Consider the following 111,843-nt stretch of genomic DNA (forward strand, 5'->3'; position numbering starts at 1 on the left):
CGCCGCGACATCCGCAGGAAAACGATAGCCATAACTTTCGCCGCCACCGAACAAAAGCCGGCCATCGGCGCTGAGGCGGAAATAGTTCACCACGAACTTGGTATCCGCGACCGCGACATCCTGAGTCAGGACCCGCGCGGCCTCGCTGCCAAGGGGTTCAGTCGCTGCGATGAAGTTGTTGATGGGCATGACACGGGCCGCGACGGTCCGGTTGAGATTGCCAAGATAGCCATTGCAGGCCAGCACAACATGGTCGGCCCTAACGTTCCCCCTGGCGGTCCGGATCAGTGCAGGCCGGGTTTCGTCAATATCGATGACTTCGGTGCCCTCAAAAATGCGAACACCCGCTTTGGCCGCCGCCTGCGCCAACCCCAGCGCAAAGTTCAATGGGTGCAAATGAGCAGCCCCCATGTCCAGATACCCACCCTTGTAAGCGGGTGAGGGGCAAAGTTTGTGGCCTTCGTCTTCATCCAGCAGCTTGATCTGGTCATACTGATAACGGTCGGACAGATGGCCTGCATGGGTGTGCAGCTCTTCTCGTTCCGAAGCTGACAGACCCAGAACCGCGACGCCGGGTTGCAGGTCGCACGCGATCTGATGCTTGGAGATTAGTGATTTGACCAGATCCTTGGCGTCTTCGGCCAGGTCCCACAGCTTTGCAGCATCCGCGTCGCCAACAAGACGCTCGAGGTCTTCCTGATCCATCCGCTGCGCGCTGCCCAGCTGGCCACCATTGCGCCCCGAGGCACCAAATCCGACACGGTGGGCTTCAAGCAGAACGACATCGAACCCCGCCTCGGCCAGATGCAATGCTGCGGACAGGCCTGTGTAGCCACCGCCCACAACGCAGACATCCGCCGTAATATCTTCGGCCAAAACAGGAAAGCGTTCCGTTGGGTTCGCAGTCGCGGCATACCAGCTAGCAGGGTATTCGCCCTTGCGGTCATTGGAATAGAGCAGATTCACGAAAAGTCTCAGACGTTGATCAGCAGATGTTCCCGTTCCCACGGAGAGATGACCTGCAGAAATTCTTCATATTCGGCCCGCTTCACGATGCCATAGACACGGGCAAACTCGGGGCCAAGGATTTCGTGCAGGGCTGTGGCTTCGTCAAACATATCCAACGCATCGCCCATGACCTGGGGGATATCCCCTTCGCCTTCATAGGCGTCACCATAGAATTGACGACGCGGGCGTTCTTGTTCAACCAGACCCAGATAGCCGCACGCCAGCGACAGGGCGATGCCCAGATACGGGTTGCAATCCATACCGGCGATGCGGTTTTCGACACGGCGCGATTCAGGTCCGGACAGAGGAACGCGAATGCCTGTAGTGCGGTTGTCGCGGGCCCATTCCAGATTGATCGGTGCGGCGTGGTCTTTCACGTAGCGACGATACGAGTTTACATAAGGTGCCATCACGGCCAGACCGGAGGGCAGATGGTTCTGCAACCCGGCAATGAAGTGATAGAACGCGTCCGTTTCGCCGCCCTGCGGGCCCGAAAAGATATTCTGGCCGGTCTCCATGTCGATAATCGAATGATGGATATGCATGGCCGAGCCCGGCTCTTCCTCGATCGGTTTGGCCATGAAGGTTGCAAAACAATTGTGCCGTAACGCCGCCTCGCGGATCAGGCGCTTGAAGTAGAAAACCTCATCAGCAAGTTTGACTGGGTTGCCGTGGCGAAGGTTGATCTCCAACTGGCCCGCACCGCCTTCCTGGGTGATGCCATCGATTTCGAACCCCTGATGTTCGGCAAAGTCATAGATATCGTCGATGACCGGGCCGAACTCGTCCACCGCGGTCATCGAATACGCCTGCCGCGCCGCAGCTGGGCGGCCAGAACGCCCCATCATCGGCTTGATTTCCTGTGCGGGATCGACATTGGGGGCGACCAGAAAGAACTCCATTTCTGGCGCAACAACCGGTTTCCAGCCTCGGTTGTGATACAGCTGGACCACGCGTTTCAACACGTTACGGGGGCTATAAGGGATCGGATCACCATCCCGGTCATAGGCGTCGTGGATCACTTGCAGCGTCCAGTCCCCTGTCCAGGGTGCGGCTGAAGCCGTCGAATAGTCGGGCTTCAGGATCATGTCCTTTTCGATGAACCCGTCGTCACCTGCGGCTTCACCCCAGTCCCCCGTGATGGTCTGGAAGAATATGCTGTCAGGCAGGTGAAAATAGGATTGCTTGGCGAATTTCGTGGCAGGCACGGCCTTGCCACGTGCAATTCCGGGAAGGTCCGAGATGATACATTCAACCTCGTCCAGCCGCTGTCCGTGGAAATAGGCTTTGGCGGCTTCCGGCAGTTTATCAGTCCAATCAGCCATCAGGCTCTCTCTTTCTTTAAAAACTCGGCCATATGGCGCGCGATTGTGGCGTTGTCATCCGGGGCGGTTTCGCGATTTGCGGCCTCGCGCATCAGGTCTTCGGGGACGACGCCTTTTCCCCGTGTGCGCATCAGGCCCGCGACAAAACCATTGGTGAATTCAGGGTGGGCCTGAACCGTCCAGATCGTGTCTCCATAAGCCAGCATCGCGTTTTCGCAAAATGCGTTCTGACCAAGAACGCGCGCGCCTTCGGGCAACTCGACAACCTGATCCTGATGCCAGGCATTCAGCCAGACTGTGTTGCCGTCAAACTCGTATTCAGTGCGTCCGACGGCCCATCCGCCCTTGAACTTCTCGACCTTGCCGCCCAGTGCCTGCGCGATGATCTGATGCCCAAAGCATACGCCGATCAGTGGCTTTCCGCTTTGCTGTATCTCTCTGACCAAGTCTTCCAGCGGGGCGATCCACGGCAGGTCTTCGTACGCGCCGTGGCGCGAACCGGTTATGACCCAGCCATCTGCGTCATCCGCGCCGCTTGGGAATATGCCGTCGACCACGGCGAAGGTCTGGAACTCAAATCCGTTGCCACCGAGAAGTGCAGGAAACAGCTCATCATAGTCGCCGAATTCGCCATGCAAGGCATCTGGTGTGTGGCCGGTTTGTAATATGCCGATTTTCATGTGTCACCAAATTTGATCAAATTCACTCTAGCTGAGTCCGAGTGAGGCGGCAAGGGGGGTCAAACCGCCTCGAGATAGCTCAGCCAGTGATCTTCAGGAGCGATACGCTCAAATCGTTCAATTTCCTGTCGCTTGGTCATGATCAGGTACTGGATCAGATCCGCCGAGAAAAGCCGGGCGACCAGGGGGTCGGTCTCAAATCTGTCAATTGCGGCCGCCCAGTCTGGCATCAGTTGAGGCAGGTCTTCGATATCGTAGGCATTGCCTGTGATCGGGGCAGGGGGCCGCAGACCGTCTTCGATCCCGGCAAGGGCTGCGCCCAAAACCGCGGCCAGCATCAGGTAGGGGTTGATGTCACCACCTGCGACGCGGTGTTCGATGCGCCGGGCTGCTGTTGCCCCGCCCGGGATGCGAATTGCGGCGGTTCTGTTCTCATAGGCCCAGCAGGCCCCGGTCGGGGCATGAGCACCCGGTACAAGCCGGGTGTAAGAATTGCCGTGGGGCGCAAAAATCAACGTGCTGCCTGGCATGGCCGCCACACAACCCGCGACGGCGGAATGCAGAATGCCGGTCCCTTCAGGCCCGCCATTGTCAAACACATTGCGCCCCCGATGGTCCAGCACCGAGAAATGCACATGCATCCCATTGCCTGCATCATCTGCATAGGGTTTCGACATGAATGTTGCGGCAAACCCGTGTTTGCGCGCCAGGCCACGTGTCAACGCCTTGAAAAGCCACGTATCGTCGGCACAGCGCATGGCATCCTGATGATTCAGGTTGATCTCGAATTGGCCAACGCCACTTTCCGAGATGGCGGTTTGCGCGGGGATATCCATGGCGGCGCAGCCATCGTAGAGATCTGTGAAGAAATCCTCAAACGCATCCATTTCAGCGACCGACAGAACGGATTCATACAGCAGGCGGCGCCCGGTGATCGGGTTCAACGGAGGTTGCGGTTGCGCACCCGAAGCATCGATTAGTGTGAATTCCAACTCAGTCGCCGCAACGACCGACCAGCCGCGTTTGGCATAACGGTCAAGAATGGCAGACAGAGCGTGGCGCGGATCACCCGCAAACGGGGTACCTGCATCGTCATACAAGCTCATCGGAACCAGCGCCGTTTCTTTCGGAAGCCAGGGCACGGGCACCGGGCCCCGGTCGGTTGGGCGCAGCACGCCATCCGCATCGCCGGTTTCGAACACCAGCGGGCTGCCGTGAATATCCGCGCCCCAGAGATCGACATTGAGTGCCGAGAACGGCATGCGCACGGCGCCTTTCTCCAGCTTGCCCGCATACTCAGGGGGCACGCGTTTGCCCCGCATCTGACCGTTCAGGTCACATGCAGTCACGCGAAAACTGTGCAAGGCGCTCAGGTCCATTGGGGGCTCCGTCAATTCTGTTTCCCCGTGATGTACTTCAATGGATCAGATTTGTCACCAAATTTGATCAAATTTTGATATTTGGGACAGATGTGACTGCTCGGCATAGTTTTTGGGCGAGTACGAAATTGGTCTTGCGGACAAAGCTCGCGCCTTGCGTTTCCTTCAGTGAAAACATCACGGAAACATCTGTTAAGCCATTGATCATATTATCCAATGGCGTTGTCTGCGGCAAGTCAGGGAGCGGCTGGATTTTCCCAGTGTTGAAAGCGCGGCGATCGGATTTGATACGACGTCCGAACCCGCAAATCAGCTTCGTTTGCCCAGTCCTCAAGAATTGGCTTATTTTGGCGATTTTTCTATGATAGCTGCGGGTTTCGTATTCTTGAGGATGGTTGAGTTGACTGCACGTGGAAGAGATAATATTCAACACCATGCTACTCTGAGCATTGCCCCCATGATGGATTGGACCGACCGCCACTGTCGGTATTTTCATCGGCGGCTTAGCACGGAAACCTTGCTGTATACCGAGATGGTAACGGCACCGGCGCTTGTCCGAGGAGGGGCGCTGCATCTGTTGGATCATTCACCGCAGGAACATCCCGTGGCTTTACAGCTGGGCGGGTCCGATCCAGAGGAGCTGGCGCAAGCGGCGAGATTGGGTGCAGATGCAGGATATGATGAGATCAATCTGAACTGTGGATGCCCGTCGGACAGGGTGCAGTCTGGTACTTTCGGGGCGGTTCTGATGAAAGATCCGGCGCGGGTTGCAGAATGCGTCGCAGCAATGCGCGAAGCGGCGAATGTAGATGTCACGGTCAAATGCCGCATCGGTGTGGATGACCAAGAGCCCGAAGAAGTTCTGCCTGCGTTTCTTGAGCAGATCAGTGCGGCGGGCTGTCAAAGAGTAACGATCCATGCGCGCAAGGCGTGGTTGCAGGGGCTGAGCCCTAAGGAAAACCGCGATGTTCCACCGCTTGATTATGACCTTGTGCATCGGATGAAAGCCGCGTTTGCGGATCTGCATATATCGATCAATGGTGGTATCGCCAGCTTGGATGAAGCAGCAACACATCTGGACGCGGGTCTTGACGGTGTCATGATTGGTCGGGCGGCCTATCATCAGCCCGGTGATATCCTGGCAGATGCCGACCGGCGCATCTTTGGCGTTGGAACCGTTCGCGATCCGCTGACGGTTGTTCAAGAAATGGTGCCCTATATTGAAAGGCACCTTGCCAATGGCGGGCGTTTGCACCAGATCACGCGGCATATGCTGGGTCTCTTTGCGGGGCGCCCCGGTGCGCGGGCATGGCGGCGCGCCTTGTCCGAAGGGGCCGTGCATGAAGGGGCCGGGCCAGAAGTCATGCTACAGGCCCTGGACCATATTGCGCCGATGGTCGAGGTTTAAACGGCAAGGGGGGGACGATGCCCGAGACAATGTTGCTGGCCCAGATGATGGGCCTTTTGCTTGTGATCGGTGCGCTGGCCGGTGTGCTTGCCGGGCTGTTGGGAGTGGGAGGCGGTATCGTTCTGGTCCCCGCGTTCTTCTATGCGTTTCAGACGCTTGGCTATGGCGGCCCGCAACTGATGCAGCTTTGTCTGGCGACGTCGCTGGCCACGATCATTGTAACGTCGATGCGGTCTGTTCTAGCCCACAACAAGAAGGGTGCCGTGGATTGGGATATCCTGCGCGGTTGGGGTCCGGGTATTGTCGTCGGCGCAATTGTCGGAGTGCTGGTCGCATCGGCGCTGCGGACCGAGGCTTTGCAGGCACTGTTCGGAATTCTGGGCATGGTGATCGGTGCCTATCTTGGGTTGGGTCGCGCAGAATGGCGGTTGGGCGACGCAATGCCCAACGGAATCAAGCGGGCCGTCCTGTCCCCTCTGGTCGGGTTTCTTTCCGTTCTGATGGGCATCGGAGGAGGCAGTTTCGGTGTGCCGCTGATGAGCCTCTATAACACCCCTATCCACCGCGCGGTCGCGACCGCGGCCGGGTTTGGCGTGATCATCGCCGTACCCTCGGTCATTGGGTTCTTGTTTGTAGATATCGCGCCCGAGCATCGCCCCCCGTTGACCATTGGCGCGGTTAATCTTGTGTCCTTCGGGATCGTTGTCGCAATGACTATGATCACCGCGCCCTGGGGGGTAAAGCTGGCCCATGCGATGGACCCAAAACCGTTGAAACGTGTCTTCGCCGTGTTCCTAACGCTGGTCGCGCTGAACATGCTGCGCAAGGCCGTGGGCTTATGAGCGATTTTTCTGCCCGGGGCTGGGTGAAATTCCCGTATGATCCGGTTTTGGCCGAATGGGTGAACCACGCTTTGCCTGCCGCACGGGCGTCGACAACGGACCCGGCCCACGCGGAATGGTTGGATTGCGAAGGTACGTGGTTCATCGGTGTCGACGCACTATCCAATGACACGAAGGGCAGGGTCGGGCAGTCCGGGCCTCTGACCGGAAAGGCCATGGCGTTCATCGACAAGCACTTTGGAGATTTACCGCTGCACAAGGGGCAGGTTTCGGTTGTTTATCCGGGTTATCCGCGCCCGCGCCGGGGCGAGAAAGAAGCGGCCACCCGGTACCGTCGAAACAGGGATGCGGCCCATGTGGACGGTTTGCGCCCGACAGGGCAGGATCGCCGCCGCCGGGTTGATGAACCTCATGCCTGGATTCTGGGCATTCCACTGACTGAGGCCAGCTCAGACGCGTCTCCGATGGTGGTGTGGGACGGCAGTCATGACATTCTGCGGACCGCGTTCAGGCAGGCGCTTGAAGGGATGCCACCTGAGGTCCTGCACGAAGTAGACATAACCGACATCTACCAATCCGCCCGTCGCGAGGTGTTTGCGACCTGCCCAAGGATCGAGTTGCCTGCAAAGCCGGGAGAGGCCTATTTGCTTCACCGCCATTGCCTGCACGGCGTTGCTCCTTGGGCCGAAGGGGCGACGGCGGGGCAGGATGGTCGAATGATCGCCTATTTCCGCCCCGAATGCGCCGGTGGAGTAGCCGAATGGATCGAATCCGCCTAACGTCCTGTCATTATTTGGCTTTGGAGGTTTTGACCGATGATGACGGTTCATACGAATTCTGACGGTGCACTCATAGAAGTCGAGTTGTCGGGGCAAGTGACCAGCGCCGATTACACCAATACTCTGGTTCCCGCCATCGAGTCTGCGCTAACGGAACACGACACGGTTCGGCTACTGGCGATAATACAACCTGAATTCCAGGGGTATGATCTGGGCGCAGCCTGGTCCGACACCAAGCTGGGGTTAAGCCATTGGCGCGGTTTCGACCGGATCGCAGTTGTTGCTGATCAGGGTTGGGTGCAGACAAGCGTTCGTCTGGCGGCCCCCATCCTGCCCTGTCCGGTTCAGGTGTTTGATCTGGCCGAGCTTGAGGCGGCCCGACGCTGGATGCGCGAGTCCCTTGGGTCGATCCACGTGACTGACCTGAGCGGTCCATGTGTTCAGATCAGCCTATTGGGCAAGCTGGACCCTGAATGGTACAAACAGGCAGAACGTGATCTGGATGCAGTGTTACAGGACCGGCTAGGGTTTCGCCTGCTGATAGACCTCAGGGAGTTTGACGGCTGGCAAGGGCTGTCAGCGCTTGCGGCGCATTTTCGGTTGGCCAGCCGACATATCGGACAACTGGACCGAGCTGCCATCGTTGGGGACAAAAGCTGGCAGCGCATGGCGCAGAAGGTCGCCAGCCATGTGTTAGGGACCCGGACACAGTTTTTCCCGTCCGAAGAGTACGACAACGCCAGGGCTTGGCTTGCCGCCGGATAAAACCTTCGACTGTGGAACGCCTGAGCAGGCAACACCCAATCGGTCAAGGTTCGTGATGCAGCCTCAAATCCGGTCGTGCGATGTCAGGCATGATTCGACTGCTGACGGCGGGTTTCCCGCAGCTTCGGCCCCAGCTTTCCCAGTCTCGGCAAAGTCGGGTCGAAAAGTGACGTTAGGAAATTATGTGCTTTTGAGAGTTTTTCTTGATTGAGACGTCAAAAACGATCAAAGGCCGCGTGTTTTCCCCCTACTTGTGACGGGAAATACCTTTAGCCACACCCTGTCGCTGCGGGTTACCACTCACGTTGAACCTCAATGTTCAAGAGCTAGACCCCCTCGGAGCCCGAACTCGACCCGCAGTGGCACGGTTACTGGAAACGGGACGTCCGCAATGCCACTTAAGACTTTGATCGGAAGACTCACTAATACAAGAAAGACCAAACGTGCAGCTGACGTGCTGCAATCGGAATGCGCGCGCAATGATGATCGGCGGCCCAAAACCAGCCAATCCGAGATTGCGCTTCTGTTTCAGAAAGAACTGCGTGGCACCGCGCCGAACGCACCTATCCCGAAAAGGGCCGCACAGTCGGCAGAAATGTCATCAAAACGTCTACGCTGATCGGTCAGGAGCCATTCATGCGAGCGGCACGCCCGCCGCGCCGCTTGCTGAGTCGCGGTTTACGAGACGGCAGGTCGTTCATGATTTCAGCGCGTTCGCTGCTGTCCATCCTGGACCAGCGAGAAATCTCGTCAATCGTGCGGTAACATCCGGTGCAGATGCGCTCGGCCGGATGGACAACACAAATCTGGACACAAGGGCTTTCGACCTCATTGCGCTTCCAAACCATATTCGTCATCGATCGGTCTCCGACCTGTTACAAAAAGCGCAGTCTGTCCAGTGCTCCCTGCAAGATATAACCTGCTGCAACGTGATCAATAACCTGTCCGCGACGTTTTCGTGACGTATCCGCCTCAAGCAGTGCTTTTTCTGCCGCAACCGTACTCAGCCGCTCATCCCAGAATCCGATTGGTAAATCCGTCAGACGGGACAGGTTTCGCGCAAATGCCCGCGTAGACTGGCAGCGCGGCCCCTCTGTGCCGTCCATGTTTTTGGGAAGACCCAACAGAATGCCGCCAACCTCGCGATCCGTAGCAATTTCGATCAACCGGGCGGAATCGAGTGTGAATTTCTTGCGCCTTACGGTCTCCAACGGGCTGGCCACGCCCCGCATCCGGTCGGAAACCGCGACGCCGATGGTCTTTTCACCCAGATCCAGCCCTATCAGCGCTTGCATCGGGGGAAGCGCATTGGCGAAGTTTTCGAAAACGTCGTGGATCATTGCGCAATCCCGGCTTGCAGGGCTGCGGCAACAATGATCTGCAACGCCTCGGTGTTTCCGGCAAACACCTCCAGCGCCTCATTGTGGATATCCATGGCCCGTTGGCCCTGGCCCAGAACACCCAGAGCGGCGATCAGACGAGCCCATTCTTCGGGCGCGCCGCCTTCCGTCGCCAGGCGGTCGGATAACTGATCCACCATTCCCTGAATCATCTGTTGCCGTTCCTCGAGACTCATTTCCGCCGCTGCAGCCATGTCTTCGCGACTTGGACCAGACGGCGCGCTCAGGTCTGGTGGATTGAAAACCCCTGCCCGAAAGGCTAACTCATCAATCTGATCCCGGATCGCCCCCGCCCACGGCGCGCCTGCCGGGGCTTCCCTCAGCGTTTCGACCCAAATGCGGTAGGCAAGGTCCGGTCGACCTGTCTGAACCAGCATTTGCCCCCAATAATATCGGGCCGGGCCGTGATGGGGATCGCGATTCAAAGCTTCGGCAAGGGCCTTTTCAGCTTCGGGCGACACATATCCGCCCGCAGCCAGGATCATCATCTCGGCAAAATCCGCGTAGTGCTCGGCTGTGGCTGCGTCGCCTGACAGTTCGATCACCCTTTGTTGCGCGGTATATCCATCCTTGAAGTTCCCCGAATTGGTCTCATGCTGCGCCAAAAGCATCTGCCCTTGCAAATCATCCGGGCGGGCCGCAACGGTCTCTCGCAACTGCTTGAGAAGAGACGCGTAATTTTCGTCAAGATGCGCCGCTTGAGGTGGGGTCGCCAGCTCTTCTGCGGCGCTCTGGGACGGACGATTGGCGCGCACCTCCTCGGCCAGTTCCAGCCGCGTGGTCAGGGGCATGTCGGGCAACCCGACGGCACCAATACGATGATACATCGCCATCGCGCCCCCAATGATGATCAGAATGACAACCGGGATCGTCACAATCGAGACGGTCCGCGATGGCCCAGCACCCGAGCCACCCTTTTTCATCTGTTCATCAGCGGCAAGAATTCGTCGAGAGATTTCGGTGCGGACCCGTTCCGCATCGGCCTCACCAATCACCCCGCGCGCCAGATCCCGGTCCACACCGGAGAGCTGTTCGCGATACACACGCAGATCGTAAGCCGCCGCAGGTTCATCCCCACGGCGTTTGCGCAGCAGTGTGAAACTCAAAAACACCGCGATCAACAGCGCGACAAGAAAAATCAGAACCCAGAACGTCATGGTCCCTCCGAAGATGCTGTCCTGACTTAGACCTGTGCGACGTCCAACAAAAGGGACAAATGGCCGCGAATGAACGACATGTCGCAATAGTGCGATATTGCGGCGTTGCGCGGCGCGGTTAAACTGTCGCCGCGCGGCATATCTGCGCGCAATCACCGAACCGGATGGATTCGCTTATGAAACACTACTCAGCCTTTGCTGTCGCGCGGGAGGCCCTGCGCTATCACACCGGATGGGAACGCGCTTGGCGTTCGCCCGAGCCCAAGAAACGTTATGACGTCATCATCATCGGTGCTGGCGGGCATGGTCTTGCGACCGCGTATTACCTTGGCAAGAACTACGGCATTCAGAATGTCGCGGTGATCGAAAAAGGCTGGCTGGGTGGTGGCAACACAGGTCGAAACACAACGATCATCCGCTCGAATTACCTGCAGGACCCTTCGGCGGCGATCTATGAAAAGGCGCGTGGCTTATACGAGGATCTGAGCCAGGATCTGAACTACAACATCATGTTCAGCCCGCGCGGCGTGATGATGCTGGCGCAGACCCAGCACGAGATTCGCGGTTACCAGCGAACCGCACACGCCAACGCCCTGCAGGGTGTAAAGACCGAATGGATCACCTCCGAACGTGTCAAGGAACTGGTGCCAATCATCAACCTGGACGGCCCCCGCTATCCGGTTCTAGGGGCGCTGTGGCAGGAACGCGGCGGTACTGCCCGTCACGATGCCGTCGCGTGGGGCTATGCGCGCGCCTGCTCAGCCATGGGTATGGACATCATCCAGCAATGCGAAGTCACGGGTGTCCGATCTCAGGATGGCCGTGTCGTCGGCGTAGACACCACCAAGGGTGCCATCGATTGTGACAAGCTGGGTATCGTCGTTGCGGGCCACTCCGGTCAACTGGCCGAGATGGCGGGCTTCCGTCTCCCGCTGGAAGCCATTGCATTGCAGGCGCTGGTATCCGAGCCGATCAAACCCTGCATGGATGTGGTTGTCATGGCCAATACCGTGCACGGCTACATGTCGCAGTCCGACAAGGGCGAGATGGTGATCGGGGGTGGGACCGACGGGTTCAACAACTTCACCCAGCGCGGAAGCTTCCATCATATCGAGGAAACCGTCCGCGCCCTCGTCGAAACCTTCCCGATGATTTCGCGCCTCAAGATGCTGCGCCAATGGGGTGGTATCGTCGACATGACCGGTGATCGCTCACCTATCCTGTCGAAAACTCCGCTGGGCGGGTGCTTTATCAACTGCGGCTGGGGCACCGGCGGTTTCAAGGCGATTCCCGGGTCCGGCTGGGGCATGGCACAGCTGATGGCCACAGGTCATTCGCCGTTGACCGAGGCCTTCTCGATGGACCGCTTCAAGGAAGGCCGCTTCATCGACGAAAGCGTGGCCGCCGGGGTTGCACACTGAAGGTGGTTCCGAGGTTGCCAAAAAACAGAATTCCGGTTGGCCACTGCGCCAACCAACCGCCAAAAGGATGACAACATGCTGATCCTGAATTGCCCTTACTGCGGCGTTGATGCCGAAGAAACCGAACTGGCCGCCGGTGGCGAGGCGCATCTGAAGCGTTTTGGTCCCGGCTCGTCGGATGACGAGTTCCACGACTACCTGTTCATGCGCGAAAACCCCAAGGGCGTGCACTTTGAACGCTGGCGCCATGCCAATGGCTGCGGCAAGTGGTTTCATGCGGCACGCTGCACAAGCACGCTAGAAGTGTTCGGCACTTACACGGCTCAGACCTCTGAGCCGCCGCAGGACATCAAAGAGGCCATCGCCGCAAAGCGCCCTGGATGGACCTGGAGAGAGTTCTCCTGATGCTTCATCTTTTCAAAAATACTCCCGCCGGAGGCTCCGACGCCTCTACCCGCGAAAGGTCCGCACAATGAGCACCCGTCTCGCAAAACAAGGCCGGCTGATTGATCGGTCGAAAAAGGTCACGTTTACCTTCAACGGAACTTCGATGCAGGGCTATGAGGGCGACACGCTTGCCTCGGCACTGCTGGCCAACGATCAGATGATGATGGGCCGGTCGTTCAAGTACCACCGCCCCCGCGGTGTCGTTGCAAGCGGCGCCGAAGAGCCGAACGCCCTGGTCGGGCTGGGGCAGGGCAACCGGTTTGAACCGAACCAGCGCGCCACCACGACCGAGTTGTTCAACGGTCTGACTGCGATTTCGCAAAACCATTGGCCTAACTTGGACTTTGATATTGGGGCAGTGAATACAGCCTTTGCCCGGTTCCTGCCGGCTGGCTTCTACTACAAGATGTTCATCCACCCCAAACCGTTCTGGAAGCATGTCTACGAGCCGTTCATCCGTCAGTCTGCCGGTCTGGGCAAAGCGCCCGACAAGGACAGCCGCGATGCCGATACCTATGAGCACTTCTATGCCTTCACCGATGTTCTGGTCATCGGTGGCGGTGTGGCTGGCCTACAGGCGGCAAAGGCGGCAGCAGCTTCGGGCGCCAAGGTTCTGCTGATTGAGCAGAGCGCACATTGGGGCGGTCGCGCTCCGGTTGACGGCGGCACAGTCAATGATGAGCCTGTGGATATGTTCGTGGAGCAATTGGTTTCCGAACTCGAAACAATGGACAACGTCACCATGCGCTCTCGCTGCATGGGCGCGGGTGTTTATGACCATGGTTACGTTCTGGGTTATGAGCGCCTGACAGACCACACGCCGGGCGTGCAGGGCCCGCGCCACCGCCTTTGGCGTATCCGCGCCAAGCAAATTGTGACTGCAACCGGCGCAATTGAACGCCCGTTGTCCTTTGCGGGTAACGATGTTCCGGGTGTGATGCTGGCTTCTGCCATGCGCGATTATGCCGTGAACTGGGGTGTCACCCCGGGCGAGCGTGTCATCGTCGCCACCAACAATGACGACGCCTATCGCACCGCGATTACGCTGAAGCAAGCGGGTGTGGATGTTTTGCGTATTGTTGACGCACGGGCAACGGCTGGACCTTTGGCAGAGGAAGCCCGCCAGTTGGGGATCCGCGTTGATCCGGGCAAGGCCATTGCCAAGGTCAAGGGCGGCAAGCGCGTCAAAAAAGTCGCCATCTGCAACCAGGAAGGTGTTGGCGGCGCACGTGAAGAGGTTGAAGCAGATGCAGTGGCCATGTCGGGCGGCTGGTCGCCGGTCGTTCATATGTGGTCTCATTGCGGTGGCAAGCTGACCTGGGATGACGCGAATGCCTTTTTCCGCCCCGATCCCTCGCGCCCGCCGCTGGGCGCAAACGGTGAGGGCTTTGTTCTGGCCGCCGGGGCATCGAATGGTGCGTTGGCGCTGGGCGATGTTCTGACCGACGCCCACACGGCGGGAAAAGCCGCAGCCAAGGCCGCAGGTTTCAAGCCGAAAAACATCAAGGCTCCTGTTGGCGAAACCACTGCAGAAGCTCCTATGGAGGCTGTCTGGCTGATGCCAGCAAACGCAGAAATCCAGCTGCGCATGAAATCCTGGCTCGACTTCCAGAATGACGTCAAAGTCTCGGACGTCCAACTGGCTGCGCGCGAGGGCTATGAGAGCGTTGAGCACACCAAGCGTTACACCACACTTGGTATGGCGACGGATCAGGGTAAGTTGAGCAACATCAATGGCTTGGCAATTCTTGCTGATGCGTTGGAGTCCGAAATCCCGAAGGTCGGCACCACGACCTTCCGCCCGCCTTATACACCCATCTCGATGGGCGCGATCGGCGGTGAAGCGCGGGGTGAAGTGTTCCAGCCGATCCGACAGACACCAATGCACAACTGGCACGACAAGAACGGCGCCGATTGGGAGCCGGTCGGCCACTGGCGCCGGACCTACGCCTATGTCCGTCCCGGTGAATCCGTGCATGACGCCGTGAACCGTGAGGTGAAGAACACCCGCGAAAACCTTGGCCTGCTGGACGCCTCGACGTTGGGCAAGCTGATCGTCAAAGGCCCTGACGCAGGCAAGTTTCTGGACATGTTGTACACCAACATGATGTCCACGCTGAAGGTCGGAAAATGCCGCTATGGCCTGATGTGCTCGGAAAACGGCTTTCTGATCGACGACGGCGTGGTCGCACGCATCGATGAGGACACATGGCTGTGCCACACCACCACCGGCGGTGCCGAGCGTATCCATGGTCACATGGAAGAATGGCTACAAACCGAATGGTGGGACTGGAAAGTCTATGTCGCCAACGTGACCGAGCAATATGCTCAGGTCGCTGTAGTCGGCCCGAACGCCCGCAAGGTTCTAGAAAAGTTGGGCGGCATGGACGTCAGCCGCGAGACGCTGCCCTTTATGGAATGGCGAGATGGCAAGATCGGCGTGTTCGACTGCCGCGCCTATCGCATCTCGTTCTCGGGCGAGTTGTCCTACGAGATCGCCGTTCCCGCCTCGCAGGGTCAGGCGTTCTGGGATGCCCTGATGGAAGCAGGCAAGGAATTCGGTGTGATGCCTTACGGCACCGAATGTCTGCACATTCTTCGGGCCGAGAAGGGCTTTATCATGATCGGCGACGAAACCGACGGCACCGTGATCCCGCAGGATCTGGGGCTCCACTGGGCACTGTCGAAAAAGAAAGAAGACTACCTTGGCAAACGCGCCCATTCGCGCAGCCATATGGCCGACCCAGAGCGTTGGAAACTGGTCGGGCTTGAGACTGTGGATGGTTCTGTTCTGCCTGATGGCGCATATGCAGTGGGCGAGGGCGTCAATGCCAATGGTCAGCGCAACATGATCGGGCGTGTCACTTCGACCTATTTCTCAGCGAACCTTGGCAAAGGGATCGCTATGGGCCTGATCAAGCACGGCCCGGACCGGATGGGTGAAATCGTCGAGTTCCCGGGCACCGACGGCAAAACGTACAAAGCCAAGATCGTGGACCCGATCTTCTTCGACAAGGACGGGGAGAAGCAGAATGTCTGAACCCATCAGCGCACTGAACCACGCCAGCTATGATGGCATCGCCAATGTCAGGGAATGTGGCCTGCAAGGCATGATCACCCTGCGCGGCGACTTGTCCGACAAAAGCCTCGCCAAGGCCGTCAAGGACGCGACTGGGCAGAATGTGCCCGGTCAGCGCGAGGCGCTGGTCAGCGGCGATACCGGCGTATGCTGGATGTCACCGGACGAGCTGCTGGTGCTGGTCCCTTATGCCGAGGTCGAGGCCAAGCTGGCCGCAATGGTCAAAGCTTTGGGAAAAACTCACGCACTGGCCGTCAACGTCTCGGATGCCCGCGCGGTCTTCACGATATCAGGCGCCAGCGCACGAGAAGTGTTGGGCAAAGTAACCCCGGTTGATCTGTCGACCGAGGCCTTCCAACCCGGCCAAATCCGCCGCTCGCGCCTGGCGCAAGTGGCAGGTGCGTTCTGGATGGACGATGCCGAAACCTTCCGCGTGGTCTGCTTCCGTTCGGCTGCGGATTACGTTTTCAAACTGCTGAAGGTTGCGGCGCAACCGGGCAGTGAGGTTGGCGTTTACTGACAGTTTCCTCGGCTCGAAAATACAAGACCGCCCGCTGATTGCGGGCGGTTTCTTTTTTCAGGACAGACAACTTAATTTTCCTTTTGAACCTGGGCTTACGATTGTGAATGCGACGGCCTTGCATCCATTTGGAGAAAGTGTTTCAGTCTGTTCGCGCTAGATGCGAAAGAGCGTCTGACTTAAAATTTGGTTGCAAATCAAAGCACTTGGTTTAGATGGCATGGTCATTTTCCTGGATAGGCCCTAAATTTCGCAAGGGCGTAATGACGAAGCATCATTATTCTCACAGCCCTTCTTTTGATGCCTCTGCTGCTAATGCAGGACCGGCGGTCGAGGGGCGCGAGTTGAAAACAAAGAGAACACAAGAAATGGTAAAACTAATGAAACTAACTTCTTTATTTCTGGCTTTTAGTTTGTTGGCAGCCGCCGCTTAGGCGGAAGTACAAAGCTATGAATGCGACCTACATAGCACACAGGATCGGGGATGGATTCCACGCAAGGTGCTTTTGAGCGTTGATGCAGACGGCAAGCGCGCAAGAGCCTATGACGGAGCAATTCGTGCGTCAAATGAACTGGCAAATACTCCTGTTGAAACACCGGCAGACGCCAAATTCAAGAAAACGGGGAAAGGGGAATATCGGTTGTCGTGGCGTGTGACATTGCCAGCTCAAGCAACAGGAGACTACAGGGTTGCGTATACAGCAACGCTCAATCCCAAGAGCAATGCCATAATAATGAGGGTCAGCTTCCCGCACGCAAATGTGGGTCTCCGACCATATGGGACAGGTACGTGCAAACCGATTGCTTCAGCAGTCCTGTACTAGGCGAATACTACGCTGTCGGGTCAATTGCGGCGCTTAACGTGTCAGCAAAAATGTTTTAAACCCGGAAAGGGTCGAAGCTTTGGTCATACACTCAAAGCTTCGACAGGTCTCGTCACTTGTCTGGCAGTGAGTGTAGAACGAAAGAAGCTCTGCCAATTCCTCCATACGATCCAACCGCGTCTTCGAATCCAACAGTCCCGCATGTGTTGAAAGATAAAGGGCTGGGCGCTGTTCCTTCAGCCATGGCACCAGCGTCGGCAGCACGGAAAATTCGGCGCCTTCGATATCCATCTTCACCAAAGACACGGCGGACAGATCGTTCACTGCGGCGAACTGATCCCAGGCAATCGTCAGGGTATCGGTTCCGTGCGCGCCGTCGTGCAGAAGGGAGCTGGTAGAATCTCCGGGCTCTCCACGAACCGAGGCCATGCGGGCGACACCGAACTTATCCGACAGTGCGACACCCAAAGCGGAGACGTTATGAATGTCATTCAGGTCGAGGTTCCAGGCCAGGTGACGGAACGCTGTGGGGTCGGGCTCAAAGCACCAGACATGGCGTGCCTTACGCGCACCATAAAGAACCGTGGGCCCGATCCATGCGCCGATATCCAAGTAATCGCTTTCAGGCGAGAGATACTTGTCCATCACGGCAAAGGTTTCAGGCTCCCACTGGCCAGTGGAGGCTTTACGCCAGAACTTTGAATGATAAGGGTCCAGACGAAACGGTTCGCCGTTCAGGTTGCCCGCATAGTAACCGCGGGCGCGGTAGAACATCTTGCGCGCCTGTGTCAGCATCGCCTGCCTCCGGGTTTTCTTGTCTCGGCCCTTGACCTGCGGCGGCTGCCAAAGCATTTAACCTTGGGAACCGCAACTCAAATTTAAACAGGGGGCCGACATGGCTTTTGAACTTCCTGATCTTCCTTATGCACATGACGCGCTGGCAGCCAAGGGTATGTCCGCGGAAACACTGGAATATCACCACGATCTGCACCACAAAGCCTATGTCGACAATGGCAACAAGCTGATCGCCGGCACCGAATGGGACGGCAAGTCGCTGGAAGAGATCATCGTTGGCACCTACGACGCAAATGCCGTCGCGCAGAACGGTATCTTTAACAACATCAGCCAGCTGTGGAACCACAACCAGTTCTGGGAAATGATGGGCCCCGGCGACAACGCCATGCCCGGTGAGCTTGAGAAAGCTCTGACCGAAAGCTTTGGTTCGGTTGACGAATTCAAATCGCAGTTCAGTGCGGCAGGTGCCGGTCAGTTCGGCTCGGGCTGGGCGTGGCTGGTCAAGAACGCCGACGGCTCGTTGGCTGTGACCAAGACCGAGAATGGTGTGAATCCGCTGTGCTTTGGCCAAACCACTCTGCTGGGTTGTGACGTATGGGAACACTCATACTACATCGACTTCCGCAACAAGCGTCCGGCTTACCTGTCGAACTTCCTCGACAATCTGGTGAACTGGGAAAACGTCGCGTCGCGGATGTAAACCATTGAACCGACGCTGGTTTATCAAGGGCCTGCTGGCGGTGACGCTGGCAGGCCTAATCACATCAGTCTACGGGTTTTTCATCGAACCCGCCCTACGGCTGCGCGTGCGAAAATGGCGCGTCCGCCGAGAGGATTGGACAGCGCCACCGCTCAGGATTGCCGTGCTGGCCGATTTGCATCTGGGCGAGCCTTTGGTCGGGCTGGACCGAATAAAACAGGTGGTACGGCGCACGAATGCGCTTGCGCCGGATATGATCCTGCTTCTGGGTGATTTCTTCGCAAGCCACAAAGGCGTTTTACGTCCTGTCGAAATGAACGATCTGGCACCGGTTCTTGCTAAGCTTGAGGCCAAGAACGGTGTCTTTGCGGTACTTGGCAATCACGACTGGTGGGATGACCGGCAGGCGCAGCGCCGTGGTGCTGGCCCCAACCGATATGTCGATGCGCTGGAACAGAGCGGAATTACGGTTTTGTCGAATGCCGCCATCAAGCTAGAAGCTTTTGGTATCTGGTTGGCGGGTCTTGAAGATCAGCTTGCGATCTGGCGTAACGGTAAACCGAAGGGGCTGGATGATCTGTCGGGGACACTGGCGCAAATCACCGACGACGCCCCGGTTGTGATGATGGCGCATGAACCCGACATCTTCCCTCAAGTGCCCGACAGGGTGGCCTTGACGCTATCCGGTCATACGCATGGCGGTCAGATCCGCCTGTTTGGCTGGTCGCCGATCGTGCCTTCTAAATACGGCAACAGATATGCCTATGGGCATGTACGCGAAGGTGGGCGGGACCTGGTTGTTTCCGGCGGTATCGGATGTTCCATCCTTCCGGTTCGCTTTGGTGTGACCCCCGAGATCACGGTCATCGAACTGTCTGCCTAAAGGCTTGAGGCTTCGCCAAATCGAACAGCCCCATTTCTTACCCACATATGTGCGGCAACGATGCACCGCAGTGTTCGGTCAGACACTTTCGCGATCTGCCGGGTTTACCTCAGCTTGTCGCGCAAGGCTCTCATCGCTGTTTCCGCATCTTCAGCCCAGATAACAAAGTCGCCCAATGACCGATCTGCAAAGCCTTGACCGATCACCTGGTGCAGCAGGGTTTTCAACGCGTCCCAATAGCCGTTCACATTGACGATCACGATGGGTTTGTCGTGCAGGCCCAGCTGCCGCCAGGTCAGTGCTTCGAACAGTTCGTCCAGTGATCCCGGCCCGCCGGGCAGGACAACGACGGCGTCAGCATTCATGATCATGACCTTTTTCCGCTCGTGCATGGTTTCGGTGATCACGAAATGGGTCAGGTCGGTCTTGCCGACCTCTCGTGTGACCAGGTGTACCGGAATGACACCAAAGGTCTCGCCACCGGCCTGTTGCGCGGCACGGGCAACTTCACCCATCAGCCCGACATCCCCAGCGCCATAAACAAGTCGCCAGCCCTCCAGTGCAAGAAGGCTGCCAAACTGTCGCGCGGTTTCAGAATAAGCCTTCTCGGCCCCATTGCGTGACCCGCAATACACACAGACGGATTTCTGAGACATGAAAGAGACGCTCCGGGGTTGTGTCAGAGGTTTTGACCCCTGATAGCGGGATTGATAGATTGGCTCAACTGTCCGCTGGAAGGCTTTTGAAGACAAAGTTTTTGTACGGCGGGGTGAAAGGAAAACAATGGACGCCAAATCGGGAAACGGAAGCTCGGGCAATTTTGTCTGGGGTGTGATTGCGGGTCTGGTTGCCGTGCTGGGCGTTGGGGGTTTGTATCTGTCCGGCGCTTTCACCAAAGCGCCAGAGCCTGAGGCGGGTGCACCGCAGGAACCCGCATCTGTTACGGCCACGCAACCGCAGGAACAAGCGGTCGAAGCGCCCGCGGAAACCGCCACAACAGAACCAGCTGAGCAAGCCGCCGTAACACCGGATGAGGCACCAACCGCTGAACCCACCGAAGACACGGCTGCGGCAACAGATGTTGTTCCAGACGCAGATACTGCAACGGCCCCGACGGAAGAGAATGCACAGGCACCCACGGCCCCCCCGGTTTTGGATCAGATTTTTGTTGAAGCAGACGGAACGGCGCTTTTGTCAGGTGACGCCGAACCGGGCAGCCAGATTGAAGTTCTGTTGAACGGTGAAACCGTACACACATTCACGGTGGACAGCAGCGGGCAGTTCGCCGAGTTCGTCTCGATCCCCTTCAGCGATGCCGCGCAGGGGCTAATCCTGCACAGCAAAAACGGCGGGCAAACAACCCGGTCTGACGACTATCTGATCGCCGCCCTGCCCAAGCCGGTCGAAGAAGAGCCGGTTGCGCAGCAAACTGATGCTGCCGATCAGGGCGAAACAGCCGAGAGTGATGAACAAATAGCCGCTGCAGTGGTCGACCCAGAGACCGAAACTCCTGCTGAGACCGAAACATCAGACCCTGTAGCGACCGCGCCGGATACCGGCGAAACGCAGGTTGCCGACGAAGCAGTAGAGACAACTGAAACTGGTCAGCAGATCGCGGTACTGCGGTCGGGCGAAGAAGGCGTTGAGCTCGTGCAGCCGCCCGTGGTTCGGGATACCCCGCCGGAACAGGTCGCGCTGGATACCATCGGGTATTCTGAAACCGGTGATGTCCAGTTGACCGGGCGAGTACAGGACGGCGCGGCCATCAGGGTGTATCTGGACAATCGTCTGGTTGCCGACCTCGCTCCGGAACAGGATGGATCCTGGCGGAGTGATCTGGACGGCATCGACCCCGGTGTTTACACGTTGCGTGTTGACGCGGTGAACACGGACGGGAAGGTCCTCAGCCGGGTCGAAACCCCCTTCAAGCGCGAGCCTGTTGAAGTTTTGGAAGCAGCATCAGGTGGCGGTGACGGAACGGCGGCGCAGGACACCCCGGCAATCCGGTCGGTCACTGTGCAGCGGGGCGACACGCTGTGGGCGATCTCGCGTGACCGCTTTGGCGATGGCATCCTGTATGTGCGCCTGTTCGAAGCCAACCGCGACTTGATCCGCGACCCGGATCTGATCTATCCGGGGCAAATCTTTACGATACCGGAATAATCAACGCGCTGGCCCGTCGCGGGCCAGAGCCTTTCTCTGACCGCAGACAAGGTACGTGATGAGACGAACATCTCCGATGGCCTCGAATGACGGGGTGCAGAGCGGCGGGCGCAGTTCAGGCTGGCGCACAATCCGCAAGGTTGCGCCCTACCTCTGGCCGCAGGACGAGGTTTGGGTAAAGCGCCGCGTGGTTATTGCCATGGCGATGCTGGTTCTGGCCAAACTGATCGCGGTTTATACACCGATCCTTTACAAAGGCGCCGTTGACTCATTGGCAGGTGAAGGCGTGCCGCCGCTAGCGCTGGGTGCAGTGGGCGTGACGGTTGCCTACGGCGTGGCGCGCATGATGACGGTTGGGTTCCAGCAATTGCGGGACGCCGCCTTTGCCCCTGTTGGACAGCGGGCCTTGCGGGCGCTGGCACTGGAGACGTTCAGACATATCCATAACCTTTCCATGCGTTATCACGTCTCGCGCCGCACCGGCGGGTTGAGCCGTATCATCGAGAGGGGCGTCAAAGGCGTTGAATTCCTGCTGCGCTTCCTGCTGTTCTCGATCGGGCCGCTGATCCTTGAGCTGTTGTTGGTTGCGATCATCCTGATGTGGTTGTTCGACGTCTGGTATCTGGTGGTCGTCGCCGTCACCATCGGCCTTTATATCTGGTTCACTTTTGCCGTGACCGAATGGCGGGTAAAGCTGCGGCGTGAGATGAACGATCAGGACACCGAAGCCAATCAGCGCGCCATTGACAGTTTGCTGAACTTCGAAACCGTCAAGTATTTCAACGCGGAATCCCGCGAAACTGCACGTTACGACGTGTCGATGAAAGCCTATGCCGGGGCGGCGCTGAAAACCGCCTATTCGCTGGCGTTCTTGAATTTTGGCCAATCCTTCCTGATCACCTGCGGCCTGATCGGAGTCATGGTTCTGGCCGCAATTGGCGTTCAGAATGGAAACCTGACCGTGGGCGATTTTGTCATGGTCAACGCGTATATGATCCAGATTACCGTTCCATTGAACTTCCTGGGGACGGTCTATCGCGAGATCAGGCAATCGCTGGTAGATATGGGGCAGATGTTTGATCTGCTCGAACAACCCGCCGAAGTCATCGATCACCCCGATGCACCCGACCTTGCGGTCAATGGTGGCGAGGTAACACTTGAAGATGTGCATTTTGGTTATGACCCTGAAAGGGAAATCCTCAAGGGTGTTTCCTTGACGGTTCCGGCCGGACAGACGGTCGCGATCGTAGGGGCGACGGGGTCTGGAAAATCGACCATCGGGCGGCTGTTGTTCCGGTTTTATGACGTGACCAAAGGCGCGCTGAAGATCGACGGGCAGGATGTTCGGGATGTGACCCAAACCAGCCTGCATGCCGCGATCGGCGTTGTGCCACAGGATACGGTGCTGTTTAACGACACCATTCGCTACAACATTGCGTATGGGCGCGACGATGCCACCCCGGAGGATGTCGAGGCCGCAGCCCGTGCCGCCCAGATTCATGACTTCATCACTTCGCTGCCTGACGGATACGACACCATGGTGGGTGAGCGCGGCTTGAAACTGTCCGGCGGCGAAAAGCAACGGGTTGGCATCGCGCGGACATTGCTGAAGAACCCCCCGATCCTGTTGCTGGACGAGGCGACCTCGGCCCTGGATACCGACACGGAACAGGATATCAAGGATGCGCTGGCGCGCGCTGGGGAAGGGCGGACCGTGATCACGATTGCCCATCGCCTCAGCACCATTGCCGAGGCTGATCGGATCGTGGTTCTGGAAGCTGGCGAGATCATCGAACAGGGCACCCATGACGAGCTGTTGGCGCGGTCCGGGCGATATGCTCAACTGTGGAACCGCCAGCAATCCGACAGTGAGGCCGCGTGAGGGGCTCATCTTGCCCTGCGGAATGTGCTAGGATGCGCCATGCATGAGGGTGGATGCCATGATCAATGGATTAGCAAGACGTTTAGTATCTGTAGCCGTTGTGGTTCTTCTCCCGGCTATGGTCGCAGCTGACCCGATTGAGGGCGTGTGGAAGACCGAACCTGATCGAAAGAACCTGATCTCGCATATCCAGATATCCGCCTGCGCGGACAAGTTCTGCGGCACGATACTTTCGGCTTTTGATTCTTCCGGCAAAGAAGTTCAAACGCCGAATATCGGGAAAAAGCTGTTCTGGGACGTGTCGAGCGAAGGCGGCGGAAAATACGGCGGGGGTGAGTTCTGGGTTCCCCTGATCAACGTTGATGCTGTTCCGCAGATGACGTTGCAGGGTGACAAGCTCATGGTCAAAGGCTGTGAACATTCGATCTGCGCGCACCAGACCTGGTCCCGACTGTGACGACAGAAAACGAAAAGGACCGGAAATCCCGGTCCTTTCATTCTTATTCTGCGGCTTTTAGCGGCGATCCAGGAATTTGATCCGTGGGCTCGTCTTGCAAACCGGTCTCGGATTGGTGCGGCTCATCCCACACAATCTCGGTCGCCTGTAGTTTGCGGGCCGAGCGACCAATAGCCATGTCCTGCGCGATCTTACTGGACCGCCCCGCGGTCATACGGGCAAGCCCGCGGCTGAGCCAGACAGCGTAAGTCGTTACCCATACCCGCAGCGCCAGAAGCGACGGCGTCACGATCAGGGTGAGAACAGTGGCGATGCCAAGACCAAAGACAACCGCTGTGGCCAGCTGTTTCCACCACAGAGCGGTGGGACTGTCGATGGAATAGCCGCCATTGATAAAGTCCAGCGAAAGCCCAAACATCATTGGGGTCAGACCTGCCATCGTGGTCAACGTAGTCAGCAGAACCGGGCGGATACGCGATTCCGCAGTGCGGACGATTGCCTCGATCCTTGGCATATAGGCGCTGTATTCCTGATAGGTATCGATCAGAACAATGTTGTTGTTCACCACAATTCCTGCCAGAGCAACGATACCGGTGCCGGTCATGATGATCGAGAAGGGTTGCTCCATCACGATCATGCCGATCAGAACCCCGGTGGTCGAAAGAACAACCGCCAACAGCACCAACACCGAATTGTAGAACGAGTTGAACTGGGCGAGCAGGATTACGAACATCAGCCCCAAAGCACCCATGAAGGCATTCACCAGAAATGCGCCGGATTCTTCCTGTTCTTCCTGATCACCGGTCCATTGCCAACTGATCGAGTTGGCGAAGGGGCTGGTTTCCAGCCATTCGGTCAGTACTGCGATCCGCTCATTCGGGTTGATCAGGGCGAACTGCGCGTCTCCCGCGTCAATCACGCTACGTAGCTGGTCTATATTCTTTGCACCGGTCAGTTGAACCAGCTCGTAGGACTTTCCTACGTCGCCGTCCAACACGGTGCCGGTTGGAGTGTAGCCGTCGGTCACTTCGCGCATTATAGCCAGACGTTCTTCTTTCCCGTCCGGCCCTTTGGTCACAACCTTGCTCAGACCCGGTTCAACATCCGCTTTGACGTCATAGTAACGTTGCTGGTCGACACGGTTGATCTGGGCCAGTTTGGCCACGGGTTCCCGGGTCACGAAGTTCGACAGCGGAACCAACCCGTCCGGAGTGCGGACCTTGAGCGTATCCAAAGTCGACAGCACGCGATCCTCTTCCGGCAATCGGACACGGATCTCGATCTCTTCATCCGTATTGTCTGGGCGCATCTCACCCAACAGGATGCCGCGTGTCACAAGCTGCACCATGGCACCAACAGTGGCTACATCAGCGCCGAACCGACCAGCTTTGGCCACGTCGACATCGATCTGCCAATCGATACCAGGCAGGGGCAGGGTATCTTCGGTTTTGATCAGCCCCGGCGTTTCGTCAAAGACCTGGCGCGCGGCGACGGTGGCCGATCTCAATTCGTCCCAACCGTCCCCCTTGATACGCAGGTGAACCGGTTTGGCCGAGGCCGGGCCCTGTTCCAATGCCAGGATTTCAACAACGATACCGGGTATTGTCGCCAGTTTGGCGTTGAGATCGCCGATTACGTAATCGCCATCATATTCGGGTGCCACAAAGTGGCGCTCAAACAATCCCCACAAAGCGGATTCCGAAACGTTCGGACGATCTTCCCATGGGATAATTTCAAACTGGACCCGCCCCACCGTGTCCGCCGGTGCCTGCGCGCCGCCGGTATTCTGGTCAAGACCGCCTTCGCCGGCAAAGGAAAAGACGTTGATTACCGCCGGATGAGATCCAATGATCTGTTCGGCCTGCAGGACCATCTTGTCTTTTTCAGCCAGTGACAGGTTGCCACGGGCACGGACGTAAGCTGTTGCCTGTTCCGGTTCGCTTTCAACGAAAAATTCGACACCTCTTGATTCCTGTGGGAACCAGACGAAGGTCACAAAATACACGGCAGAGAAAACTGCCGCCAGCGACACGATCGGCATGATCGGGTTTCCGACAAGGAACCGGATCACATGCCCGAAAGGTGTGTGTTCGTCAGCGGTGTGGACGTGGTTTTCTTCCGCCCGTTCGAACTTGGCCGCGCTCAGTGTTACAGACCCGGCAAAGGCCCCGAACAGGAACAGCAGGGCACCAGCGACCACTCCTCCGGGCAGTAGATAGTCAGGGTTCAGAACCTGCATCGCACCCAGGAAGATCATATAAAGCGACGGGGGCACCATCACTGCCCGAATCCACCACCGGGTACGCGCACGGAGCCAGTTCGAAGACCGGTCGAAAACGCGGCTCAGACGCCCCGAAACACCGCCCATGACCGGCAGGTAGATCAGCGCCACAATCAGCGACGCCGACAGAACAAAGATCAGCGTGACGGGCAACATCCCCATGAATTCGCCCGGAACACCGGGCCAGAAGAGCATGGGCAGGAAGGCACATAGCGTCGTCGCGGTCGAGGATACGATGGGCCAGAACATGCGTTGGGCCGCCTCGACATAGGCATGCATCGGGCCGACGCCTTCCTTTATTCTCTTGTCAGCATATTCCACGACCACGATGGCACCGTCGACCAACATCCCTACGGCCAGAATGAGGCCGAACATCACAATGTTCGAGATACTGATGCCCATGACCGCCAGAAATGCGAAACACAGCAGGAACGAGGTCGGAATTGCAAAGCCCACCAAAAGCGCGGCCCGCGTACCCAAAGAGGCCAGAACCACGATCATCACCAGAGCGATTGCGGTCAGAACCGAGCCTTCAAGCTGGCTGACCATCGAACCGACAATGCGGCTCTGGTCGTTCGACGTTCCAAGCTCGACCGCGGCCTGAAGCTCGGGCGGCCATTTGGTCTTGGCCTGAGCTATGGTTTCTTTCACCTGCGTAACGGTGTCGATCAGGTTATAGCCCTTGCGTTTGACAACTTGCAGCGCGACGGTCGCCTCGCCGTTGAAGCGGGCGGTACCTTCGCGATCTTCAAATGTGTAGTTGATCTGCGCAAGCTCACCCAGCGTTACAACCCGGTCGCCATTGACCTTGATCGGCAAGCCATAAACATCCTGCGCCGTTTTGAACGACGATGGAATCTTGACCGAGAATGTACCCTGCGCAGTTTCGACCTCGCCTGCCGCGATCAGCTGGTTATTGTTTCGCACGACATTGATCAGCTCGTCTGCGGTCACGTTGTATGCTTCAAGCCGCAATGGGTCGATAACGACCTCAAGCAACTCGTCACGATTGCCCGCGATACCCGCTTCGAGAACGGAATCCAGCGCCTCAAGCTCGTCCTGCAAATCCTTGGCGACACGGGCCATTGTGCGTTCCGGAACGGCACCGGTCAGATTGACGATGACGATCGGGAACTCGGAAAAGTTGATTTCCGTCAGCGAGTATTGTTCCGCACCTTCGGGAAAATCAGCCTGGGCCGTGTTCATGGCATCGCGCACGTCCGCCATGATCGAGGTCTTGTCCCAGCCAAATTCAAACTCCAGCGCGACCCCGGCATAACCTTCGGCCGCAGTCGACGTCATTTCCTTGAGCCCGTCGAGATCCGCCAGTTCGGTCTCCATCGGCTTGACCAAAAGGTTTTCTGAGTCTTCCGCTGAAATCCCGGGAAACTGCACCGAAACGAAAAGGGCAGGGATTTCGATATCCGGCTCACCCTCTTTCGGAAGCGAGACATAGGCAAAGCCGCCTACGACCAGCGAAATGGCGATGAACGCCATTACCATTCGGGCCCTTCCTGCGGCCCATGCGACGATACCCGTCATTGCGAGGCTTCCCGATAAGTTGGCGCAACGGTAACACCGCGGATCACGAATTCCTGCCCGACCACAATGATATCAACCGTTTCCGGCAAGCCATCGATCCAGACACCTTCGGCTGTGTCGCGCAAAATGCGGACCGGCATGAAATCAACCACATTGCCTGCGCCAACTGTGCGCACACCCAATTGACCTTCGTTGCTGAGTGTCAGCGCCGATTGCGGCAGCAGGTGGGCTTTCGTACCTTCAGCCGCGATGAGGATGGTGGCGGTCTGACCGTCGCGAATGGTCAAGTCGGGGTTCGGAACGGTGATTTCCACCTCGAATGTACGTGTTGTCTCGTCCGCGGACCGGCTGAGGAACGTGACCCGACCGCCCAGTTGCCGACCGGTCACAAGTGTTGCCGTTGCTTCGGACCCGACAAGCACCCGATTGACTTCGGTCTCGGGCACGAAACCGACCAGCTTAATTGGGTCCAGTTGAATGACAGTCGCGCAAAGCGATCCAGGCTGCATCAGGCTGCCCAGTTCCGCGGTGTCGCTTTCCAGCAAACCTTTGAAGGGGGCTTTGATGGTCAGGCGGCCAATCTCTCGCTGTGCGGCCTCGACTGCTGCTGCGGCGGCTTCGATGCCCGCACGCGTGGCCTCCAGCCCGGCTTCGGCAGATTTCACACCGGCTTTTGCAGAGCTCATCACAGCTTCGCTGGAGATGCGGCGGGTTTCCGACGCATATCCGGTTTCAGCCAGCTTGCGTGAGGCTGTCAGATTGATCTCGGCCTCGGCCACAAGCGCATGTGCCTCTATCAGACGTGCTTCGGATTCGGGAATGCGGCTTTGGGCTTCTAGCTTGCCCGCCATGGCCTCGGCCAGTTGTGCCGGGCGCGTGCCGGGGTCAAGTTCGCATAATATATCGCCCGCCTCAACAAACGCACCTTTGCGTTTGGGCTCAGAGACAACGGTGGACGTGGTTTCCGAAAGCACTTCGACCTGCCGGTTCGCCTTCGTCTGCCCGCGCAGCAGCACAGCGCTGTCAATTTCGCGCGCTTGCGAGCGCACGGCGACAACGCCCACGGCAGAGATATCGGAGTTTTCGGTTTCCGTGGCTTCGACTTGTGTTGCTTCCACGGCATCACCGCGTCCGGCAAAGGCGAACATGGTGTCACGTTCAAACACCAGAAAATACAGTGCAACAATCACGAGAAGGGCGTTGATGAATGAAATCAAACGCATAAAGTGTTTCTCCTAAGAATCTGCGCCATTAATACTTGGGCTGTCACGCCATGAAATGGGGTCTGTTCGGCATCTTTTCCATACTGAACTGAATAGTTCGGTTTGCATTTTTTCGCAAGAGGGAAGCAAAGCGGTGAAAATGCGCATATTCGGACCCTTGGCTTGGCGTTGGTGCCGGGGTATGACATGGCGCACTAATACAAGATAGACAGCCCGGGGGCTTGGATGAGCGATATAGACAGTTTCATTGATGAGGTAACCGAAGAGGTGCGCCGTGACCGGATCTATCTGTTGCTGCGTCGCTGGGGCTGGGTGGGTGTCGTCGCCGTCGTGTTGATCGTCGGCGGTGCCGCTTTCAATGAATACCGCAAGGCGCGGGACACGGCGCAAGCTCAGCTATTGGGTGACACGATTCTTGCTGCATTGTCCGAAAATGACCCGGCGGCAAGGGCTGCTGGTCTTGCACAGGCAGAGGCGATGTCACCGGGCGGGAAAGCCGTGCTGGACATGTTGTTGTCTGCGTCACAGGTCGAATCCGGATCCCGAGAAGACGCGGTCACCAGCCTGAACGCGGTTGCCGTTCAGGGCGACCTGCCCGAGATTTACCGCGCGATTGCAAGCTTCAAGTCGCTGCTGTTGCAAGGCGATACGTTGCCTGCCGCCGACCGGCGGCAACAGTTCGAGGCGTTGGCGGCCCCCGGAGCGCCGCTGCGGCTGCTGGCGGAAGAGCAGTTGGCCCTGATTGACGTGGCCGAGGGGAATGTCGATGCTGCGCTGGATCGATTGCAGGCGCTGCGGCAGGATGCAGAGGTTGGGATCGATCTGCAACAGCGCGCGGCGCAAATGATCATTGCTTTGGGTGGGGAACCTGAACCATTGGTGGCGCAGCAAGGCTGACCAGGCGGGACAAAAGACTTAACGACAGGCGAGTTCGGAATATCATGGTAACAAGATTTTTTTCCCGTACGGGATTGCCTTTTGCGGCTCTGGCCTTGACAGCACTGGCGGCCTGTGAGCCGCCCGAAGCCATTCTGCCCGGTGAACGCGAGGATATTCGCCCTGTTTCAGATCTGGAAACGGTCGAAAAGCGCGGCTCGCAACCGATCAGCCTGCCGGCGCAACAGGTCAACGCCAACTGGTCACAAAGTCCGGGAACGTCCGCATACCGAACCACCCATGCCGCTTTGCGCGCAACACCACAACGGATCTGGTCTGTTTCGATCGGGCAGGGCGACTCGCGCAAGCAACGCATAACTGCCGAGCCGGTGGTTGCGGGCGGATTGATCTTTACACTGGATTCAGGAGCGACGGTTTCAGCCGTCACCCAGCAGGGGCAGTTGGCATGGGAAACCGATCTGATCCCGCCAAGTGATGGCGACTCGGATGCAACAGGGGGTGGTTTGGCTTATGCCGACGGCGTCCTTTATGTGTCGTCAGGGTTCGGTCGGTTGACCGCGCTGGACGCCAAATCGGGTGCCGTGCGCTGGCAAAAACGCCTGGAAGCGACCGGCAGCGGCGCTCCGCTGGTGAACGACGGGCTGTTATACGTTGTGGCCGGAGATGAAACCGGCTGGGCTGTAAACACCAAGGACGGACGCATAGCCTGGCAATTCGAAGGCACACCCAGCGTCGGGAACGTTCTGGGTGCGCCTGCGCCTGCAATCGCATCTGATCTGGCGGTATTTGCCTTTGGCTCGGGTGACGTGGCGGCCACTTTCCGCCGCGGTGGTATCCGCCGCTGGAACGCGTCTGTTGCAGGGGGGCGTCGCGGGCGCGCCGCGGCGCAAATCGTCGATGTGACTGGCGGTCCGATGGTTGTCGGCAACAGTATCTACATCGGCAATCACTCGGGCCGGACCGTCGCATTTGATGCCGCTTCCGGTGAGCGCCGGTGGACTGCAGACGAAGGTGCGGTCGATACGGTCTGGCCTGCGGGCAACAGCATCTTCCTGATCAGTGATCGCAGCCAGCTGGTGCGTCTGAACGCGGCGGACGGGTCTGTCATCTGGGCGCAGGATCTGCCGGGCTTCGTCAAGGACAAGCGTGGCCGCCGGGGACCGATCTTTGCGCATTACGGCCCAATTCTGGCCGGGGGTCGTATTGTGGTTGCGTCCAACGACGGGTTTCTGCGGTTCTTCAATCCAGTTGACGGAACACTGGTTCATCAGGCTGAGGTTCCCGGAGGCGCGACAGCATCCCCTGTTGTGGCCGGGCAGACGCTGTATGTTGTTTCGACCAAAGGTGATCTACACGCTTTCCGTTGACGGCAAGATGCGTTAAAGGGCGCAACTTGAGTCTTGAAAGTAGAGTATCATGTCGCTGACCCTCGCCATCGTGGGGCGCCCGAACGTGGGCAAATCCACATTGTTCAACCGCCTCGTAGGCAAACGTCTGGCGCTGGTCGACGACCAGCCCGGTGTGACGCGTGACTTGCGCGAGGGCGAAGGGCGTCTGGGCGATCTGCGCTTTACTGTGATCGATACGGCCGGACTTGAAGACGCGACAGATGACAGTTTGCAGGGCCGGATGCGCCGTCTGACCGAACGCGCCGTGGACATGGCCGATGTCTGCCTGTTCATGATCGACGCGCGGGTCGGGCTGACGCCCACGGATGAGATGTTTGCCGAAATCCTGCGCAAGCGGTCCAAGCACGTGATCCTTGCGGCCAACAAGGCCGAAGGCAGCGCAGCGGATGCCGGGGTGCTCGAGGCATATAACCTGGGTCTGGGTGAACCTGTGCGTCTTTCTGGTGAACATGGCGAAGGGATGACAGATCTTTATGCTCGGCTTATGCCTTTGGCCGATGCAGCCGAGGAAAAGCAGGTCGAAGAAGCCCCGGAAACTGAGATCGAGCTGGATGAAGACGGTGAGGGCGAAATGCCCCTGATCACCTCTGCCAAGCCGTTGCAGGTGGCCGTGGTTGGCCGTCCGAATGCGGGCAAATCCACGCTGATCAACAAGATCATCGGCGAAGACCGCCTGTTGACCGGGCCTGAGGCCGGGATCACCCGTGACGCTATCAGCCTGCGGATTGATTGGGCCGACCCGGACGGAGAAAGCACTCCGATGCGGATCTTTGACACAGCAGGAATGCGCAAGAAAGCAAAGGTACAGGAAAAGCTGGAAAAGCTCTCGGTGTCAGACGGCTTGCGCGCGGTGAAGTTTGCCGAGGTTGTCGTCGTACTTCTGGACGCGGCCATTCCATTTGAACAACAGGATCTGAGAATTGCCGATTTGGCCGAACGCGAAGGCCGGGCTGTTGTTGTTGCCGTAAACAAGTGGGACGTCGAGGAAAACAAGCAGGAAAAGCTGCGGGAACTGAAAGATGCCTTTGATCGCTTGCTGCCGCAGCTGCGCGGGGCCCCTCTGGTTACCGTCTCGGCGAAAACGGGCCGCGGGCTTGAGAGATTACGCGCCGCCATCCTGCGCGCCCATGACGTCTGGAACCGCCGTGTGCCAACCGCGGCGTTGAACCGGTGGCTGACTGCCATGCTGGAACAGCACCCGCCGCCGGCCCCGCAGGGCCGCCGCATCAAGCTGCGCTATATGACCCAGGCGAAAACGCGGCCGCCGGGTTTTGTTGTGATGTGTTCTCATCCCGATAAGATGCCCGAAAGCTATACCCGCTATCTGGTCAACGGGTTGCGTCAGGACTTTGACATGCCTGGCACCCCAATCCGCCTGACGCTGCGCGGGCAGGGCGACAAGAACCCATATAAGGGTCGGCGCAAGAAAAATGCGGGCGCGCTGGCCAAGCATCTCAAGGGCCGCGCGTAACTGCGCCAATTTTCAGCATCTTACCTCACGGGGGCGTGACAGTTTCTGTTCTCCGCGCTAGCATTCATGCGTGTGCATTTGTTTGGGCACGCACTGCTTGCATGCGGACTAGCCGCACCTAGATTTGAACAGAAAACTGAACGGCCATCGTAAGGAGACGGCTGGATGGATTTGAGGGAATATACAAGACATTACGCGGTGCAGGACAACAGATTGGCCGCGGCAAGTTATTTTGGCACATTTGCGGTGTATTTCGCGTCGCTGACCCTTGCGATCACCTTTGTTGATCGCTGGTACATCATGATACCCGCCGGGATAGTGTTCGCCTTTGCCGCAGTACGGCTTTATGTGCTGCAACATGATTGTGGGCATCACTCTCTGTTTGAAACACGGATTCAAAACGAATGGGCAGGGCATGGTCTGTCACCTTTCACTTTCGCCCCGTTCGAGGTGATGAAGCAGAACCACAATCTGCACCATGCGGGCATCGGAAATCTTGAACATCGCGAGACAGGTGAAATTCATACGATGACTCTGCGAGAGTGGAATGCGGCTGATTGGAAAACGCGTTTTTTTTACAGGCTGTATCGCAATCCGTTCATCCTGGTTCCGGTCGGCGCGTTGTTCACCTACTTCATCCGATACCGCTGGCCCAAGAATACGGCGCGTTTTGGCGCTAAAGGTGTGGTGTTGCACAACCTGTCGATCATCGTGTTTCTAGGATTGTTGTATCTGATTGCGGGCATGACCGGCATTTGGGTCTGGTTGGTGTTTTCCTTTTTGGGTGGAATGCTGGGCGTCTTCCTTGTTTATCTTCAGCACAACTTCGAAGATACCTATTGGGATCGCCGCCCCGATCTGAACCCTCAGACAGCAGCGCTTGAGGGATCATCCGCACTGGATTTCGGATGGTGGTTCGATATGGCTGTGGCCTGCATCACGTTGCACGACATCCACCATTTCAACGCGCGTATCCCATCATATCGCCTGCGTGCCTGCCATTATAACTTGCCGCCGGAATACACCCCCCGCCGGATTAAGTTTCCCGAGGCCGTGGCCGCATTGAACCTGAAGCTATGGGACGAAGATGCCAAGCGCCTTGTACCCTTTCCGAGAGACAACCGTGCCGCTAGTCTTGCCCATAACTAAGCTGGCAGAACAGGGGTTATCACTACGCTGCTTGCTGCTTCGTATATCCGGTGTATATACGAAGTTATAGAACGACACAGAAAGGACCCATAATGACCGCAGTGACCGAAATAAAAGGTGTAGGGGACGCGCTTGGCCAGGCCCTTGTTGCCAATGGCTTCAAGACCGCCGAGATGATAGCCAAGGCCGCTCCTGCTGATTTGGTCAAGGTCCCTCGGATCGGTGAGGCACGCGCGTTGGTTTTGATTGCATCTGCCAAAGAAGCCGTTGCCGCAAATCCGGTTGCTGCGAAGCCAACAACACGCCGAACTGCGGCCCGGACTCCGGCGGTACGCAGGCCTTCCGTACGCAAAGCCGCGTCCCGCAAAACAATCGCCGCAGCCGCAGCCGAGAAACGGGTCGAGGAAGCCGCACGCAAGGCGGCAGAAGAAAAAGCAGCGGCCGAAAAAGCCGAAGCTGCGGAAAAGAAAAAGGCCAAAGCCAAGGCCAAGGCTGAAAAAGCCGCGAAGAAGCGTAAAGAGATGGAAGCCGCCTTTTCAAAGGCGAAGGACAAAGTGAAAGCCAAATCCAGCAAGGACAAAAAGTCCAAGAAGGACGGGAAAAAGAAGGACGGCAAGAAAGGCGGAAAGAAGAAGGACAAGAAAAAAGCGAAGAAGTAAACTTCTTCGCCTTCTGCTGATGTCCTTACCGGTGCCCGACGGCGCCTGTTTTGTTTGTCAGGCCAAAGAACCGTCCGATTGCAGGGTCAGCTTGCCGCCCAGATAGGGGCCAAGTACCTCGGGCAGCGAAACAGTTCCGTCTTCATTCTGCCCATTCTCCAGAACAGCGATCAGGCAACGCCCAACTGCCAGACCGGAACCGTTCAGAGTATGAACAAATTCAGGTTTGCCACCACTTTCAGGACGAAAACGGGCGTTCATCCGGCGTGCCTGAAACGCGCCTGTGGTCGAGACCGAGCTGATCTCGCGATAGGTGTCCTGTCCGGGCAGCCACGCTTCGATGTCATAGGTGCGGCGCGCGCCAAAGCCCATATCACCGGTGCACAGAACTACGGTTCGATAGGGAATACCCAACTGTTCCAGCAAATCCTCGGCGCAGCGCAACATGCGCTTTTGCTCATCATCTGACGCGTCGGGATGGGTGATCGAGACCATCTCGACCTTTTCGAACTGGTGCTGGCGCAGCATCCCTGCGGTGTCCTTGCCTGCACTTCCGGCCTCGGACCTGAAACAGACGGTATGGGCGGTCATACGGATGGGCAGAGCAGACTCTTCGAGAATGTCACCAGCCACTGAATAAGTCAGCGTGACCTCGGAGGTTGGGATCAGCCACCAGCCATTGGTCGTCTGATAGCTGTCGTCGCCGAATTTAGGCAATTTATCGGTGCCATACATCGCCTCATCCCGGACCAGAACCGGTGTCTGCATTTCTGTCAGACCGTTCTTGTCGATATGTGTGTCCAACATGAACTGGGCCAGCGCGCGGTGGATGCGGGCAACCCCCTTGGACAGGTTCACAAATCGGCTGCCGCTGGTTTTGGCGGCGGTTTCGAAATCCATTGCGGCTGCGACGGCGGGAATGTCGTAATGCTCTTTCGGTGCAAAGCTGAAATCGCGCGGGGTGCCCCAGCGGTTGACTTCGACATTGTCGTTTTCGTCCGCGCCTTGCGGCACGTCATCGGCGGGCAGGTTGGCGATGCGGGCCAGTTGATCGGTCAGCAAGGCATCCAGATCCTTGGCCTCGGTCTGCATCCGGGCGACTTCGGCCTTTTTCTCGGCGACAAGCGCGCGCAGGCGTTCGAATTCAGCCTCGTCGCCGCGTCCCTTAGCAGCGCCGACTTCCTTGCTGGCCTTGTTTTGTTCGGCCTGTGCGGTTTCGGCGGCCAGAATCTTGGCACGCCGGCTTTCGTCCAGCCTCAGCAGATCTGACGACACCGGCGCGTCCCCACGGCGCGCTAGGGCGGCGTCAAAGGCGGCAGGGTTTTCGCGAATGGCGCGGATGTCGTGCATGTCTCAGATCCTTGAATGCGTGAATCACTGAACCCGCTTATGCACCATCTGCGGGGCAGGGTGTAGCACCGGTTACGACTTATCAGCGTCTTCGTGGGTTTCATGCGTCAGGTGGCCATCCCATGCCCCGGCCGGTATTTTTGGCTCGGGCGGGTCAGCCACATAAGAAGGCGTCATGATCTGCACATTGTTCTCGTTAAATACAGCGACAATGTTTCGATGCAGGTCCGAGCGGATTTTGGGGATGATGCTGCCACGGGTGGTGTAGCCGTTGATCTGATAATTGATCGCGTAATCGGCCAACGCGGTCCACAACACAAAAGGTTCGGGATTGACCTTGATACCTTTGGTGCGGTTGGCGGCCTCGATCAGCATCGCCTCTACCTTCTCAGGGGGTTCTTCGTAGCCGATGCCGACGGTCGTGTGCAATAATAGTCCGTCACCATTGGTTTTCTTTGAAAAGTTAACGACATCTGAGTTCATCAATTGTGCATTGGGGATCGAGATCAGCTCGTTCTTGATCGACTTCAGGTGGGTCTCCATCAGTTTAATCTGAACCACATCGCCGATGTGGTCCCCGATCTGGATACGGTCACCGATCGAGGTAGACCTGCGGTAAATCACAAACAGCCCGGCCAGCATGTTGGACACGACTGAATTCGCGCCTAAAGACAGCATGGCGCCAACCAGAATGGTCAACCCCTGGAACGCGGCAGAATCTGAGCCCGGAATATAGGGAACCGCAAACACCAGCGCGATCAAAATAACGACGACACGGGCGATGTTGAACGTCGGGTTGACCCAGTGTTTTTCGAAATCACCCATTTCGAACGAACCAGCTTCGACCGCATCAAAGAACACGCGCAGCCCTTTGATGATGTACAACGTGACCCATGTGATCAGGCCCAGCATGATCAGATTGGGGATATAGCTGAGGATGCCCCGGAAGATAAGCAGCACGGGCTCTGTCAGATAGGTCAGCAGAAGCTGTGCGAAATATCTGGTTTCCGCAAAAGCCAAAAGAACAAAGGACAGGTAATAGTAGAAACCGAGAAAGAAGATGATCAGCAGCACGAAGTTCAGACCATAGCGGATAAGGGCCGCGATTGCTTCGGCCTGAACACTTTTGGCTGTCGCTGTTTCAACATCCTTTAAGTAGCGTTTTACCAGCTTCAATGTGCGACGCCTGATCCGACGGTGCAGCCACAGGATAGTGACAACAAACAGGGCAAATCCCAACGTCCAGGCAGCCGCTTCAATAGCACCGGAAACGCGCGCCTGATCGGTTCGGTTGGCTCGATACGCCTCAATGGATTGTTTGATCGCATTGCCATGCAAAACGCTCAGAACACTTAGTTCCATCTGATCCAGTTCAGCGTCAGCTTTAGTAACGATCGAGATTTTTTGGCCATCGGCCAGAATCCAGATGCCAAACTCGGTCTCTTCATATGTGATCTCGACCAAAGGTGCTTCCGACGCTTCCGCAACCACAATGATCTTGTCCTGTACGCCCTCGGCGCGCTCCGGAGCAGGCAGGGCGCTTGATCCGCGCACCTGAAACAGAATGTCCCCGTCTACTATGACCGGGGCCATGAACGTGTCCGATCCCGCAGTCTCGGACAGGGGGGATTCCGCGGGTGCTTCCTGCGACAAGGCCGCACTGGACAGCCACACGCTCACCGACAGGGCAGTCAGTAAATAAAGCAACGAAAGGAAAGGTTTGAGTGGCCGCGTCATGTGTCCCCCTTCGGATAAACTATACCCGGTATTGGTTATGTTCCTAGGGCATATCTGCAACGTTTTGCCCGTGGTTGCCGGGACATGCTGTTTTCAGGTGAGTTACATGACCGCCTTTGCTTGCAAACCGACATTTCAAAGCATAGGTTCCGCCCAAATTTGCGGAACTGTGCCGCAAGACTAGAACAAAGGAATGTCCCATGGATGGTGGCGCAATCGCCCAGTTTCTCCCGCTGATCCTAATCTTTGCGATCATGTATTTCCTGCTGATCCGTCCGCAGCAAAAGAAGATGAAGGAACATCAGGCCATGGTTGATGCCGTGCGTCGCGGTGATCAGGTGATCACTCAGGGGGGCGTGATCGGCAAGGTATCGAAGGTCAAGGAAGGCGATAACGAGATCGAGGTCGAAATCGCCGAGGGCGTCAAGATTCGCGTGGTCAAATCGACCATCGCTCAGGTTCTGAACAAGACTGAGCCGGCGAAGTAACTTCGCGCGACAATTCCTTGAAAAGGCAGGGTAATGCTGCAATTTGATACCTGGAAGCGGGTTCTGATCTGGCTGGTCTGCGTGACCGGCCTGCTCATGGCCCTGCCAAACGCATTTTACACGCGGGTCGAACAATCCAACGACGCCAAGGCCGCGATCGAGTTGGGCAACGACACACCCCAGATGCAGGCTGAAGCCGCGCAATGGCCGAGTTGGTTGCCGTCATCCCTGGTCAATCTTGGCCTCGACCTGCGCGGCGGCGCGCATTTGCTGGCCGAAGTACAAGTACAAGACGTCTACGGCTCCCGGATGGAGGCGATGTGGCCGGAAATCCGCGACGCCCTGCGCGATGAACGTGCCACGGTGGGAACCATCCGCCGTCAGGACTCGGCTGCGGATGAGATTCGCGTGCGCATTAGCCAGCCCGAAGGAATGCCACAGGCATTGGAGGTTGTCCGCGGTTTGGCCCGGCAAGTGCAGACCCTGACAGGTGTAGGAGCCACAGATATCGAAGCCCGCGCGGATGGTGACACAATTGTTGTTCAACTGTCCGAAGCAGAAAAACTGGCCTCGGATGACCGCACGGTGCGTCAGGCGTTGGAAATCATCCGCCGCCGGATCGACGAAGTCGGTACACGTGAGCCCACAATTCAGCGTCAGGGGACGGATCGTATCTTAATTCAGGTGCCGGGTATCGGCAGTGCGGGTGAACTGAAGGAAATTATCGGAACAACAGCACAGTTGACCTTCAACCCGGTTGTCGGGCGCGGAACCGATCCGGATGCCGTTGCAGGCGTCGGCGAAAAAATCGTGCCGTCGATTGACGAAAACGGCGTTTATTACACCATCGAATCCGCTCCGGTCGTGACAGGAGAGGAACTGGTCGACGCGCAGCCATCCTTCGATCAGAACGGCCGCCCTGCGGTCAGCTTCCGATTCAACACATCCGGGGCACGCAAGTTCGGGGATTATACCCGTGACAATATCGGCGCACCCTTTGCAATCGTTCTGGATGACGAAGTGATCTCGGCCCCCGTGATCCAAAGCCATATCCCAGGCGGATCGGGTATCATCACCGGTAATTTCACCGTTGAGGAAAGCACCAATCTGGCCGTCCTGTTGCGTGCAGGTGCTTTGCCTGCAGGGCTGGAATTCCTGGAAGAACGCACCATCGGGCCCGAACTGGGGCAAGATAGTATCGACGCAGGCAAAGTTGCCACAATCGTGGCCTTTGTCGCCGTGCTGGTATTCATGGCGCTCAGCTATGGCCTGTTCGGTGTCTTCGCCAACATCGCGCTGATCATAAACGTGGGCCTGTTGTTCGGTTTGCTGTCCCTGATCGGCGCAACCCTGACTCTGCCGGGGATTGCAGGGATCGTTCTGACGGTCGGTATGGCGGTGGATGCCAACGTACTGATCTTTGAACGCATCCGCGAAGAACTGAAATCCGCCAGAGGTCCAGCCCGCGCCATCGATCTGGGCTATGAAAAGGCGTTGTCGGCCATTCTGGACGCCAACGTAACCACTTTCATCACCGCCGTTATCCTGTTTGCCATGGGCAGCGGCCCTGTGCGCGGGTTCGCGATCACTCTGGGCCTGGGTATCCTGACATCGGTCTTCACCGCGATCTTCGTGACGCGCCTGATGGTTGTCATGTGGTTCGAACGCCGCCGACCGAAAACGATCGAGGTTTGATCATGAGACTGAAACTCGTACCGCAGAACACCTCGTTCGACTTTTTCAGTCGCTGGAAGATTTGGTTGGGCATTTCTGCTCTGATGGTGGTCGTGGCCTTTGCTTCGTTCATGCTGCAAGGGCTGAACTTCGGCATCGACTTCAGGGGTGGGACCACGATCCGAACCGAAAGCACACAGCAGATCGACGTAGGCGCCTATCGCGACGCCATCGCGCCGCTGGAGCTGGGCGATGTAACGATCACCGAAATATTTGATCCAAGCTTTGGCCCGGATCAAAATGTCGCGATGATCCGCATTCAGGCCCAAGAAGGTGAGGAAGCAGTTACTGCCGATACGATATCTCAGGTCGAGCACGTGCTTGCCGGTGCGACTGGAAGCAAGATGATCGTGACTTTCGAGGGGCAGAACGGAGGAGCGGTCGATTCCGCTGCGCTGGCCTCAGCTGTTGAAGCTTTGGGTGGTGTCGCAGACGGCGATAGTGAACGACAATTTGTTTTCCCGGCCGGAAGTTCCTTCGAATTGCGTGATCAAATCTCCAATGCAGCAAAATCAGAAGCTGCAATTGGGACGATCACGTATTCTTACGACAATATGAGCTTTCCCTCTGTCGAATCCGTTGGCCCAAAAGTGTCGGGCGAGTTGATCCAGACGGCTGTGATCGCGGTTGTCTTGGCCATCGGTGCCGTCCTTGTCTACATCTGGCTGCGCTTTGAATGGCAGTTTGCACTGGGGGCAGTTGCCGCATTGGTGCACGATGTGATCCTGACCATCGGCATCTTCTCGGAACTGCAAATCCGCTTCGATCTGGCGATCATCGCGGCGCTGCTGACCATCGTCGGCTATTCGCTGAACGACACGGTTGTCGTCTTCGACCGGGTGCGCGAGAATCTGCGGAAATACAAAAAGAAGGACCTGAAAGAGGTTCTGAACGTATCGATCAACGAAACTCTGAGCCGGACGGTGATGACCTCGGTCACAACTTTGCTGGCGCTGATCTCGCTTTATCTTCTGGGCGGGGACGTCATCCGCGGATTCGTCTTCGCGATGATCTGGGGTGTCGTCGTCGGGACCTATTCGTCGGTCTTCGTGGCTTCGACCATCCTGCTTTGGCTGGGGGTCAAGCGCGACTGGTCCAAACCGTCGAACACGGCGGGCAACCAGTTTGCCAATATTGATGCCTGAGGCCCTGCAACAGGCCCTGGCCCTACCGGGCCTCACTTGGCTGATCCTGACTATCGGAGCCGCGGGACTTGTCCGCGGCTTCACAGGTTTTGGCACCGCGATGATCTTTGTGCCGGTGGCGACCCAGTTCCTGCCTATTGCAGATGTGGTCTTTCTGATGGCCGCCACCGGAATCGCATCAACATTTGCCTTGGCGCCTCAGGCGTGGCGGGATTGCGACAAGGTCGAAATCAGCACTCTGGGCTTTGCTGCAACCGTAACCGTTCCATTGGGGCTGTGGATCATGGTGCAGGTGGACTCGGTTGCGTTGCGCTGGGTTGTCTGTGGCATCACCGGTCTGACCCTGCTGGCCGTGGTTACCGGCTGGCGATGGGAGGGGAAACTGGGACTACCCGGACGTCTCGCCATCGGCGGTAGCGCAGGCGTTGTCGGCGGCATGACCGGGCTGACCGGCCCGGTTGTCATCGTGTTTTATCTGGCCAGTTCCACCGACGTGCGCAAGATTCGTGCCAACACCATCATTTTTTTGGCATTGCTGGACGTTGTCATCGTTTTCAACATCCTCATCAGCGGTGCCGCAGATTTGTCGATCCTATGGATTGTCCTGCTGCTGTGCGTGCCTTATCTGATCACTACGCTTATCGGCAAAGCAATGTTCGACCCGAAACTGGAACGGATCTACCGCCTCGCGGCCTATTCGGTCATCCTGATTGCGGTCATTTCCGGACTGCCGCTTCTGGATTGAAGAAGGGACATCATGCGTCTGAATCAGATTACTTTTACAGATGCCAAACCCATAGATGGGTACGGCCCCGGTTTTTTTCGAATTGGTGGCGATGTCTTCCACGGCGCTGTCCTGACAGGCCCGGCAGGTCCGGCAGAGTGGGGCGGCTATGACGACCGACACCCCCTTCTGGACCTGGCGGGCAGAATCGACGTCCTGCTTATCGGCACGGGCGCAGACATGGCCCACATCCCCCAATCGCTACGGGTTGAGCTGGAAAATGTCGGACTTGGTGTTGAAATCATGAACTCCCCCGCCGCCTGCCGCACCTACAATGTGCTGCTCGCTGAAGGCCGCCGCATCGCACTTGCCCTGATCCCAGTCTGACGGGATCCTCTTCATCTGGCCGAAAATATCCCAGGGAGTGTGAGGGGCTGGCCCCTCACTCCGACATGGGGCAGCGGTTGTGCACCGGCATCCTGCGGCAAATCTCGCCTTTTGCCCCTGCGGACAATCCGCTAAGCGGGTCTCATGACTTTGACTGTAACAGATCTGACGATCACGCGTGGCGGTGTTCCCGTCCTTGAGGGCCTCAGCTTTCAGCTGTCGCCGGGCAAGGCTCTGATCCTGCGGGGGCCGAACGGTATCGGAAAAACGACGCTTCTGCGCACGTTGGCTGGCTTGCAGCCTCCGCTGGAAGGCAAGATCGAAGGGGCCGAGGACCGGATCGCCTACGCGTCCCATTCGGACGGGCTCAAACCGACATTGTCGGTGACTGAAAACCTGACATTCTGGGCAGCGGTCTTTGGTACATATGACATCCAGCCGGCGCTGGACGCTTTTGAGTTGAACGAACTCGCCGACCGTCACGCCGGCAATCTGTCGGCGGGCCAGAAACGGCGATTGGGGCTGGCGCGGATGCTGGTCACAGGGCGGCCGATCTGGATGCTGGACGAGCCGACCGTCTCGCTGGACAGGAACGCGGTGCAAATGTTTGCCGATGCGGTGGGAGCACATCTGGGTCAGGGCGGGTCAGCCCTGATCGCGACCCATATAGATCTTGGCCTGGATGGCGAGGTTCTGGACGTCGGTCCGAACAAGGCCAAACCCAAACCCATCGACGATTTCGACGGAGGTTTCCTGTGATCGCCCTGTTGCTGCGCGACCTGAAACTGGCTTTCCGCGCGGGCGGCGGGTTCGGGCTGGGTTTGGCCTTTTTTCTGATCGTGACCGTGATGGTGCCATTTGCGGTGGGGCCGCAATCCTCGCTGCTGTCCACGATTGCGCCCGGTGTGCTCTGGCTGGGGGCCTTGCTGGCCTGCCTTCTGTCGCTTGACCGCCTGCTGGCACTGGACTGGGAAGACGGCTCGCTCGACCTGCTGGCCACGGCACCGCTGCCGCTGGAATCGGTTGTCACAGTCAAGGCGCTGGCCCACTGGCTGACCACTGGTCTGCCGCTGGTACTGGCCGCGCCGTTTCTGGGTGTTCTTTTGAACCTGCCGATGCCGGGGTTTTTCTGGCTGGTGATCTCGCTCCTGATCGGTACCCCGGCCATGAGCGTCATCGGGACATTTGGTGCTGCCCTGACAGTTGGTCTGAAACGTGGCGGGCTATTGCTGTCGCTTCTGGTGTTGCCGCTTTACGTCCCCACCCTGATTTTCGGGGCCGAAGTTGCCCGGCGTGGAGCAACAGGGATGGAAGTGCAGACGCCACTGCTGATGCTGGCCGGGATCACGGCGGCAACCATCGCATTGTTGCCCTTTGCCAGTGCTGCCGTGCTACGTATCAATCTGCGGTGAACCGCGACAAGTTTGATGGATGTCAATTGAGAACCACCCCAACTCGGACTAGATAGGGCCCATGTCAATCGCAGCCAAAGCCAACGCCCTCTGGGAATATGCCAACCCGCGCAAGTTTCTTGAAACCAGCGAACGGGTCCTGCCGTTTTTTTGGATCGTCTCGATCCTCTGCATCGTTGTCGGTCTGACCTGGGGATTTTTCTTTACACCGGACGACTACAAGCAGGGGTCGACGGTCAAGATCATCTATTTGCATGTTCCGGCGGCCCTGATGGCGATCAATTGCTGGCTGATGATGCTGGCCACCTCATTGGTCTGGCTGGTGCGTCGCCACCATGTCAGCGCGCTTGCGGCACGGGCTGCTGCGCCGATCGGGATTGTAATGACCCTGATTGCGCTGCTGACGGGGGCCATCTGGGGACAGCCCATGTGGGGCACATGGTGGGCCTGGGATCCGCGCCTGACATCGTTTCTGATCCTGTTTCTGTTCTACCTTGGCTATGTCGCCTTGTGGGAAGCTATTGAGGACCCTGATACCGCAGCCGATCTGACCTCGGTTTTGTGCTTGGTGGGGTCGGTCTTTGCGATCCTCAGCCGGTATGCGGTGAATTTCTGGAATCAGGGCCTGCATCAGGGCGCATCGGTCATGCGGGCCGGGGCCGTTACCGGGGCGGATACGGAAGAGAAAGTCAGCAATGTCTTTTTCTACCCTCTGCTGGCCTGCATCATCGGATTTGTTCTGCTGTTCATCGCCTTGGTGTTGTACCGCACCGGAACGGAAATTCGCGCCCGTCGTATTAAGGCGTTACAGGCACGGGAAAGGGTGGGCGGATGATCCCCGATCTTGGAAAATATGCAGACGCTGTTTTGTCGTCTTATGCTGTTTCCATTGCCCTTATCGTGGCGCTGGTTGCGTTCAGCGTGATGCGCGGGCGCAAGGTGCGTGCGGAAATGGAAAAGGTCGAACAGAGGATGTCGCGCAATGGCTAAAATCTCGCCCCTGATGATTGCGCCACCTCTGATATTTGGCGCATTCGCGGTTCTCGCAGGCATCGGCATGTTTCGCGAAGATCCCAACGCCTTGCCCTCGGCCCGCGAAGGGCAACCGGCGCCGCCCGTGGTTCTCACCGAGTTTCCGGGAAAGACCCTTTTCGACGATGAAACGCTGCGCAACGGAGAGGTCAAGCTGGTCAACTATTGGGCCAGTTGGTGCGCTCCATGCCGCGCCGAGCACCCCAACCTTGAGGCGCTGGCGGCTGAAGGCATCCCGGTTTACGGCATCAACTACAAAGACAAGCTGAGCAATGCCGAGGCTTTCCTGGATGACCTTGGTGATCCGTACACCGCCATGGGCCGCGACGAACAGGGCCGTATGGCGATTGACTGGGGTCTGTACGGCGTTCCCGAGACCTACGTGATCGACGGTGACGGAACGATCATTCTGCGCTTTGCTGGCCCGATTACGCAGCGTGTCATCGCAAGCACCATCCGGCCTGCGCTTGAGAAAGCTGCGGGCGGTTCATAAACGATAGCCTCCCGTTACGGACAAAACTTCACCTGTGATGAACGAGGCCGCGTCCGACGCCAGAAACCTGATCACTTTGGCTATATCCTCGGGCCGTCCGGCCCGGCCCAACGCAGTATCCTTCACGAAAAGTTCTGTCAGTTCTTCCGAACGAGGCGCTTCAGGAATGTTGATCGCACCGGGGGCCACAGCATTGACGCGTATCCCGTTTGGCCCCAACTCTTTGGCCATGGCACGGGTCCACAGGTTCAGAGCCGCCTTGCTGGCACCATAAGTGACAGCATCACGGGGCGGCAACACTGCATTCATCGACGAGATACTGACAATGGCGGCGCCCCGTTCCAAATGTGGCAAAGCTGCAGCCAGCAAAGCAGCGGGGACTAGCAGATTCATGTCCAGAATGGCGCGATGCTCCTCCGCTTGGAACTCCTCTTTTGGCGTCGATCGAACCAACCCAGCATTGTTCACGATCACATCAAGTCGTCCAAACCGCTCCATCACTTGCGCAATCACCGCCGCAGGTTGATCAGGAGCCGTCAGATCCGAACGGATCGCCAAAGCTTCCCCCCGCAATAGCGTCGCCCGAGGGTTGGTGGACAACCAAGTGAACGCCACCCTATGGTCGCGGCTCAACTCCTCTACGATGGCGTGTCCAATACCCCGCGCCCCGCCTGTTACCAACGCCACCTTTTCCATAACCACCTCCTGTTTTCAGAGTGCCGCGTATATCCAACTTCTTCTGCTGAATAAAACTTCGGAGCGCGAGGCAGAGCCTTGCAAAAGAAAGGACGCCCGAAGGCGCCCTCAAAACTTACTTATTCGCTGCGTACCTCAGCCAGCCTTCGCCAGATTTCTCAGCACGTAATGCAGCACGCCGCCGTTTTCGATGTATTCGATCTCAGGCGCGGTATCGATCCGGCATTTCAACTGGATGGTCGTCTCAGCCCCATCTGCATAGGTGATGGTGCAGGGCACGATCTGCAACGGCTCGACCGTATCCAGACCGTGGATCGAGACGGTTTCGTTCCCCTTCAGACCCAGGGTTTTGCGGGTATCTCCACCGGTGAATTCGAACGGGATAACGCCCATGCCAACCAGATTGGACCGGTGGATTCGCTCAAAGCTTTCCGCAATCACGGCTTTGACACCCAGCAGTGCGGTGCCCTTGGCCGCCCAGTCACGGCTTGAGCCCGCGCCGTATTGTTCGCCACCAAACACGACCAGCGGGGTGCCATTGGCCTGAAAGGCCATCGAGGCGTCGTAGATTGATGTCTGTTCGCCATCCGGGCCTTTGGTATAGCCGCCCTCAACTCCGTCCAACATCTCGTTCTTGATGCGGATATTGGCAAAGGTGCCGCGCATCATGACTTCGTGGTTGCCCCGTCGCGAGCCGTACGAGTTGAATTCGCGCGGTTGAACCTGACGGTCGGTCAGGTATTTGCCTGCTGGCGTCGTTGCCGCGAATGACCCCGCGGGTGAGATATGGTCGGTGGTCACCATGTCGCCCAGAATGGCCAGAACTTTGGCGCCTTCGATATTCGAGATCGTGCCCGGTTCCGCCCCCATACCCTGGAAATAGGGCGGGTTCTGGATGTAGGTCGACGTTGGCGGCCAGTCATAGGTTTCCTGTTGCGGAACCTCTACGCTTTGCCATTTCTCATCGCCCTTGAAGACGTCCGCATATTTCGACTGGAACGCTTCGCGGGTTACGGTCGCTTCAACCAGTTCCGCGATTTCGCTTTGGGTCGGCCAAATGTCCTTCATGAAGACGTTGTTGCCGTTCTTGTCCTGACCGATAGGTTCGGACGTCAGATTGATGTCGAGCGTACCTGCCAGCGCATAGACAACAACCAACGGCGGCGAAGCCAGATAGTTGGCGCGGACATCCGGTGAGATACGGCCTTCGAAATTACGGTTGCCGGACAGAACCGACGTGGCGACCAGATCGCCCTCGGAAATGGCTTCAGAGATTTCTTTCTGGATCGGGCCCGAGTTGCCGATGCAGGTGGTGCAGCCGTACCCAACAAGGTTGAAACCGACCTTGTCCAGATCTTCTTGCAGTCCAGCGGCCTCAAGATAGGCCGATACAACCTGCGAACCGGGTGCCAGCGAGGTTTTGACCCAAGGCTTGCGGTTCAGACCCAGCGCTGCGGCTTTGCGGGCCACAAGGCCTGCACCGATCATCACGTAAGGGTTCGACGTGTTGGTGCAGGAGGTGATCGAAGCAATTACAACCTTGCCCGACTCCATGGTGTAGTCTTCGCCCTTGACCGCGACTTCCTTGCCCATCGGGCGCTTGAAGGTCTCTTTCATTTCCTTGGTGAAAGCGGCCTTGGCGTTGGTCAGCGCGACGTAGTCCTGCGGGCGTTTCGGGCCTGAAATTGCTGGAACGATTGTGCCCATGTCCAGCGACAGAGTGTCGGTGTAGATCGGTGCATAATCCGGGCCTCTCCAGAACCCGTTTTCCTTGGCGTAGGCTTCGACCAGCGTGATGCGGTCTTCGTCGCGGCCGGTGTTGCGCATGTAGCGAAGGGTTTCGCCGTCGATCGGGAAGAAGCCGCATGTTGCGCCGTATTCCGGCGCCATGTTGGCAATGGTTGCACGGTCAGCCAGCGGCAGGCGGTCCAGCCCCTCGCCATAGAACTCGACGAACTTGCCCACCACGCCCTTGGCGCGCAACAATTCGACAACCTTCAGAACAAGGTCCGTACCGGTGGTGCCTTCGACCATCGAGCCGGTCAACTCAAAACCGATCACCTCAGGGATCAGCATCGAGATCGGCTGACCCAGCATTGCAGCCTCCGCCTCGATTCCGCCAACGCCCCACCCCAAAACGGCCATGCCGTTGACCATGGTGGTGTGGCTGTCGGTGCCAACCAGCGTGTCGGGATAGGCAACTTCTTCGCCGTTCTGATCGGTGTCCGTCCAGACTGTCTGCGCCAGATATTCCAGGTTCACCTGATGGCAGATACCGGTGCCGGGAGGCACTACGCGGAAATTGTTGAACGCGTTCTGACCCCATTTCAGGAACTGATAGCGCTCCATGTTGCGCTCGTATTCGCGGTCGACGTTCATCTGGAACGCACGCGGGTTCCCGAACTCGTCGATCATGACCGAGTGGTCGATAACCAGATCGACCGGGTTCAGCGGGTTGATCTTCTGTGCGTCACCGCCCAGGCCTTTGATCCCGTCGCGCATGGCGGCAAGATCGACCACCGCGGGAACACCGGTGAAGTCCTGCATCAGCACGCGGGCAGGGCGGTATGCAATCTCGCGCGGGTTCTTGCCGCCATTGGCACCCCATTCGGCAAATGCCTTAATGTCATCGACCGAGACCGAAAAGCCGCTGTCTTCAAATCGGAGCATGTTTTCCAGCACGACTTTCAACGCGGCAGGAAGGTTGGAGAAATCACCCAAACCGGCCTGCTGCGCGGCGGGGATCGAATAGTAGGAAATGGATCTGCCATTCACGTTCAGGCTGCGGCGTGTCTTGGCGGTATCCTGTCCGACTTTAATGGGCATCTGGTGGCCTCCCTTCTCAAATGGCTTGGATTTCGGGCATCGCTGAGTGTTATCTGCATCACCCAAGCCGTTGGTTCAAGGTTCAATAGCACTGGATTTGCAATTTTGTATACCATTGCACACATTTAGGCGGCGAATTGCAGAAGCCGCCCTCAAGAAACGTTGATTGGCGGTTGAGCGGCAAAACGGCTATCCCAGAGAACACCCGTTCAATCCGAGAGTTTTTATGTTCAAATCCGCTGCTTTGACCGCCCTCGTATCCTGCCTGTTCGCCACCCAATCCATGTCCGGTGAGGATCCTGTGGTGGTTGAGCTGTTCACCTCACAGGGGTGTTCATCTTGCCCGCCGGCGGACCGGATCATGCATGAGCTGGCGAAACGCGACGATGTCATCGGGCTGGCACTGCATGTCGACTATTGGGATTACATCGGCTGGAAAGACGAATATGCCGATCCTGATCACACGTTCCGGCAACGGGCTTATGCCCGCGAAAACGGAAAATCCATGATCTATACGCCCCAGATGATCATAAATGGTCAGCACGATATCGTCGGCGCTCAGGCTCAGGAGCTCGACCGTCTGATTGATGCGCATCTAACGGCCGCCCCCGAGGCAGCGGTGACCGCGACCCGAGACGCAGACGAAGTGACCGTGAGTGTGACACCTGTGGAATTGCCCGAAGGTGAGACCTATGACGTGCGTATCGTTCAGTATTCGCCCCTGCGCCATGCCTCGATCCGTCGTGGAGAGTTAGCCGGGCGGGAGTTGGATTATGCCAATGTTGTCGAAACCTGGCAGATTGCGGGCCAGTGGGATGGGCAAACACCGCAGACTTACTCGGCGCAGCTGGAACCAGACTTGCCAGCCGTCGTGCTTGTGCAAAGGGCCGGTCACGGGCCGATTGTTGCCGCGACATGGGCCAAGTGATCAGGGCAGGTTGTCCGGTTGGACGCCAAGCCCGTTCCAGCTTTTCCAGCGCCGATGGATCCAGAACCACTGCCCCATATGCTGCCGCACTATCTGTTCCAGATCGTCATTGGTGAACTGGGTCATCGTCTTTGGGTCCGTGTGCGGCACGGGATCATGCAGGATGATTTCAAAGTCGATGCCATTTGGCTGGCGCACGGCATAGCAAGGTATTAGTGCGGCCTTGTACTTGATGGCCAGTTCTGCGTTCAACACGGATGTCACGGCAGGCTTGCCGAAGAATGTCAGCTCTTCGCCTCCCAACGCATGCAGGTCGGATACGATAGCGATAATTCCACCGTTCTTGAGTGACCGGACCATTTCGACCATACCGCGCCGCCCCTGTTCGAACATCGGCGCGCCGGTTTTGTAAAAAGCTTCGACATAGGCGTCGTTGAAATAAGGATTGGCCATCCGCCGGTAAAGGCATCCTATCGGTTTGCCGCTGTGTTTCTGCAGGGCGACGCGTGCGGCCAGATAGTGACCGAAATGCGCCGTGATCATCATCACCGGGCGCCCTTCGGCGATCGCGGCGTCAAATGCAGCAATACCGGGCCCGGATATCTTGGCGTTCACCTGACGTTCGATAAAACCTTCGGGTGAGAAATGCTCCATTATTGCCCGACCGGCATTATCCGACACGTCACGATAGATCTTTGTGATCTCGACGTCAGACAATTCAGGGCAGGTGAGCTTTAGATTCCGGCGGACGCGGGTGCGAAATCCAACGACGGGTGCAAGGGTTTTCATGATTGCACCCATGGTCGCTATGCGCCTTTCATAAGGAAGCAGGCGCATAGCGCTGATGATTCCCTGCAGGAACATATTGGCGACATAGTATTTTCCAAGCTCAAACCGGCTGAGCTCCGACTTTTCGACGGGCATGGAGGTGTCTCACCGCGTGTTGCGAAATGTTGCCTAAGACATACAACCCGGTACCCGTAACCTCAAGCACCCAAGCGAAATGGCCGCCCCAACGATTTTGTGGGAGCGCCTGTTCCTGCCTCAACCCGTGCTTTCGTCTTCTTCCTTTTCAATCAGCGTAATTGTTCCGGCGTCAGACAGGGCACGAACCGCCCCAACAATCTGGGTCATGGCATCTTCGGCCTCAGATTGCTTGACCCGCCCGCGTTCCGCGATTTCCTCGCGCAGGTTTTCTGCCATACGAGAGGAGATATTCGACAGCAGAAACTCGACAGATGCCTTGTCATCATCCGCGGCGGCACCAGCCAGGGCCGCGACCAGAACAGGCTGATTGACTTCCCGCAATATCGCTGGAACATCACGGGGCGAGATCCGGCTGGAGATATGGGCGAAGGTAAAGATCGACCGGCGCACCAGATCGGCAAAATCAGCGTCGTCCTCATCCAGCGCGTTCAGCAGGTCGTCGCGCGTGGCGGACGCAGACTGGTTCAGGATTGCACCCACCCGCGCGCCCGGACCGTCATTGAAGGCCTGAACAGGCCGCTGATCCAGCTGAGCAGCCAGTGACCAGCCAATACGCTCAACCGCTTCGGGCGTGACATTTGCTGTTTTCGAGATTGCGTAAGTGATCCGCCTCGCCACCGGACCCGGCATGTGGCCCAGCATCTGCGCCGCCTGTGCCGTATCCATTTTCGATAGCATCACAGCGGCCACTTCGGTGCTTTCCGCCTGTGCCATGGCCGCAAGGTCCTGGGCTGGAATGTCGCGCAACCTTTGCCAAGGATCACCGATCTGACGAACTCCGGCAATTTTGCGCAAACGTGCCGCTGTTGCGGGTGTGATTTTTCCACTGACGGCATCCAAGGCCCCGGCAAGCCCATGTGGAAAGGCCAGACCGACATTGTTCAGGGCTTCGCTGAACTCCTGTGCCACGGCACCCAGGGTCACGCGATCCACAAGACCCATTTCCCCCAATTGATGTGTCAGTTTTTCTTGCAGGTCGTCGGGAAGCTCCTCCAACGGAAGATCGGCGCCTTCGTTCAACAACAGGCGCACGACGACGGCCGCCTTCTGACGGCTGGTCAAAGTCCGGGGAACAAGGCGCGGGCTGTCGCCACCCCCTGCGGGAAACGGAGCCGAAGCCCCTTGAACCGTTTGAATTAATGCGTTGGTGTTTTGCATCTGCCTGTGGAGCCAAAGTTTTCGAACCACAGGCAGATTAGAGAGAGTCGGGTTAAATAACCCTGAACCTTAATAACTGTATGTCAGACCCGTTCGGATCGCTTCACGCAGCGACGCCTCGGCCCAGGTGCCTTCTCCGCCACGGGCCTTTATTTCGCGCCATTGCTCGATCGCCAGATCGGTTCGGCCTTCGGACACAAACCCCTGCGCCATGTAGCTGCGCGCCAAAAGATTGTCTGGGTTGGCATTGATCGCGTTTTGGTAAAAGACATTTGCCAGTTCCAGCTCGCCCATCTTGCGATAGGTGAAACCCCAATAGGTCAGGACACGATCATCGTCCTGATCCATGATGCGCAGAATGTCCTGAGCGTGCCCGTATTGCCCGTCATACGCCAGTTCGCGGACCGCATCATATAGCTGATCATCTGTCAGGCTTGACTTGTCGGGTTTGACGCATTTTCCACGGGTTTCGTCATATACACGGCCGAACAGGCATTTCTTGGTTGTATTCGTAGGTTTCGGCGGGCTGCTGTTGTCACCACCTGCGGCATGGACAGCTGGCGCGAAGGCAAAGGCTTGCAAAGCAAGGGCAGAAGCTAACAAAAGGCGCATTTCTTTACTCCGTTCTCGGGGCTCTTATTGAAATCATAGTGTGATCTACAAAAAAGCTAACAGGGGAACGGTCGCTTTTATTCACGAACTGGACAAAAATTGTCAGCTGTTGACAGATTTCGCGCAGCTTTTTGTTTCAGTATCCCACGTTGTCCCGGGTGCGCAGGATTGGGTCTGTTTGGAATGTTGTTCGCAGGCAAGCCCGGCCGAGGCCACAAGAACCAGTGCCAATGCGCTTAGGAGTGTTCGGATCATGATGTTTCCCTCGTATGGAAAAAGCACATGCAGGATACCGCATTTCCGTTGGTCTGGCAAAAAACAAGGGGGTACAATGCACGTGGCAGAGCACCCCCGGCTAACAGACTGAAAAGATAACCGTTAGTCGCCAAACACGCGCGCAAAGATCGTATCGACATGCTTGGTGTGATACCCGAGGTCGAATTTCTCTTCGATCTGCGCAGGGCTGAGTGCGGCAGTTACATCAGCATCCGCCAACAGTTCCGCCTTGAAGTCGGTGCGGTGTTCCCAAACCTTCAACGCGTTGCGCTGTACCATGGCATAGGCGTCCTCACGGCTGACACCTGCCTGGGTCAGTGCCAAAAGAACGCGCTGGCTCATGACCAGCCCGGGGAACTTGTTCATGTTCTCGATCATGTTTTCCGGGAAGATCAGCATCTTGTCGATCACGCCTGTCAGGCGGGCCAAGGCAAAATCCAGCGTGATTGTGGCGTCCGGCCCGATCATGCGCTCGACCGATGAGTGCGAGATATCGCGTTCGTGCCAGAGCGCAACATTCTCCATCGCCGGTATTACGGCCGCGCGGACCATGCGCGCCAGACCGGTCAGGTTCTCGGTCAGCACCGGGTTTTTCTTGTGCGGCATCGCCGAAGAGCCTTTCTGGCCCATCGAGAAGAACTCGGCCCCCTCCAGCACCTCGGTCCGCTGCATGTGGCGGATTTCGATGGCGATGTTCTCGATGCTGCTGGCGATGACGCCCAGCGTGGCAAAGAAAGCCGCGTGGCGGTCACGCGGAATGACCTGCGTGCTGATCGGCTCAGGCACCAGACCCAGCTTGTCACAGACATGTTCCTCGACTTGCGGGTCGATATTGGCAAAGGTACCAACCGCGCCGCTGATCGCTCCGGTGGCGATTTCCGCACGTGCGTCACGCATCCGGGACAGGTTGCGGTCCATCTCGGCGTAGAAGCGGGCAAAGGTCAGACCCATGGTTGTCGGTTCGGCGTGGATGCCGTGGCTGCGTCCGATACGAACCGTGTTCTTATGTTCCATTGCGCGGCGTTTGAGCGCGGCCAGAAGCCCTTCAAGGTCGCCAATCAGGATGTCGGCGGCGCGGGTCAGCTGTACGTTGAAACAGGTGTCCAGCACGTCCGAGCTGGTCATGCCCTGATGCACAAAACGCGCCTCTTCACTGCCAACATGCTCTGCAAGATGGGTCAGGAATGCGATAACGTCATGCTTGGTGACGGCCTCGATCTCGTCGATGCGGGCGACATCGAATTCCACATCCTTGGCTTTCCAGACGGCTTCGGCATTTTCACGCGGGATCACGCCCAGATCCGCCATGGCGTCGCACGCGTGCGCCTCGATCTCGTACCAGATGCGGAACTTGGTCTCGGGCGACCAGATGGCAACCATTTCGGGGCGGGAATAACGGGGAATCATAGGCGACGGCACCTTTTTTGCAGATTGGATGAGGCGTTGGCGCGGGGTTTAGCCGCGTGCGGGGTAGGGAACAAGATGCGAGAGCGTATATGAGACGGTTTGCCCTGATTCTTGCCGTTTGTTCGGGCTTTTCAGCAGCAGACGGGTTCGGAAAACTGTCCTGCAAAGGATATAGCAAGGCATTGACGGGCAGGGCTCCACAACAAGGCAGGTTTTGGGCCTGCAACTAGGTCTCACCGGATCATGCCGCCAGTTGGGGTGGATGCCCGCCTTGCCCTTGCTGCCAAGCGATGCTGGACAAACAGCGCATTGACAGTTCAATCTGATCGGAAGGAAAAAACCAGGTTATTGAGATATGCGATTTTTATCATGTTCTATACTTGCCCTCTGTGGTGCGTTTTGGGTCGGCGCAGCTGCACCAGCACTGGCTGACACACCCGTGATATACACCGATGAAGGCCAAGCGCTCTTTCGGTTTGATGTACCAGACTTCTGGGTCCTTCGTACCGGCGGCCCGCGCGAGATTGAGGATACCGAACTGGGCGACGCCCGTGCGGTCGCGCGGGTCATGGGGTTCCGGCCAGTGACAGACGACGCGGTGTGGATGGGTTTCGTATCACCTGCGGGGGTTGGAACAATTCAGGGCGGCGTCCGGTACTTGCAGGATATCGACAGGTTTCTGGTCAAAGACCCGACGATGACCAGCACCAGCGATACCCGTATTGGCGGGTTGCCAGCACGCGTGTTTCGGGGCACCGGGCACCGGGACGGCAAGGGGGTAAGCTTTACCGCCACCGCCATTGACCTTCCGCAAGGCCGGGTTGCCATAGCAGTTGCCATTCTGCGGGACGGAGCAGACCCGAGTTTTGCTGATGATCTGAACGCCGTATTCGCGTCGTTCCGGGCGCTTCAGTAAGGGAGGGGACAATGAGCATTAGACTGATCAAAAGGATGTCCCTTGCGCTGGGGTTGGGGATCGCGACTTTGACGCTGTCGGCCTGTGACGGTGTTACGGTTGGGGTCGGGTACGGGTATGACCCGTTTTACGACTCGATGCTGTGGAACGACTACTACCATGACGTTAATGTGGATATAGACGTTGATCGTCCTAACCGACCTGATCGACCAGTGCGCCCCGAGCGTCCGAAACCACCTGTGGCCAAACCTCCCGCGCGCCCGCGCCCACCTGTGGCGCGTCCGCCAGTTGCCCGCCCGCCCATTCATCGACCGGGCCCGCGGCGCTAAGGAACAAAAAGGCCGCCTGTCAGGCGGCCTTTCTTATGAAAGAAGCTCGGTCGTTATGCGGGCCGAGCCTTCAAGCGTCCGGTGAACCGGGCATTTGTCCGCAATCTCAAGCAAACGTTGCCTTTGCTCCTGATCCAGCGGGCCGCTCAGGCGGATTTTCCGGCGAAACTGGTCCACCTTGCCGTCATTCACCAATCCGGCATCCTGCGCGTGAACCTTGTCATGACACACATCGACGCTGACATTTGTCAGGGGCCAGCCCTTGCGCCGGGCGTACATGCGTATTGTCATCGACGTGCAGGCCCCCAGACCGGCCGAGACAAAGCCATAAGGCGACATGCCCTTGTCAGTGCCGCCATAAGATGCGGGCTCATCCGCGACCAGATGGTGGTTTGGACCGGCCTGAATATCCTGCATGAACCCGCCGGGATCTGCTTCGGTTATGCGCACAACGCCTTCTGGCGCACCCGGTGGCGGCGCGGGTGGGCACAGTTTCACATAGCGCGAAACCCATGCAGCAATGACATCGGCCGCATATTCGGCGTCAGAGGCACGGGTGATCAGGTGATCGGCATCGTCAAGGGTAACAAAGCTTTTGGGGTGTTTCGCGGCCAGAAAGATCGCGCTCGCATTGTCGATGCTGACCGTTTCGTCGCGTGGGGCATGAAGGATCAGCAGGGCGGCTTTGAGGTCGGCGATTGCAGATGACAAGGCCGATTTGGCAATGTCGTCCACAAAAGCTTTACCAATTCGGAAGGGGCGACCACCCAGAGAGACCTCGGCACTGCCATCCTCTTCGATCTGAGGCAACGCGTCCTCAAAGTGATGCGACACATGGGCGGGGTCCGCCGGTGCACCCAATGTCACGACGGCTTTTACAGTGGGAATACCTGCCCGCGCCCGCAACACCGCCGCGCCCCCAAGCGAGTGGCCGATCAGCAGGGCAGGTGCCATGTTTCGACCGGCCAGATATTGCGCGGCTGAAATCAGATCCGCGACATTCGAAGTGAAGGTCGTATTGGCAAACTCGCCTTCGGAATGGCCCAGTCCGGTGAAATCGAACCGAAGCACCGCGATACCCATGGCAGCCAGACGGGCGGAAATGCGCCGGGCGGCCGGGATATCCTTGGAGCAGGTAAAGCAGTGGGCGAACAGGGCCGTTGCCAGCACGGGTCCATCCGGCAAATCCAGTCGCGCCGCCAATTGGCTGCCGTCATGTCCGGCAAAAGTGATGCGTTCCGTGGGCATGTCGGCTCCTTGAATGGTACGGGGGAACACGCCCAATACTGTGTATTTGCCCCTTGGGTCACAACCCTTAAGTCACACGCGTAACAGGAAGGTGAGAACAAACGGGCGTTGCACGGACGGCGCAAGATCCCTGTCGCCTTCGGGCCGCATGACGGCGGAGCTCTTACCTTCTGTTATTATCAAGAATAGTGATGGCGATGCAAACAAACATTCGTTTCACTTATGATCCTCCTCATCCCATCTGTGGTTCCTGAAAGCTGAAACAGGAGACACAGATGTCACATGCAGATATTACGCCCCAGATACCCGACCTGCGTTCACGTATGATCCTGGCTATTGTTCTGGTCGGCCTTGCCGGGTTCGCGGTCGGCCAATCCTGGCCCGCGCCCCAAGGTGGTTCACAGGTTCAGGTCAGCCCTGCCACGGAAGACTGGCATGGAAATGTCCGCCGGTCCCATTGGTCGAATTGAAGGCCCGGCCTTATTCGATCCCCATCAATTGGGGGTCAAAGGGATATCTGGACAGGTTCTCAAACCCGGTTTCGGTAATGAGAACCTGATCCTCAAGCTTGATGCTGAAATCGCCACCGACTTCGCCAACGCAGGCTTCGACGCACAGCACCATGCCGGGCTCCAGCGGATAGTCATAGGCGCCTTCCACGGCTTTGTCCGGATACGCGACCAGCGGCCATTCATCACACAATCCCACTCCGTGCATCAGGCAACCGTATTTCTGCGCCTGAAACTTGTCGTCAAGCCTGTGCGACCTGGCGGTAAGTTCCGGGATCATCACACCGGGCTTCAGCATCTGCATGTTGGTCATGATGTGTTCATGCGCGTGCTGCATGGCATAGATCATGTCAGGGCGGGGCTTCTGGTCGCCAATCCACCATGTGCGCGAGATATCGATGCATATTCCGTAGGACCCGATCAGATCGGTGTCGAAGGCGATGATTTCGTTTTGCTGCGTGATGCGCGGGCCGCATTCCTGGAACCACGGGTTTGTGCGTTGGCCTGACGCCAGCAGCCGGGTTTCGATCCATTCGCCACCGCGACGGATGTTTTCCGCGTGCAGAACAGCCCAGATATCATCCTCGGTAGTCTTGCCATTGCCGACATTGGCGCGTGCAAAGCTCTCCATCTCCGCCACAGCGGTTTCGCAGGCGTGATTGGCACAGCGCATGGCCAGAATCTCATCCGGTCCCTTCACGGCACGGGTTTTTTCGGTCAGCTCTTCGCCTTCCATGACCTCAAAGCCCTGCGCCTCAAGCGCGCGCAGACCGTGCAGCATGATCTTGTCGACGGCCAAACGTTTGTTGCCGCCACCATGCGCATCGATCAGCACGCGCACCTCGTTCGAAAAGACATCTGCCGCGATATCCACCTTGTCGCCACGGTCGAAGTAAAACAGGTCCGCACCTGAACGCTGTTCGCGCACCAGCGGATTGAACGTGCTGAGGAAAGGCGAGTTCTTGTAGTCCCATATCACCATATAGCCATCGGCACATAACAGCACCGCGCGAAACGGGTTATGCGTATTCCATAACTGCATGTTCGTGCTGTCGGTCGCATAGCGGATGTTCAGCGGGTCAAAAACCAGCAAACCTCCGTATCCGCGATCAACGATGGCCTGCGTCAGACGCTTCCAGCGATGTTCCCGCATCCGTGCAAGATTGGGCAGTTCCAGACCTGCCGCAGCCCATTCGTCAAAAGCCAGCTGTGTCGGCCCGATCTCGATCCGGTCATTTTCGTTTGGCGTGCCATCACCCAGCGTAGCGCCTCGGCTGGGGTCAATCTTGCGCGTGTCTCGGTAATGCTTGTTCATGACGGACCTCGTTGCTTGTTCAGTCAAACCTAAGGTGCCCATGTGGATCGTCTTGGAAAAATGCGACGGCGATCCTGTCGTTTTCGACCGACAAATATTTCGACCCATGCTAAGTCGCTGGTATGAATAAAATTCTGCAAGATAAAATACCGTATGATGTCGGCGACCCGCGTGCTTTGCCGGGTATCCAGCCTGCAACGATGGAAAACTGGTTGCATCGGGACGAGGCTTTTGCCGGTCAGATGCGATGCCGGGAAAAGCTGCTGACGGAACGCCGCGATGACGTTCTGGCGCTTGATCCGCAGGCAGAACCCGCCGCTCGGGAACTGCTCGACCTTGTGCTGTCGCAGGTCTATCCCAATGCAGGTGAAGAAGTCGTCAGACCCGATGGTGTAACGGTCGCAGTCGACCGGGCCCAGCCGCTTGATACATTGTGTAGGCTGGTTCAGGAGGATTTTTGCATCCTGCAAAAGCGTGGAACTGAACATGTTTTGACCGGCGCAATCCTGTGTTTCCCGGCCAGCTGGCTTTTGTCCGAAAAATTCATGCGACCACTGATCGACATCCATGTGCCTGTCGCAAGTTACGACGAAAATATCGCCAAGCGGGTGCAGCGCCTGTTCGACGGGATACAGCCCGGTCGTCCGCTCTGGCGCTTTAACGCGCTTTGGTATGAAGACCCCGAACTGTTTCAACCCCGAAGCGCCAGTGACAGGCGGGGCGACACAGATCGACGTAAAACGTCCTACTTGCGAAGCGAGCGGCAAACCCTGCTGCGCTTGCCGAAAACGGATGCGGTCGTCTTTTCAATCCACACTTATGTTCTGGCCGCGAACACGGTTCCCAAAATGGAAAACCCCGCCTGAAGGCGGGGCATCCAAGGAGGGTCTTCTGTAGTTCTCTTATTGGCCCAAGGCGGCCGCAACATCGGCAAACGCGTTCGTTGCGTTCAGGGCAACTATCGCGAAGGTAAAGACAAGCACCTGGGTGTTGAGGCGAAAATCTTCACCCCGGATCAGATTCACTGCAGCCATTGACAGGGCAATCGGGGTCGAAACGCCTGCCAGTACACCCGTCATGCACCAACTGCTGAGACGCAGAACGTCGCTTGGCTTTACGACACCATCGTCGTCATCGAACGTTTCCTGACCTGGCATGTTTGTATCTTCACTGCGAAACGCGATGCTGAGCAATTGTTCATCTGTCAGCTGGATCGGGCGGGACGTCGAAGTATGAAGTACACTTAAGGTGTCACCGTTCTCTGGCACATTCACTGCCGAGAATTGCCCGGTCAGCGACTGAAAAATTTGTTTTCTGTCGCGTGATCGGCTGGGGGCCAGAGTGTCAAAGGCGCTCATAAACTGCTCGACCGTCAGAACCGTGTGTGGCGACAGCCATTCAACGCGCCGGGTCGAACAAATGTCGACCATGCGATACAGAATGACGACCATCATCAGTTCCGAAATCTCGGAGTCATCCAGCAGGGGTGAGACCGGCGTGATTGAAAGAACCAATCTGTTTTGCGGATTTGCGGCGCGGGGTTTTGTTATCGTTTTTAGCCCCGCGGCGCGATCCATACGCTCGTACCGGTCTTCCTGCTCGGGGGTGCCTGTATCCAAAGTCAGTCGCACAAGATACTGACTTGAAACAATGCTGGCTTCAGAATTGCTCAGCAACGCCTTGCGTTCGACCAGATGGCCGTAATCTTCCAGCGTCGTGGCAACGATTGTGCCAAAACGCTCGATCGCGCCATTCGCGTCGCCATTAAATTGCAGGCCGCCATGGTAGCTGTGCTTCCGAGCCACTGCACTGTCCTTTTTGCGTACTGTTCAGCAAACACTGTAACAACCATTCGTGTGGAGAATTTGGCGGAAAATGCAAAAAAGGTGATTTTACTCCGGTATTGGTTACGCGTTGGAAACCAAGAAACTAAAGGCTTTTGTTTGTCACTGTGGCGGAAATGTGGCGAAAGCGGGTGCGGAGTGTGTTATTGGTGCGACCGCCTATTGGTCGATTCGGGCGGCCATGATTGCTATGGATTGCTGATAAACAGAGGCCGCGTTCCACTGTTGCAGCACTTGAAAATTCGGCTCCCCTGGCTGATAGCCACGCCCCGGCTTCCACCCTTTCTTGCGAAGATAATTGGCGGTCGAGGCAAGCGCGTCGGTCATGTCATAAAAGTCCACCCGACGGTCGCCGGTGGCATCGACGCCATAGGTCAGGGCGTTGCCCGGCAGGAACTGAGTGTGGCCCAACTCGCCATGTTTTGCCCCTTTTGTCGCCACGGTAATGCTTCCTGCATCGACCAGTTTAAGTGCCCCGATTGCGTGCGGAACAAAGAACTCGGACCGGCGACAATCATAGGCCAGTGTTGTGATTGCGGAAACAACCTGACTGTCTCCCATAAAATTGCCAAAGCCGGTTTCCATGCCGTGAATGGCGATCAGAATGCCCGGCGGAACACCGTATTGCCGTTCAAGCGCAGCATAGAAATCGGGATTTGCAGCCTTGCGTTTGCGCCCCTGCGCGACGATTGCATCAGCGCCTCTTACACGCATGAACTTGTCCAGTGTGTATTTGAAGCTTTTCTGATTGCGGTCTGCCGCAATTGTGCCCGTGGCGTATTGAGCTTGGGCAAGCGCCTGAAGGCCCTTTTTTTTCACACCAGCCTTGCGGGCCTGCTGGGCGAAATCGGCCTTCCAGGCCTCGAACCCCACGCTGGTATTCCCACAAGGCGCGGCCAGAAGGGGCGAGGACACAAGCAGGGCGAATAATACGTAAAGGCGAAACATGCAGGTAATCCGGTTGTGTTAAAATCTGAGGCCAGCCTACCTTGAGCTTTGAATTGGGCAAAGCAGTTCGTTGGAGTGGCACCAACCGCTCCTGCAAAAGCCTGTTGATTGGTCTGCAGATCGCCTTTGAAGAGTTTCAGATCCTCAGCATCGGGCAGATAGCAAGGGCGAAGGTAAAAGGTGTGTATTCTGTGCCATGGCACCCGAAAAGGCTGAACAGCGACAGACAGGCGCAAATGAAACAGGGGCGCCCGTTTGGGCGCCCCTGTAAATCCATGCCGTGTTGCTTAGCAGCTGTAATACATGCCGTACTCAACCGGGTGTGGTGTGTGCTCGTAGGTTTCGACCTCTTCCATCTTCAGGGCGATATAGCCGTCGATCTGGTCTTTGGTGAACACGTCACCTTGCAACAGGAAGTCGTGATCGGAAGCCAGCGCTTCCAGAGCTTCACGCAAGCTGCCGCAGACAGTCGGGATACCGGCCAGTTCCTCGGCAGGTAGATCGTACAGGTTCTTGTCCATGGCTTCGCCCGGATCGATCTTGTTTTTGATGCCGTCCAGGCCAGCCATCAACAGAGCGGCAAACGCCAGGTAGGGGTTTGCAGCCGGGTCGGGGAAACGAGCCTCAACGCGCTTGGCTTTGGGGCTTTCGGTCCACGGAATACGAACACAACCCGAACGGTTGCGGGCCGAGTAGGCGCGCAGAACTGGGGCTTCGAAACCGGGGATCAAACGCTTGTAGCTGTTGGTAGCCGGGTTGGTGAAGGCGTTCAGGGTTTTGGCGTGCTTCAGGATGCCGCCGATGAAGTACAGCGCTTCGTCAGAAAGATCAGCGTATTTGTCACCCGCGAACAGTGGCTTGCCGTCTTTCCAGATCGACATGTTCACGTGCATGCCGGTGCCGTTGTCACCTGCGATAGGCTTCGGCATGAAGGTTGCCGATTTGCCGTACGCATGAGCCACGTTGTGGATGACATATTTGTACTTTTGCAGCTCATCCGCCTGCTTGGTCAGGCTGTCGAAGATCAGGCCCAGTTCGTGCTGGCATGAAGCAACTTCGTGATGGTGCTTGTCGACCTTCATGCCCAGACGCTTCATGGTGGACAGCATTTCCGACCGCAGGTCCTGCGCTTCGTCGATCGGGTTCACCGGGAAGTAGCCACCCTTGACGCCCGGGCGGTGGCCCGTATTGCCCATTTCGTATTCGGTGTCGGTGTTCCATGATGCGTCAGTTGCATCAACTTCGTAGGATACCTTGTTGATCGTGTTCGAATACCGGACATCGTCAAACAGGAAAAACTCGGCTTCGGGGCCCATGTATGCAACATCGCCGATCCCCGATGCCTTCAGGTAGGCTTCGGCTTTCTGCGCTGTGCCGCGCGGGTCACGCTCATAGGCTTCGCCTGTATCGGGCTCGACGACCGTGCAGTGTACGCAAATGGTTTTCTCAGCGTAGAACGGATCAACATATGCGCTTTCGGTGTCGATCATCAGCTTCATGTCCGATGCTTCGATCGACTTCCAGCCTGCGATGGACGAGCCATCGAACATGAAGCCTTCGTCCAGGAAGTCTTCGTCGACCTGATCGGCCATCAGGGTCACGTGCTGCAGCTTGCCGCGGGGGTCGGTGAAACGGACGTCGACATATTCGGCGCCCTCTTCCTTGATCAGCTGAAGAACTGCGTCCTTGCTCATTCTCTTGATTCCTCTGACTTGAAGATTGGTATGTTAGAGCGCGTCCGAGCCGGTCTCGCCGGTACGGATGCGAATGGCTTGTTCAACCGGAGAGACAAAGATCTTACCGTCGCCGATCTTGTCGGTCTTGGCTGCCGACACGATGGCCTCGATGGCCGCATCGACCTGGTCATCGTCCAATACGACCTCGACCTTTACCTTGGGCAAAAAGTCGACAACATATTCTGCGCCACGATACAGCTCGGTATGGCCTTTCTGACGGCCGAAACCTTTGACTTCGACGACGCTGAGACCCTGAACACCTACGTCCTGCAACGCCTCTTTCACTTCGTCCAGTTTGAACGGCTTGATGATCGCTTCGATCTTTTTCATTCCGGCTCACCTTGAATGGTTGTCTCAGGCGCAGTGATCACGTCTAAGATCGGGCAGCAACGTGATTGCGGTATCGGTCGGGTCGGTATCCGTTGAAATCAGGCTCTGTGCTAATTTTTGGGCGGTTTGCACAAAAAGTAATCGAAACTGAATCGCGCGAGGGTGTGACATGTCCGAATTGCTGACAGCGGCGCAGATGAAAGCCATCGAACTCGCGGCCATCGAGTCCGGTGAGGTCACGGGCTTGGAGCTGATGGAGCGGGCAGGGCAAGGCGTTGTCGAGGCGATCTTCGAGGAATGGCCAGATCTGGACAGGCGAGGGGCCAACCCCTCGCGCTCCCCGGAGTATTTGGAAAAAGATGAAGATAATCCGTTGCGCGCGGTCGTGCTGTGCGGGCCCGGAAACAACGGCGGTGACGGGTTTGTCGTGGCGCGTCTTTTGCGGGAACTGGGCTGGAAGGTTGAGGTATTCCTGTATGGCGATCCAGATAGGCTGCCGCCGGACGCGCGGGTGAATTATCAGCGATGGGGTGAGTTGGGTGTTATCAACGCGCTTTCAAAAGAAGGCTTGAAGAATGACCGCCTGGCCAATTTTGGAATACCAAACGTTTTGGTGGACGCGATTTTCGGCACGGGGTTGACACGTCCGATTGATCCTGTGCTTGGGCAATTGTTGGAGTATTTTTGCAGCTTGTCATCACGTGTTCGCTTTGTGGCAGTCGATTCACCTTCGGGGCTGTGCATGGACAGCGGAAAGGTGCTTGGTGCCCGAGCAGGAATACTGACCGATGCCAGACCCCTTTCTGCGGATCTGACAGTAACCTTCGAACGAAGAAAACTTGGGCATGTGTTGAGCGACGGTCCGGCTTATTGCCGGAAAGTGAGCGTCGTCGAAATTGGTCTGAATGAAACGTCGGAGCGGCACTGGGGGCAGGTTATTTTGCAAGGAGAAAGAGCAGGCCGGGGTCCAGTCCGCAGCGTCACTCTGGACGACCAGAAGCTCGATAGCGGGCGGCGTGCAAGAACGCTTTTGACAAAGCAAAGCGATTTACCTTCAGTCGTTGCGCACAAATACACCCATGGCCATGCCCTGATCCTTTCGGGTGGCCCCGGCAAGACCGGTGCGGCGCGTCTGGCCGCGCGGGGGGCCTTGCGGATTGGGGCAGGGTTGGTGACGCTGGGGGTGCCATCCTTGGCGTTGGCAGAGGTGGCGAGCCGGATCACTGCCCTCATGCTACAGTGCATTGATGGTTCTCAAATGCTGTCAGACGTATTGCAGGACGTGCGGATGAACGCCCTTTGTCTGGGCCCCGGTTTGGGGTTGGAGCGCGCGCGGGACCTGGTGCCGGTCGCCCTGATTGCGAAACGTGCGACGGTTCTGGATGCGGATGCGCTGACAGCTTTTGCTGGTGATCCCGGAAACCTGTTCGAAATGCTGCATGACCGCTGCGTTCTGACCCTACATGGCGGAGAGTTTGCGCGGCTGTTCCCCGATCTGGCGGAAAAGCTGAGCGAAACGCCGGTCAGAGGCCCCGCCTATTCCAAGGTGGGCGCAACGCGAGAGGCAGCGGCACGTGCGGGATGTGTCGTGTTGTTCAAAGGGCCGGATACTGTCATTGCGGCCCCGGACGGGCGATGTTCGATCAATGCTGCGTGCTATGATCGCGCGGCCCCTTGGCTTGCAACCGCCGGGTCAGGCGATGTGTTGGCCGGTTACATCGCCGGGCTATTGGCGCGGGGGGGCGATCCGATGACGGCGGCTGAGACAGCAGCGTGGCTGCACGTGGAATGCGCACGGCGTTTCGGGCCGGGATTGATCGCCGAGGATCTGCCTGAGCAATTGCCCGGTGTTTTCAAACAGCTGAATGTCTAGTTGTTTTGGGCAGAAAGCAGTTCAGGCTCTGTCTGAATCGCATGTTTTCGCTGTCAAGATGTGCGCGGATGCATACCGCATATTTGTCAGGTGCATAGGTAGGCATCACTATTCATTTGCAAGCTGCCAGTGGGGGCTGGAGTCGTATCTTGTAAGCTGATGAAAAATAATGTAAAATGGTAGAGTTCTTTGTGTGTTCTGTTGCTAAAATACAATTCTTGCGTAAGACAAGGGGCAGACCACTGGAACGCTCGGATTCAGTAAACAAATGGGCAGTATCTGAACCCCGAACCAATTATGGTGAGTGAAATGACCCCAAATATCAAAAAGATATCGGTTGCTGCCTTTCTGACTGCCACGGTCGCTGTTCCGGCAGCCGCAGAGCTGAAATACGAAAATAACAGTGGCGGCTATGTGCTGTTGTACGGGCAGTTTAACCCAGCCTTGATTTCTGTTGATGACGGGCAAGATACCGAGACCCGGGTCCTCGACAACGATCTGTCGAACAGCCGGGTTGGCCTGCGCCTGATGCAGCCATTTGGCCAGAACGAGTTTACCTTTCGCTTGGAAACGGCGTTGGGCTTGCCGAACTCGACTGAATGGAACCAGAACGGTACAAATTTCAGCGGCTGGACTCGCGACGATATCCGATTTGTGGATTTTGCCTTGAAGGGCAGCTACGGCAAATTCTCGGCTGGTCAGGGCAGCATGGTGGCAGATGGTGCTGCCGAGGTGGACCTGTCCTATGTCGGCACCGCGCTGTATTCGTTCACAAACGATGAAAACTCGGGCTTTTTCTATCGTGGCACAAACGGTGTGTTGAGCGGTATTACGGTTGGTGACAGTTCCAGCAACTTTGACGGCTCACGTCGCGGGCGTGTGCGGTATGACACACCAACGGTTAACGGGTTCTCGGCCGCATTTGCATATGGTCAGAACATCCTGTCCAGCAGTGACGATGATGACTACTACGACGTCGGTGTGTTCTATGAAAACACCTTTGCAGGCGGAGTAGAGTTTGCGGCAGCTGTCGCGTATTCGGTGCGGGACCGGGATGACAATTCAGGGGATCGCAAAGATACCATCGGTTCGGCCTCGGTGTTGTTGCCCAGCGGTCTGGGTTTCACGATTGCCGGCGGCACGCGTGACGATGACCGGGCTGGCCAGACGGACCCGAATTACTGGTACGGCAAGGTCTCGTACGAAGGGAACTGGGTTTCCTGGGGTAAGACAGGTGTCGGCATCGACTATTATGACGGCGCGGATTTCGAGACCAACGGGTCCGACACCAAGGCATGGGGTATCGCTGTCGTGCAGAAGGTCGAAGCGATCAATACCGATGTATACCTGAAGTATCGCAACCACGACTTCGATGATGGTTCATCCTTTGACAACAACGAAGCATGGGTTCTGGGCGCGCGCTGGAAGTTTTAATTGCCTTCCAGCGACCCAACACGAACGCCCCGAAAACCGGGGCGTTCTTTTTTGCCAAAACCAGGTTGATTCAGCCTTTGCCCCTTGCACGTTGGCGGCAGGGCAAATAGAAGGCGTCAAATTTGCCCGGCGCGCCCGTTTTGCGCGCCCCGAATCCTATGGGGACTACCAAAATGCAGGTTACCGAGACGCTGAACGAAGGTCTGAAACGCGGCTACAACATCGTTGTGACCGCAGCCGAACTGGACGACAAGGTCAATGAAAAGCTGACCGAAGCACAGCCGGAAATCGAAATGAAAGGCTTCCGCAAAGGCAAGGTGCCGATGGCGCTGCTGAAAAAGCAGTTTGGCCAGCGCCTGCTGGGCGAGGCGATGCAGGAATCCATCGACGGTGCGATGAACAAGCATTTTGTGGACAGCGGCGACCGCCCCGCGCTGCAGCCCGAAGTCAAGATGACCAACGAGGACTGGAAAGAAGGCGATGATATCGAGGTCGCGATGTCCTACGAAGCGCTGCCCGCGATCCCTGAGGTCGATCTGAAATCGGTCGCGCTGGACAAGCTGATCGTCAAGGCGGATGACGCAGCCGTCGAGGAAGCGCTGAACAATCTGGCTGAAACCGCTCAGGACTTCAAAGCCCGCCGCAAGGGTTCGAAAGCCAAGGAAGGCGACCAGATCGTGTTCGATTTCGTCGGCAAGGTTGATGGTGAAGAATTCGAAGGTGGATCGGCGGAAGATTACCCGCTGGTTCTGGGCTCGAACAGCTTCATCCCCGGTTTTGAAGACCAGCTGGTCGGTGTGAAGGCCGAGGAAGAAAAAGACGTCAACGTGACTTTCCCGGAAGAATATGGTGCCGAACACCTGGCCGGAAAAGACGCGGTCTTCACCTGCACGATCAAGGAAGTGAAAGAGCCGGTTGCAGCAGAGATCAACGATGAGTTGGCGATGAAGTTCGGCGCCGAGGATCTGGCCGCCCTGAAAACTCAGATTTCGGAACGTCTGGAAGCAGAATACGCAGGTGCATCGCGCGCTGTCATGAAGCGGGCCCTGCTGGACGCGCTGGATGAGAAAGTGTCGTTCGACCTGCCGCCGTCGCTGGTTGAAGCCGAAGCCAAGCAGATTGCACATCAGCTGTGGCACGAGGAAAACCCCGAGGTAACCGGCCATGACCACGGTGAGATCGAACCCACCGATGAGCACAACAAGCTGGCCGAACGCCGCGTGCGTCTGGGTCTGTTGCTGGCTGAACTGGGCCAAAAGGCAGAGGTGGAAGTCACCGACGCCGAGATGACCCAGGCGATCATGAATCAGGCCCGTCAGTACCCGGGCCAGGAACGCCAGTTCTTCGAGTTCGTACAGCAGAACGCTCAGATGCAGCAGCAACTGCGCGCGCCGATCTTCGAAGACAAGGTTGTCGACTATGTGTTCGAGCTGGCCCAGGTCAGCGACAAGGAAGTCAGCAAGGACGACCTGCAAAAAGCCATTGAGGCATTGGAAGAGGAATAATCCTCTTCCTTCCCTCTTTGTTCAGAGAGGGGAAAAAACGGAGCCGCCTGTAAACAGACGGCTCCGCATGGGTGGCTTTTGTGTCTATGAGGTGAGGGGGTCAGGCCTCATGAGCAAAAGCACGGGGGGTTTCTAACAAAGCGATCTTCTGCTCTGGTGTGAACGTATCCGAGAGCGCTTCGATCAGCTTCAGAACGTCCTGACGTTCAGCTTCGTTCCTCGCGGCGCTCATCTGTTCCACAAAATACTTCTCAAGATCAGTCAGTGGCTTGTGATCCTGATTGGCCGGGTTCTGGATTGCGGCCTTCTTGGCTGCAAACAGTGCCAGTGCCTCTTCGTCGTCCATAAAGACGTTCTCACGGATGCCTGCAAATTCGCGCAGGCCCGAGATGCGTTCATCGGTACAATCCAACAGGGCGGCCAGTGCCGAGACTTTCCCCATGGGAACCGTTTCGCCGACATAGTCATATGGCGCGCAGTTCGACCGTTTCAGAACCCGGTCCATGACCGGATCGATTACGGTGATGATATCCTGAATGCCTGAGTTCTTGGCATATTCCAGAGAACCAATCATCAGCTCGCAGGTAGCATAAGAGACAGAATTCTTTTCCTTGCCACGCGTTAGGCGCTGCGTGTCCACGCAGAAGCGTGTTGATTCCCACATTGTTGCGCTGCGAAGTGGTGCTTCCCCGCAAAGGATTGCCGAAAACACATCCGACAACATATGAGGTCCTGTGGTCTGTAGGGCACGCACGGCTGCGACGACATTCCCCCCGTCGTCGAGTCCGATTACATATGCCGGGTCCAGATGATCGAATTCATCAATTTCCTTGCCGTCTTCGATCTTTACGTCCCATCCAAGACGTCCGCCAAAAACACGTGCTCTCAACTCGAACATTTCGTCAAGAACTTCGCTGAACATATGTCTGTTCAGGCCATCTACCACGATGATCATTTCTTCCCCCTTCGAGTGGTTGTTCGGTAATACTGACGTTACCGCTCTCGAAAGATTTTTCTATTGGGGGATTCCCGTATTTTGACGAAATTTGGGGATTTTTTTGTTTATCCCGGGGTAATAAGCCCGATCGCTATCGCCCGCCCTACAGCCTGAGGGGTGGTCAGCGCACTAAGCTTTTCCCGGCTCGAACGCAAGTGTACTTCTACGGTTCGGTGCGAAATAGACAAAATATCGCCGATATCCTGCTGCGACTTACCTGCAGCGACCCATTGCAGGATTTCCGCTTCGCGAGAGGACAATGTCGGATGATATAGTGCGCCGGTCAGCTGATCCGAGGACACGACGTTGTCGTGGATGTGCACGGCCATGGCCTGCAAATCGCCGATAAAGTTCGTGTAAAGCTTACGCCACTCTTCCTTGCTGCAATTTCGGGTTGCGCTCAGCAGGCCAATATCACCGTAGGGGCCACGTACCGGGATCGTAACACCCTGACTGGGCAAGCCAAAATCGTGAGCATCCCGGAAAACGCGTTGAAAATCTGGGCTTCTTTCCAGACGGCTCCAATCCACCGGTGCGATACTGCGGCGGGCCATGTGGATGGTAGGATCGATCATGATCAGACCCTGTTTCTGGTAGTGCTCAGTCCAGGCGTCGTCATAGGTGACAAAGCCAGCCACAGTTCCTGCCGCCGGATTCATGCCTGCGTAGGCAGCATGATCCATGTCATGCTTCTCACAGATTTGCCTAAGAAATTCGGTATATCGAACTTCTGAATCCGGCAGGGTGCTCAGATCGACAATTTCCATGTGGCGCCTACCAGCTGTGGCCCATCTTGCTGCCCGATGGTGTCGTCGAGCATGCGTATTACACAGAGTGGAACCCGTTTACCTCACCAAGTCAGAACATCATACTTTTCTAAACATGACAAGGAGAGGTCTAAATTGTCTGTGCAATATCGCATATTGCGACACCCAATAGAACATTTTTGTCACTATTCAGTTTCAAGTGCTGATTCCGATCGAATTCTGACGCGAATGACCGTCAGGGTGTTGGCCTAAGCCCGGTTTCGACCAGCATTCCTCGGGCTTTAGCTTCGGGATAAAAACCTTTGGCGTACAGAAAAATTGCCCTGCGTTGGTCCCCATCTGAAAGCATCCACGCCCCGCGCAAGTACTTCCCGGCAAACTCAAGGTTGGTGTCGGCGTCCAGCAAACCTTCGGCTTTGCCGGTGTATCCCATCGAGCGCGCCGTGGCTGGCAGGATCTGAAGAAGGCCGTAATAGGGCCGGTTGACGGCCCATGGTCGATGTGTGCTTTCGCGAATGGCCAGCTTGTGAACCAGCTCCCGCGGAATTTCGTAATAGTCCGCCCATCTGTTGATCGAAGCTCTCAGCTCGGGCGTTTCATTCGGGTGGAGCGGCGGGTCAAAATGTGGCGTACCCGCCTTGGAGACCTGGTCTGCCCCGCAGGCAACCAACGACACAAATAGAAACAGTGCCAGGAAACTTTGGCGCAGATAAACAAGCATTTTTCGGTCCTCTGGATTTCGGCGGCAATGATACGGAACGACAATGAGCCTTCAAGCGTACACGGGAAAATGGGCTGAAACTTGCCGGTACGACTTGTGAATACAAAGGGAAAAAAGAAAAGGCCGCGCTTTGGCGCGGCCTTTAGGATGCTCACAAGCAGCCGGATCAGGCTTTGGCTTCGTCTTCCGCAACCGGTGCCGCGTCGGCAACCATGTCATCATCATCCGAAGCGGCCGAGCCGATGTCGTCGAACAGTTCGGCGATTTCGAATTCAGCAGCGGCTTCTTCTTCAGCAGCCAGTTCCTGAATCGATTTGCCCGAAGCCTGCAGTTCGGCTTCTTCTGCCGAACGGGCCACGTTCATTTTGATTTCGACTTCAACCTCGGGGTGCAGTTTCACTGCGACAGTGTGAAGACCCAGTTCTTTGATCGGGGCGATCAGGACAATCTGTTTCTTGTCGACGGTGAAACCTGCTTCGGTTGCGGCGTCAGCGGCGTCACGCGGGGTGACCGAACCGTACAGAGCGCCGGCATCCGATGCCGAGCGAATCACGATGAACTGCTGACCGTCCAGCTTTTCAGCCAGTGCTTCAGCTTCTTTCTTGGTTTCCAGGTTGCGGGCCTCAAGCTGCGCTTTCTGGGCTTCGAACGACGCGATGTTGGCGTCGGACGCGCTCAGGGCTTTGCCTTGGGGCAGCAGGAAGTTGCGGGCGTAGCCGGGCTTGACGTCAACGACGTCGCCCATCTGACCCAGTTTCGCAACGCGTTCCAGCAGGATAACTTGCATGTCAGTCTCTCCTTACTTCACAGCGTAGGGCAGAAGGGCGAGGAAGCGGGCGCGCTTGATAGCACGGGCCAGTTCACGCTGCTTCTTCGCCGAAACGGCGGTGATGCGCGAAGGAACGATCTTGCCACGCTCAGAGATGTAGCGCTGCAGCAGACGGGTGTCTTTGTAGTCGATCTTCGGCGCGTTCTCACCCGAGAACGGGCAGACCTTGCGGCGGCGGAAAAATGGTTTTGCGGCCATGGTTTAGAGTCCTTTTCTCAGGCGTTGATCAACGGCGCTCGCGGCGTTCGCCACGTTCGTCACGCTTCTGCATCTGAACCGACGGACCATCTTCGTGGCCGTCGACCTTGATGGTCAGAACGCGCATGACATCTTCATGCAGACGCATCAGGCGTTCCATTTCCTGCACCGCGCCCGAGGGGGCATCGGTTTTCAGAAAGGCATAGTGGCCTTTGCGGTTTTTGTTGATCTTGTAGGCCATCGTCTTGACGCCCCAGTACTCGCTATCAACCAGCTTGCCGCCGTTGTCAGCCAGAACGGTGCCGAAATGTTCGACGAGGCTTTCCGCCTGCGCGTTGGACAGATCCTGACGCGCGATCATTACATGCTCATACAGTGGCATGTGCACTCCTGTTTATATCAAGGCGCATTTCATAGGCGGGGCCAAACGTTCCTTCGCGACCCTGCCACGAGAGGCTGCGCGATTCTTACGACTGCGAAGGATGGCCCCGTATACACGTCTGAGCCGCAAGGGCAAGCCCTGCCACATATGCCTCTGAGACGCCGCCCAAATTCCTTTAGGCCGCCCAATTGCTGACGCTTTTCGGCTCAAAGTTGTTTTGCATACCGGACATCAACCGGATCAACAGAATTTCGAAAGTAACCTTAAAAGGGTGACGTGTTATGACCGCTACTAACACAAACGCATATCAGGAAAGCGTTGCCGGCTCGCGATTTGAAAATTCAGTGCCGGTAATGATCACGTTTGCACCGAACTGGAAGGCCCGCCTGATCCTGGCGCGGATGGTCGGGGCGTTCCTGATCGTTTCTGCGTTCTCCATGTGGTTGATGCCCGGATCGGTCGTTGGCGCAGATGTTTGGCCGATCAAGATGGCGGCGTCCATGCTGTTTCTGGTCGTTGGCGTCGCCTTGCTGACGATCGAGGTTCTTGACCCGCGCCCTGACGCCTATTTCGACCCGATCCGCCGAGAAGTCCGGGTGTTGCAAAAGAACGAAGACGGACGCCCTCAGACTGTCCTGCGCCGCAGCTATGACTCGCTGGGTGGGGCGCGTTTTGAAGAGAATGAAGTTCACCTGTTTGACGTGGACGGCAGTCTTTTGATGAAGCTGCCACTTGAATCGGCGGATGTCAGCCGGGCGCTGAAAGGGCAGCTCAGCAAAAGCGTAACAATTTTCGGTTGATTTTTATTCTGTTCAAAAAAGAACAGAAGTTGTGAATCAAAAAAGGTTGTGTGCCGCCCTTGGGCGGCACATTTTGTATTCAAGCAGTCCTGACGGACTGCATTCACAAAACCGCGGAGATTGATATGAAATCCACCCTTCTTGCTGCTGCATTGGCCGTATCAGCGACAACGGCATTCGCCAGCGCCGAGAAATACGTGTTGGATCCCAGCCACAGCCAGGTCATTTTCAGCTATGACCACCTTGGGTTTTCAACCACGACTGGCATGTTTTCCGGCTTTGAAGGCGAGATCATGTTCGACCAGGAAAACCCCGCCGCTTCGAGCGTGAGTGTGTCGATGCCCGTTTTGGAGATGTTTACCGGCTGGAAACCCCGTGAAGATCACTTCATGACCGAGGATTTCTTTGGCGCGGCCGAAGGAGATTTGATCACCTTTACTTCGACAGGAATCGAGGTGACTGGTGAAAACACCGCGAACATCACCGGCGATCTGACGATGAACGGTGTGACCAAATCGGTTGTTCTGGACGCAAAGCTCAACAAGGCTGACACTCACCCGATGGCAAATCAGCCCTGGGCGGGTTTCAATGCCACAACAACGCTGGTCCGTAGCGAATTCGACCTGGGTCAGTTTGCACCGTTTGTCAGCGACGAAGTGCAGATCCAGATTTCGGTCGAGGCACAAAAAGCCGAGTAATCGCGGAATCACGAACAGAAAAACGCCGGTGATCAAATCACCGGCGTTTTTTTTGCCTTACTAACCGCGTGCCGCAGTGAGTTCTACGGATACTGCGACGGTAAAGCCCAGCGAGTCTTCGGTAGGCTGCGATGTGCCTACGTCAAACTCCAACCGATTAAGCTCGGTCGTGCCCGCCATTGTGGCTGTGTCGCCCTGAAGATCCAGCGAGAAGGGCAAAACGACGTCGATCGACTTGTCGCGAATTGTAAGCGGGCCGCGCGCCTCGTACCCATTTTCTGTTTTATAAAGGTCGGCCTTGAACTGGGCAGTTGGGAACCGGGCGTTATCGAAGAAATCCGGCCCCATGGCCTGATCAGTTACGGTTCCAAGACTAAGCGAGCCAATGGCTATCGTGACATCGACAGATCCCGCCAATCCCGGGCCTGTGGGCTCGTCAAAGGCAATTGCTGCCGTCCAGTCGGAAAACGTACCCGTAACGGGGCTGTTCAATTGCGAAATGGTAATCGACAGCGTGCCGCTCTGAACCTGCCATTCAGATTGAACCTCGGCCAGTTGGACATCCGGTGCTTCACTTACGTTTTGGGCAAGCTTTCCAGTTGCCCAGCCACCGGTGACGACGACGCCCCAGACCGCCAGTGCCGCGACGGCTGGAATCAGTGAATGGGTTTGATGTGGTGGTTCCGGCACATCAGACAGGCCCGGTAACATCCGGCGCAATGTGCTGTCCTTGTCTATGACGTGATGTTTCAGCGCACCTGCGACATGCAGGACAAGGGAAACAACCAGAACCCACATGAAAAGCCAGTGCAGAACCCCTGTAACCTCGGCCACGGCGGTGGATTTCGGTACAAAAGGCAGGTTTTGGCCGAAGGGCCAAAGGATTGGGGCAAAGCCTTCGGTCGCGGCGTGGTGAATCCAACCGGTCAGCGGCACAAGGACCAGCGATCCGTAAAGCAGCCAGTGGACGGTTTCAGCGGCGAAGGCTTCGGGTTTGTTGTCAGCATTCAGAAGGCCGGGCTTGGTTTGCGTGAACGCCCAAAGAATGCGGGCCAATGCCACGAAGAACACGGTAACCCCCACGGTTTTATGCAATGAGAACACGCGCGCTGCACGGGCAATTTCCAACTCGGTCGGGGCCGTTGCCGAGTGCAGTACCGCATGTGCCAGATTGTCCGCGACCCAGCCGAGGGGCAAAGCCGTGAAGATCAGCAACGCGGTTAGCCAATGAAACGTCTTTGCGATGCTGCCGTAGCTTGAAAAAGAATTGGTCGATTGCATATGTCGGGCGCTCCGGGATTCTAGGGTGTGCCCAAGGTAAAGGCGGATGAAACAGACACAAGTGAGCGCGGGTGCACACAAAAGGTGCCAGAATGCAGAAAGCAGGCAATACTTGTGCCAGACGGTCAGTCAGTTTACACCCCGCCGCAACCTGACACCATCCATGAGGTTGCAATGACACTCGCGTTCGTTTTCCCGGGGCAAGGCGCCCAGACCATAGGTATGGGCAAAGCTCTGGCTGAGGCCTACCCGGCAGCTCAGGCCATCTTCGATGAGGTGGACGATGCGTTGGGCGAGAAGTTGAGCAGCCTGATCTGGGACGGCGATATTGCTGACCTGACACTGACCCAGAATGCCCAACCCGCGTTGATGGCAACATCGATGGCAGCCATGCGCGCTTTGGAAGCCGAGGGCGTATCCGTCAGCATGGCGGCTTTTGTGGCGGGGCATTCACTGGGTGAATACTCGGCTCTGGCCGCGGCGGGGGCCATGTCTGTTGCAGATACAGCGCGTTTGCTGCGCACCCGTGGTCAGGCTATGCAAAGCGCGGTACCCGTGGGCGAGGGGGCCATGGCCGCCATTCTGGGGCTGGAACTGGAGGCCGTGCGCGCCGTGGCGGAAGAAGCCGCACAGGGCGAGGTCTGTCAGGCCGCAAATGACAACGATCCCACGCAGGTCGTCGTGTCGGGTTCAAAAGCGGCTGTCGAGCGCGCAGCCGAGATAGCCAAGGAAAAAGGTGCAAAACGTGCCGTTATGTTGCCGGTAAGTGCTCCATTTCACTGTTCGCTGATGAAACCTGCTGCAGATGTAATGGCAGAAGCGCTTGCTGCCGTCGAAATTAAGGCACCAGCCGTACCTTTGGTGGCCAATGTTCGCGCCGAGGCTGTCAGCGATCCGGATCTGATCCGTCAATTGCTGGTCGAGCAGGTGACCGGTTCGGTTCGCTGGCGGGAAAGCGTGCAATATATGGCGGCTCAAGGCGTGACTGAAACATGGGAAATCGGCGCTGGCAAGGCGCTGTCCGGTATGATCCGCAAGATCGATCGCGAAATCGCGGGCAAGGCCGTGGGCACACCGGAAGACGTTCAGAAGACCATTCAGGTCGAATCGTAAGCTCAATCCGCGTTGTAAGCGACGCAGCAAGAGGGAAACCGAATGTTTGATTTAACAGGTAAGAATGCGCTGATCACCGGTGCTTCGGGCGGTATCGGAGGTGACATCGCACGTGCGTTGCATGGCGCAGGTGCAACGGTTGGTTTGTCCGGTACACGCGTTGAACCGCTTCAGGCTCTGGCCGACGAACTGGGCGAACGCGCGCATGTTCTGCCTTGCAACTTAAGTGACCCGGAAGCCGTTGAAGCGTTGCCTAAGCAAGCGGCTGAGGCGATGGGATCGGTGGACATTCTTGTAAACAACGCCGGAATCACGCGCGACAACCTGTTCATGCGCATGTCCGACGAAGAATGGCAAAGCGTCATTGACGTGAACATGACCTCGACCATGAAACTGTGCAAAGGGGTGATCCGGGGCATGATGAAGGCGCGCTGGGGCCGTATCGTCAATATCTCGTCCGTGGTGGCCGCAATCGGCAATCCGGGGCAGGCGAACTATGCCGCGTCCAAGGCCGGTATGATCGGGTTTTCCAAGGCTTTGGCCCACGAAGTTGCGACACGCGGAATTACTGTGAATTCCGTGGCACCTGGATTTATCACAACTGCAATGACCGAGAAGCTGACCGAGGAACAGAAAAAGGGTCTGTTGCTCAAGGTTCCGGCCGGGCGCATGGGCGATCCCGAGGAAATTGCAGCTGCCGTTCTGTATCTTTCCAGCCCCGAAGCGGGCTATGTTACCGGAAGCACCTTGCATGTGAACGGCGGTATGGCCATGTTGTGAGCGCGACAGGGGCGAGTGCGAAAGCGTTTGCCTCTTGCGTCGACTATGCTATAGGCGGCGCATCTATGCGGGGCCGGTCGTTCAGGTCGGCCTTCTATTTCCCGGTTCGCCGGGACCGAAACCGCCCAAAACGGGCAAACCAAAGCCAACCCGTGCGGGCAAGGGCAGAATCGGGCGGACCGCCCTGTAAAGGAATGAGGAATAGACATGAGCGACGTCGCAGATCGCGTTAAGAAGATCGTTGTTGAGCACCTGGGTGTTGAAGAAGATAAAGTCGTGGAAAACGCGTCCTTCATCGACGATCTGGGCGCAGATAGCCTGGACACTGTTGAGCTGGTCATGGCCTTCGAAGAAGAGTTCGGCATCGAGATCCCCGATGACGCAGCCGAGACCATCCAGACCTTTGGCGACGCCGTCAAGTTCATCAGCGAAGCGTCCTAAGCGTTTCTTTCTGATCAAAATCGGCGCTTCCGGGCAACGGGGGCGCCGTTTTTTTATGCCTGCCCGAATTTCGGACTTGCGTGGCTATTGTGGCCTGCGCACTGTTTCCACTGAGGCAAAACTCAAAGTGGACAGGGCATGATAAGATCCACTCCGATGATAAATACCGCGCGTTTGACGCTGTGCGCCATGCGCCCGGAAGACTTCGACCGGTTTGCGGAAATTTGGCGTGACCCTTGTGTTGTCCGGCATATCGGCGGCTCTCCCCGGTCGCGTGGCGAAGCGTGGGATTCGTTCCTGCGTAATGCCGGGCATTGGCAGATGGCCGGTTTTGGCCAGTGGGGCGTGATGCAACAATCGAATCGCAAGCTGATAGGGCAGGCCGGATTCTTCTATAGCAACCGATGCATGGGCGACGATTTCGACGGCTTCCCAGAGGCGGGGTGGGTGCTGGTCCCCGAAGCACAGGGGCAGGGATTGGGATACGAGGCAGCCAAGGCTGCGCATGACTGGTTTGATCGGGTGATTCCCGGACCGTTGGTCGCGATGATAAACGCGACGAACATGTCTTCGCAGAAACTCGCCAAGAAGCTAGGCTATGTTCTGATGCGGGAAGGGGTGTATAATGAAACCCCGGTGCATTTGTTACGACGCAACGGACCGCCAGCTCGCGCATAGATTCGCCACTTAAACAGTATGCCGCAAAATGGCCAAGCTGTGCCGATCCCGGTGATTTCGGACGGGCGTTCTGGATGTATGCTGCCGGGGATTTTCAGAGCGATTGAGCGGAGGACCAAGCTCATGAGGATTTACCCCACGATGGAACTGCAGAACGGCCGGTGTGTCTCGCTGGACAAGGGTCGTCTGGAAGAAGCGATGATCTGGCACGTGAATCCGGTAGAAACCGCACGGAGCTGGGCAGAGGCGGGTGCCGAATGGATGCACCTGACGGATTTCGACGCGATCGAGGGTAAGGATACCAACGCGCAGCTGGTCGAAGATATCCTTCGCAAGGCCGAGATTCCGGTGCAGTTGGCGGGTGGCATGCGCTCGCGCGAGCAGATTGAGCGCTGGATCGACAAGGGCGCGGGCCGCATCGTGGTTGGCACGCTTGCTGCGCGTGAACCAAACCTGGTCAAGGATCTGGCCAAGCTGCACCCTGACCAGATCGTGCTGTCAGTGGATGTCTGGCAAGGCCTTGTTATGACTGACGGCTGGCGCAGCCAAAGTGCGTTCACGCCCGAAGCCTTTATCGACGCATTCGGCGATACGCCCTTTGCCGCCATCGTGGTAACAGATATCGACAGCGACATCGAAGATGTCGAGGCAAAGCTTGGTCTGATCTCGCGATTGGCAAACCATTCGCGTACTCCGGTGATTGCCAGCGGTGTCGTGCGCACAGCAGACGATATCTCACGGCTGGCATACATCCCCAACATCTCGGGCGCGATTGTCGGGCGTGCGTTGTTCCGCAAGACACTGGACTTGGCCAAAGCACTTGAAACTGCCAAATCGGCCCACGAGCCGGTCGCGCAGTTTCAGTAAGCAACTCCGCCCTTTCGGCTGGACGCGCGAAAGGGCGGTTTTGACAAGCGCCGAATTTCTGGTTTCCTTGGGCATTCGGCGACAGGACGCCGGGACGGAAAGAACCGTTGCTCTTGCCCCCGCACCCCGGGCCGGGGTATGAGCGGTTCTCATAAGAGGAAGCAGGCAAGAGGCACTTCATGCGCAGAGTCGTTGTAACCGGTCTTGGATTGGTCACTCCTTTGGCCAGCGGGGTCGAGGAAACCTGGTCGCGGCTGCTGGACGGAGAGTCCGGTGCAGGCCCAATCACGCATTTCGATGCAGAGGCAAGCGGGGTCGCAACGACCTACGCCTGCGAGGTGCCGCGCGGCGACGGAACCAACGGGACCTTCAATCCCGATGACTGGATGCCGCTGAAGGAGCAGCGCAAGATCGAAGACTTTATCCTGTATTCCATCGCGGCCGCCGAAATGGCCTGTAAGGATGCAGGCTGGCTGCCGGAAGACGAAGAATCGCGCCTGCGTACGGGTGTTCTGATCGGCTCGGGCATTGGTGGTCTGGGATCGATTGCCAATACCGCGAACCTGATCCGCGACAAGGGTCCGCGTCGGGTATCTCCGTTCTTTATTCCGGGCGCACTGATCAACCTGGCCTCGGGTCAGGTATCAATTCGCCATGGGTTCAAAGGGCCGAACCACTCGGTCGTGACCGCATGTTCAACCGGTGCGCACGCAATCGGCGACGCCAGCCGCATCATCCGGGCGGGTGACGCGGATGTCATGGTGGCAGGTGGCGGCGAGGGCTGCATCTGCGAGATCGGTATTGCCGGGTTCAACGCATGTAAGGCGCTGTCGACCAAATACGCAGATAATCCAAAGGCTGCCAGCCGACCCTATGACGTGGACCGTGACGGTTTCGTGATGGGCGAGGGCGCCGGCATCGTGGTTCTGGAAGATTACGAACACGCCAAAGCGCGTGGGGCTAAGATCTACGCCGAGGTTCTGGGCTATGGTATGTCGGGCGACGCCTATCACATCACTGCGCCGTCCGAGGATGGCGACGGGGCCGAACGTTCTATGAGAGCGGCGTTGCGCAGCGCCGGGCTGGAGCCGAAGGACCTGGATTACATCAACGCGCATGGCACCTCGACCATGGCGGACACGATCGAACTGGGTGCTGTCGAGCGCCTGTTGGGCGAGCATGCCGGGAATGCGACGATGAGTTCGACCAAGTCGGCAACCGGTCACTTGCTGGGTGCTGCGGGCGCGATTGAGGCAATATTCTCAATTCTGGCAATCCGCGATCAGGTCGCACCGCCAACAATTAACCTGGATAACCCGGCTGTTGAAACTCCGATTGATCTTGCCCCCAACGCCAAGCGCGAGCGTGAAATCAATGTGGCGCTGTCGAACTCGTTCGGGTTTGGTGGAACCAATGCCAGCGTGATCTTCGGAAAGGTCAATTAAATGTGGCGGGCCATCGCTTCGAATGCGCTGACCATCCTGGTGGTCGGCCTGTTTCTGGTGGGCGGTCTGATCCTGTGGGGACAGTCGCAGTACAAGGCCGAAGGCCCGCTTGAGACCGCGATTTGCCTTCAGGTCAAAAGCGGTTCGAACATGACACGTGTCAGTCGCGATCTGGAAGATCAGGGTGCCATTCGAAGTTCAATTCTGTTTCGAATGGCCGCTGACTATACCGATCAGGCGCAGCGGTTGAAAGCGGGCAGCTTTCTGGTGCGCGAAGGTGCGTCGATGGCGCAGATCATCGAAGAAATCACCAGCAGCGGCGCCAGCACTTGCGGGTCGGAAATCGAATACCGTATCGGTGTGACACGCACCCAAACCCGCGTGCGTGAACTGGATCCGGCAACACTGGATTTTGTCGAGATTGCTTCATTTGATGCGGCAGAGGAACAAACGCCTGAGGCCTATACCGAGAAACGCAACGAGTCTGATACGCGCTATCGCGTGTCGCTTGCCGAAGGTGTGACCTCGTGGCAGGTGGTTGAAGCTCTGAAATCATTCGAAGCGCTGTCGGGTGATGTGACCGAGATTCCGGCTGAGGGCATGTTGGCCCCGGACAGTTACGATGTTGTGGCCGGACAGGATCGCAATGCGATTTTGCAAGCCATGCAGGACAAGCAACAACTGCGGATCAACGCGGTTTGGGAAAGCCGTCAAGGCGGGTTGCCGCTGGACACTCCTGAAGAGATGCTGATCCTTGCGTCTATCATCGAAAAGGAAACCGGTGTTCCGGAGGAACGCGGCCAGGTCGCCAGTGTGTTCGTGAACCGCCTGAAACAAGGGATGCGGTTGCAAACCGATCCGACCGTCATCTATGGCGTGACAAAGGGGCAGGGCACATTGGGTCGCGGGTTGCGGCGCAGCGAATTGAACCGTCCAACACCGTGGAACACCTATCAGATCGACGGGCTGCCTCCGACGCCGATTGCAAATCCAGGTCTGGCGAGCCTGGAAGCAGCGGTTGCGCCGGATGACACCAACTATGTGTTCTTCGTCGCTGACGGCTCGGGCGGGCATGCGTTTGCAGAAACCCTGCAGGAGCACAATCGCAACGTTGCCAAATGGCGCGAAATTGAAGAACAGCAGAGCTCGGGGAATTAAGCCGGGCGGATTGCTGGTTTTGTTAACAAAATACGCCGACGCCGGTATAAAAACTGGCGTCGGCGTTTTCTTTGGCAGGCTCTTCAGTTCTTAGGCGGCTGAGCGTCTTTTGTTGGGACGGCGCCGTCTGGAGCTGGAAGGTTTCCCATCGCCGTTGGCCGGCTTGGGCTTGAACCCGCGACGGCGGTTGTTTTGACGACGTGCAGGTTGCTGAACCTCGACCCCTTCCGGCATGGTGCCGCTTGTGACAGGGATTTCAATTTTCATCAGCTTCTGGATCTGACGCAACAGGTCGACTTCTTCCGGTGCACAGAACGCGATCGCTTCCCCTTCGCGCCCGGCACGGGCGGTGCGCCCGATACGGTGGACGTAATTGTCGGGCACGTCGGGTAGGTCGAAGTTGATGACATAGGCGACGCCGGGGATGTCGATGCCACGCGCGGCAACGTCGGTGGCCACCAGTATGTTCACCTCACCAGCGCGGAAGGCATTGATGGCCCGGTCACGCTGGCCCTGGCTTTTGTTCCCGTGAATGGACGCCGCGTTAAAGCCGTCGTCCACCAGCCCTTTCATCAGCCGTTCGGCGCCGTGTTTTGTGCGGGTGAAGACCAGTGTCAGTGCATCCGCGTCCTGCGACAGGATTTCGCGCAACTTAGACGGTTTTCCGGGTTTCGAAACAAAGTGAAGGGACTGGGTGATCTTGTCAGCGGCCTTGCCCGGGGGCGAAACCTGCACCCGCTGCGGATTGTTCAGATAGGCACGGCTGAGCTCCTCCATCTGTTTCGGCATTGTGGCCGAGAACAGCATGGTCTGGCGGGGCGTGCCCAGTGCAGGCGCGATGCGACGCAGAGCGTGAATGAAGCCCAGGTCAAGCATCTGATCTGCTTCGTCCAATATCAGATGGCGCACCGAACCAAGGTCAACAGCGCCCCGTTCCATCAGGTCAATCAGGCGGCCCGGGGTGGCGACCAGAATATCGGTGCCACGTGCGAGGAACATCACTTGTTTGTTGATCGACTGGCCACCAACAACTGTAGCGACCCGCAGCTTTGTTCCTTTGGTGAGGGTGCGCAAACTGTCGGCGATCTGGTTCACCAGCTCGCGGGTGGGGGCGAGGATCAGTGATTTGGCTGTTTTGGGATCGGGCTTGCCGGGCTGCGCCAGCAGGTGGTCGATCAGGGGCAGGCCAAAGGCCAGTGTCTTGCCGGTGCCGGTTTGGGCCAGCCCGAGGATGTCATGCCCGTTCAGGGCCAGCGGAATGGCCTGGTTCTGAATCGGGGTGGGTTGAGTGAAATTGGCGCGTTTCAACGCGTCGTTCAGTGTCGGCGCGAGGCCGAGCATATCGAAGTCGAACAAAAAATTATCCTTTACGGCCCGCAGGTTAAACCCCACGAGCAGGTGGTGACTGGCCACGTTCATGTGACCGGCAGGGTTGTGCGAGACCTCGGGATGCGCGAGCGAATCCAGCGCCATCCGGCCATCGCGTAAAGAACCCTGCGTGAAGGGGAACCGGGAGTAATGTGCTGGCGCTGTGGGGCCTGAAGCCCGACGATGCTCACGCGGTGGCGCCGTGATTAAGCGCACATGAGGGTTTCGGGAGGGAATGTCAAGGACTGGTTTTGCCGCGGGCAGGTTGCGCGCAGGACCTTGACGCGTCGAAATCGGGTGATGCGGGCGATTTTGAGCGCGATTTCGGAAAATGTCAGGTTTGTACACGCGTCAAGGTGGGGAGTGTGCAATTTGTACACGCTGAAAGCGGCACGGGGGTAACCCTGTGTTAATCCCTCTGGTCGGTGAGGCGGTCAGAGCTTGGAAGGCTAAAGGGCGGGGCGGCGTTTTGGCCGAGGGTTACCATGGCCGGAAATTCACTGTCCGTTAACCCGCACCGTACGATCCCTGTTGCGCGCCTGTTGCGTAAATCCTTGACTTTACGCGCTTTATCCCGTATTGGTTGTGTCATGCTAGAAGAAGTGGGCGAACGGCCTCGGGGCGACCCGGTGGCCGTTTTTTCGTTTCTCTCGTGCGGAGAACACTCACGCATGAGGTCACAGGCAAACATGACTTTGATTACCCCGGAAGAGCGGATTTCCCAGACGGCTGAACTGTTGCAGTCCCTGGAAAGGTCCATTCGCGATCTGCGGCAAGCGGCAGAAGACCTGCGCAAACAGATCGGTGCCGGGGAGGATGCAGATCTTGCTGGTTCAGCCAAGCAACTCGGTCAGCTGGAGGGGCTGATCCGAAGTTGCCAGAAAGTGGAGACAAGCTTTGTCGAACAACATTACAGACAAGCCGGAATTGCCCAAGGAGGGTACGCGCTCGACCTTGAGCGGGCCCGATTTGAGATCGGGTGCAGGTTGGCTCGCCTCCGCCGATGCTGCGGTGCGGGAGAGATTTCTGAGTGAGATCGGGGAGGGGGGGCTGTGTGCCCTCCCTTTCCTGTTTGAATTCTGGGCGCTGCCGCATCAATTGCCGCCCGAAGGCGACTGGCGGTCCTGGGTGATCATGGGCGGGCGCGGTGCGGGCAAGACGCGGGCCGGGGCCGAGTGGGTAAGGTCGATGGTCGAGGGGCCGAAACCGCTGGACAAGGGCGAGGCGTGCCGCGTGGCGCTGGTGGGTGAAACATTCGATCAGGTGCGCGACGTGATGATCTTTGGCGACAGCGGGATATTGCAATGCTCGCCCTCGGATCGGCGGCCCACGTGGAAGGCATCCGAGCGCAAGCTGATCTGGCCCAACGGGGCCGAGGCGCAGGCGTTTTCAGCACATGATCCCGAAGGGTTGCGCGGGCCGCAATTTGATGCGGCCTGGGTGGATGAGCTGGCCAAGTGGAAGAAGGCGGGTGAGACCTGGGACATGCTGCAATTTGCGCTGCGCTTGGGCGAGCGGCCTCGGGTCTGCGTGACCACAACGCCGCGCAATGTGAAGGTTTTGAAGGAGTTGCTGGCGTCACCCTCTACCGTGCAGACCCATGCGCCGACCGAAGCGAACCGGGCCAATCTGGCGGCGTCGTTTCTGGAAGAAGTGCGCGCGCGCTATGCGGGTACTCGGCTGGGACGGCAGGAGCTGGACGGGGTGCTGCTGTCAGACGCGGAAGGAGCGCTGTGGACGGGTTCGATGCTGGAGGCGGCGCGCTGTGCGCAGGTGCCCGAATTGGATCGCATCGTCGTGGCGCTGGACCCGGCGGTGACATCCGGGTCAGGCGCGGATGCCTGCGGGATCGTGGTGGTTGGGGCGCAAGTGCAAGGCCCGCCTGAGGCGTGGCGGGCGTTCGTGCTGGCTGACCGAACGGTGCAGGGCGTTGGCCCGGCAGGCTGGGCGCAGGCGGCGATTGACGCCATGGATGAATTTGGCGCCGAACGGCTGGTGGCCGAGGTCAATCAGGGCGGGCAACTGGTTGAAGAGGTGGTGCGGCAGGTGGACCCTCTGGTGCCTTATCGGGCGGTACGCGCGTCGCGCGGCAAGGTCGCGCGGGCCGAGCCTGTGGCAGCGCTGTACGAACAGGGGCGGGTGCGCCATGTGGCCGGGTTGGACGCGTTGGAGGAGCAGATGTGCCAGATGACCGCGCGCGGGTTTGAAGGGCAGGGCTCGCCCGACCGGGTCGATGCGCTGGTCTGGGCGTTGCATGAGTTGGTTGTGGGGCCCGCGGGGGTGTTTAGAAGGCCGAGGGTGAGGGCGTTGTGAGGGCCGTCTAGCCTGTGTCACAATAGCCAAACAACTGCTTTGTTCTCTATACAAAAGCACCTACATGGTATTCGGCTTCTTTTCTTCGCTACTTTGGTCTTAAAAAGAACCTCAGAAGAGGATCCTTCGGCGCAGTTTGACTGCAACAGAATAGTTAGAATACGCTTCTGGAAAAGGAGGATGAAGTGTATTTAACGATAATACTGTCATTTTTGTTTCTTATTTTCACTTCGCCATCGGTAAACGCTGAAGTCGGTTGGCGCGAGGGAGCTGTTTCTCACCGACAGTTGCCACCCCCGGGCATAACAAAGTCCTACGTAAGATTAGATATTCCTCACATAAGGCAAGGCGATTATCTATGTGTACCAACTTCGGCGGCAATGGTTGTTCAGTATTTTGGGGGCAGAATTGATCCCGCCGAACTAAAAGCCATCGCTGAAGGTCACAAACCCCAAAGCCAAAGAAATTCAAAGTTCACGTATTGGAGAGATGCCAACTACGCACTTCGCAAGTTTGGGTATAAGTGGAAAATTCGCGATTACCCAAAAACATCCTCTGGCTTTAAATCTGGTCTTCGCGACATAAAGGCGAGTCTGAGAAAAGGCCGCCCGGTACTTATTGATGTCCATCAGGATGAGGGACACACATTTGTTGTAATGGGTTTTAATGATGAAGCACAGGTTGTTTATATTCGCGATCCAAACTTGCCAGGAAAACAGTCTCGCATTTTGAGCTATGCCGTACTGAAGGAAAATTGGCACAACCATAGATTCGCGAATAATCGCAGCGCTTTTTTCGCGTATCCGAAATAGTTTGTGTTAAACTTCTGGTTTCGTGCCGCTCATTCAGAACAGAAGTTTTTGGCATCGGTGAAACTCAGAGATCGTCTGAAGACAGTGAACGGCGGCTTTGTCTGTGAAGCGGGAAACTGAACTTTGACCGTGGCCGATCGCGGCAACAGGTCGAGATTGCCGTTGCGCACCCCCCGTACGCCCCATTCCCAAGCCCTAAACGTCTTTCCGTCATAACTCCTTTCAACAAGCCGGGCAGAGCGGCGGCAGAAAGGAGCACAGATGGTATTCGATTTCTTGCGTCGTGGATCGGCTGGGAGCGCGCCCGAGGCGAAGGCGAGCGCGACCGGGCCTGTGGTGGCGTGGCAGACCGGCGGGCGCGTGGCGTGGAGCCCGCGGGACACGGTGTCTCTGACGCGGACGGGGTTTTCGGGCAATCCGGTGGGGTTTCGGTCGGTCAAGCTGATTGCTGAATCGGCGGCGGCTCTGCCCTTGGTTTTGCAGGGTCAGGGGCAGCGTTTCGATGCGCATCCGATCCTGGCGCTGTTGCGGCGCCCGAATGCGGCGCAGGGGCGGGCAGAGATGCTGGAGGCCCTGTACGGGCAGCTGCTGCTGTCGGGCAATGCTTATGTCGAGGCGGTGCAGGTCGAGGACGGGCTGCCGGTTGAGCTGCATGTTTTGCGTTCGGACCGGATGAGCGTGGTGCCGGGGGCGGATGGGTGGCCCAAGGCCTATGATTACAGCGTCGGTGGCAAGACGCACCGGTTCTCGGCCGAGGCCATCTGCCATATCAAGACGTTCCACCCGCAAGATGATCATTACGGGTTCTCGCCGATGCAGGCAGCGGCGACGGCGATTGATGTGCATAACAGCGCCTCGCGGTGGTCGAAATCGCTGCTGGACAATGCCGCGCGGCCCTCGGGGGCGCTGGTGTGGAAGGGCGGTGATGGTCACGGAATGATGGCCGAGGAGCAGTTCCGCCGCCTGTCCGACGAGATCGAGCAGAACTATCGCGGGGCGCGCAATGCCGGCCGTCCGATGGTTCTGGAGGGGGGGCTGGATTGGAAGCCGATGGGCTTTTCCCCCTCGGATATGGAGTTTCAGAAGACCAAGGAAGCCGCCGCCCGCGAGATCGCGCTGGCCTTTGGGGTCCCGCCGATGCTGCTGGGGATACAGGGCGACGCGACCTATTCGAACTATCAGGAGGCCAACCGGGCGTTTTACCGCCTGACCGTGCTGCCTCTGGTGACGCGGGTGGCGGCAGCGGTGTCGGAGTGGCTGACGGGCTTTACCGGCGAGGATCTGATGCTGAAGCCCGATCTGGATCAAGTAACGGCCCTGTCCGCAGAGCGGGATGCGCAATGGGCGCGGGTCAATCGGGCGGAATTCCTGAGCGATGTGGAAAAACGCAGGTTGCTGGGGCTGCCGGAGCGTGCCGATGGCTGAGGGGTATCCGCCGTTCGAATGCGCGCCGGGGTTGCGTCTGGCCGCGCATGAGCGGGTGGCCGAGATCCAGCACGCGCATCTGTGCAGGCGGCTGGATCAGATCGAAGAGATGATGGAGCGGCTGGAGAAACGTCTGTGGCTGACGGTCTATGGTGTGGCCGCAGTGATCCTGGCGCAGGCGTTTCAGTCTTTCTTGGTGGTAACGCCATAAGTTCAGTGGGTTACATGGAGAAGTTCATGGATTTGGAGCATAAGTTCGCAGGGTTCGGTGACATCCTGTCAGTGACCGAGGATGCAATGATCGAAGGCTATGCCAGCCTGTTCGGGCAAGTCGATCATGGCAGTGACATGGTGCAGCGCGGGGCCTATCGCGCCTCGCTTGAGGGGCTCGCCAAGGCGGGTCAGCGGGTCAAGATGCTGTGGCAGCACGACCCGGCGCAACCCATAGGCGTCTGGGACGAGGTACGCGAGGACGACAAGGGCCTGTGGGTCAGGGGACGTCTGCTGGAAAGCACCCAGAAAGGCCGCGAAGCGGCCGAGCTGATCCGCGCGGGTGCGATGGATGGCCTGTCGATCGGCTATCGCACCAAACGGGCCGTGAAGAATGACAAGGGCCAGCGGGTCCTGACGGAACTGGAGCTTTGGGAGGTGTCGCTGGTGACCTTCCCGATGCTGCCCAGTGCGCGGGTGGCGGCAAAGGGGAGCGACCCCGATGCCGAGAATACCTGGCGCAGTATTGCCGAGGTGTTCAACGACGCCCGGCAGGAGCTGGCGCGGACCTAGCGCGCCTCAAACCCACCCAAAAACAGGACATGCTGATGAGCAAGACCGAGATCCCGGCCTTGACCGGAGAGGGTGCGCCCCTGGTTCAGGAGGTGAAGCAGGCGATGGCTGGCTTCGTGAATGAATTCAAGGGCCTGAAAGCTGAAGTTAAAACAAAACTGCAACAGACAGAAGAGCGACTGACCATGCTGGATCGTAAATCAACCATCGCGGCGCGCCCGCATCTTGCGGCCTCGACCCTGGACGGTGCACCGCACCAGAAGGCGTTCGACGCCTATGTACGCTCGGGCGAGGATGACGGGCTGCGCGGGCTGGAGATGGAGAGCAAATCGCTGTCCACCGCCGTCAACAGCGATGGCGGGTATCTGGTCGATCCGCAGACCGCCGAGACGATCAAGTCGGTTCTGAACGCAACCGCGTCGATCCGCTCGATTGCGTCGGTGGTGAATGTCGAGGCGAATTCGTTCGATGTGCTGATCGACCATACCGATGTCGGTGCCGGCTGGGCCGATGAGAATTCGTCCACTTCCGAAACCGGAACCCCGTCGATCGACCGCATCTCGATCCCACTGCACGAGTTGAGCGCGCTGCCCAAAGCCTCGCAACGTTTGCTGGATGACAGCGCGTTCGATGTCGAGGGCTGGCTGGCCGGTCGGATTGCCGACAAGTTCGCCCGTGCCGAGGCGGCGGCCTTTATCGCGGGTGACGGTGTGGACAAACCCAAAGGTCTGATGATCCACCGCGCGGTATCCGACGACACCTGGTCCTGGGGCAGCCTGGGGTATGTTGCCACCGGCATCGATGGCGGTATCGACGCGGATGCGATTGTCGATGTGGTTTATGCGCTGGGCGCGCAATACCGGGTCAATGGCACATTCGTCATGAACTCGAAAACGGCGGGTGTGATCCGTAAGCTGAAGGACAGCGATGGCCGCTTCCTGTGGTCGGACGGTCTGGCCGCTGGTGAGCCCGCGCGCCTGATGGGCTATCCGGTACTGATTGCCGAGGACATGCCGGATGCGGCCTCGGACAGCTTCTCGATTGCGTTTGGCGACTTCAAATCCGGTTACACCATCGCCGAACGCCCCGATCTGCGCGTGCTGCGCGACCCGTTCAGCGCCAAGCCGCATGTCCTGTTCTATGCGACCAAACGCGTGGGCGGTGATGTGAGCGACTTTGCAGCCATCAAGCTGGTGAAATTCGGCATCGCATAGGCGGTGGCGAATCCGGGGGGCCATCAGCCCCTCGGGCGGCGGGCACGGGCCGGGGTGAGATCCCCCGCGTTGTCTAGCTGCTCCCCTCCGTCCGAGCAACGTGGGGCGGCGCGTGCCCGTCATTTTCCTGACTGAGGCCCCCGGTGGGGTCCGAGATTGCGGAGTGAATGGATGATGTTGATCGAAGAAACCGCCATCGCGGATGCGGCGCTGCCGGTGGATCAGTTCAAGGCGCATCTGCGGCTGGGCAGGGGCTTTGCCGAGGATGACGTTCAGAACGAGGTGCTGAAGGGGTTCCTGCGGGCGGCCATGGCCGCGATTGAGGCGCGCACCGGCAAGGTTCTGATCGAGCGCGACTTTTCATGGAGCCTGAGCGGTTGGCGCGATCCGTCGGGCGAGGTTTTGCCGGTTGCCCCGGTGACATCGGTGCTGTCCGTGACGCTGACCGATGCGGCAGGTTCTGAAACCGTTGCGGATGCGGCGGTGTATCGGCTGGAACGCGATGGCCAGCGCCCGCGGTTGCGGCCGGTCGGGTTGGTCCTGCCTGCGATTGCAACGGGGGGTGCGGTGAAGATCGCCTTCACGGCCGGGATGGCCACGGATTGGGCCGGTTTGCCTGCCGATCTGGGCCAGGCGGTACTGTTACTGGCGGCGCATTATTACGAATACCGGGACGAGACCGCGCTGGGCGCGGGGTGCATGCCGTTTGGTGTCACCAGCCTGATCCAGCGCTATCGGATGGTGCGCTTTGGTGCGGGGGTGGTGCAATGAACACCCCGCGTCTGAACCGCAAGCTGGTGCTTGAGGCCCCGATGCGCAGCGCTGACGGGTCCGGGGGATATACCGAGGCTTGGGCCGCGCTGGGAACGCTGTGGGCCGAGGTCACGGCGCGCAGTGGTGCGGAACGGCAGATCGCTGGCGTTTCCGTCTCGCGCGTGGGGTATCGCATCGTGGTGCGGGGCGCCCCCGAAGGGTCGACCATGCGCCCGGCGCCGGATCAGCGGTTTCGCGAGGGCAATCGCCGTTTCGTCATCCGCGCCGTGGCAGAGCGTGACGCGCGCGGCCAGTACCTGACCTGTTTCGCGGATGAAGAGGTGGCGGCATGAGCTATGGCGTATCAGCCGCCCTGCAGGCGGCGGTGTTTCAGCACCTGACCGCGGATGCGGATGTCAGCGGCCAGTCCGGCGGCGCGATCTATGACGCGGTGCCCACGGGAACGGTTCCGCAGACCTATGTGACATTGGGCCCGGAAGAGGTCCGCGACGCCTCGGACCGGTCGGGCGCGGGTGCGATCCATCGCTTTACGGTTTCGGTGGTGTCCGAAGCCGCCGGGTTTGGCGCGGCAAAGACGCTGGCCGGGGCGGTGTGTGACGCGCTGGACAATGCGCCGCTGGTTCTGAGCCGCGGGCATCTGGTCGGGCTGTGGTTCGAGCGCGCCTCGGCCCGGCGAACCGGGACCGGCGGCAGCATCCGCCAGATCGACCTGAGATTCCGCGCCCGCGTGGAAGACGACTAAGCAATCAACGGAGAGAGCACATGGCTGCCCAGAACGGAAAAGACCTTTTGGTCAAAGTGGATATGAACGGCACGGGCCTGTTCCAGACCATTGCGGGCCTGCGGGCCACGCGGATCAGTTTCAACGCCGAAAGCGTGGACGTCACCAGTCTGGAAAGTCAGGGGGGTTGGCGCGAGCTGTTGTCAGGGGCGGGGGTCAAATCGGCCTCGATCTCGGGTTCGGGCGTGTTCAAGGATGCTGGTACGGACGAACGTGCGCGGCAGCTGTTCTTTGACGGCGAGACCCCGGCGTTTCAGGTGATCATCCCCGATTTCGGCATTGTCGAGGGGACGTTTCAGGTGACGGGCATCGAATATGCAGGCTCGCACAACGGTGAGGCAACCTATGAGATGAGCATGGCAAGCGCCGGTGCGCTGAGCTTTACGGCGCTGTAATCGCATGGCCAATCCGTGGACGGGCGAGGTGGCACTGACCATCGATGGAGAGCGGCGGGTGCTCAAGCTGACGCTGGGCGCTTTGGCGGAACTGGAGCAGGAGCTGAGCACCGGATCCCTGGTCGAGCTGGTGCAGCGGTTCGAGGGTGGCGCGTATTCCAGCAGTGACGTGTTGGCGCTGATCGTTGCCGGGTTGCGGGGCGGAGGCCGGAATGCCACCCGCGCCGACCTGTTTCATGCCGAGATCGAGGGCGGCCCGATGGCTGCGGCCAAAGCGGCGGCCGAACTGCTGGCCCGTGCCTTCATGGTGCCGGAAACGACATGAGCGGGTTCGACTGGCCCGCCCTGATGCGGGCCGGGTTTCTGGGGCTGCGGCTGACGCCGGAGCAGTTCTGGCGTCTGACCCCGGCGGAACTGCGGCTGATGCTGGGGCAGGGCGCCGGGATGCCCGCGATGAACCGGGCAGGCCTTGACGCGCTGCTGGCCGCCTTCCCGGACAAGCAACAAGGAGAGCGTGATGACGGATCGTGACGGGTTTGACGACTTGCAGGAACGGGGCGCAGCGCTGGGCGATGCCCTGGGTGATGCTGCGACGATGGCCGCGGCGTTTGACAGCCAGATGAAGCGGATCAGCGCCGCGTTCGAGGAAACCGGCAAGGATGTCGCCACGCTGGAGCGGGGCATGTCCAGCGGTTTGCGCAAGGCCTTTGATGGTGTGGTTCTGGACGGGATGAGCCTGTCGGGCGCGCTGGATGTGCTGAAGAACTCGCTGATCCAAACGGCTTATGCCGCCGCGATCAAGCCGGTGACGGATCATTTCGGTGGGTTGCTCGCAAACTCGGTCGGCGGGTTGGTGCAGGGTCTTCTGCCCTTTGCCGATGGCGGCAGTTTCAGCCAGGGCCGGGTGATGCCCTTTGCCAATGGCGGCGTGGTCAGCAGTCCGACGATGTTTCCAATGCGGGGCGGCACCGGGCTGATGGGCGAGGCCGGCCCCGAGGCGATCATGCCGCTGGCGCGCGGCGCGGACGGCAAGCTGGGCGTGCGCACGCAGGGCGGCGGGCGTTCGGTGAATGTGGTGATGAACATCACGACCCCGGATGTGCAGGGGTTCCGCCGCTCGCAGGGACAGATTGCAGCACAGATGAGCCGTGCGTTGGGGCGCGGCAATCGCAACAGGTAAATCAGGGAGCAGGTGATGACTTTCCACGAGGTGAGATTTCCCGCCAGCCTGAGCTTTGGCTCGGTCGGGGGGCCCGAGCGGCGCACGGATATCGTGACGCTGGCCAACGGGTTCGAAGAACGCAACACGCCCTGGGCCCATTCCCGGCGCAGGTATGACGCGGGGCTGGGGATGCGCTCGCTGGACGATATCGAGACGCTGATCTCGTTCTTCGAGGCGCGGCAGGGCCAGATGTACGGGTTTCGCTGGAAGGACTGGTCGGATTTCAAATCCGGCAAGGCCACGTTGGATGTCGATGTCGGAGATCAGGTTATCGCACGCGGCGACGGTGTGCGAACCGAGTTTCAGCTGATCAAGACCTATAGCTCGGGCGGGGTCAGCTATGCTCGCCCCATCGTCAAGCCGGTGCTAGGAACGGTGCGTCTGGGGCTGGATCAGGATGAGATCCGGGAGGGCGTGGAATTCGAGGTTGATCTGGCAACAGGCCGGATCACCTTTGCCGACCCGCCACCGGAAGAGGTGGATATCACCGCCGGGTTCGAATTCGATGTACCGGTGCGGTTTGACACCGACAAGATCCATACCAGCGTCGCCAGTTTTCAGGCCGGAGAGGCGCCAAACGTTCCCGTGGTCGAGGTGCGTGTCTGATGGCTGTGGATGAACAGGGCCTGCACGCGCATCTGCAAAGCGGGATGACCACCGTGTGCCGGTGTTGGGCGATCAGACGCCGGGATGGTCAGGAATACGGGTTCACCGATCATGATCTGGAACTTGGCTTTGACGGATTGACGTTCAGGGCCAGCACCGGATTGACGGCGGCGGCCATCGAACAGGCCACCGGCCTGTCCATTGACAACACCGAAGCCATGGGCGCGCTGTCGGATGCGGCCATTCGCGAAGAGGATATCGAGGCGGGGCGGTTCGACGGGGCCGAGGTGCGCGCGTGGCTGGTCAACTGGGCCGACCCGGATCAGCGTATCCTTCAGTTCCGGGGCTCAATCGGGGAATTGCGGCGCGCAGGCGGCGCGTTTCACGCCGAGCTGCGTGGCCTGACCGATTTGCTGAACCGCCCGTTGGGGCGCGTGTATCAGAAGCCTTGTACTGCCGTTTTGGGGGACCGGACCTGTCGGTTCGACATGGATACGCCCGGCTATTGGATCGAGGGCGCCGTCACCGGTTTCGATGGCGGAACCGTTCTGCTTGTTGCGGGCGGGGCAACCATCGAAGACGGCTGGTTCGAGCGCGGCAGGGTCGACGTTGTGTCGGGAGCGGCGAAGGGGCTTTGGTCATCAATCAAGCATGACCGGCAGGTGGCGGAAGGGCGGCAGATTACGCTCTGGTCCGGTTTCGGGGAAAGCCTGGTGCCGGGTGACATGGTCAGGCTGCGGGCGGGGTGCGACAAACGCATGGAGACCTGCCGCCTGAAGTTTAACAACCTGCTGAACTTTCAGGGCTTTCCTGATCTTCCGGGCGAAGACTGGGTGATGGCCGTTCCCAAACAGAGCAAAGCTAACAGCGGAGGGAGCCTGAGGTGACGATACACAGGCAGGATATTGTCGCAGAAGCGCGCAGCTGGCTGGGGACGCCTTATGTGCATCAGGCCTCGACCAAGGGGGCGGGCACGGATTGTCTGGGCCTGTTGCGCGGCGTCTGGCGCGCGGTGATCGGGCAGGAGCCCGAGGCGGTTCCGGTCTACAGTCTGGACTGGTCCGAACCGCAGGGCGAGGAACGCATGTGGGCGGCGGCGCGGCGGCATCTGGTCGAAAAACCGGTCGCCGATTTTGCGGTCGCAGATGTTCTGCTGTTCCGGATGCGCGATGGCAGCGTGGCCAAACATCTTGGCATCGTCAGCGTCGCAGGCCCGGAACCAAGGTTCATTCACGCCTATTCCGGCCATGGCGTTGTCGAGAACGCGCTGAGCGGCCCTTGGCGTCGCAGAATCGTTTCCTGTTTCGAATTCCCGTTGGAGGTGCTCTGATGGCTACTATTCTTCTTTCCGCAGCCGGGGCGGCGCTGGGCGGTTCAATCGGTGGAACGGTCGCGGGCCTGTCCACCGCGATCATCGGCCGGGCCATTGGCGCGACGGTTGGGCGGGTCATCGACCAGAGGTTCTTCAGCCAGTCCGTCATGGGCAGTGGCAGCGAAGTCGTCGAAACAGGCCGCATGGACCGGTTCAGGCTGACGGAAACCGGCGAGGGTGCACCGGTGACCACGGTCTTTGGGCGTATGCGCGTGGGTGGTCAGGTCATCTGGGCGTCGGACTTTCTTGAGACCGAGACCCGGGAAACGCAGGGCGGCGGAGGCGGGGGCAAAGGCAAACCCAAGGCCCCCGAAGTGACCACCGTCAGCTACAGCTATTCGATTTCGCTGGCCATTGCCGTTGGTGCAGGCGAGATCGCCGATGTCGGGCGCATCTGGGCAGACGGGGAAGAACAGGACCGATCCGGGCTGAACATGCGCATCTATCACGGCACGCTGGATCAGTTGCCCGATCCCCTGATCGAAGCAATCGAAGGGGCGGGCACGGTGCCGGCCTATCGCGGTACAGCCTATGTCGTGATCGAGGATTTCCCGCTTGCGAGTTTTGGCAACCGGGTGCCGCAGTTCTCGTTCGAGGTGGTGCGCCCCGCGCAGCGCGACATGCCGGATTACCCAAGCGCCCTGCCGCAGATCGTGCGGGGCGTGGCGATGATACCGGGCACGGGCGAGTATGCGCTGGCCCGTTCGCAGGTGAATTATACGCAATCCGGGACAAGCTGGGCGGCCAATGCGCATTCCGCGTCCGGTGTATCGGATCTTGTGAGCTCGACCCGTGCGCTGGAGACCGAGCTGCCAAATTGCGACGCGGCCTCGTTGGTGGTGTCGTGGTTCGGTGACGATCTGAGATGCGGCACATGCACGATCCGGCCCAAGGTCGAACAGAGTGGTACGGACAGCCGCAACATGCCATGGATCGTGTCGGATCAGGTCCGCAGCACGGCGGGCCAGGTCGCGCGGCAGGACGGCCGCCCGGTCTATGGCGGAACACCCGCAGACCCGGCGGTGGTCGAGGCGATCCGACACCTCAACCAGTCGGGAAAACGGGTCATGTTCTATCCGTTCATCCTAATGGAGCAATTGCAGGGAAACGGGCTGCCCGATCCCTGGTCGGAGGCCGCAAGCCAGCCCCATCTGCCTTGGCGGGGACGGATCACGCTGGATGTGGCACCGGGGCGCGCGGGGTCTGCTGATCAGACCGCTGCGGCGGACGCGCAGGTGGCCGCGTTCTTTGGGACAGCAAGTGCTGCGGATTTTACGATCAACGAAGGCTTTGACGCCCCGGTGGACATCGGCGGCGGCAGCGGCAGCAGTGGCTCGGGCCCGGTGCTTGGCGGGCGGCCGGATGATCGCGGGCCTGGCGATTTGCAATGGGTAAACGGTGGCGGCACGTTTGGCGGCTTGCTTGGCAATGGTCCGGTTCCGGCCACGAAGATCGTCAAATACTCTGGCCCGCAGGAATGGGGCCTGCGCCGGTTCATTCTGCACTATGCCATGTTGTGCAAGGCGGCTGGTGGGGTGTCATCCTTCTGTATCTCGTCCGAGATGCGTGGCCTGACCCAGATCCGCGGGGCCTCGGGGTTTCCCGCCGTTGCGCAACTGCGTGCGCTGGCGGCAGAGGTGCGCCAGATTCTGGGTCCGGACACCAAGATCGGCTATGCGGCGGATTGGAGCGAGTATTTCGGATACCAGCCGGATGGAAGCGGAGACAGGTATTTTCACCTCGACCCGTTATGGGCGGATGATAACATCGATTTCATTGGCATCGACAATTACGTGCCGTTGTCTGACTGGCGTGATGGCGAAAATCACGTAGACGCCGAGGCAGGTGCGCCGTCGGTCTACGACCTGGGATATCTGCGCAGCAATATCGAGGGGGGCGAGGGGTATGACTGGTATTATGCCTCGCCGGAAGAGGCCGAGGCACAGATCAGAACGCCCATCGAAGATCAGGAGCATGATGAGCCATGGGTCTGGCGGTACAAGGACCTGCGCGGCTGGTGGTCAAATCTGCACCACGAGCGGATCGGTGGCGTTCGTCAGCCCAATCCGACCGACTGGGTGCCCGGATCAAAGCCGATCTGGTTTACCGAGTTGGGATGTGCGGCAATCGACAAGGGCACGAACCAGCCGAACAAGTTTCTGGACCCGAAATCGTCTGAGTCGCTGCTGCCTGCATATTCAAACGGTCTGCGCGACGATTTCATTCAGGTCCAGTACCTTGCAGCGACCCTTGGATATTGGAGCGACCCGGACGTCAACCCGGTGTCGCAAGTCTACGGCGGGCCAATGCTGGATTTGGCGAATGCCTATGTCTGGGCGTGGGATACCCGCCCGTTTCCGACCTTTCCCAATTTGCGAAGCCAATGGGATGATGGGGCGAACTATGACCGGGGGCATTGGCTGAACGGCCGGTCCGGCTCGCGGACGCTGGCCTCGGTCGTGACCGAGATATGCTACGCGGCAGGGGTGACGGATATCGATGTTTCCGGGCTTTACGGTGTGGTTCGGGGATATGTCTTCGAAGATGTGACAAATGCGCGGTCGGCTTTGCAACCGCTGATGCTGCGCTATGGGTTCGACGCGATCGAACGGAACGGCATCTTGCGCTTTCAGATGCGCGATGGCTATGGCGCGATTGCCCTGAATCCTGATCATCTGGCGATCAGCGGTGATCTGGATGGCACGGTTGAGCACCGGCGAGAAGCCGAGGCCGAGATGACGGGCCGCGTGCGCCTGCGTTTTGTCCAGTCGGATGCGGATCACGATCTGGTTGCGGAAGAGGCGGTTCTGCCCGAGGACAGCACGCATTCGGTCTCGGTCAATGAGATGCCGTTGTCCATGACACGCACCGAAGGCCGGCAAACGGCTGAGCGCTGGTTGAGCGAGGCCCGTGTTTCCCGCGATACGGTGCGGTTTGCCTTGCCGCCATCGCTGCTGCATCTGGGCGCAGGTGATCTGGTGCGGTTGTCAGAAACCGAAAACAGCCCCCTTTACCGGATTGACCGTCTGGAATCGGCCGATCTGCAACTGGTCGAAGCGGTCCGGGTTGAACAGGGTGTGTACAAGGCATCGCACCTGCACGACGACCCGGCGGTTGTCAGACCCTATGCCGCGCCCGTTCCCGTGCTGCCGGTGTTTCTGGACCTGCCGCTGATCACCGGGGCAGAGACCCCGCATGCACCCTATCTTGCGGTGACCGCTGATCCCTGGCCAGGGGCTGCAATGGTTTATTCCTCCTCAACCGATGAGGGGTACAGCCTGAGTGATGTGATCCCTGGTCAGTCCGTTGTGGGCGTGACCGAAACGCCGTTGAGGCGCGCCAGTGTCGGCGTCTGGGACGAGGGCCCAGCGGTGAAGGTGCGACTGTTGGCCGGTCAGCTGGAATCGCGCCCGCGCAGCGCGGTTTTGAACGGTGTCAATCTAGCGGCCATCGGCGACGGAACACCCGGCAACTGGGAGGTTTTCCAGTTCTCGGATGCCACGCTTGACTCCCCCGGCGTTTACGCGTTGTCCGGGCGGTTGAGGGGCCAGTTGGGGGCGGATGCCCTGATGCCGGATGTCTGGCCGGACGGGTCCCTTTTCGTGTTGCTGAACGATCAGGTGCAGCAGATCAACCTGTTGCGCAACGAGCGGGGGCTGGCCAAACACTATCGCATCGGCCCGGCGACCCGTGGTTACGACGATCCGGCTTACCAGCACCTGATCGCCTCATTCGATGGCAATGGTTTGCGCCCGTTTTCCCCGGTTCACCTCCGGGTGCGATCCGACGCAACCGGCGATCACCTGACCTGGGTGCGGCGCACCCGGTTGGATGGGGATGACTGGTCAGGGCTGGAGGTTCCACTGGGCGAGGAAAGCGAATCCTATCTTGTGCGTGTCTTTGCGGGGGGAACCCTTGTCCGCGAAGAGATGACATCCCTTCAGGGCTGGTCCTATTCGGCGGCGATGAAGGCGGCAGATGGTCTGACCGGGTCATATGAGGTCGGGATTGCGCAGGTGTCGGCCATTTACGGCCCCGGTGCGATGGCGCGCCTGGTTGTCGGATAAGCGGCCTGATGCGACCGGTTTTGCATGGTGATGTAAGTGCCGCGGCGCGCGCCTTGTTGGCGGCGCCGCCGACCGAGCGGACCCGCTTATGCGCCCAGATGATCCATGAAGCGGAACTGGCCGACAATCACCGCGCGCGCACGGGTCGGCTGCATCCGGTTTACGGCAACGGATCGTTGATGACGGTTGCGCGCAACAGGGTGCTGGCGGACGAGCCGGGGTTTGACGACTTGCAATATTGTCAGTGTTTTTCGATGGTTTTGCACCATCTTGCCGAGTTTCTGATCACCCGGTCGCGCAGCTGACACATTTGCTGGCGGCCAGATCCAGAAACAATCGCCCATCGGGAATACGGTCGCCACAATCCTCGCAATACCCGTACTCCCCCTCGTCCAGCCGCATAAGCGCGGCCTGAAGGCGGCGGGTTTCAACATTGCGATTCACCTTTTGCGCCTTTGCCATCGCCTGGTTATGCAGCGCATCCATGCGGCTGAGCCGACCCACGGCCTGCTGATCCAGCTCAACAACGGCCTGAGCCTGTTGGCCTGATGCGGACAATTGATTCAGTTCGGCCAGACGCTCGCGAATTCGTGTTTCAAAATATGTGCGCTCGGACTCATTCATTTTCGTTGTATCGCGGATCACGGGTTTGCGTTTGGCCTTTTTGCCACTAAATGGCATTCTAGGCGCAGCAAAGGATCAAAAGCTATGTTTGAAAAACGCAGCCCTGTGACACCGGTCGATCCGGTCTGGAACCGTATCACATCCGAAGCCCAAGCAGCCGTCGAGACGGAGCCGCTTATGGGCGGGCTTGTACACGCCTGTATTCTGCATCACCGCAGCCTTGAGCGTGCACTGTCCTATCGGATCGCGGCCAAGCTGTGTTCGAACGAAATGTCGATGATGGTTCTGCGTGAGATCGTGGACGAGGCCTATGCAAACGATCCCGGATTGCTGGAAGCCGCCCGCGCCGATCTGATGGCGGTTTATGAGCGTGATCCGGCCTGCCATCGGTTGTTGCAGCCGATCCTGTATTTCAAGGGCTATCAGGCCATGCAGGCCTATCGCGTGGCGCACTGGCTGTGGCGCAAGGGGCGTTTTGATCTGGCCTATTTCTTCCAGATGCGATCGTCGGAGATATTCGGCATCGATATTCACCCGGCCGCGAGGATCGGCAAGGGGATCATGATCGACCACGCCCATTCCATCGTCATCGGTGAAACCGCCGTGGTCGGAGACAACGTGTCGATGCTGCATTCGGTGACGCTGGGCGGAACCGGCAAGGAGGAGGAAGACCGCCATCCCAAAATCGGAGATGGTGTTCTGATCGGGGCCGGGGCAAAGGTTCTGGGTAACATCAAGGTCGGCCATTGCAGCCGTATCGCCGCCGGTTCGGTGGTGTTGCAGGACGTTCCGCCGTGCAAGACCGTTGCCGGTATCCCGGCCAAGATCGTGGGCGAGGCCGGATGCGATCAGCCGTCGATCTCGATGGATCACATGCTGGGCAAAGATCAGTAAACGGTTTCAGTCCGAGCGGTTGTTGCGCCTTTCCAACCGCTCGCGACGCCTGTCTTCCCGCTTTTGCCTGCGCATTTCCCTGCGCTGTTTTTGCTCGGCTTTCTGGCGCGCGATGACGGCGGGATCGTTCGAATTGAACTTTGAATTCTCACCGGGATAGCTGTTGGGCTTTGCGGATACCGCATCAGGTGCCGCCCCCGCGAGGAGTACAAAGACGAACAGGATTTGGATCAGGGATCGTAGGAACATCGCGCACCTTTCTTCGTTCAGCATCCGCAGGAAGAAGGTGGGGATGACGCCAGTGCCGGACAATCGGTTCGCCGATCACGGGGGCTCAATTCAGCGCCATAAAATATGTGCCCTCGCCAGAATTGCTTTCTGGCGAGGGCGTTTATTGTGATCAGGCCAGCATAACCATCGGGTTTTCAAGATTGTCGACAATGGCCTTGAGCAGCTCGGCCCCCAGCGCGCCGTCGATGACCCGGTGGTCAACCGACATGGTGACAGACATCACCGTTGCCACGGTCAGCTCGCCATCATCCCCGACAACCGGTTTCTTGACGCCGGTGCCGACGGCCAGAATTCCGGCATGGGGCGGGTTCACGATGGCATCGAAATTGTCGATGCCGAACATGCCCAGGTTCGAGATGGCAAAGGTGCCGCCCTGATATTCATGCGGAGCCAGCTTGCGCTCGCGGGCGCGGGCGGCAAGGTCTTTCATCTCGGTCGAAAGGGCTGACAGTGACTTCATGTCAGCGTCTTGCAGGACCGGCGTGAACAACCCGCCTTCGATTGCGACCGCAACAGCCACATCTGACGGTTTCAGTTGCAGCACCCGGTCACCTGCCCAGACGGCATTACAGGCCGGAACCTGTTGCAGCGCATTGGCAACGGCTTTGATGATGAAGTCATTGACGCTGAGCTTGACGCCACGGCCTTCGAGTTGCTTGTTCAACTGACCACGGAATTTCAGCAGCGCATCCAGCTTGATATCGCGGCGCAGGTAGAAATGCGGAATGGTCTGTTTGGCCTCGCCCAGGCGTGCGGCGATGGTTTTGCGCATACCGTCGAGCTTGATTTCCTCGTAAGGGCGGCCTTCGTACATCCGCGCGACCATATCCGCCGATGGACCAGACGGAGCTGCTGGGGCAGCTGCGGGCGCGGCGGCGGCGGGAGCAGTGGCAGGAGCTGCTGCCGGAGCGGTGGCAGTTGCGCCTTCGACATCAACCTTGACGATGCGACCGTGCGGGCCGGAACCGGCAATCTGCGTCAGGTCGAGACCTTTTTGCGCAGCAATCCGGCGGGCCAGAGGCGAGGCAAAAATCCGACCACCATCAGCCTTGGCCGGAGCGGCCGGGGCAGGGGCGGGCGCCTCGGGTGCCGCTGGCGCGGCAGCCTCGTTGCCCGCGACGGCTGCGGGGGCAGCCGCCGGTGCAGCAGCCGGAGCCGTGCCAATGTCATCAGCGCTTTCGCCGTCTTCCAGCAAAACCGCGATGGCGGTGTTGACCTTGACCCCTTCGGTGCCCTCGGGGATCAGGATCTTGCCGATGGTGCCTTCGTCAACGGCCTCGAACTCCATCGTGGCCTTGTCGGTTTCGATCTCGGCCAGCAGGTCACCGGAGGAGACGGTATCGCCTTCCTTGACCAGCCATTTGGCGAGCGTGCCTTCCTCCATCGTCGGGGACAGGGCGGGCATCAGAATTTCTGTAGGCATCTGTCTGTCGCTCCTTACCGGTAGGTCACTTGTTTGACAGCGGCGATCACCTCATCCGTGGTGATCAGGGCCAGCTTTTCGAGGTTCGCGGCATAGGGCATCGGAACGTCCTTGCCGGTGCAGTTGATGACCGGTGCGTCGAGGTAATCAAACGCCTCCTGCATCACGACCGAGCTGATGTAGCTGCCGACAGACCCCTGTGGCCAGCCTTCTTCCACTGTCACCAGACGGTTGGTCTTCATCACCGAATTGATGATGGCGCCAGTGTCCATCGGGCGGATGGTGCGCAGGTCGATCACTTCGGCGCTGATGCCGTCTTCGGCCAGCTTGTCAGCAGCTTCCAGCGCGTATTGCATGCCGATGCCAAAGCTGACGATGGTCACGTCCGAGCCTTCACGCCAGATGCGGGCCTTGCCCAGCGGAATGGTCAGGTCATCCACCTGCGGCACTTCGAAAGAGCGGCCGTAGAGGATTTCGTTTTCCAGGAACACAACCGGGTTGGGGTCGCGGATGGCCGATTTCAGCAGACCTTTGGCATCAGCAGCCGAATAAGGCATGACGACCTTCAGACCGGGGATCTGCATGTACCACGCGGCGTAGTCCTGGCTGTGCTGTGCGGCCACACGGGCCGCGGCCCCGTTGGGCCCCCGGAACACGATGGGGCACCCCATCTGACCACCGGACATATAAAGCGTTTTGGCCGCAGAGTTGATGATCTGGTCAATCGCCTGCATGGCGAAGTTGAAGGTCATGAACTCGACAATCGGTTTCAGACCGCCAAAGGCCGAGCCTACCGCGATACCGGCAAAGCCGTGCTCGGTGATCGGGGTGTCGATCACGCGTTTGGAGCCAAATTCATCCAGCAAACCTTGCGAGATTTTGTAGGCCCCCTGATATTCAGCGACTTCCTCGCCCATCAGGTAGACGTTTTCATCGCCGCGCATTTCCTCGGCCATTGCATCGCGCAAGGCCTCGCGCACGGTTTCGGATTTCATTTCAGCATCCGCGGGCCAGTCGGGTGACAGGTCCACCGCTGGAGCAGCGGGGGCCGCTGCGGCAGGAGCCGGGGCCGGGGCTGCTGTTGGGGCGGCCTCGGGCGTTGCTGCGGCTGCGGGGGTTGCCGCGGGCAGGGCAGAGGCGTCTTCGCCTTCTTCGACCAGCACTGCGATAGGGGTGTTCACCTTGACCCCTTCGGTGCCTTCCGCGATCAGGATCTTGCCAACGATGCCTTCATCGACGGCTTCGAACTCCATCGTTGCCTTGTCGGTTTCAATCTCGGCCATGATGTCGCCCGAAGATACGGTGTCGCCTTCCTTGACCAGCCATTTGGCCAGCGTGCCCTCTTCCATCGTGGGGGAAAGGGCGGGCATGAGAATTTCGGTTGCCATGTCTTATTCGTCCTCTCAGGCGTAAATGTCAGTCCAGAGCTCTTCGACCGAAGGCTCGGGGCTTTCTTTCGAGAATTCGGCGGCCTGATTGACGATCTCCTTGATTTCCTTGTCGATCGCTTTCAGGTCATCCTCGGTCGCGTGCTTGCCGGTCAGCAGCAACTCGCGCACATGTTCGATCGGGTCGCTTTGTTCGCGGACCTTCTGAACCTCTTCGCGGGTCCGGTACTTGGCCGGGTCGGACATCGAGTGGCCGCGATAGCGGTAGGTCTTGATTTCCAGGATATAGGGGCCTTTGCCCGCGCGGCAGTGCGCGACAGCCTTTTCGCCTGCTTCCTTGACCGCCAGCACATCCATGCCATTGACGATCTCGCCCGGAATGCCGAATGCCTCGCCGCGATGGAAGATGTCCTTGGTCGAGGTCGAGCGGGACTGAGCGGTGCCCATGGCGTACTGGTTGTTCTCGATCACGAAAATCACCGGCAAGCCCCAGATGGCCGCCATGTTGAAGGTCTCATACACCTGACCCTGGTTCGCGGCACCGTCCCCGAAATAGGTGAAGGTCACGCGGCCGTTTTCCTTGTACTTGTCGGCAAAAGCCAGCCCCGCGCCCAGCGGAACCTGCGCGCCGACGATACCATGCCCGCCGTAGAAGTGCTTTTCTTTCGAGAACATGTGCATCGAGCCGCCCTTGCCTTTGGACAGGCCACCGATGCGCCCGGTCAGTTCGGCCATCACGCCGCCCGGATCCATGCCGCAGGCCAGCATGTGACCGTGGTCGCGATACGAGGTGATGCGCTTGTCGCCTTCCTCTGCGGCGGCCTCAAGCCCGACAACAACGGCCTCTTGTCCGATATAAAGGTGGCAGAACCCGCCGATCAGGCCCATACCATAAAGCTGACCGGCCTTTTCCTCGAATCGGCGGATCAGCAGCATCTCGCGGTAGTATGTCTGGAGTTCTTCCGCAGAAACATTTGGTTTCTTTGTGGTTTTTCGCGCAGCCATCGTGGCGATCTCCCCCTTTCGGACAGATAGTTTAGCGTTAAACTATCTCATAAAGCATTTGAGGCTTTCTGGCGAGGGGAAATGTGACGCAGCGTTCGGCACGGCGCATCCTGGCCGAAACGCCGGGCCTGAGTTGCCTTTTCTGAAAAGGGTCGTTGATCAGCGGATCACAATTTCGTCCGACCGAATCATGCCCAGAACCGAGCGCGCCTGCTGATCCAGCAGGTCCAGATCCAGATAGGTGTCGGACAGACGCCGTGTCAGGTTTTCCATCTCGGCGATTTCGACATTCAGTTTTTCCAGACTGCGTGACAGAGCGTCCCGTTCCGCCGCAATTTCGACCCGCCGAAACAGGCCGTAATCCCCCTGAACGGCGGCGAAGGTGAAATACACACCCAGCATGAAAGCCACCGAGAAGAAGAGAACTGCACCCAAACCGGGCCGATGGGAACGGGACACTCTGTTTACCGCCGTATGAAAACTTGCCTCAATAACGGGCTCTTTCCGAGCCTCTGATCGCACTATGTCACAGGCGATTCGGGTTGTGAATCCCCTGATTCGGTTTTTTCATCAGTATTTCGTTTGCGTCCCGGTTAAAGCTCAGCGCCAGGACTGAAGCTGCTGATTTCTTGCAAGCGTCTGCTCTTTCATACAGGTCCAGTAGAACATGGGCGCAGCGCTGCCGCCGCCGGACAGTTCCTTGTCGCAAGTGGCGTCCCGCGTCTTTAGCCACGCACGTTGTTCCGCCAGAAGGGCATCGCCGTTGCCATGTGCATCAGCGACCGGCTTAATTTGTTTCCACAACCGGTTGAGGTCGCGGTCAACGGCCTCCCATTGCTCCTTGGCACAGAAATTTGCGTCAAGCTGTGTCTGGCCACCGCAGCTGGATTGTGCCGTTGCAGGCCACGGCATCGCGAGAAGGACGAGCAGGTATAATGACCTCATGGTATTATCCCCCATTCAAATAGGGGATAATACCATGAACCCTGACAAGCGGCCAAATGCGATCAGTGCTGCCTATTGTTCCAGCGCAGCGACACCGGGCAGGGTTTTGCCTTCCATCCATTCAAGGAATGCACCACCTGCGGTCGAGATATAGGTGAAATCCTTGGCCGCACCCGACGCGTTCAGCGCCGCAACCGTGTCACCGCCACCCGCGACCGAAATCAGCTGACCCGAACGGCTAAGGGCTGCGGCTTTCAAGGCCGCGGCATTGGTGGCCGCGTCGAACGGCTCCAGCTCGAACGCGCCCAGCGGGCCGTTCCAGATCAGGGTTTGGCTTTTGTCGAAAATCGCGGTAATCGCTGCGACGCTTTCAGGGCCCGCGTCCAGGATCATGCCATCCGCAGGGCATTGATCGGCGGGCAGAACCTTGTGGGGTGCGTTGGCCTCGAATTTTTCAGCCACCACAACATCAAGCGGCAGGACGATCTGGCAGCCCGAGCTTTCGGCCTTGGCCAGAATTTCGGCGGCGGTGTCCTTCATTGCGGTTTCAGCCAGAGATTTGCCAACGCCGATGCCTTGGGCGACAAGGAATGTGTTCGCCATACCGCCACCGATCACCAGATAATCGACCTTGTCGATCAGGTTGCCCAGCAGTTCCAACTTGGTCGAGACCTTGGCGCCGCCGACAACCGCCGTTACCGGGCGCTTGGGTGCACCCAGCGCGCTTTCCAGCGCCTGCAACTCGGCCTGCATCAGACGGCCCGCACAGGCCGGCAGCAGACGTGCGATGGCCTCGGTCGAGCTGTGGGCGCGGTGCGCGGCTGAAAACGCATCGTTGCAATAGACATCGCCCAGCTTGGCCATCCCAGCGGCCAGATCGGCGTCATTCTTGGTTTCGGCTGCGTGAAAGCGCGTGTTTTCGAGCAACAGGACTTGGCCGGGTTGCAAGGCACTGGCGGCCAGTTCCGCCTCGGCCCCGACGCAATCGGCAGCAAACAGAACCTTGGCGCCAAAAGCGCTTTCCAAAGTCGGGACCAGTTGTTTCAGTGACAGGCTTTCACGCCGTTCGCCACCGGGACGGCCAAAATGGGCCAGAAGGATCGGTTTGCCGCCAGCGGCCAGAATATCGCGCACCGAAGGGACGATCCTTTGGATACGGGTGGCGTCGGTCACAACACCGTCAACCACGGGCACGTTGATATCCACACGCACCAGCACGCGTTTGCCGTTCAGGTCCATATCGTCCAGTGTTTTCCAGCCCATTGTGCGATCCTTGTCATTGGCAACCGATTTAGGCGGTTCTTTTCCTGCATTTTGCCCTCAGGTCAATGCGTCACTTGGCATTCGCACGCGTGCGTCATAGGTATTTGCGCAAGATAAACGACAGGAGGGCCTCATGGCCGAGATCAAAGACCCCGAAAACACAATCATCATCGAGCTGAAAGGCGGCAATGTCGTCATCGAGCTGCTGCCAGATGTAGCGCCTCTGCACAGTGCGCGGATGAAGGAACTGGCCCGTGGCGGTGAATATGACAACGTGGCGTTTCACCGTGTGATCGACGGTTTCATGGCGCAAACCGGCGACGTGCAGCATGGCGATATGGAAGACGGGTTCAACCTGCGCATGGCGGGCACCGGCGGTTCGTCGCTGCCGAATGTTCCGGCAGAATTTTCCAAGCTGCCCCATGATCGCGGCACGCTGGGCGCGGCGCGCTCTCAGAACCCGGATTCGGCCAACTCGCAGTTCTTCATCAACTTCAAGGACAATCACTTCCTGAACGGTCAGTACACGGTCTATGGCCGGGTCATCGACGGGATGGAGCATGTGGACGCCATCGTACGCGGTGAGCCGCCTGCGAGCCCGGACCGCATGATCAGCGTCAAGGTGGCCGCAGATGCATAAACTGGCTGCGGCTTTTGCCTTGCTGGCAAGCCCGGCGCTGGCCAGCGGTTTGCAGATCGAGGTCGAAGGGGAAGGGGCCAATGGCACAATCTCGATCGACCTGTTCGAAGATGTGGCACCCCAGCATGTGGAACAGATCACCGCTCTGGCTGCTGAAGGTCAGTACGATGGCGTCGTGTTTCACCGCGTGATCGATGGCTTCATGGCGCAGACCGGCGACGTGCAATACGGCAACTCGGGCGCGGACGGCTTCGACATGCGTTATGCCGGGCGCGGCGGGTCTGATCGCGCGGACCTGCCGGCCGAGTTCTCGGACGTGAGTTTTGACAGGGGTGTGGTCGGCATGGCCCGGTCCAGCGATCCGGATTCGGCCAACTCGCAGTTCTTCATCATGTTCGCCCCCGGCCCGTTTCTGGACGGCCAGTATACCGTGGTTGGTCAGGTGACCGACGGTATGGATGTAGTCGACGCGATCAAGCGGGGCGAAGGTCAGAATGGTGCGATCATCGGTGCACCGGATATGATGAAAAAAGTCACCGTTACCGAATAAGATGATTTAGCCCGGCTCAAGCGCCGGGCTTTTTCTTTGGCCTATTGGTCGATGAAATCACGGATGGCACGGGTATAGTCAACGGGATCCTGAAAAGATGCGAAGTGGCTGACATCTTCCAGAACAAGCAATTTGGCTTCGGGGATCGCGTCAGCAATTGCTTGCGAATGCGCCATCAGAATGGCCTCGTCATGTGCGCTTTGAACCACGAGTGTCGGGACGGTGATCGATGACAGCGCCCCGAGCCCACCGGGTTTTTCGGTGCCCCACATGGCGGCAACCCCACCAAGAAATGCCTCGAACCCGTCAGGAGTGGGGGACATGGCCGCATAATCTTGGGCCATCATGCCCACGTAAGTGCCAAACACCTCGTTGGTTTCCACCGAAGGATCGATCCCGTCCAGCGTGACATTGCCTGCATGGGCAAAGTGACTGGCCAGCCGATCCGGGTTGGTGGTCGAGATTGAATACCCGATATTTGCCCCATCGGACCAGCCGACCAGATGCACCTGATCGACCCCCAGATGATCCAGCAGCGCCAGATAATCCTGCGACAACAACGTGTAAGAATAAGGGCTGCCATCGTTTGTGGATCGTCCATGCCCGCGCGTATCCGCCACAATCACCCTGTGGTCCTGCGACAGGTCGGCAACCTGCGCTGCCCAGACATCGGCATGGGCAAGCCCGCCGTGGATCATCAGAACCGGGGTGCCGCCCGCATCGCCATACGTGGCATAATACATGTCGATGCCGTTGATCTCTGCCGTGCCCGCTTCGGTGGCGGCGGGCATCTGGGGGGCTTGCGGAATGCTCAGCCATTTGTCTTCGGCCCAGCCTGCCGTTGCGGCGCAGCTTAGGAAAAGTGCTGTGGTAAATGTCTTCATGGTATCCTCCCGTTGAATTAAAGGCTGTGACCAAGCCAGGTTGGGCGGAAGGATACCGTGTTTTTCAGAAAACGGGATAACTACCTTTCCCGCGCGGATCAGTCATCCGAGGACATTGCTTTCCATATCAAAGCGCCGATTGCGCCGCCAATCAGGGGGGCCACCCAGAACAGCCAGAGCTGAGCCAGAGCCGGGCCGTCGGCAAACAGGGCAACGCCGGTTGAGCGCGCCGGGTTGACGGAGGTATTCGTCACCGGGATTGAGATCAGGTGGATCAGGGTCAGCGCCAGACCGATGGCAATCGGAGCGAACCCGGCGGGTGCCTTTTCAGACGTCGCGCCCAGAATGATCAGAATGAAGAAAGCGGTCATCACGATTTCGATGATCAAAGCCGACATCAACGAATATCCCTGCGGCGAGGCCTCACCATACCCGTTTGACGCGAACCCTCCGACACCTGCGAAATCGGGTGCCCCGCTGACAATCAGGTACAGAACCACTGCGGCAGCGATTGCGCCAACGACCTGTGCGACCCAGTAGGGCAGAAGGTCTTTGGCCGGAAACCGTCCGCCAATCATCAGCCCCAAACTGACGGCCGGGTTGAAATGCCCGCCCGAGATTGGGCCAACTGTGTAAGCCATCGTCAAAACGGTAAGGCCAAAGGCAAAGGAAACACCAAGCCAACCGATGCCCACATCAGCTACGCCTGCCGCCAGAACGGCACTGCCGCACCCCCCCAGAACCAACCAGAACGTGCCGAAGAACTCGGCAAGTAGTTTCGATGACATAGAAAATCCTCCGCCCAATAATGAGGTTAACCGTAATTCAAGAATTAGCTTATGTTAAATTGTTGCGAACGGGGAATTTTTTTCGAAGCTTCCTCAATCAGGTCAGAACGGACCGCTGTGCCATTGAGCGGGATCAAGATGAAAAAGCTTTGACAGCTGTTCATAGATTGCCGGGTCAGAGGATCTCAGCGCATGTGGTCGTTCAAAGAACACCTCGACCGAAACGGCAAAGAATTCTTCGTGCCCTTCCGCGCCGTAGGGATCGATCACTGTGGGTTTCCCGGTTTCCACGGCGTGAACATGTGTCTTGTAACCGTTCAGAAAGGCGGTTTCCCACTCGCCAAAGCTTTGGTCATTGCTGAGCACGGGAACACCATTGGTTGCGCCCGAGAGGTCATCAAGCTGGTGCGCGAACTCGTGAAAGACGACGTTCCGACCATCGTGATCATTCAGGGCACCGCGCTGGCTATGGGCCCAGGACAGGATCACGGGGCCGCGGTTCCAGCTTTCCCCGCTGCGGATGATTTCCTGTTCGGTGACGACATAGCCACTGTGGCGGCGCTGTTTTGATTTGAAGGCACCGGGGTAGACCAGAATGGTCGTCAGGTTGTCATACCACTGGTCTGTATTCACCACGAGCAGACAGGCTTGCGCGGCAATCGACACCTGCATATCTTCGGTGACGTCCAGCCCGTCGCAGCCGACGAAATCGACCTGATCAAGAAACAGGTTGATCTTTCCTTCCAGCGCCCCGCGCAAGTCTTTGGGCAGCTTCTGGATAATCGGCACCTGAGCGTTCACAATATCGCGCTGGTGCTGGGACAGCGACTTGGCCAGCAAGGTCAGGCGGGTTTGTCGTTTCGACCAGAAGTGAAAGGCCGCAGCGCCAGCGATCAGCGCGACAACCGTCAGAAAAAGCAACATGGATCGACTGTAGCGCGATCAGAAAGGGACGAAAACGGGAATCCCGGATCATCCGGACACTCAAAAGAAATGACGCCACGGGTTTCCCCACGGCGTCCTGACAAGAAATGCAGTCTGCTTACTGCTTGACTTCTGCCGCCGGGTTCGATCCGGCTTTGGCGCTGCGGCCGGGGTTCAGGGGGTCGTCCTGACGCTGAACCGAGCCTTCGAAATGCGCGCCGCTTTCAATGGCGATGGTCTTGTGGATGATGTCACCTTCTACGCGGGCGGTCGAGGTCAGGCGAACCTTGAGACCACGCACGCGGCCAACGATGCGACCGTTGATCACAACGTCATCTGCAGTGACTTCGCCCTTGATCGTTGCCGATTCACCAATGGTCAGCAGATGGGCGCGGATGTCGCCTTCGACAGTGCCTTCCACCTGAATGTCACCGCTGGTCTTGATGTTGCCGGTGATGTGCAGATCCGAGGACAGAACCGAGGCCGGCGGCTTGGGTTTGGGTGCCATTGCAGGTTTCGCGTCAGCCGGAGCAGGAGCCGCTGGGGTCGCCGGAGCGGCAGGTTTGGCCGCCTCAGGTGCTTTGGGTGCGGGCTCGTTGATTTTGCTTTTAGAAAACATTTTTCGCAGCCTTGATGTAAGTCATTGGGTTTACGGGATTTCCGTTCACGCGCACCTCGTAGTGCAGATGCGTGCCGGTGGACCGTCCGGTGTTACCCATATCAGCAATATGATCCCCGCGCGAGACCCTTTGGCCGACCTTTACGTTGATCTTGGTGTTATGAGCATAAAGTGTCTCAATTCCGAACGCGTGCTTGATTTTCACAAGGCGTCCGAAGCCTGATTGCCAACCGGCATGCGTGACCACGCCATCAGCGGTCGCAAAGATATCGGTGCCCGTTGCTGCGGCAAAATCCGTGCCGTTGTGCATCCGGCTACCGCCGGTTTTTGGGTCGCGGCGGCGACCATATCCGCTGGTAAAGCGAAACGCGCTTTTGACCGGGCTGGCAAAGGGGGCCTTTTCCGCTGCAATCCGGTACAGGTTCAGCTGATCCATCTGGCGCAGCAACGTGTTCGCGCGCACTTCTTCGGGCGAAAGCTCGTCTTCTTCGCCGCGTGTGCTAAGGGATAAAGGGGTCAGCGGACCGCCCATACCGCTATATCCGCGCCGGACCTCTTCGATGATGCGATCTGTCGGCATTCCGGCCTCTCGGAACATCTTGTCCAGAGGTTCGACCGAAATGACCATCGCCTCTTCCAGCTGGCGGAAAATCTCGTCGCTGCGTTCCTGCATCAGGCGGATTTCCAGTTCCAGATCGTCCCGCTGTTCCAGCGCGTCCAGGGCGTTGGTGGCGATCAGGTCGCGCTCTTTGGCGGTCCGCGCCAAAGCGTCGGTCATAAAGGCCATCTGTACCGGGGCGCTGGAAACCGCGGCATACATATCGGAGCCGCTGGTGTCCTGTTTCAATTGGGCCAGCTCTGAGCGCGCCTCTTCGCGCTGTTTCATCGTGGTGCGCAATGTCGTCTGGATGACTTCGATACCTGTCTCAAGCTCGCGGCGACGGTTTTCCGAGGCCAGCAGTTCCGACTGCATCGCGGAAATCTGGTCCAGCGCGGCATTGAACCGGTCCTGAGCTGCCAGCGCCTCATGCGCACGGGCATCGCGTTCTGCCGACAAAGTGTTCAGGCGTTCCTGATAGATGGCCTGATCGCGCTTTGCCTGTTCCCGGAAATTCCCGGCCCCGATGCTGTCCATAAGCAGTATGGCTGTTGCAACCGCTGTCCACCCGACCATGACGGCAACGCCGGCCACTGCGACGACCTGAGTTTCCGAACTGAGCCGGATAAATTTCGTGTCTGTGTCGGATTTCAGAAAGACCCGGCGTTCCGGGAAATGTCTCTCAAGCAGTGAGTGCAGTTTTATTGCCAGACGTGTTCGCACGCGTCCCACCTTTCATCCCCAAGATCGGAACCGGTCGTGAGTGCCTGCCGTCCCTTGGGCCGATTGCATAAAG

Annotated in this window: 114 protein-coding genes and 2 pseudogenes (1 of these 116 running past the window's edge); 69 read left to right on the plus strand and 47 right to left on the minus strand. The window is 58.3% G+C overall.

Features of this window, described 5'->3' with window-relative positions; translation table 11 throughout:
• The 5 genes from ACR0JI_RS00560 to ACR0JI_RS00580 all read right to left on the minus strand — a co-directional run.
• Positions 1–966, minus strand: the 5' portion of a protein-coding gene (locus ACR0JI_RS00560) for an NAD(P)/FAD-dependent oxidoreductase (protein WP_480492926.1). Its footprint begins 339 nt before the window's first position; the window shows 966 of its 1,305 coding nt (coding positions 1–966); it begins with the start codon at positions 964–966; its stop codon lies off the left edge, out of view.
• A gap of 8 nt (positions 967–974) precedes the next feature.
• Positions 975–2,333, minus strand: a complete 1,359-nt coding sequence (locus ACR0JI_RS00565) for a glutamine synthetase family protein (RefSeq protein WP_480473449.1) — start codon at positions 2,331–2,333, stop codon at positions 975–977.
• Positions 2,333–3,013: a type 1 glutamine amidotransferase gene (locus ACR0JI_RS00570; protein ID WP_480473448.1), complete on the minus strand. Its 681-nt coding sequence runs from the start codon at positions 3,011–3,013 to the stop codon at positions 2,333–2,335. Before ACR0JI_RS00570 ends, ACR0JI_RS00565 begins: the two co-directional genes overlap by 1 nt.
• Positions 3,014–3,072: 59 nt before the next feature.
• Entirely contained in the window at positions 3,073–4,392 is a 1,320-nt protein-coding gene (locus ACR0JI_RS00575; protein WP_480492927.1) for a glutamine synthetase family protein, read from the minus strand.
• A gap of 67 nt (positions 4,393–4,459) precedes the next feature.
• On the minus strand, positions 4,460–4,825 hold the full coding sequence (locus ACR0JI_RS00580; protein ID WP_480879096.1) for a hypothetical protein: 366 nt from the start codon (positions 4,823–4,825) through the stop codon (positions 4,460–4,462).
• Positions 4,826–4,849: 24 nt separating this feature from the next.
• Between ACR0JI_RS00580 and dusA the strand changes: the two genes are divergently transcribed.
• The 4 genes from dusA to ACR0JI_RS00600 are packed head-to-tail and all read left to right on the plus strand — an operon-like array spanning position 4,850 to position 8,186.
• Positions 4,850–5,800 carry a tRNA dihydrouridine(20/20a) synthase DusA gene (gene dusA / locus ACR0JI_RS00585; RefSeq protein WP_480492928.1) on the plus strand — a complete coding sequence of 317 codons (951 nt, stop codon included), beginning with the start codon at positions 4,850–4,852 and terminating at the stop codon, positions 5,798–5,800.
• 17 nt (positions 5,801–5,817) lie between these two features.
• Positions 5,818–6,642, plus strand: a complete 825-nt coding sequence (locus tag ACR0JI_RS00590) for a sulfite exporter TauE/SafE family protein (RefSeq protein ID WP_480492929.1) — start codon at positions 5,818–5,820, stop codon at positions 6,640–6,642.
• Positions 6,639–7,421 carry a hypothetical protein gene (locus ACR0JI_RS00595; protein WP_480492930.1) on the plus strand — a complete coding sequence of 261 codons (783 nt, stop codon included), beginning with the start codon at positions 6,639–6,641 and terminating at the stop codon, positions 7,419–7,421. The genes ACR0JI_RS00590 and ACR0JI_RS00595 overlap by 4 nt, the downstream gene beginning before the upstream one ends.
• A 36-nt stretch (positions 7,422–7,457) precedes the next feature.
• The gene (locus ACR0JI_RS00600; RefSeq protein ID WP_480492931.1) at positions 7,458–8,186 is read left to right on the plus strand and encodes a SpoIIAA family protein; all 729 of its coding nucleotides are present in this window, start codon (positions 7,458–7,460) and stop codon (positions 8,184–8,186) included.
• Positions 8,187–8,809: 623 nt separating this feature from the next.
• Here the strand turns inward: ACR0JI_RS00600 and ACR0JI_RS00605 are convergent.
• The 3 genes from ACR0JI_RS00605 to ccmI are packed head-to-tail and all read right to left on the minus strand — an operon-like array spanning position 8,810 to position 10,743.
• A complete protein-coding gene (locus ACR0JI_RS00605) occupies positions 8,810–9,043 on the minus strand; it encodes a DUF1289 domain-containing protein (protein WP_209503450.1) in 234 nt (77 codons plus the stop codon).
• A gap of 18 nt (positions 9,044–9,061) precedes the next feature.
• A complete protein-coding gene (ruvX, locus tag ACR0JI_RS00610; RefSeq protein ID WP_480492932.1) occupies positions 9,062–9,526 on the minus strand; it encodes a Holliday junction resolvase RuvX in 465 nt (154 codons plus the stop codon).
• Positions 9,523–10,743, minus strand: a complete 1,221-nt coding sequence (gene ccmI, locus ACR0JI_RS00615; protein WP_480492933.1) for a c-type cytochrome biogenesis protein CcmI — start codon at positions 10,741–10,743, stop codon at positions 9,523–9,525. The genes ruvX and ccmI overlap by 4 nt, the downstream gene beginning before the upstream one ends.
• A gap of 176 nt (positions 10,744–10,919) precedes the next feature.
• Between ccmI and ACR0JI_RS00620 the strand changes: the two genes are divergently transcribed.
• From ACR0JI_RS00620 to ACR0JI_RS00640, 5 genes are all read left to right on the plus strand, one after another.
• On the plus strand, positions 10,920–12,164 hold the full coding sequence (locus tag ACR0JI_RS00620) for a sarcosine oxidase subunit beta family protein (protein ID WP_480492934.1): 1,245 nt from the start codon (positions 10,920–10,922) through the stop codon (positions 12,162–12,164).
• A gap of 75 nt (positions 12,165–12,239) precedes the next feature.
• Positions 12,240–12,569, plus strand: coding sequence for a sarcosine oxidase subunit delta (locus ACR0JI_RS00625; protein WP_480473438.1), 330 nt, complete (start codon positions 12,240–12,242; stop codon positions 12,567–12,569).
• Positions 12,570–12,636: 67 nt separating this feature from the next.
• Positions 12,637–15,651 carry a sarcosine oxidase subunit alpha family protein gene (locus ACR0JI_RS00630; RefSeq protein ID WP_480492935.1) on the plus strand — a complete coding sequence of 1,005 codons (3,015 nt, stop codon included), beginning with the start codon at positions 12,637–12,639 and terminating at the stop codon, positions 15,649–15,651.
• Positions 15,644–16,210, plus strand: a complete 567-nt coding sequence (locus ACR0JI_RS00635; RefSeq protein ID WP_480492936.1) for a sarcosine oxidase subunit gamma — start codon at positions 15,644–15,646, stop codon at positions 16,208–16,210. The genes ACR0JI_RS00630 and ACR0JI_RS00635 overlap by 8 nt, the downstream gene beginning before the upstream one ends.
• Before the next feature lie 263 nt (positions 16,211–16,473).
• Entirely contained in the window at positions 16,474–16,644 is a 171-nt protein-coding gene (locus tag ACR0JI_RS00640; protein WP_480492937.1) for a hypothetical protein, read from the plus strand.
• A 423-nt stretch (positions 16,645–17,067) separates the two neighbouring features.
• On the opposite strand, the gene ACR0JI_RS00645 is transcribed toward ACR0JI_RS00640, so the two are convergent.
• Complete coding sequence (locus tag ACR0JI_RS00645) at positions 17,068–17,829, minus strand: FkbM family methyltransferase (RefSeq protein WP_480492938.1); 762 nt, start codon at positions 17,827–17,829, stop codon at positions 17,068–17,070.
• Between the two features lie 100 nt (positions 17,830–17,929).
• On the opposite strand from ACR0JI_RS00645, the gene ACR0JI_RS00650 reads away from it, so the two are divergent.
• Positions 17,930–18,529: a superoxide dismutase gene (locus ACR0JI_RS00650; RefSeq protein WP_480473433.1), complete on the plus strand. Its 600-nt coding sequence runs from the start codon at positions 17,930–17,932 to the stop codon at positions 18,527–18,529.
• A 4-nt stretch (positions 18,530–18,533) separates the two neighbouring features.
• Positions 18,534–19,412, plus strand: a complete 879-nt coding sequence (locus tag ACR0JI_RS00655) for a metallophosphoesterase (protein WP_480473432.1) — start codon at positions 18,534–18,536, stop codon at positions 19,410–19,412.
• A 104-nt stretch (positions 19,413–19,516) separates the two neighbouring features.
• Here the strand turns inward: ACR0JI_RS00655 and ACR0JI_RS00660 are convergent, their stop codons facing one another.
• Positions 19,517–20,068 carry an LOG family protein gene (locus ACR0JI_RS00660; protein WP_480473431.1) on the minus strand — a complete coding sequence of 184 codons (552 nt, stop codon included), beginning with the start codon at positions 20,066–20,068 and terminating at the stop codon, positions 19,517–19,519.
• Between the two features lie 127 nt (positions 20,069–20,195).
• Here ACR0JI_RS00660 and ACR0JI_RS00665 point away from each other — a divergent pair, with 127 nt between their 5' ends.
• Genes ACR0JI_RS00665 through ACR0JI_RS00675 form a run of 3 tightly spaced genes read left to right on the plus strand, consistent with a single transcriptional unit; the run spans position 20,196 to position 23,914 of the window.
• The gene (locus ACR0JI_RS00665; protein WP_480492939.1) at positions 20,196–21,575 is read left to right on the plus strand and encodes a LysM peptidoglycan-binding domain-containing protein; all 1,380 of its coding nucleotides are present in this window, start codon (positions 20,196–20,198) and stop codon (positions 21,573–21,575) included.
• 58 nt (positions 21,576–21,633) lie between these two features.
• Positions 21,634–23,457 carry an ABCB family ABC transporter ATP-binding protein/permease gene (locus ACR0JI_RS00670; RefSeq protein ID WP_480492940.1) on the plus strand — a complete coding sequence of 608 codons (1,824 nt, stop codon included), beginning with the start codon at positions 21,634–21,636 and terminating at the stop codon, positions 23,455–23,457.
• A 58-nt stretch (positions 23,458–23,515) separates the two neighbouring features.
• Positions 23,516–23,914, plus strand: coding sequence for a DUF2147 domain-containing protein (locus ACR0JI_RS00675; RefSeq protein WP_480492941.1), 399 nt, complete (start codon positions 23,516–23,518; stop codon positions 23,912–23,914).
• 43 nt (positions 23,915–23,957) lie between these two features.
• On the opposite strand, the gene ACR0JI_RS00680 is transcribed toward ACR0JI_RS00675, so the two are convergent.
• Together ACR0JI_RS00680 and ACR0JI_RS00685 are read right to left on the minus strand one after the other, a co-directional pair.
• Entirely contained in the window at positions 23,958–27,737 is a 3,780-nt protein-coding gene (locus ACR0JI_RS00680) for an efflux RND transporter permease subunit (protein ID WP_480492942.1), read from the minus strand.
• The gene (locus tag ACR0JI_RS00685; RefSeq protein WP_480473426.1) at positions 27,734–28,960 is read right to left on the minus strand and encodes an efflux RND transporter periplasmic adaptor subunit; all 1,227 of its coding nucleotides are present in this window, start codon (positions 28,958–28,960) and stop codon (positions 27,734–27,736) included. Before ACR0JI_RS00685 ends, ACR0JI_RS00680 begins: the two co-directional genes overlap by 4 nt.
• A 225-nt stretch (positions 28,961–29,185) precedes the next feature.
• Between ACR0JI_RS00685 and ACR0JI_RS00690 the strand changes: the two genes are divergently transcribed.
• The 5 genes from ACR0JI_RS00690 to ACR0JI_RS00710 all read left to right on the plus strand — a co-directional run bounded on the left by ACR0JI_RS00690 (position 29,186) and on the right by ACR0JI_RS00710 (position 34,545).
• Positions 29,186–29,857 carry a hypothetical protein gene (locus ACR0JI_RS00690; protein WP_480473425.1) on the plus strand — a complete coding sequence of 224 codons (672 nt, stop codon included), beginning with the start codon at positions 29,186–29,188 and terminating at the stop codon, positions 29,855–29,857.
• Positions 29,858–29,901: 44 nt separating this feature from the next.
• The gene (locus ACR0JI_RS00695; RefSeq protein ID WP_480473424.1) at positions 29,902–31,224 is read left to right on the plus strand and encodes a PQQ-like beta-propeller repeat protein; all 1,323 of its coding nucleotides are present in this window, start codon (positions 29,902–29,904) and stop codon (positions 31,222–31,224) included.
• Positions 31,225–31,273: 49 nt separating this feature from the next.
• A complete protein-coding gene (der, locus tag ACR0JI_RS00700) occupies positions 31,274–32,737 on the plus strand; it encodes a ribosome biogenesis GTPase Der (RefSeq protein ID WP_480473423.1) in 1,464 nt (487 codons plus the stop codon).
• Between the two features lie 165 nt (positions 32,738–32,902).
• The gene (locus tag ACR0JI_RS00705; RefSeq protein ID WP_480492943.1) at positions 32,903–33,886 is read left to right on the plus strand and encodes a fatty acid desaturase; all 984 of its coding nucleotides are present in this window, start codon (positions 32,903–32,905) and stop codon (positions 33,884–33,886) included.
• 92 nt (positions 33,887–33,978) lie between these two features.
• Entirely contained in the window at positions 33,979–34,545 is a 567-nt protein-coding gene (locus ACR0JI_RS00710) for a helix-hairpin-helix domain-containing protein (protein ID WP_480492944.1), read from the plus strand.
• Between the two features lie 57 nt (positions 34,546–34,602).
• Here ACR0JI_RS00710 and serS read toward each other — a convergent pair whose 3' ends face one another.
• Both serS and ACR0JI_RS00720 read right to left on the minus strand, forming a co-directional pair.
• Positions 34,603–35,895: a serine--tRNA ligase gene (gene serS / locus ACR0JI_RS00715; protein WP_480492945.1), complete on the minus strand. Its 1,293-nt coding sequence runs from the start codon at positions 35,893–35,895 to the stop codon at positions 34,603–34,605.
• Positions 35,896–35,967: 72 nt separating this feature from the next.
• Positions 35,968–37,632 (minus strand): mechanosensitive ion channel family protein, encoded by a 1,665-nt coding sequence (locus tag ACR0JI_RS00720; RefSeq protein ID WP_480492946.1) that lies wholly within the window; start codon positions 37,630–37,632, stop codon positions 35,968–35,970.
• A 200-nt stretch (positions 37,633–37,832) separates the two neighbouring features.
• Here ACR0JI_RS00720 and yajC point away from each other — a divergent pair, with 200 nt between their 5' ends.
• From yajC to ACR0JI_RS00770, 10 genes are all read left to right on the plus strand, one after another.
• Positions 37,833–38,120 (plus strand): preprotein translocase subunit YajC, encoded by a 288-nt coding sequence (gene yajC / locus ACR0JI_RS00725; RefSeq protein WP_209503494.1) that lies wholly within the window; start codon positions 37,833–37,835, stop codon positions 38,118–38,120.
• Positions 38,121–38,153: 33 nt separating this feature from the next.
• Positions 38,154–39,815 carry a protein translocase subunit SecD gene (gene secD / locus ACR0JI_RS00730; protein WP_480492947.1) on the plus strand — a complete coding sequence of 554 codons (1,662 nt, stop codon included), beginning with the start codon at positions 38,154–38,156 and terminating at the stop codon, positions 39,813–39,815.
• A gap of 2 nt (positions 39,816–39,817) precedes the next feature.
• Positions 39,818–40,999: a protein translocase subunit SecF gene (gene secF, locus ACR0JI_RS00735; protein WP_480492948.1), complete on the plus strand. Its 1,182-nt coding sequence runs from the start codon at positions 39,818–39,820 to the stop codon at positions 40,997–40,999.
• Positions 40,992–41,744 carry a sulfite exporter TauE/SafE family protein gene (locus ACR0JI_RS00740; protein WP_480492949.1) on the plus strand — a complete coding sequence of 251 codons (753 nt, stop codon included), beginning with the start codon at positions 40,992–40,994 and terminating at the stop codon, positions 41,742–41,744. Before secF ends, ACR0JI_RS00740 begins: the two co-directional genes overlap by 8 nt.
• Before the next feature lie 12 nt (positions 41,745–41,756).
• Complete coding sequence (locus tag ACR0JI_RS00745) at positions 41,757–42,110, plus strand: Mth938-like domain-containing protein (protein WP_480480338.1); 354 nt, start codon at positions 41,757–41,759, stop codon at positions 42,108–42,110.
• Between the two features lie 144 nt (positions 42,111–42,254).
• Positions 42,255–42,869 (plus strand): heme ABC exporter ATP-binding protein CcmA, encoded by a 615-nt coding sequence (ccmA, locus tag ACR0JI_RS00750; protein ID WP_480492950.1) that lies wholly within the window; start codon positions 42,255–42,257, stop codon positions 42,867–42,869.
• Complete coding sequence (ccmB, locus tag ACR0JI_RS00755; RefSeq protein WP_267366838.1) at positions 42,866–43,522, plus strand: heme exporter protein CcmB; 657 nt, start codon at positions 42,866–42,868, stop codon at positions 43,520–43,522. The genes ccmA and ccmB overlap by 4 nt, the downstream gene beginning before the upstream one ends.
• Before the next feature lie 61 nt (positions 43,523–43,583).
• Entirely contained in the window at positions 43,584–44,357 is a 774-nt protein-coding gene (locus ACR0JI_RS00760; protein WP_267366837.1) for a heme ABC transporter permease, read from the plus strand.
• Positions 44,354–44,512 (plus strand): heme exporter protein CcmD, encoded by a 159-nt coding sequence (ccmD, locus tag ACR0JI_RS00765; RefSeq protein ID WP_209503508.1) that lies wholly within the window; start codon positions 44,354–44,356, stop codon positions 44,510–44,512. Before ACR0JI_RS00760 ends, ccmD begins: the two co-directional genes overlap by 4 nt.
• Positions 44,505–45,047 carry a DsbE family thiol:disulfide interchange protein gene (locus tag ACR0JI_RS00770; protein WP_480492951.1) on the plus strand — a complete coding sequence of 181 codons (543 nt, stop codon included), beginning with the start codon at positions 44,505–44,507 and terminating at the stop codon, positions 45,045–45,047. Before ccmD ends, ACR0JI_RS00770 begins: the two co-directional genes overlap by 8 nt.
• Here ACR0JI_RS00770 and ACR0JI_RS00775 read toward each other — a convergent pair.
• Together ACR0JI_RS00775 and acnA are read right to left on the minus strand one after the other, a co-directional pair.
• The gene (locus ACR0JI_RS00775; RefSeq protein ID WP_480492952.1) at positions 45,042–45,743 is read right to left on the minus strand and encodes an SDR family NAD(P)-dependent oxidoreductase; all 702 of its coding nucleotides are present in this window, start codon (positions 45,741–45,743) and stop codon (positions 45,042–45,044) included. The genes ACR0JI_RS00770 and ACR0JI_RS00775 overlap by 6 nt on opposite strands.
• 135 nt (positions 45,744–45,878) lie before the next feature.
• Entirely contained in the window at positions 45,879–48,569 is a 2,691-nt protein-coding gene (acnA, locus tag ACR0JI_RS00780; protein ID WP_480492953.1) for an aconitate hydratase AcnA, read from the minus strand.
• Positions 48,570–48,795: 226 nt separating this feature from the next.
• Between acnA and ACR0JI_RS00785 the strand changes: the two genes are divergently transcribed.
• Positions 48,796–49,497 (plus strand): DUF1223 domain-containing protein, encoded by a 702-nt coding sequence (locus tag ACR0JI_RS00785; RefSeq protein WP_480492954.1) that lies wholly within the window; start codon positions 48,796–48,798, stop codon positions 49,495–49,497.
• Here the strand turns inward: ACR0JI_RS00785 and ACR0JI_RS00790 are convergent, their stop codons facing one another.
• The 4 genes from ACR0JI_RS00790 to purB all read right to left on the minus strand — a co-directional run bounded on the left by ACR0JI_RS00790 (position 49,498) and on the right by purB (position 53,937).
• Positions 49,498–50,421 (minus strand): lysophospholipid acyltransferase family protein, encoded by a 924-nt coding sequence (locus ACR0JI_RS00790; RefSeq protein WP_480492955.1) that lies wholly within the window; start codon positions 50,419–50,421, stop codon positions 49,498–49,500. It abuts the gene before it with no gap.
• A 120-nt stretch (positions 50,422–50,541) separates the two neighbouring features.
• A complete protein-coding gene (locus tag ACR0JI_RS00795) occupies positions 50,542–51,642 on the minus strand; it encodes a flagellar motor switch protein FliG (protein WP_480492956.1) in 1,101 nt (366 codons plus the stop codon).
• Positions 51,643–51,711: 69 nt separating this feature from the next.
• A complete protein-coding gene (locus ACR0JI_RS00800) occupies positions 51,712–52,254 on the minus strand; it encodes a tetratricopeptide repeat protein (protein ID WP_480492957.1) in 543 nt (180 codons plus the stop codon).
• A gap of 378 nt (positions 52,255–52,632) precedes the next feature.
• Positions 52,633–53,937, minus strand: a complete 1,305-nt coding sequence (gene purB / locus ACR0JI_RS00805; RefSeq protein ID WP_480492958.1) for an adenylosuccinate lyase — start codon at positions 53,935–53,937, stop codon at positions 52,633–52,635.
• A gap of 439 nt (positions 53,938–54,376) precedes the next feature.
• Here purB and ACR0JI_RS00810 point away from each other — a divergent pair, with 439 nt between their 5' ends.
• Both ACR0JI_RS00810 and ACR0JI_RS00815 read left to right on the plus strand, forming a co-directional pair.
• Complete coding sequence (locus ACR0JI_RS00810) at positions 54,377–54,853, plus strand: hypothetical protein (RefSeq protein ID WP_480492959.1); 477 nt, start codon at positions 54,377–54,379, stop codon at positions 54,851–54,853.
• Positions 54,854–54,864: 11 nt separating this feature from the next.
• Entirely contained in the window at positions 54,865–55,182 is a 318-nt protein-coding gene (locus ACR0JI_RS00815) for a hypothetical protein (RefSeq protein ID WP_480492960.1), read from the plus strand.
• Positions 55,183–55,215: 33 nt separating this feature from the next.
• Here the strand turns inward: ACR0JI_RS00815 and ACR0JI_RS00820 are convergent, their stop codons facing one another.
• Entirely contained in the window at positions 55,216–56,430 is a 1,215-nt protein-coding gene (locus ACR0JI_RS00820; RefSeq protein ID WP_480492961.1) for a bifunctional alpha/beta hydrolase/OsmC family protein, read from the minus strand.
• Positions 56,431–56,705: 275 nt separating this feature from the next.
• On the opposite strand from ACR0JI_RS00820, the gene ACR0JI_RS00825 reads away from it, so the two are divergent.
• Positions 56,706–56,900 carry a hypothetical protein gene (locus ACR0JI_RS00825; protein ID WP_209503530.1) on the plus strand — a complete coding sequence of 65 codons (195 nt, stop codon included), beginning with the start codon at positions 56,706–56,708 and terminating at the stop codon, positions 56,898–56,900.
• A 10-nt stretch (positions 56,901–56,910) separates the two neighbouring features.
• Here the strand turns inward: ACR0JI_RS00825 and dddP are convergent, their stop codons facing one another.
• The gene (gene dddP, locus ACR0JI_RS00830; protein WP_480492962.1) at positions 56,911–58,254 is read right to left on the minus strand and encodes a dimethylsulfonioproprionate lyase DddP; all 1,344 of its coding nucleotides are present in this window, start codon (positions 58,252–58,254) and stop codon (positions 56,911–56,913) included.
• 122 nt (positions 58,255–58,376) lie between these two features.
• On the opposite strand from dddP, the gene ACR0JI_RS00835 reads away from it, so the two are divergent.
• Positions 58,377–59,120 (plus strand): heme-dependent oxidative N-demethylase family protein, encoded by a 744-nt coding sequence (locus ACR0JI_RS00835; RefSeq protein ID WP_480492963.1) that lies wholly within the window; start codon positions 58,377–58,379, stop codon positions 59,118–59,120.
• Between the two features lie 36 nt (positions 59,121–59,156).
• On the opposite strand, the gene ACR0JI_RS00840 is transcribed toward ACR0JI_RS00835, so the two are convergent.
• From ACR0JI_RS00840 to ACR0JI_RS00855, 4 genes are all read right to left on the minus strand, one after another.
• Complete coding sequence (locus ACR0JI_RS00840; RefSeq protein WP_480473397.1) at positions 59,157–60,059, minus strand: hypothetical protein; 903 nt, start codon at positions 60,057–60,059, stop codon at positions 59,157–59,159.
• Positions 60,060–60,257: 198 nt separating this feature from the next.
• Positions 60,258–61,046: a lytic murein transglycosylase gene (locus tag ACR0JI_RS00845; RefSeq protein WP_480492964.1), complete on the minus strand. Its 789-nt coding sequence runs from the start codon at positions 61,044–61,046 to the stop codon at positions 60,258–60,260.
• Between the two features lie 287 nt (positions 61,047–61,333).
• The gene (gene glnA, locus ACR0JI_RS00850; protein ID WP_480473395.1) at positions 61,334–62,740 is read right to left on the minus strand and encodes a type I glutamate--ammonia ligase; all 1,407 of its coding nucleotides are present in this window, start codon (positions 62,738–62,740) and stop codon (positions 61,334–61,336) included.
• Between the two features lie 33 nt (positions 62,741–62,773).
• On the minus strand, positions 62,774–63,112 hold the full coding sequence (locus ACR0JI_RS00855; protein WP_209503542.1) for a P-II family nitrogen regulator: 339 nt from the start codon (positions 63,110–63,112) through the stop codon (positions 62,774–62,776).
• A gap of 169 nt (positions 63,113–63,281) precedes the next feature.
• On the opposite strand from ACR0JI_RS00855, the gene ACR0JI_RS00860 reads away from it, so the two are divergent.
• The 3 genes from ACR0JI_RS00860 to tig all read left to right on the plus strand — a co-directional run bounded on the left by ACR0JI_RS00860 (position 63,282) and on the right by tig (position 67,924).
• Positions 63,282–64,985, plus strand: coding sequence for an NAD(P)H-hydrate dehydratase (locus ACR0JI_RS00860; RefSeq protein ID WP_480492965.1), 1,704 nt, complete (start codon positions 63,282–63,284; stop codon positions 64,983–64,985).
• 309 nt (positions 64,986–65,294) lie between these two features.
• Positions 65,295–66,419, plus strand: a complete 1,125-nt coding sequence (locus tag ACR0JI_RS00865) for a porin (protein WP_480492966.1) — start codon at positions 65,295–65,297, stop codon at positions 66,417–66,419.
• Between the two features lie 173 nt (positions 66,420–66,592).
• The gene (tig, locus tag ACR0JI_RS00870; protein WP_480492967.1) at positions 66,593–67,924 is read left to right on the plus strand and encodes a trigger factor; all 1,332 of its coding nucleotides are present in this window, start codon (positions 66,593–66,595) and stop codon (positions 67,922–67,924) included.
• 100 nt (positions 67,925–68,024) lie between these two features.
• Here the strand turns inward: tig and ACR0JI_RS00875 are convergent, their stop codons facing one another.
• The 6 genes from ACR0JI_RS00875 to rpsF all read right to left on the minus strand — a co-directional run bounded on the left by ACR0JI_RS00875 (position 68,025) and on the right by rpsF (position 71,818).
• Positions 68,025–68,879: an acyl-homoserine-lactone synthase gene (locus tag ACR0JI_RS00875; protein ID WP_480492968.1), complete on the minus strand. Its 855-nt coding sequence runs from the start codon at positions 68,877–68,879 to the stop codon at positions 68,025–68,027.
• Positions 68,880–68,986: 107 nt separating this feature from the next.
• Positions 68,987–69,688 (minus strand): LuxR family transcriptional regulator, encoded by a 702-nt coding sequence (locus ACR0JI_RS00880; RefSeq protein ID WP_267364591.1) that lies wholly within the window; start codon positions 69,686–69,688, stop codon positions 68,987–68,989.
• A gap of 235 nt (positions 69,689–69,923) precedes the next feature.
• A complete protein-coding gene (locus ACR0JI_RS00885; protein WP_480492969.1) occupies positions 69,924–70,409 on the minus strand; it encodes a transglycosylase SLT domain-containing protein in 486 nt (161 codons plus the stop codon).
• 166 nt (positions 70,410–70,575) lie between these two features.
• Entirely contained in the window at positions 70,576–71,196 is a 621-nt protein-coding gene (gene rplI, locus ACR0JI_RS00890) for a 50S ribosomal protein L9 (protein WP_267364588.1), read from the minus strand.
• Between the two features lie 12 nt (positions 71,197–71,208).
• Complete coding sequence (gene rpsR, locus ACR0JI_RS00895; RefSeq protein ID WP_005608650.1) at positions 71,209–71,436, minus strand: 30S ribosomal protein S18; 228 nt, start codon at positions 71,434–71,436, stop codon at positions 71,209–71,211.
• A 28-nt stretch (positions 71,437–71,464) separates the two neighbouring features.
• The gene (gene rpsF, locus ACR0JI_RS00900; RefSeq protein WP_209503558.1) at positions 71,465–71,818 is read right to left on the minus strand and encodes a 30S ribosomal protein S6; all 354 of its coding nucleotides are present in this window, start codon (positions 71,816–71,818) and stop codon (positions 71,465–71,467) included.
• Positions 71,819–72,171: 353 nt separating this feature from the next.
• On the opposite strand from rpsF, the gene ACR0JI_RS00905 reads away from it, so the two are divergent.
• Both ACR0JI_RS00905 and ACR0JI_RS00910 read left to right on the plus strand, forming a co-directional pair.
• Positions 72,172–72,618 carry a hypothetical protein gene (locus ACR0JI_RS00905; RefSeq protein ID WP_480473389.1) on the plus strand — a complete coding sequence of 149 codons (447 nt, stop codon included), beginning with the start codon at positions 72,172–72,174 and terminating at the stop codon, positions 72,616–72,618.
• A gap of 125 nt (positions 72,619–72,743) precedes the next feature.
• Positions 72,744–73,316, plus strand: a complete 573-nt coding sequence (locus tag ACR0JI_RS00910) for a YceI family protein (RefSeq protein WP_209596807.1) — start codon at positions 72,744–72,746, stop codon at positions 73,314–73,316.
• Positions 73,317–73,376: 60 nt separating this feature from the next.
• On the opposite strand, the gene ACR0JI_RS00915 is transcribed toward ACR0JI_RS00910, so the two are convergent.
• Positions 73,377–74,597 (minus strand): cytochrome b/b6 domain-containing protein, encoded by a 1,221-nt coding sequence (locus ACR0JI_RS00915; protein WP_480492970.1) that lies wholly within the window; start codon positions 74,595–74,597, stop codon positions 73,377–73,379.
• A 174-nt stretch (positions 74,598–74,771) separates the two neighbouring features.
• Between ACR0JI_RS00915 and fabD the strand changes: the two genes are divergently transcribed.
• The 7 genes from fabD to mltG all read left to right on the plus strand — a co-directional run bounded on the left by fabD (position 74,772) and on the right by mltG (position 81,079).
• Entirely contained in the window at positions 74,772–75,710 is a 939-nt protein-coding gene (fabD, locus tag ACR0JI_RS00920) for an ACP S-malonyltransferase (RefSeq protein ID WP_480492971.1), read from the plus strand.
• A 42-nt stretch (positions 75,711–75,752) separates the two neighbouring features.
• The gene (fabG, locus tag ACR0JI_RS00925; protein ID WP_480473386.1) at positions 75,753–76,490 is read left to right on the plus strand and encodes a 3-oxoacyl-[acyl-carrier-protein] reductase; all 738 of its coding nucleotides are present in this window, start codon (positions 75,753–75,755) and stop codon (positions 76,488–76,490) included.
• Between the two features lie 207 nt (positions 76,491–76,697).
• Positions 76,698–76,931: an acyl carrier protein gene (locus ACR0JI_RS00930; protein ID WP_050602116.1), complete on the plus strand. Its 234-nt coding sequence runs from the start codon at positions 76,698–76,700 to the stop codon at positions 76,929–76,931.
• A gap of 138 nt (positions 76,932–77,069) precedes the next feature.
• Positions 77,070–77,609 (plus strand): GNAT family N-acetyltransferase, encoded by a 540-nt coding sequence (locus tag ACR0JI_RS00935; RefSeq protein WP_480473385.1) that lies wholly within the window; start codon positions 77,070–77,072, stop codon positions 77,607–77,609.
• Between the two features lie 123 nt (positions 77,610–77,732).
• Positions 77,733–78,476 (plus strand): 1-(5-phosphoribosyl)-5-[(5-phosphoribosylamino)methylideneamino]imidazole-4-carboxamide isomerase, encoded by a 744-nt coding sequence (locus ACR0JI_RS00940; protein ID WP_480473384.1) that lies wholly within the window; start codon positions 77,733–77,735, stop codon positions 78,474–78,476.
• Between the two features lie 179 nt (positions 78,477–78,655).
• Positions 78,656–79,921, plus strand: a complete 1,266-nt coding sequence (gene fabF, locus ACR0JI_RS00945; protein ID WP_480473383.1) for a beta-ketoacyl-ACP synthase II — start codon at positions 78,656–78,658, stop codon at positions 79,919–79,921.
• Positions 79,922–81,079: an endolytic transglycosylase MltG gene (gene mltG / locus ACR0JI_RS00950; RefSeq protein ID WP_480473382.1), complete on the plus strand. Its 1,158-nt coding sequence runs from the start codon at positions 79,922–79,924 to the stop codon at positions 81,077–81,079.
• 90 nt (positions 81,080–81,169) lie between these two features.
• On the opposite strand, the gene ACR0JI_RS00955 is transcribed toward mltG, so the two are convergent.
• Entirely contained in the window at positions 81,170–82,435 is a 1,266-nt protein-coding gene (locus ACR0JI_RS00955; protein WP_480476779.1) for a DEAD/DEAH box helicase, read from the minus strand.
• A gap of 701 nt (positions 82,436–83,136) precedes the next feature.
• Between ACR0JI_RS00955 and ACR0JI_RS00960 the strand changes: the two genes are divergently transcribed.
• The 20 genes and pseudogenes from ACR0JI_RS00960 (at position 83,137) to ACR0JI_RS01055 (ending at position 98,516) form a co-directional block, all read left to right on the plus strand.
• A complete protein-coding gene (locus ACR0JI_RS00960; protein ID WP_267366896.1) occupies positions 83,137–83,481 on the plus strand; it encodes a hypothetical protein in 345 nt (114 codons plus the stop codon).
• Positions 83,459–84,760 (plus strand): DNA-packaging protein, encoded by a 1,302-nt coding sequence (locus ACR0JI_RS00965; RefSeq protein ID WP_480492972.1) that lies wholly within the window; start codon positions 83,459–83,461, stop codon positions 84,758–84,760. The genes ACR0JI_RS00960 and ACR0JI_RS00965 overlap by 23 nt, the downstream gene beginning before the upstream one ends.
• 185 nt (positions 84,761–84,945) lie before the next feature.
• Positions 84,946–85,572, plus strand: a complete 627-nt coding sequence (locus ACR0JI_RS00970) for a C39 family peptidase (protein WP_480492973.1) — start codon at positions 84,946–84,948, stop codon at positions 85,570–85,572.
• Positions 85,573–85,833: 261 nt separating this feature from the next.
• Positions 85,834–86,997 carry a phage portal protein gene (locus ACR0JI_RS00975; RefSeq protein ID WP_480492974.1) on the plus strand — a complete coding sequence of 388 codons (1,164 nt, stop codon included), beginning with the start codon at positions 85,834–85,836 and terminating at the stop codon, positions 86,995–86,997.
• Positions 86,990–87,208: a GTA head formation protein, RCAP_rcc01685 family gene (locus ACR0JI_RS00980; RefSeq protein WP_267365006.1), complete on the plus strand. Its 219-nt coding sequence runs from the start codon at positions 86,990–86,992 to the stop codon at positions 87,206–87,208. Before ACR0JI_RS00975 ends, ACR0JI_RS00980 begins: the two co-directional genes overlap by 8 nt.
• A gap of 14 nt (positions 87,209–87,222) precedes the next feature.
• Positions 87,223–87,780 (plus strand): HK97 family phage prohead protease, encoded by a 558-nt coding sequence (locus ACR0JI_RS00985; RefSeq protein ID WP_480492975.1) that lies wholly within the window; start codon positions 87,223–87,225, stop codon positions 87,778–87,780.
• 35 nt (positions 87,781–87,815) lie between these two features.
• Positions 87,816–88,994, plus strand: coding sequence for a phage major capsid protein (locus ACR0JI_RS00990; RefSeq protein ID WP_480492976.1), 1,179 nt, complete (start codon positions 87,816–87,818; stop codon positions 88,992–88,994).
• A gap of 171 nt (positions 88,995–89,165) precedes the next feature.
• Positions 89,166–89,765, plus strand: coding sequence for a head-tail connector protein (locus tag ACR0JI_RS00995; RefSeq protein ID WP_480492977.1), 600 nt, complete (start codon positions 89,166–89,168; stop codon positions 89,763–89,765).
• A complete protein-coding gene (locus tag ACR0JI_RS01000) occupies positions 89,762–90,100 on the plus strand; it encodes a phage head closure protein (RefSeq protein ID WP_480485293.1) in 339 nt (112 codons plus the stop codon). The genes ACR0JI_RS00995 and ACR0JI_RS01000 overlap by 4 nt, the downstream gene beginning before the upstream one ends.
• Positions 90,097–90,510 carry a DUF3168 domain-containing protein gene (locus tag ACR0JI_RS01005; protein WP_480492978.1) on the plus strand — a complete coding sequence of 138 codons (414 nt, stop codon included), beginning with the start codon at positions 90,097–90,099 and terminating at the stop codon, positions 90,508–90,510. The genes ACR0JI_RS01000 and ACR0JI_RS01005 overlap by 4 nt, the downstream gene beginning before the upstream one ends.
• A gap of 20 nt (positions 90,511–90,530) precedes the next feature.
• Positions 90,531–90,944, plus strand: a complete 414-nt coding sequence (locus ACR0JI_RS01010) for a phage major tail protein, TP901-1 family (RefSeq protein WP_480492979.1) — start codon at positions 90,531–90,533, stop codon at positions 90,942–90,944.
• Positions 90,945–90,948: 4 nt separating this feature from the next.
• A complete protein-coding gene (locus ACR0JI_RS01015) occupies positions 90,949–91,269 on the plus strand; it encodes a gene transfer agent family protein (RefSeq protein WP_480492980.1) in 321 nt (106 codons plus the stop codon).
• Positions 91,266–91,475: a rcc01693 family protein gene (locus ACR0JI_RS01020; RefSeq protein ID WP_480492981.1), complete on the plus strand. Its 210-nt coding sequence runs from the start codon at positions 91,266–91,268 to the stop codon at positions 91,473–91,475. The genes ACR0JI_RS01015 and ACR0JI_RS01020 overlap by 4 nt, the downstream gene beginning before the upstream one ends.
• Positions 91,462–92,124 carry a phage tail tape measure protein gene (locus tag ACR0JI_RS01025; protein ID WP_480480413.1) on the plus strand — a complete coding sequence of 221 codons (663 nt, stop codon included), beginning with the start codon at positions 91,462–91,464 and terminating at the stop codon, positions 92,122–92,124. Before ACR0JI_RS01020 ends, ACR0JI_RS01025 begins: the two co-directional genes overlap by 14 nt.
• A gap of 15 nt (positions 92,125–92,139) precedes the next feature.
• Positions 92,140–92,772: a DUF2460 domain-containing protein gene (locus ACR0JI_RS01030; RefSeq protein WP_267364987.1), complete on the plus strand. Its 633-nt coding sequence runs from the start codon at positions 92,140–92,142 to the stop codon at positions 92,770–92,772.
• The gene (locus ACR0JI_RS01035) at positions 92,772–93,659 is read left to right on the plus strand and encodes a DUF2163 domain-containing protein (RefSeq protein ID WP_267364986.1); all 888 of its coding nucleotides are present in this window, start codon (positions 92,772–92,774) and stop codon (positions 93,657–93,659) included. Before ACR0JI_RS01030 ends, ACR0JI_RS01035 begins: the two co-directional genes overlap by 1 nt.
• Complete coding sequence (locus ACR0JI_RS01040) at positions 93,656–94,102, plus strand: C40 family peptidase (RefSeq protein ID WP_480492982.1); 447 nt, start codon at positions 93,656–93,658, stop codon at positions 94,100–94,102. Before ACR0JI_RS01035 ends, ACR0JI_RS01040 begins: the two co-directional genes overlap by 4 nt.
• Positions 94,102–95,433, plus strand: a pseudogene (locus tag ACR0JI_RS01045) (baseplate multidomain protein megatron); the annotation flags it as partial. The gene ACR0JI_RS01040 and the pseudogene ACR0JI_RS01045, both read left to right, overlap by 1 nt.
• A 162-nt stretch (positions 95,434–95,595) precedes the next feature.
• Positions 95,596–98,211 (plus strand): annotated as a pseudogene (locus ACR0JI_RS01050) (baseplate multidomain protein megatron); the annotation flags it as partial.
• 8 nt (positions 98,212–98,219) lie between these two features.
• Positions 98,220–98,516 carry a DUF7742 family protein gene (locus tag ACR0JI_RS01055; protein WP_480492983.1) on the plus strand — a complete coding sequence of 99 codons (297 nt, stop codon included), beginning with the start codon at positions 98,220–98,222 and terminating at the stop codon, positions 98,514–98,516.
• On the opposite strand, the gene ACR0JI_RS01060 is transcribed toward ACR0JI_RS01055, so the two are convergent.
• Positions 98,497–98,892, minus strand: coding sequence for a TraR/DksA family transcriptional regulator (locus tag ACR0JI_RS01060; RefSeq protein ID WP_480879119.1), 396 nt, complete (start codon positions 98,890–98,892; stop codon positions 98,497–98,499). The genes ACR0JI_RS01055 and ACR0JI_RS01060 overlap by 20 nt on opposite strands.
• Positions 98,893–98,919: 27 nt before the next feature.
• Here ACR0JI_RS01060 and cysE point away from each other — a divergent pair, with 27 nt between their 5' ends.
• Positions 98,920–99,729 (plus strand): serine O-acetyltransferase, encoded by an 810-nt coding sequence (gene cysE / locus ACR0JI_RS01065; protein ID WP_480473363.1) that lies wholly within the window; start codon positions 98,920–98,922, stop codon positions 99,727–99,729.
• Positions 99,730–99,735: 6 nt separating this feature from the next.
• Here cysE and ACR0JI_RS01070 read toward each other — a convergent pair whose 3' ends face one another.
• The 7 genes from ACR0JI_RS01070 to ACR0JI_RS01100 all read right to left on the minus strand — a co-directional run bounded on the left by ACR0JI_RS01070 (position 99,736) and on the right by ACR0JI_RS01100 (position 106,044).
• A complete protein-coding gene (locus tag ACR0JI_RS01070; protein ID WP_480492985.1) occupies positions 99,736–100,041 on the minus strand; it encodes a hypothetical protein in 306 nt (101 codons plus the stop codon).
• Positions 100,042–100,129: 88 nt separating this feature from the next.
• Complete coding sequence (locus ACR0JI_RS01075) at positions 100,130–101,443, minus strand: pyruvate dehydrogenase complex dihydrolipoamide acetyltransferase (protein ID WP_480492986.1); 1,314 nt, start codon at positions 101,441–101,443, stop codon at positions 100,130–100,132.
• A gap of 14 nt (positions 101,444–101,457) precedes the next feature.
• Positions 101,458–102,831, minus strand: a complete 1,374-nt coding sequence (locus ACR0JI_RS01080; protein WP_480492987.1) for a pyruvate dehydrogenase complex E1 component subunit beta — start codon at positions 102,829–102,831, stop codon at positions 101,458–101,460.
• A 15-nt stretch (positions 102,832–102,846) separates the two neighbouring features.
• A complete protein-coding gene (gene pdhA, locus ACR0JI_RS01085) occupies positions 102,847–103,836 on the minus strand; it encodes a pyruvate dehydrogenase (acetyl-transferring) E1 component subunit alpha (protein ID WP_209503593.1) in 990 nt (329 codons plus the stop codon).
• A 159-nt stretch (positions 103,837–103,995) separates the two neighbouring features.
• Positions 103,996–104,295 (minus strand): FtsB family cell division protein, encoded by a 300-nt coding sequence (locus ACR0JI_RS01090; RefSeq protein ID WP_209503595.1) that lies wholly within the window; start codon positions 104,293–104,295, stop codon positions 103,996–103,998.
• Between the two features lie 141 nt (positions 104,296–104,436).
• Positions 104,437–104,781 carry a lysozyme inhibitor LprI family protein gene (locus tag ACR0JI_RS01095; protein WP_480492988.1) on the minus strand — a complete coding sequence of 115 codons (345 nt, stop codon included), beginning with the start codon at positions 104,779–104,781 and terminating at the stop codon, positions 104,437–104,439.
• Positions 104,782–104,853: 72 nt separating this feature from the next.
• Positions 104,854–106,044 (minus strand): phosphoglycerate kinase, encoded by a 1,191-nt coding sequence (locus tag ACR0JI_RS01100; protein WP_480492989.1) that lies wholly within the window; start codon positions 106,042–106,044, stop codon positions 104,854–104,856.
• A gap of 133 nt (positions 106,045–106,177) precedes the next feature.
• Between ACR0JI_RS01100 and ACR0JI_RS01105 the strand changes: the two genes are divergently transcribed.
• Together ACR0JI_RS01105 and ACR0JI_RS01110 are read left to right on the plus strand one after the other, a co-directional pair.
• On the plus strand, positions 106,178–106,684 hold the full coding sequence (locus tag ACR0JI_RS01105) for a peptidylprolyl isomerase (protein WP_209503601.1): 507 nt from the start codon (positions 106,178–106,180) through the stop codon (positions 106,682–106,684).
• On the plus strand, positions 106,677–107,234 hold the full coding sequence (locus ACR0JI_RS01110) for a peptidylprolyl isomerase (RefSeq protein ID WP_480473357.1): 558 nt from the start codon (positions 106,677–106,679) through the stop codon (positions 107,232–107,234). The genes ACR0JI_RS01105 and ACR0JI_RS01110 overlap by 8 nt, the downstream gene beginning before the upstream one ends.
• Positions 107,235–107,275: 41 nt before the next feature.
• On the opposite strand, the gene ACR0JI_RS01115 is transcribed toward ACR0JI_RS01110, so the two are convergent.
• The 5 genes from ACR0JI_RS01115 to ACR0JI_RS01135 all read right to left on the minus strand — a co-directional run bounded on the left by ACR0JI_RS01115 (position 107,276) and on the right by ACR0JI_RS01135 (position 111,770).
• The gene (locus ACR0JI_RS01115) at positions 107,276–108,118 is read right to left on the minus strand and encodes an alpha/beta fold hydrolase (RefSeq protein ID WP_480492990.1); all 843 of its coding nucleotides are present in this window, start codon (positions 108,116–108,118) and stop codon (positions 107,276–107,278) included.
• Positions 108,119–108,216: 98 nt separating this feature from the next.
• Positions 108,217–108,906, minus strand: coding sequence for an aquaporin Z (gene aqpZ, locus ACR0JI_RS01120; RefSeq protein ID WP_480473355.1), 690 nt, complete (start codon positions 108,904–108,906; stop codon positions 108,217–108,219).
• 102 nt (positions 108,907–109,008) lie between these two features.
• Positions 109,009–109,830, minus strand: coding sequence for a M90 family metallopeptidase (locus ACR0JI_RS01125; protein WP_480492991.1), 822 nt, complete (start codon positions 109,828–109,830; stop codon positions 109,009–109,011).
• Between the two features lie 118 nt (positions 109,831–109,948).
• Complete coding sequence (locus ACR0JI_RS01130) at positions 109,949–110,449, minus strand: bactofilin family protein (protein WP_209596778.1); 501 nt, start codon at positions 110,447–110,449, stop codon at positions 109,949–109,951.
• Positions 110,439–111,770 (minus strand): DUF5930 domain-containing protein, encoded by a 1,332-nt coding sequence (locus ACR0JI_RS01135; protein WP_480492992.1) that lies wholly within the window; start codon positions 111,768–111,770, stop codon positions 110,439–110,441. Before ACR0JI_RS01135 ends, ACR0JI_RS01130 begins: the two co-directional genes overlap by 11 nt.
• Positions 111,771–111,843: the final 73 nt, after the last annotated feature.

This window comes from Ruegeria sp. N10 (genome assembly GCF_056531545.1).

Excerpts from the sequence above, each read along its gene's own strand:
- ACR0JI_RS00565 (WP_480473449.1), bottom strand. The coding sequence starts at position 2,333 with ATGGCTGATTGGACTGATAAACTGCCGGAAGCCGCCAAAGCCTATTTC.
- ACR0JI_RS00570 (WP_480473448.1), bottom strand. The coding sequence starts at position 3,013 with ATGAAAATCGGCATATTACAAACCGGCCACACACCAGATGCCTTGCAT.
- ACR0JI_RS00575 (WP_480492927.1), bottom strand. The coding sequence starts at position 4,392 with ATGGACCTGAGCGCCTTGCACAGTTTTCGCGTGACTGCATGTGACCTG.
- dusA (WP_480492928.1), top strand. The coding sequence starts at position 4,850 with ATGATGGATTGGACCGACCGCCACTGTCGGTATTTTCATCGGCGGCTT.
- ACR0JI_RS00590 (WP_480492929.1), top strand. The coding sequence starts at position 5,818 with ATGCCCGAGACAATGTTGCTGGCCCAGATGATGGGCCTTTTGCTTGTG.
- ACR0JI_RS00595 (WP_480492930.1), top strand. The coding sequence starts at position 6,639 with ATGAGCGATTTTTCTGCCCGGGGCTGGGTGAAATTCCCGTATGATCCG.
- ACR0JI_RS00600 (WP_480492931.1), top strand. The coding sequence starts at position 7,458 with ATGATGACGGTTCATACGAATTCTGACGGTGCACTCATAGAAGTCGAG.
- ACR0JI_RS00605 (WP_209503450.1), bottom strand. The coding sequence starts at position 9,043 with ATGACGAATATGGTTTGGAAGCGCAATGAGGTCGAAAGCCCTTGTGTC.
- ruvX (WP_480492932.1), bottom strand. The coding sequence starts at position 9,526 with ATGATCCACGACGTTTTCGAAAACTTCGCCAATGCGCTTCCCCCGATG.
- ccmI (WP_480492933.1), bottom strand. The coding sequence starts at position 10,743 with ATGACGTTCTGGGTTCTGATTTTTCTTGTCGCGCTGTTGATCGCGGTG.
- ACR0JI_RS00620 (WP_480492934.1), top strand. The coding sequence starts at position 10,920 with ATGAAACACTACTCAGCCTTTGCTGTCGCGCGGGAGGCCCTGCGCTAT.
- ACR0JI_RS00625 (WP_480473438.1), top strand. The coding sequence starts at position 12,240 with ATGCTGATCCTGAATTGCCCTTACTGCGGCGTTGATGCCGAAGAAACC.
- ACR0JI_RS00630 (WP_480492935.1), top strand. The coding sequence starts at position 12,637 with ATGAGCACCCGTCTCGCAAAACAAGGCCGGCTGATTGATCGGTCGAAA.
- ACR0JI_RS00635 (WP_480492936.1), top strand. The coding sequence starts at position 15,644 with ATGTCTGAACCCATCAGCGCACTGAACCACGCCAGCTATGATGGCATC.
- ACR0JI_RS00640 (WP_480492937.1), top strand. The coding sequence starts at position 16,474 with ATGACGAAGCATCATTATTCTCACAGCCCTTCTTTTGATGCCTCTGCT.
- ACR0JI_RS00645 (WP_480492938.1), bottom strand. The coding sequence starts at position 17,829 with ATGCTGACACAGGCGCGCAAGATGTTCTACCGCGCCCGCGGTTACTAT.
- ACR0JI_RS00650 (WP_480473433.1), top strand. The coding sequence starts at position 17,930 with ATGGCTTTTGAACTTCCTGATCTTCCTTATGCACATGACGCGCTGGCA.
- ACR0JI_RS00660 (WP_480473431.1), bottom strand. The coding sequence starts at position 20,068 with ATGTCTCAGAAATCCGTCTGTGTGTATTGCGGGTCACGCAATGGGGCC.
- ACR0JI_RS00665 (WP_480492939.1), top strand. The coding sequence starts at position 20,196 with ATGGACGCCAAATCGGGAAACGGAAGCTCGGGCAATTTTGTCTGGGGT.
- ACR0JI_RS00670 (WP_480492940.1), top strand. The coding sequence starts at position 21,634 with ATGAGACGAACATCTCCGATGGCCTCGAATGACGGGGTGCAGAGCGGC.
- ACR0JI_RS00675 (WP_480492941.1), top strand. The coding sequence starts at position 23,516 with ATGATCAATGGATTAGCAAGACGTTTAGTATCTGTAGCCGTTGTGGTT.
- ACR0JI_RS00680 (WP_480492942.1), bottom strand. The coding sequence starts at position 27,737 with ATGACGGGTATCGTCGCATGGGCCGCAGGAAGGGCCCGAATGGTAATG.
- ACR0JI_RS00685 (WP_480473426.1), bottom strand. The coding sequence starts at position 28,960 with ATGCGTTTGATTTCATTCATCAACGCCCTTCTCGTGATTGTTGCACTG.
- ACR0JI_RS00690 (WP_480473425.1), top strand. The coding sequence starts at position 29,186 with ATGAGCGATATAGACAGTTTCATTGATGAGGTAACCGAAGAGGTGCGC.
- ACR0JI_RS00695 (WP_480473424.1), top strand. The coding sequence starts at position 29,902 with ATGGTAACAAGATTTTTTTCCCGTACGGGATTGCCTTTTGCGGCTCTG.
- der (WP_480473423.1), top strand. The coding sequence starts at position 31,274 with ATGTCGCTGACCCTCGCCATCGTGGGGCGCCCGAACGTGGGCAAATCC.
- ACR0JI_RS00705 (WP_480492943.1), top strand. The coding sequence starts at position 32,903 with ATGGATTTGAGGGAATATACAAGACATTACGCGGTGCAGGACAACAGA.
- ACR0JI_RS00710 (WP_480492944.1), top strand. The coding sequence starts at position 33,979 with ATGACCGCAGTGACCGAAATAAAAGGTGTAGGGGACGCGCTTGGCCAG.
- serS (WP_480492945.1), bottom strand. The coding sequence starts at position 35,895 with ATGCACGACATCCGCGCCATTCGCGAAAACCCTGCCGCCTTTGACGCC.
- ACR0JI_RS00720 (WP_480492946.1), bottom strand. The coding sequence starts at position 37,632 with ATGACGCGGCCACTCAAACCTTTCCTTTCGTTGCTTTATTTACTGACT.
- yajC (WP_209503494.1), top strand. The coding sequence starts at position 37,833 with ATGGATGGTGGCGCAATCGCCCAGTTTCTCCCGCTGATCCTAATCTTT.
- secD (WP_480492947.1), top strand. The coding sequence starts at position 38,154 with ATGCTGCAATTTGATACCTGGAAGCGGGTTCTGATCTGGCTGGTCTGC.
- secF (WP_480492948.1), top strand. The coding sequence starts at position 39,818 with ATGAGACTGAAACTCGTACCGCAGAACACCTCGTTCGACTTTTTCAGT.
- ACR0JI_RS00740 (WP_480492949.1), top strand. The coding sequence starts at position 40,992 with ATGCCTGAGGCCCTGCAACAGGCCCTGGCCCTACCGGGCCTCACTTGG.
- ACR0JI_RS00745 (WP_480480338.1), top strand. The coding sequence starts at position 41,757 with ATGCGTCTGAATCAGATTACTTTTACAGATGCCAAACCCATAGATGGG.
- ccmA (WP_480492950.1), top strand. The coding sequence starts at position 42,255 with ATGACTTTGACTGTAACAGATCTGACGATCACGCGTGGCGGTGTTCCC.
- ACR0JI_RS00760 (WP_267366837.1), top strand. The coding sequence starts at position 43,584 with ATGTCAATCGCAGCCAAAGCCAACGCCCTCTGGGAATATGCCAACCCG.
- ccmD (WP_209503508.1), top strand. The coding sequence starts at position 44,354 with ATGATCCCCGATCTTGGAAAATATGCAGACGCTGTTTTGTCGTCTTAT.
- ACR0JI_RS00770 (WP_480492951.1), top strand. The coding sequence starts at position 44,505 with ATGGCTAAAATCTCGCCCCTGATGATTGCGCCACCTCTGATATTTGGC.
- ACR0JI_RS00775 (WP_480492952.1), bottom strand. The coding sequence starts at position 45,743 with ATGGAAAAGGTGGCGTTGGTAACAGGCGGGGCGCGGGGTATTGGACAC.
- acnA (WP_480492953.1), bottom strand. The coding sequence starts at position 48,569 with ATGCCCATTAAAGTCGGACAGGATACCGCCAAGACACGCCGCAGCCTG.
- ACR0JI_RS00785 (WP_480492954.1), top strand. The coding sequence starts at position 48,796 with ATGTTCAAATCCGCTGCTTTGACCGCCCTCGTATCCTGCCTGTTCGCC.
- ACR0JI_RS00790 (WP_480492955.1), bottom strand. The coding sequence starts at position 50,421 with ATGCCCGTCGAAAAGTCGGAGCTCAGCCGGTTTGAGCTTGGAAAATAC.
- ACR0JI_RS00795 (WP_480492956.1), bottom strand. The coding sequence starts at position 51,642 with ATGCAAAACACCAACGCATTAATTCAAACGGTTCAAGGGGCTTCGGCT.
- ACR0JI_RS00800 (WP_480492957.1), bottom strand. The coding sequence starts at position 52,254 with ATGCGCCTTTTGTTAGCTTCTGCCCTTGCTTTGCAAGCCTTTGCCTTC.
- purB (WP_480492958.1), bottom strand. The coding sequence starts at position 53,937 with ATGATTCCCCGTTATTCCCGCCCCGAAATGGTTGCCATCTGGTCGCCC.
- ACR0JI_RS00815 (WP_480492960.1), top strand. The coding sequence starts at position 54,865 with ATGAGCATTAGACTGATCAAAAGGATGTCCCTTGCGCTGGGGTTGGGG.
- ACR0JI_RS00820 (WP_480492961.1), bottom strand. The coding sequence starts at position 56,430 with ATGCCCACGGAACGCATCACTTTTGCCGGACATGACGGCAGCCAATTG.
- ACR0JI_RS00825 (WP_209503530.1), top strand. The coding sequence starts at position 56,706 with ATGTCACATGCAGATATTACGCCCCAGATACCCGACCTGCGTTCACGT.
- dddP (WP_480492962.1), bottom strand. The coding sequence starts at position 58,254 with ATGAACAAGCATTACCGAGACACGCGCAAGATTGACCCCAGCCGAGGC.
- ACR0JI_RS00835 (WP_480492963.1), top strand. The coding sequence starts at position 58,377 with ATGAATAAAATTCTGCAAGATAAAATACCGTATGATGTCGGCGACCCG.
- ACR0JI_RS00845 (WP_480492964.1), bottom strand. The coding sequence starts at position 61,046 with ATGTTTCGCCTTTACGTATTATTCGCCCTGCTTGTGTCCTCGCCCCTT.
- glnA (WP_480473395.1), bottom strand. The coding sequence starts at position 62,740 with ATGAGCAAGGACGCAGTTCTTCAGCTGATCAAGGAAGAGGGCGCCGAA.
- ACR0JI_RS00855 (WP_209503542.1), bottom strand. The coding sequence starts at position 63,112 with ATGAAAAAGATCGAAGCGATCATCAAGCCGTTCAAACTGGACGAAGTG.
- ACR0JI_RS00860 (WP_480492965.1), top strand. The coding sequence starts at position 63,282 with ATGTCCGAATTGCTGACAGCGGCGCAGATGAAAGCCATCGAACTCGCG.
- ACR0JI_RS00865 (WP_480492966.1), top strand. The coding sequence starts at position 65,295 with ATGACCCCAAATATCAAAAAGATATCGGTTGCTGCCTTTCTGACTGCC.
- tig (WP_480492967.1), top strand. The coding sequence starts at position 66,593 with ATGCAGGTTACCGAGACGCTGAACGAAGGTCTGAAACGCGGCTACAAC.
- ACR0JI_RS00875 (WP_480492968.1), bottom strand. The coding sequence starts at position 68,879 with ATGATCATCGTGGTAGATGGCCTGAACAGACATATGTTCAGCGAAGTT.
- ACR0JI_RS00880 (WP_267364591.1), bottom strand. The coding sequence starts at position 69,688 with ATGGAAATTGTCGATCTGAGCACCCTGCCGGATTCAGAAGTTCGATAT.
- ACR0JI_RS00885 (WP_480492969.1), bottom strand. The coding sequence starts at position 70,409 with ATGCTTGTTTATCTGCGCCAAAGTTTCCTGGCACTGTTTCTATTTGTG.
- rplI (WP_267364588.1), bottom strand. The coding sequence starts at position 71,196 with ATGCAAGTTATCCTGCTGGAACGCGTTGCGAAACTGGGTCAGATGGGC.
- rpsR (WP_005608650.1), bottom strand. The coding sequence starts at position 71,436 with ATGGCCGCAAAACCATTTTTCCGCCGCCGCAAGGTCTGCCCGTTCTCG.
- rpsF (WP_209503558.1), bottom strand. The coding sequence starts at position 71,818 with ATGCCACTGTATGAGCATGTAATGATCGCGCGTCAGGATCTGTCCAAC.
- ACR0JI_RS00905 (WP_480473389.1), top strand. The coding sequence starts at position 72,172 with ATGATCACGTTTGCACCGAACTGGAAGGCCCGCCTGATCCTGGCGCGG.
- ACR0JI_RS00910 (WP_209596807.1), top strand. The coding sequence starts at position 72,744 with ATGAAATCCACCCTTCTTGCTGCTGCATTGGCCGTATCAGCGACAACG.
- ACR0JI_RS00915 (WP_480492970.1), bottom strand. The coding sequence starts at position 74,597 with ATGCAATCGACCAATTCTTTTTCAAGCTACGGCAGCATCGCAAAGACG.
- fabD (WP_480492971.1), top strand. The coding sequence starts at position 74,772 with ATGACACTCGCGTTCGTTTTCCCGGGGCAAGGCGCCCAGACCATAGGT.
- fabG (WP_480473386.1), top strand. The coding sequence starts at position 75,753 with ATGTTTGATTTAACAGGTAAGAATGCGCTGATCACCGGTGCTTCGGGC.
- ACR0JI_RS00930 (WP_050602116.1), top strand. The coding sequence starts at position 76,698 with ATGAGCGACGTCGCAGATCGCGTTAAGAAGATCGTTGTTGAGCACCTG.
- ACR0JI_RS00935 (WP_480473385.1), top strand. The coding sequence starts at position 77,070 with ATGATAAGATCCACTCCGATGATAAATACCGCGCGTTTGACGCTGTGC.
- ACR0JI_RS00940 (WP_480473384.1), top strand. The coding sequence starts at position 77,733 with ATGAGGATTTACCCCACGATGGAACTGCAGAACGGCCGGTGTGTCTCG.
- fabF (WP_480473383.1), top strand. The coding sequence starts at position 78,656 with ATGCGCAGAGTCGTTGTAACCGGTCTTGGATTGGTCACTCCTTTGGCC.
- mltG (WP_480473382.1), top strand. The coding sequence starts at position 79,922 with ATGTGGCGGGCCATCGCTTCGAATGCGCTGACCATCCTGGTGGTCGGC.
- ACR0JI_RS00960 (WP_267366896.1), top strand. The coding sequence starts at position 83,137 with ATGACTTTGATTACCCCGGAAGAGCGGATTTCCCAGACGGCTGAACTG.
- ACR0JI_RS00975 (WP_480492974.1), top strand. The coding sequence starts at position 85,834 with ATGGTATTCGATTTCTTGCGTCGTGGATCGGCTGGGAGCGCGCCCGAG.
- ACR0JI_RS00980 (WP_267365006.1), top strand. The coding sequence starts at position 86,990 with ATGGCTGAGGGGTATCCGCCGTTCGAATGCGCGCCGGGGTTGCGTCTG.
- ACR0JI_RS00985 (WP_480492975.1), top strand. The coding sequence starts at position 87,223 with ATGGAGAAGTTCATGGATTTGGAGCATAAGTTCGCAGGGTTCGGTGAC.
- ACR0JI_RS00990 (WP_480492976.1), top strand. The coding sequence starts at position 87,816 with ATGAGCAAGACCGAGATCCCGGCCTTGACCGGAGAGGGTGCGCCCCTG.
- ACR0JI_RS00995 (WP_480492977.1), top strand. The coding sequence starts at position 89,166 with ATGATGTTGATCGAAGAAACCGCCATCGCGGATGCGGCGCTGCCGGTG.
- ACR0JI_RS01000 (WP_480485293.1), top strand. The coding sequence starts at position 89,762 with ATGAACACCCCGCGTCTGAACCGCAAGCTGGTGCTTGAGGCCCCGATG.
- ACR0JI_RS01005 (WP_480492978.1), top strand. The coding sequence starts at position 90,097 with ATGAGCTATGGCGTATCAGCCGCCCTGCAGGCGGCGGTGTTTCAGCAC.
- ACR0JI_RS01010 (WP_480492979.1), top strand. The coding sequence starts at position 90,531 with ATGGCTGCCCAGAACGGAAAAGACCTTTTGGTCAAAGTGGATATGAAC.
- ACR0JI_RS01015 (WP_480492980.1), top strand. The coding sequence starts at position 90,949 with ATGGCCAATCCGTGGACGGGCGAGGTGGCACTGACCATCGATGGAGAG.
- ACR0JI_RS01020 (WP_480492981.1), top strand. The coding sequence starts at position 91,266 with ATGAGCGGGTTCGACTGGCCCGCCCTGATGCGGGCCGGGTTTCTGGGG.
- ACR0JI_RS01025 (WP_480480413.1), top strand. The coding sequence starts at position 91,462 with ATGACGGATCGTGACGGGTTTGACGACTTGCAGGAACGGGGCGCAGCG.
- ACR0JI_RS01030 (WP_267364987.1), top strand. The coding sequence starts at position 92,140 with ATGACTTTCCACGAGGTGAGATTTCCCGCCAGCCTGAGCTTTGGCTCG.
- ACR0JI_RS01035 (WP_267364986.1), top strand. The coding sequence starts at position 92,772 with ATGGCTGTGGATGAACAGGGCCTGCACGCGCATCTGCAAAGCGGGATG.
- ACR0JI_RS01055 (WP_480492983.1), top strand. The coding sequence starts at position 98,220 with ATGCGACCGGTTTTGCATGGTGATGTAAGTGCCGCGGCGCGCGCCTTG.
- ACR0JI_RS01060 (WP_480879119.1), bottom strand. The coding sequence starts at position 98,892 with ATGCCATTTAGTGGCAAAAAGGCCAAACGCAAACCCGTGATCCGCGAT.
- cysE (WP_480473363.1), top strand. The coding sequence starts at position 98,920 with ATGTTTGAAAAACGCAGCCCTGTGACACCGGTCGATCCGGTCTGGAAC.
- ACR0JI_RS01075 (WP_480492986.1), bottom strand. The coding sequence starts at position 101,443 with ATGCCTACAGAAATTCTGATGCCCGCCCTGTCCCCGACGATGGAGGAA.
- ACR0JI_RS01080 (WP_480492987.1), bottom strand. The coding sequence starts at position 102,831 with ATGGCAACCGAAATTCTCATGCCCGCCCTTTCCCCCACGATGGAAGAG.
- pdhA (WP_209503593.1), bottom strand. The coding sequence starts at position 103,836 with ATGGCTGCGCGAAAAACCACAAAGAAACCAAATGTTTCTGCGGAAGAA.
- ACR0JI_RS01095 (WP_480492988.1), bottom strand. The coding sequence starts at position 104,781 with ATGAGGTCATTATACCTGCTCGTCCTTCTCGCGATGCCGTGGCCTGCA.
- ACR0JI_RS01100 (WP_480492989.1), bottom strand. The coding sequence starts at position 106,044 with ATGGGCTGGAAAACACTGGACGATATGGACCTGAACGGCAAACGCGTG.
- ACR0JI_RS01105 (WP_209503601.1), top strand. The coding sequence starts at position 106,178 with ATGGCCGAGATCAAAGACCCCGAAAACACAATCATCATCGAGCTGAAA.
- ACR0JI_RS01110 (WP_480473357.1), top strand. The coding sequence starts at position 106,677 with ATGCATAAACTGGCTGCGGCTTTTGCCTTGCTGGCAAGCCCGGCGCTG.
- ACR0JI_RS01115 (WP_480492990.1), bottom strand. The coding sequence starts at position 108,118 with ATGAAGACATTTACCACAGCACTTTTCCTAAGCTGCGCCGCAACGGCA.
- aqpZ (WP_480473355.1), bottom strand. The coding sequence starts at position 108,906 with ATGTCATCGAAACTACTTGCCGAGTTCTTCGGCACGTTCTGGTTGGTT.
- ACR0JI_RS01125 (WP_480492991.1), bottom strand. The coding sequence starts at position 109,830 with ATGTTGCTTTTTCTGACGGTTGTCGCGCTGATCGCTGGCGCTGCGGCC.
- ACR0JI_RS01130 (WP_209596778.1), bottom strand. The coding sequence starts at position 110,449 with ATGTTTTCTAAAAGCAAAATCAACGAGCCCGCACCCAAAGCACCTGAG.